Genomic DNA, 109811 nt, shown 5'->3' with positions numbered 1-109811 from the left:
CGGGGACCGCGTCGCCCCCTGTAACCTCCGGGGCTCCGCCCCACCCTCCGGGGCTCCGCCCCACCCTCCGGCTCAGCCGCCGGAGGCACACGTGGGCCCGCCCCCCATCCAGGGGGCGGGCCCTTTGCGTCCTCGCGGTGGCACCGCCATGCAGCACCGCGAGGGGTCTGTGGTGGCAGGGGTGGGTCAGCCGAAGCGGCCCGAGATGTAGTCCTCTGTCGCCTGGACCGACGGGTTGGAGAAGATGCGTTCCGTGTCGTCGATCTCGATCAGCTTGCCGGGCTGGCCGACGGCGGACAGGTTGAAGAAGGCCGTGCGGTCGGAGACGCGCGCCGCCTGCTGCATGTTGTGCGTCACGATGACGATCGTGAAGCGTTCCTTGAGTTCGCCGATCAGGTCCTCGATCGCCAGGGTGGAGATGGGGTCCAGGGCCGAGCAGGGCTCGTCCATCAGGAGGACCTTCGGTTCCACGGCGATGGCGCGGGCGATGCACAGCCGCTGCTGCTGGCCGCCGGACAGGCCCGAGCCGGGCTTGTTGAGACGGTCCTTGACCTCGTTCCAGAGGTTGGCGCCCTTGAGGGACTTCTCGACGACGTCCGCCAGTTCGGACTTCTTGTAGCTGCCGTTCAGGCGCAGGCCCGCGGCGACGTTGTCGAAGATCGACATGGTGGGGAACGGGTTCGGGCGCTGGAAGACCATGCCGACCTCGCGGCGGACCGAGACGGGGTCCACGCCCGAGGCGTACAGGTCCTCGTCGTCCAGGAGCACCTTGCCCTCGACCCGGCCGCCCGACGTCACCTCGTGCATCCGGTTCAGCGTGCGCAGGAACGTCGACTTGCCGCAGCCGGAGGGGCCGATGAAGGCCGTCACCGAGCGCGGTTCGACCGTCATCGAGATGTCCTCGATCGCCTTGTGGGATCCGTAGTAGGCGGTCAGACCGCTTACGTCGATTCGCTTCGCCATTTCTTCTACTTCACTTCCAGTCGGTCGCTGAGGGGGCCCGTGCGCGGCGGTAGCCGCGGATCGCTGTTCAGCGACCGGTCTTCGGGGCCTTCCAGCGGGCGATGCCGCGGGCCACCATGTTGAGGATCATCACGAAGGCGATCAGGGTGAGCGATGCCGCCCAGGCGCGGTCGTAGGCCGCTGTCGAACCCGCGCTCTGTGCGTACTGCTGGTAGATGTACAGCGGGAGTGACGCCTGCGCACCCTCGAAGGGGTTGGCGTTGATGAACGGGTTTCCGAAGACGAGGAGGAGGACCGGCGCCGTTTCGCCCGCGATACGGGCGATCGCCAGCATCACGCCCGTGATGATGCCGCCGATCGAGGTCGGGACTACCACCTTCAGGATCGTGCGCCACTTCGGGACGCCCAGGGCGAGGGACGCCTCACGCAGCTCGTTGGGGACCAGCTTCAGCATTTCCTCTGTCGAGCGTACGACGACCGGCATCATCAGGATCGCCAGGGCGAGGGAGCCCGCGAAGCCGAAGGGCTGCATGTCGAGCATCAGCATCAGGCTGAGGATGAACAGGCCCGCGACGATCGACGGGATGCCGGTCATCACGTCCACGAAGAACGTGACCGACTTCGCGAGGCCGCCCCGGCCGTACTCCACCAGGTAGATCGCCGTCAGGATGCCGATCGGGGCGCCGATGGCGGTCGCCAGGCCCACCTGCTCCAGGCTGCCGAGGATCGCGTGGTAGATACCGCCGCCGGCCTCGCTGTCCGCCACCACGCCCATCGAGTGGGTGAGGAAGTAGACGTCCAGGACCTTCACGCCGCGCTGGACCGTCGTCCAGAGGAGCGAGACCAGCGGGACCACGGCCAGGAGGAACGCCACCCAGACCAGGCTCGTCGCCACCCGGTCCTTCGCCTGGCGGCGGCCCTCCACCTTCGCGGCGATGCCGAAGGTGCCGAGGATGAAGAGGATGCCGGCGATGAGGCCCCACTGGACCTTGCTGTCCAGGCCGCCGGCGAGGCCGATGACGATCGCGAGGGCGAGCGAGCCGGCCGCGATGGCCCAGGGGGACCAGCGCGGGAGGCTGGCGCCCTGAAGCGTGCTCGGGGACTTGTCGGCTACTGCTGCTGCGTGGCTCATGCGTTGGCCCCCGAGTACTCACTGCGGCGGGCGATGATCATGCGTGCCGCGCCGTTGACCAGCAGGGTGATGACGAACAGGACCAGACCGGAGGCGATGAGCGCGTCCCGGCCGAACTCGGTCGCCTCGTTGAACTTGCTGGCGATGTTCTGGGCGAAGGTGCCGCCGCCGGGGTTGAGGAGGCTGGCGTGGATGTCGAAGTCGGGGGAGAGGACGGTGGCCACCGCCATCGTCTCGCCCAGCGCGCGGCCGAGGCCGAGCATCGAGGCCGAGATGACTCCGGAGCGGCCGAAGGGGATCACCGACATGCGGATGACCTCCCAGCGGGTGGCGCCCAGCGCCAGGGCCGCCTCCTCGTGCATCTGCGGGACCTGGCGGAAGACCTCGCGGCTGACGTTGGTGATGACCGGGAGGATCATCACGGCCAGCAGGATGCCCACCGTGAGCATCGAGCGCGGGGCGCCGTCGTCCCAGGAGAAGACGCCGGTCCAGCCCAGGTAGTCGTTGAGCCAGCCGAACAGGCCGTCCATGTGCGGTACGAGGACCAGGGCGCCCCAGAGGCCGTACACGATGGACGGGACGGCGGCGAGCAGGTCGATCACGTACGCGACGGGGCCGCTCATGCGGCGCGGGGCGTAGTGCGTGATGAACAGGGCGATCGCGACGGCGATCGGGACCGCGATGACCATCGCGATGATCGACGAGACCACCGTGCCGAAGGCCAGGACCGCGATGCCGAACTTCGGCGGGAGGAGGCTGGTGTTCCACTCGAAGGTGGTCAGGAAGTTGGCGTCGTCCTTGCTGATGGCGAGGTACGCCCGGTAGGCGAGGAAGACCGCGATCGCGGCCATGATCACCAACAGGAAGATGCCCGAGCCGCGGGACAGGGCCAGGAAGATCCGGTCACCGGGTCGGGTGGCGCCGCGCGCCGCGCGCTTCTGCTCGGCGGTCACGGCCGGCGGGGCGGCAGGGGGCGGGGTGTCGTCCGTGTCTGTGTTCTGTGTCGATATGTCCATGGAGGTCTCCGGTCTGCGGAGCCGCCTGTGGGTGTGGGGGCGGCTCGGGTGGGGCCGGGTTACGGGCGGCCCCTGGCGGCGGTGCACCGGACGGGTGCGGTCCGGACCGGGTTTCCCCCGGCGCCGGACCGCACCGCTGGGATCAGCTCAGGCCCTCGATGGTGGTGCGGACCTTGGCGATGATGGCGTCGGGGATCGGCGCGTAGTCGATGCCGGCGAGGACGCCCTGGCCGTCCTCGCTGGCGATGTAGCGCAGGAACGCCTTGGTGGCCGGCAGGGTGGCGGCCTTGTTGCCCTTGTCGCAGGCGATCTCGTAGGTGACCAGGGTGAGCGGGTAGGCGCCCTCGGCCTTGGTGTTGTAGTCCAGCTTCAGCGACAGGTCGCTGCCGGTGCCGACGACCTGCGCGGCGGCGACGGCCTTGGTGGCGCCGTCGGAGGAGGCCTTGACCGGGGCCGAGGCGCCCGTGTCGACGGCGACGGTGCCCAGACCGTCCTTGGCGTACGACAGCTCCATGTAGCCGATCGCGCCGTTGGTCTGCTTGACGCCCTGGGCGACACCGGAGGAGCCGGCCGCGGCCTGGCCGCCCTTCGCCTGCCAGGCCTTGCCGCCCTCGTACTTCCAGTTGTCCGGGGTGGCGGCGATCAGGTACTTGGTGAAGTTGTCCGTGGTGCCGGACTCGTCCGAGCGGTGGTACGGCTGGATCTTCAGGTCGGGCAGCTTCGCGTCGGGGTTGAGCTTGGCGATCGCGGCGTCGTTCCAGTTGGTGATCTTGCCGTCGAAGATCTTGGCGATCGTCGCGGCGTCGAGGACGAGGTTGTCCACGCCCGAGACGTTGTAGGCGACGGCGATCGGACCGGCCACCATCGGCAGGTCGATGCCCTGGCCGCCGGAGCAGACCGCCTTGGAGGCGGTGACGTCCTCCGGCTTGAGCGCGGAGTCCGAGCCGGCGAAGGCGACCTGGCCCTGCGTGAACGCGGTGACGCCGGCGCCCGAGCCGGAGCCCTTGTAGTTCACCTGGACGCCCGAGCAGGCCTGGGTGAAGTTCTTGACCCAGGCGTCGATCGCGTTCTTCTGCGCGGAGGAGCCGTCGGCGAGCAGCTGGCCCTTGGCGTCGTCACACTTGATGGACCCGGCGGCCGCGGTGGCGGAGGAGCTGCTGCCGCTGCTGGAGCCGGTGTCGTCGGAGCCGCACGCCGTGAGGGCCAGGGCGCCGGAGACGGCGAGAGCACCGAGGGAGAGAGCCCGCCGGTTCATGCGCTGAAGCTTCACTTGAGGAAGATCCTTCCAGGAGCCGCCGTCCTGAATTCCGGCGGCGTGCGGAGTGTGCGGAAGTCTGCTCGGCACGGACGCGACCACCCGGGTCGCGCACCGCACCGCGTAAGGCCGAAATTAGGCAGAACAGGTGAAGGCGCCTACGGGCGCGAGTGAACGGGGGGTGAACCCCTGGGGACGGTGCGGTTAGGTCACGGAACGCTCACGTCGAGGACACGAGGCGATTGAGGCGGCCGGCCGGTTCCGCCCACCCGTTATGCCAGATGCAGGACGTCCAGCAGGGCGTCCACGAGGGTGCGGTCCCTCGGCTGGGTGAGCCGGTCCCGGGCGGCCGGCGGCGGGAGCCACAGGAGGCGGTCCACCTCGTCGTTCGGGGCGAACGCGCCCGACACGGCCTCGGCCGCCCAGTAGCGGACCTGCTTGGGGCGGCCGTTCGCCTCGTAGTCCACGGTCGGCAGCCGGGTCCCGGGCACCGCCCGGTAGCCCGTCTCCTCGTGGACCTCCCGCACGGCCGCCGCGAGCGGGTCCTCGTCACGTTTCAGCTTGCCCTTGGGGTGCGACCAGTCGTCGTACTTGGGGCGGTGGACCAGACAGAGCTCCAGCCCGCCGTCCGCCGGGGAGCGGCGCCACAGCACACAGCCCGCCGCCTGGACGGGGAAGTCGTCGAGGTTGTCCGCGGTGCTCACCTGGTCCTCACCACCTGTCCGGTCAGGGTGCTCCGATGGTCTGCTTCTGCCACGACCGCTGGAACGCGTACCGCGCGGCCTCCACCTCATGCCGCTGGTCCGCGTGCAGCACGCCGAGCGCGTACGCCGTCGCCGGCGCGATCCGGGGGGTGCGGGCCGCCTGGGCCGCGGCCGAGGACGCCTCCGAGGCGTCGCGGTGCCGGTCGAGCGCCTCGCCCGCCGAGAGCAGACGGACGTCCGGCCGGGTGTTCCGGCCGTGCACGACCTCGCAGGCGTAGCGGTGCAGCCGCAGCAGCAGGCGGACCTGGTGCCAGGGCGCGTCCTGCGGGTGCGGGGCCGGGTCCGGGGAGAGGCCGTGGATCAGGGCCTCCGCGTTGTACGGGCTGCCCGCGGTGACCAGCGGCAGCGCGGTGACCGCGTCGGCGAGGCGTTCCTCGGCCGCGCCGGCCAGGGGGCGCAGGTCGGTGCGGGAAGCGGTGGGGGTGAGCGGGACCTCGCTGGCGAGGACGGCGACCTTGTCCGCGACGGCGTGGAAGCGGGAGGAGCCGAGGGCCTGGAGGGCGGTGGAGTGGGCCCGGGTGCGGGCGAGGGTGAGCTGACGGTCCAGGAGGGCGCCCGCCTTCGCCGCGCCCACGGTGAGGTTGCCGCGGTCCGGGGTCGCCGGGTGGACGGCGGCCCGGTCGGCCGGGTCCGGGCCCGCCGCGCCGCCCGGTTGGCTGGGGACCGGCGCCGCGCCCGACAGCCGGTTCAGCGCCAGCAGCAGCCGCTCCAGGCGGGCCCCGTACGCGTGCTCCAGGGCCAGCGTGCCCGACAGCCAGGCCAGTTCGGGGCGGATCCCCTCCGACCACTCGGGCTCGAGGAGTGGACGGAAGGTGTGCAGGCTGCCGCTGATCCGACGGGCCGAGCGGCGCAGGGCGCGCACCGCGTCGACGCGCACCTGCGCGCTCGCCGGACCGCCCGCCGGACCGCCCGACGAGCCGTTCGGCACCGCGCCGCCCGTCTCCCGGTGCAGGCGCAGCGCGCGGAGGAACTCCGTGGCCTGGCCCCGGAGATAGCCCGCGAGGGCGTCCCCGGTGGACACGGGCCCGGCCGCGGGGTCCGTCAGGTCATGGTGTCGCTGTGCCACGCCGGCGCCTCCGGGCGTCTATGAGCATCTCCTGGACGTTGCGCAGGGGCGCGCCGTCCGCGTCGTGCGAGTGCCGGATCCACTCGCCGTCGGGGCCGAGGTGCCAGGAGGCGGTGGAGTCGGACATGCCCGTTTCCAGGAACCGGTTCAGGGACGCCCGGTGGGCCGGGTCGGTCACCCTGACCAGGGCCTCGATCCGGCGGTCGAGGTTGCGGTGCATCATGTCGGCGCTGCCGATCCACACCTCGGGCTCCCCGCCGTTGCCGAAGCCGAAGACCCGCGAGTGCTCCAGGAACCGGCCGAGGATGGAGCGGACCCGGATGTTGTCCGACAGGCCCGGCACGCCCGGTCGCACCGCGCAGATGCCGCGCACCCACACGTCGACCTGCACGCCCGCCTGGGACGCCCGGTAGAGGGAGTCGATGAGGGCCTCGTCGACGATCGAGTTGACCTTGATGCGGATGTGCGCGGGCCGCCCCGCGCGGTGGTGCTGGATCTCCTTGTCGATGCGGGCGATCAGACCGTCCCGCAGGGACTTGGGCGCGACGAGGAGACGGCGGTAGGTCTCGCGGCGGGAGTAGCCGGAGAGCCGGTTGAAGAGGTCGGAGAGGTCCGCGCCGACCTGCGGGTCGGCGGTGAGCAGGCCGAGGTCCTCGTAGAGCCGGGCCGTCTTCGGGTGGTAGTTGCCGGTGCCGACGTGGCAGTAGCGCCGCAGCGTGTCGCCCTCCTGGCGGACCACCAGCGACAGCTTGCAGTGCGTCTTCAGGCCGACGAGGCCGTAGACGACGTGGCAGCCGGCCTCCTCCAGCTTGCGCGCCCACTTGATGTTGGCGTGCTCGTCGAAGCGGGCCTTGATCTCCACCAGCACGAGGACCTGCTTGCCGGACTCGGCGGCCTCGATGAGCGCGTCGACTATCGGGGAGTCGCCCGAGGTCCGGTACAGGGTCTGCTTGATGGCGAGGACGTCCGGGTCCAGTGCCGCCTGCTCCAGGAACGCCTGCACGGACGTCGAGAAGGAGTCGTACGGGTGGTGCAGCAGGACGTCCCGGCTGCGCAGGGCCGCGAAGATGTCCGGCGGGGACGCCGACTCGACCTCGGCGAGGTCGCGGTGGGTGCCGGCGATGAACTTCTTGTACTTCAGCTCGGGCCGGTCGAGGCCACTGATGCGGAAGAGGCCGGTGAGGTCGAGCGGGCCCGGCAGCGGGTAGACCTCGGCCTCGCTGATCTTCAGCTCGCGCACCAGCAGGTCGAGCACCTCGCGGTCGATGGACTCCTCGACCTCCAGGCGCACCGGCGGCCCGAAGCGGCGCCGCATGAGCTCCTTCTCCAGGGCCTGGAGGAGGTTCTCGGCGTCGTCCTCCTCGACCTCGAGGTCCTCGTTGCGGGTGAGCCGGAAGGCGTGGTGCTCCAGGACCTCCATGCCCGGGAACAGCTCCTCCAGGTGGGCGCCGATGACGTCCTCGATGGGGACGTACCGGCCGGGGGAGCTCTCCAGGAAGCGGGACAGCAGCGGCGGCACCTTGACGCGCGCGAAGTGCTTGTGGCCGCTGACCGGGTTGCGCACGACGACCGCGAGGTTGAGCGAGAGACCCGAGATGTACGGGAACGGGTGCGCGGGGTCGACGGCGAGCGGGGTCAGCACCGGGAAGATCTGGTGCCGGAAGAGCGTGAACAGGCGCGCCTGCTCCTTCTCCGTCAGCTCGCCCCAGCGGACCAGGTGGATGCCCTCCTCCGCGAGGGCGGGGGCGATGTCCTCGTGATAGGTCGCCGCGTGCCGGGCCATGAGCTCGCGCGAGCGGGCCCAGATCATCTCCAGCACCTCGCGCGGCTGGAGACCGGAGGCCGAACGGGTGGCGACCCCGGTGGCGATACGGCGCTTCAGGCCGGCCACCCGGACCATGAAGAACTCGTCGAGGTTGCTGGCGAAGATGGCGAGGAAGTTGGCCCGTTCGAGAAGGGGCGTGTTCGGGTCCTCGGCGAGCTCCAGAACGCGTTCGTTGAACGCGAGCCAGCTGCGCTCCCGGTCGAGGAAGCGGCCCTGGGGCAGCTGTGGGCCGTCGTACGGCGCCTCCTCGTACGTGTCGAGGTCGGCGTCGATGTCGGGCTCGAGATCGGAGACCACGGCGGAGACGGTGTGCGGGCGGTGCGCGGCTATGGAGCCCACGGAGGGCTGCGCGTGCTGGACCTCGGCCTGGGCGTCTGACTGGCTCATGGACCCATTCTTCCGCGCCAGGAGCGTGACAGGCGCGTCGGAACGTGCGGGCGGGATCGCGTGGGGTCCTCCGTGGGGCTGATTTCCCCCGGGAGGCGGCGAAGGCTCGGGCACGGCGGGCTTCATTCGCCGAGCGTCGCAAGGTCGTCTGAACCGATGGTTACGGCGACATGGCGTGCGGGATATCGGGGGGCGGCTCGCGGGGGTCGATGTCGTGGAGCGGCGGGCGGTGGGGCGGACGACTCGGCGGCGGCTCGCGGCGGTCGGCGGCGGGCCGGGCTGCCGGCCGTGTGCGGGCGCGTGCCGCGATATGTGCCGCGGGGTGGCCGCGGGGTGTACCGCGCGGGTGGGTGGGTCCCTCCCCCCGTGGAGGGACCCACCCACCCCTGGCCCCGGGGTCCCCGGGGCCAGGGGTCGGTTCAGGCCGCGCAGGTGGTGGCCGTGCGGCGGCGCAGGAGGAGGAACGCGGCGGCGGTGGCGAGGGCGGCGACGGCCAGCACGACACCGGTCTCCACGAGCTGGATCGGCCAGAAGTGGGACTCCGGGTGGTAGGTCGTGTAGTAGCCGGTGACGCCCAGGTCGTCGAGGCAGCGCCGCGCTTCGGCGGCCGTGCCGTCGCAGGTCCAGTAGTCGACGTTCGGTGTGCGCCGACCGTGGATCAACGCGCCGTTCTCCAGCTCCCAGGCGTAATCCGGAGGGTCGACCCCGGACGCCGTGGAGGTGCGGGTCACGGCGGGCCAGAAGGAGTCGCGGTACCGCGCCACGACGAAGGCGAGCAGCCCGCTCGCGGCGACGGAGACGGCCAGTGCGGGCAGCGCGCGGCGCAGCAGGAGCGCGGTGAGCACGCCGAGGGCGAGCGCGCAGAGGACGTACGCGAGGCCGGCCGGACCGCGTGAGAGATAGGCGTCGTCGCTCATCCACCCGGTGTACGTCAGGACCCGGTGGGCGCCCCAGGCCCAGCGGTACACCAGGACCAGCACCGTGACGCCGGCGGTCAGGGCGAGCGCGGGGACGGCGAGCTTGGCGGTGAGCCAGCGGGCGGGGGTGATGCCCTGGGACCAGGCGAGGCGTGCGGTGCCGTTCTCCAGCTCGCGGCCGATCAGCGCGCCGCCCGCGAAGGCGGCCACGCCGAGGAAGCAGTAGGAGATCAGCAGGCCGACCCAGCCGAGCGACTCGCTGTAACCGACCCAGCCGATCGTCATGTCGCACAGGTCCTGGCCCGCACGCTCACAGGCCTCCCAGGCCGCGAGTTCCTCCACGACGGCGATCTCGTTGAGCCACACCAGCCAGCCGCTCAGGGCCAGGACGACGGCCGCCCAGACGACGAGGGCGGTGCGGTGCAGGCGCAGCACGGTGCGGAGGGTGCCCCAGGCGGTGCGGCCGGCCACGCCGCCGCGGCGGGCCGGTCCGGGGGACGCGGGCGCCTCCTCGGGGGCGACGGCGGTCATACGGAGGCCTCCGTGCCGCCGCGCGTGGGGGTGGCGGTGGCGTGCTTGAGCAGGACGAACGCGGCCACGGCGAGAGCGGCGGCCACGGCCGTCACGACGGCGGTCGTGGTCAGCTGGAGCGGCCAGTAGTGGGACTCGGGGTGGTAGGTCGTGTAGAAGCCGGTGGCGTCGAGGTCGGCGTAGACCGCCTTGCAGGCGGAGGAGACGGAGGTCGGCCCGCAGCCGGGGTCGGCGATGTGCGCGCCGGTGGCGGTGACCAGGCCCGAGTCGACGCCGAGGCCCGAGCCCCGGTAGCCGTCGGCGAGGCTGGAGACCCGGGTGACGGCCGGCCACAGGTGCGGCATGAGCTGGTCGGCCAGGAACCGCGTGGCGGCGACGACGGTGAGGGTGAACGTCAGCGCGGGCAGCGTACGGCGCAGCAGCACGCCCCCGAGGGCGCCGCCGGCCAGGCCGGTCAGGGCGAAGGCGACGGTGGTGGGGCCGTTGGCGTGCAGGGTGGGGTTGTCGTACCAGCTCTTGGCGGTGTCGATACGGCCGTCGCCCGCCGACCACATCAGGCGGTGCAGCGCGACCAGCAGGCCGGTGCCCGCGCCGACCACGACCGTGGGCACGATCAGCTTGGTGGCCAGCCAGCGGGCCGGGGACAGGCCCTGCGTCCAGGCGAGCTGCGCGGTGCCGTGCTCCAGCTCGCGCCCGAACAGGGCGGCGCCCGCCCAGGCGCCGACGACGAAGGGGAGCGCGGTCAGCGCCGCGGTCGTGTAGGCGTACACGTCTTTGTAGCGGACGATCGAATCCTGGTCGTAGCGGCAGTCACCACCTTCGCTGCACGCCTTGTTGTACTGCCGCCAGGCAGCGGCGGCCGAGTCGGTCAGCGGACCCCCCAGCCACAGGAGGACGGCGGCGAGGACGGCGACGACGCCGATCCAGATGTACAGGGCGGGCCGGTGCAGACGGAACAGCCAGCCGGCTCCGGGGGCGTGCCCGTCGGTCTTCGCGGTGCCGGGCGACAGGGCGAGTGCGGTCATACGGCGGCCTCCTCGGGCTCGGCCGGGGTGAGCGGGGCGGCCTGCGGGTTGCGCAGATAGGCGAGCACGAGCTCCTCCAGGGAGGGCGTCGAGGTGCGCCAGTCGTCGGCGAGCGGGCCGGCGGGGCGCACCAGGGCGGTGAGCTGGCGGCCGGTGACCCGGGACTCGACGACCGTGTGCGGTGCCAGTTCCGGCAGGCCGTCCGGGGCGCCGGCCGCGGGGGCGGGCCCGGTGGAGCCGGTGGTGGTGCTCACGCGCGTGTGGGCGGCGAGCAGGTCGTCGATCTCACCGGCGAGGCGTACCCGCCCGCCGCCGACCAGCAGCAGGTGGTCGCAGGAGTCCTCCAGCTCGGCGACCACGTGCGACGACATCACGATCGTCGTGCCGTACTGCGCCGCCCGCGCCATCAGGGTGCCCATCAGCTCGTGCCGGGCCAGCGGGTCGAGGTCGGCCATCGGCTCGTCGAGGAGGAGCAGTTCGGGCCGCTTGCCGAGGGCCAGGGCGAGCGCGACCCGGGTGCGCTGGCCGCCGGAGAGGGAGCGGATCTTCTTCCCGGGGTCGAGATCGCCCGCGGAGACGATCCGCTCGGCGGTCTCGGCGTCCCAGCGCCCCGGGTTGAGATCGGCGCCCACGCGCAGGGTCTCGGCGACGGAGAGCTGGGGGTACAGCGGCTTGTCCTGGGCGACGTAACCGACACGCGCGCGTGCGGACGCGGGATCCGTGCCGAGGACGGTGACCCTGCCCTCGGTGGGGGCCAGCAGGCCCGCGGCGAGGGCGAGAAGCGTGGACTTGCCCGCGCCGTTGGGGCCGACGACGGCGCAGACGCGCGCGGCGGGGAGGCGGAAGGTGCATTCGCGCAGCGCCCAGCCTCCGCGCCGGCCGAAGCGCTTGCCGAGCGCGGTTGCCGCCATGGCGGTGTCGGTCATGAAGGGTCTCCAGGATTCAGGTCGTGCCGGTCGTGCCGGTCGTGCGTGTCGGTTCGGCTGTGCCGGTCGGTTCGGCCGTTCGGGTCCGGCACGGCGAAGTGCTCGTCGAGTACGGCGGTGAAGAGCGCGGCCACGTCGTCGCGGTCCAGTGCGGCCTCCCGGGCCCGGACGGCCCAGGCGTCCAGTTCCGCGCGCAGGGGCGAGTCGGCCGGGGTGGTGTTCAGGCCGCGCCGCACGAAGGTGCCGACGCCGCGCCGGGCCTCCACCAGTCCGTCGCGCTCCAGCTCGCGGTACGCCTTCAGCACGGTGTTCGGGTTGATGGCTGTCGCCTCGACGACCTCGCGGGCCGTGGGCAGCTTGTCGCCGGCCTGCAGCACGCCCAGGCGCAGGGCCTGCTTCGTCTGCTGGACGATCTGGACGTAGGTGGCCACGCCGCTGTGCCGGTCGATGCGGTATTCGACCACTGGACAACCACCCTTTCACTAATTGAGTAGTGAAAGGGTGATGGAAGGTGGTGCTCGAAGTCAAGAAAAAATCGTGCGGCGAACCGTGAACCGATCGGCGGGGCCCGTCCGATGAGGGGATGTGAGCGAAACGAGAAGCGACGGGGAGCTGCTGCGGGCCATCGCGGCAGACCGGGACCGTCACGCCTTCGAGGAGCTGTACCGGCGGTACGCGCCCTGGCTGACCGCGCGCCTGCGCGGCCGCTGCGCGGACGCCGGGACGGTCGACGACGTCGTGCAGGAGACCTTCCTCGCGGTGTGGCGCGGCACCGCCCGCCACCGCCAGGAGGGCTTCTCCGACGACGCCGCCGGCTGGCTGTGGCGCATCGGCTCGCGGCGGCTCGTCGACGCCGTGCGCGGGGACGGGGCGCGCGGCCGACTCCGCCAGGCGCTGTACCGGCTGCGCCACCGCGACGAGGCCTCGGCGGAGGAACGCGTGCTCGCGGGGGTGGAGCACGGGGACCTCGCCGGGGCCCTCACCCGCCTCTCGCCGGAGCTGCGGTCCGTCCTCCAGGCGACCGTCATCGACGGGCTCACCACCCGGGAGGCGGCCGTTCTGCTCGGCATCCCGCCCGGCACCGTCAAGACGCGGGCCCAGCGTGCCCGTAAGCAACTGCGGGAGGCGCTGGCATGAGGCGGTACATGTGCGGAACGGACCCGCGCGGACGCGCGGGCGACGGACGGTCGAGGGAGGTCGTGGCATGACGTGGCATGTGGCTGAAGAGGACCTGCGGGCGTACGCGCACGGCGAGTTGGCGCCGCCGCTGCTGTGGTCCGCCGACACCCACCTCACCGGGTGCGCGCAGTGCCGGGCCCGGCTCGCGGAAACCACCGACCCCGTCGCACTGGACGCCGGCTGGGAGCGGCTGGACGCCGAGCTGGACGCACCGCGGCAGGGCCTGCTCGAGCGGCTGCTGGTGCGCCTCGGTGTGGCCGACCACACCGCTCGGCTGCTCACGGCGACCCCGGTACTGCGCCGCTCCTGGCTTCTGTCGGTGCTGTTCCTGCTGGTCATGACAGTGCTGGCGGTGCGTATGGCGGACCGGCCCGCGCTCTTCCTCGCGCTCGCCCCGCTGCTCCCGCTCGCCGGGGTCGCCCTGTCGTACGGCCCGTCCCTGGACCCGACGTACGAGATGGCCGTCGTCGCCCCGCTCCACGGCTTCCGGCTCCTGATGATCCGCACGGTCGCGGTGCTCACGGCGGGCCTGGCGTTCAACGGCCTGGCGACGCTTGCCCTGCCGGAGTACGGGCTGACGGCCCTGGCCTGGCTGCTGCCCGCGCTCGCCCTCACCGCGACGGGACTCGCGCTGACCGCCCGGCTGGGTCCGGTCGTCGCGCCCGCCCTGGTCGGCGGCGCATGGGTGACGCTGCTCGTCGTGGCGAAGAGCCAGGCGCACGCCCAAGACACGCTCGCCCCGTTCACGGTGGCAGGCCAGTCTGCAGCGGCGGCCGTGGCGGCCCTCGCCGCTCTCCTGCTCTACCGGGCCCGTGACCGCTTCGACACGCGCCCACTGGGCGGCTTCCCGGACGGCGGCACCGGGTGACGCGGCCGCCCGCCCCCACGGCCCCCGCCCCGGCCCCGCCCGCCCACCGGACTTCCAGGAGCTTCGCATGACCACCGCTTCCACCGGCCCCGCCACCCTGACGGCCACCGACCTCTCCCTGCGCTTCGGAGGTACCCGTGCCCTCGACGGGGTCTCGCTGCGGCTGACGCGCGGTGTCACCGGGCTGCTCGGCCCCAACGGCGCGGGCAAGACAACCCTGTTGCGGGTGCTGGCCACGGCCGTGCCACCCGACGGGGGCGCGTTCACGGCCCTCGGGCACGACCCCGGCACCGCGTCCGGCCGGCTCGCCCTGCGCCGCACGCTCGGCTATCTGCCCCAGACCCCCGGCTTCCACCCGGACTTCACGGCCTTCGAGTTCGTCGACTACGTGGCCATCCTGAAGGAGCTGACCGACCGCGGCGCCCGGCTGCGCGAGGTGCGGCGCGTGCTGGAGGCCGTCGACCTCTCGGAGGTGCGCGGCACCCGCATCAAGCGGCTGTCCGGTGGCATGCGCCAGCGCGTCGCCCTGGCCGCCGCACTCGTCGGCGAGCCCGGCTTCCTCGTGCTGGACGAGCCGACGGTCGGCCTCGACCCCGAACAGCGCATGCGCTTCCGCGAGTTGATCGCCCAGGCCGGCGAGGGCCGCACGGTACTGCTGTCCACCCACCAGACGGAGGACGTGGCGATGCTCTGCCACCGTGTCGTGGTGCTGGCCCGGGGCCGCGTCCACTTCGAGGGCACCCCGGCCGACCTGACCGCCCGCGCGGCCGGCCGGGTCTGGAGCAGCACGGAGCGCGACCCGAACGCCCTGGCGGGCTGGCGCACCGGCACCGGAAGCTTCCGCAACATCGGCGATCCGCCGACCGGCGCCGAACTCCTCGAACCCACCCTGGAGGACGGCTATCTGCTCACCCTCGACGGCGAGAGCGCGGAGGTGACGGCGTGAGCACCACGACCCCGACGATCACGGATCCCGCCGCCACGCCCACCCAGCCACCGCGCGAGGGCCACCGCGCCGGGGCCGTCCTCGCCCTCGCCCGCTTCGAGACCCGTGAACTGCTCCAGCAGATCCCGGTGCTGTTCTTCTTCGCCCTGTACGTCGTCCTCATCGCCCTGCGGCTGATGAGCAAGGACGGCATGGACGACTTCCCCGTCCTCAACACGGTCGACCGCCGCACCCAGGCCATGCCGCTGCTGTTCGCCCTCGCCCTGCTGATCTGCGCCAACGCGGCCGCGCTGCGCTCGCGCAAGCACGGCACGGTGCAGCAGTTCGCGGTTCTGGCCATGGAGCCCTGGCGGCGCACCCTCGCCCATGTGCTCTCCGTGATCCCCTACGCGGGGCTCACCGCGCTCGCCGTCGCGGCCGAGTACACCCGGGAGGCGCTCAAGCCCGGCGCGATCGGCCACGGCTCCTTCGGGGAACTGGCCGTCGGACCCCTGAGCGTTCTGCTGGCAGGCATCACGGGCGTGCTGCTGGCCCGGCTGCTGCCCTTCCCCTTCGTGCCCATACTGTTCGTCATCGCCGTGTACGTGCTCGGCATCCTGGTCTCCGGACTCGTCGACGTCCGCCAGGAGTGGGTGGGCCTGCTCGACCCGATCCAGTTCTTCTCGCCCAGCGGCGGCGACCCGGTCCCCTCCGACCTGCTGGGCCGTCCGGCCGGCTGGCACGCCGTGTACGTGACGGGCCTGTGCGCCGTGCTGGCCTGCGGGGCCCTGCTGGTCGCAGGCGGCCGCACCCCGGCCGTCAAGGCGGCGACCGCGCTCGCCCTCGCGGCCACCACGGCCGGTGTGATCGGCCAGCTCCCGGGTGACACGGCGGCCCTGGACGCGGCGCGCAGGACGGCGTCCCACTCCCCGGAGAAGGTCCAGTCGTGCACGACGGACGACGGCTCGACCTACTGCTCGTTCCCCGAGTGGAGCGTGGTGCGGGACGACTGGGCCGAGGTCGTCGACCGGGTCAGGTCCGGGGCCGGAGGCACGGCGGCGGAGGCCCGGCTGACGGTCCGCCAGCGCATCTACACGGACGGCGGAGTGGAGGCGGACGGCACCCTGGACCCCTCCACCACTCCCGGCGAGGTGACGGTCGGTACCCGCTGGGGCGGCAACCGCGTCCCCGAGTTCGCGGTCGGAGTCGCCACGGTCCTGGTGGGGGGCTCGGAGGACGTGACGACCGAGCCGATGTGCGACGCCCGAGCGGTGACCATCATGTGGCTGGTCCTGGGCCAGGACCCCACCCCGACGGCCACTTTCCGCAACGTGCGGCTGGACGACAGCACCACCGGCTCGGGCGTGGTCCTGGCCCCGACGAACGGACTGAGCCTGTCGGGCCCGCAGACGACGGTGATCCGGGAACTGCTGGACCGGCCGCGTGCCGAGATGACGGCCCGGGTGAAGGCCCACTGGACGGAACTGACGTCCGCGCGGACGACGACCGCCCAGGCCGCGAAGCTGCTGGGCGTCGAGGTGCCGAAGGAGGCGGACCAGTGCGAGGAGTAGCGCAGACAACGACGAGGGGGCTCCCGGCGGACCTGTTGCGGCCCCTGGTGCCGCCGGTGTGGCGCGGCCTTCCCCGGCGGGCGCTGACCACGGCCGGCGGGATGGGTCTGCTGCTCGCCGGCACCACCCGGCTGCCGGACCATGCTCCGGACGCCGAACTGGGGCGGCTGGTGCTGCGCCTCACCGCCCTCACCGGCGCACTGGGCCTGGCCTTCCTGCTGGACGACCCGGCCCGCAACACCACGGCGACGACACCGGTGGGCCGCCCGCGGCGAACCGTGCTGCGGCTGGCCGTCGTAGCCCCCCTGGCGGCCCTGTGGTGGGCGGCGGTTCTGCTCCTGACCCCTGCCCCGACCCGCCCCGCGCTCGGCCCGGCCACGCTCGAGGCCGCGGGGACGGCCTGCGCCGCCCTCGCCCTCGCGACGATCGCCGTCCGCTTCACACAGGCGGCGGAAGTGGGCAGGAGCACGGCGGTCTGGCTGGGGACGGCGGCCGCGGTCGCGGTACTGGTCCCGAACCGGTGGGGCCTGCTGGGCACGCCCCAGGACCCCTACTGGGCGGCGACGCAGGTGAGATGGGCGGTGGTGCTGGGGGCGACGGTCACGCTGAGCGTGCTGTGGACACCGGAGCCGCTGCGGGGACGACCCCAGGGACACGGGCCAGGCCGCTCGGGCCCGTCCTGGAACCGTCTCTCCGGGTGAGATCCCGGCCCTCGGACCCGTCTGGTCGGGTGAGGTCCCGTCTCTTCGGGTGGGGTCCCGGGTCCCGGCTCTCGGGTGGGTCCAATCCCTTCGGTGAGATCCCGGCCTTCGGGGGAGGTCCCGGCCAACGGTGAGGCCCTGGACGCCGGGTGAGGCCCCGGCCAACGGGGGAGGTCCCGGCCAACGGGGGAGGCCCTGGCCGTCGGGGGAGGCCCCGGCCATCGAGGGGAGGCCCCGGCCTTCGGGTGAGGTCCAGGATCGCCTCGGTCGGCTCAGGTCTCCGTCCGGTACATCAGGTCCGTCTCATGGGTGACGAACCCCAGCCGCTCGTACACCGACACCGCGGCCTTGTTGTCGGCGTCGACGTACAGCATCGCCGTCGGCAGGCCCTGCGCCGCGAGATGCCGCAGGCCGATCGTGGTGAGGGACTTGCCGAGGCCGCCGCCCTGCGCGCCGGGGGCGACCCCGAGGACGTACACCTCTCCGAGCTGCTCCTCGGCGTGCACCTTCGTCCAGTGGAAGCCGACCAGCCGCTCGCCGTCGAAGGCGAGGAAGAAGCCGGCGGGGTCGAACCAGGGCTCGGACCTGCGGGCGTCGAGGTCGCGCTGGGTGAGGGAGCCCTGCTCGGGATGGTGGGCGAAGGAGGCGGCGTTGACGGCGAGCCAGGCGGAGTCGTCCTTCCCGGGGACGAAGGCACGGACGGTCACGCCCGCGGGCAGCACCGGATCGGGCAGCTCGAGGTCGGTCAACGGCCGCCGCATCTGGCGCAGTTCGCGGAACAGGGCGAGACCCAGGACCTGGGCGAGGTGCCGGGCCGCGGAGTGACCGCCGTGGGCCCACACCCGAAGCCGCTTGCCGGAGGCGGCGAGCAGGGCGGAGCCGAGCGCGCGGCCGTGTCCGTGGCCGCGGTACGAGGGGTGGACGACCAGTTCGGCGGCCGGCGCCTCGACCGGATCGGTGTCCTCCAGCTGGGCGTAGCCCACGAGTTCGTCGCCGAGGGTGAGGACCAGATGGGAGACACCCTCGCGGGCGCCTCCGCGCAGCTGGAGGCGGCCCTGTTCGGACACCGCCTGCTGGCCGTCCGTCCGGGCGGCCTCCGCGAGCAGTTCGAGGACGGCCTCGGTCTGCTCGGCGGAGAGCTCGGAGTGGGTCTCGATGGATCGGGAGCCGGGGATCCGTGCGATGTCGTCGCTGGTCATGCGTACGAGGGTAAGGGTCGGGACGCACAAAGTGGCGGCAAGGGGAGAGGCGGAAGGCTGCGGTCCGGAAAGGTAAAGCAGAGGGTAGGCGAAGGACAAAGGGAAACCAGGATGTAACCAAGAACCCCCTGTCGCGCTACGCGCGTTGACCCTAGGCTGCGCCGGACGGGGCCACTTCCTCATACGTCTCTCAGGGCCGGTCGGGCCCGGGGGACGCAGACACCACAGGCAGACACCTCAGGGGGGCGCATGCCAGCCACTTCCCAGCCGCATCCGAACGGCAGACGTCGTACGTACCGTCTTCTCGCGGCCGCCGCGGGTCTCGCCACCGCCGGTGCCATGGCCGCCGCGCTTCCGGCGGACGCCCATGACACCAAGCACTCCAAGCCGCTGCCGAGCCGTTACCAGGACGTGCAGCTGCTGTCCTTCAACGACCTGCACGGCAACCTCGAGCCCCCGTCCGGCTCTTCCGGCCGGGTCACGGAACTCCAGGCGGACGGCACGACGAAGACGATCGACGCGGGCGGTGTGGAGTACCTCGCCACGCACCTGCGCGAGGCCCGCAAGGGCAACACGTACTCGGTCACCGCGGCCGGCGGCGACATGGTCGGCGCCTCCCCGCTGATCTCGGGTCTGTTCCACGACGAGCCCACCATCGAGGCGCTGAACAAGCTCGACCTGGATGTCACGTCGGTCGGCAACCACGAGTTCGACGAGGGCGCCCAGGAACTGGCCCGGCTCCAGAACGGCGGCTGTCACCCGACGGCCGGCTGCTACACGGACAAGAGGTTCGAGGGGGCCGACTTCCCGTACCTGGCGGCCAACGTCCTGTCCGAGAAGAGCGGCAAGCCGATCCTCAAGCCGTACTTCGTCTGGAAGAAGAAGGACGTCAAGATCGGCTTCATCGGCGTGACGCTGGAGGGCACCCCCGGTGTGGTGTCCGCCGAGGGCGTCAAGGGCCTGAAGTTCAAGGACGAGGTCGAGACGATCAACAAGTACGCCAAGGTGCTGCAGAAGCAGGGCGTGAAGTCGATCGTGGCGCTGATCCACGAGGGCGGGCTGCCGGCCTCGGGCTCCTACAACTACAACTGTGACTCCCCGGGTGCGGGCGCCGGCATCTCCGGCCCGATCGTCGACATCGCGAAGAACGTCACGCCGGCGGTGGACGCGCTGGTGACGGGCCACACGCACGCCGCATACGCGTGCACGATCCCGGACCCGTCGGGCAAGCCGCGCACGGTCACCTCGGCCGCGTCCTTCGGCCGGCTGTACACGGACACCACGCTGACGTACGACCGCTTCACCGGTGACATCGCGCGTACGGCGGTCAAGTCGGCGAACCACGTGGTCACCCGGACCGTCGCCAAGGCGCCCGACATGACCGAGCTGATCACCAAGTGGAACACCCTGGCGGCCCCCGTCGGCAACCGGGCGATCGGCTACATCTCCGCGGACGTCCCCAGCACGGGCACCGAGTCCCCGATGGGCGACCTGATCGCGGACGCCCAGTTCTGGTACGGCAAGCAGCTCGACCCGGAGACGGACCTCGCGCTGATGAACCCGGGCGGCGTCCGGGCGGGCCTCACCTACGCGGCCAAGGGCAGTGAGGGCGACGGCGTGGTGACCTACGCCGAGGGCTTCACCGTCCAGCCGTTCTCCAACACCGTGAACCTCCAGGACTTCACCGGCGCCCAGCTGATCCAGGTGCTCAAGGAGCAGGTGAGCGGGACGAACGCGAGCGCGCCGAAGATCCTTCAGCCGTCCGCCAACCTGACGTACACGCTGGACCTGACGAAGAGCGGCGCCGACCGTGTCGTCACGGACTCCATCAAGCTGAACGGCGCGGCGATCGACCCGGCCGCCACCTACCGCGTCTCCACGAACAGCTTCCTCGCGGGCGGCGGCGACGGCTTCACCACGCTGGGCCAGGGCGCCAACGACCTCGTCGGCGCCGACGACCTGACCGCCCTGGAGCAGTACCTGCTCGCCAACTCCTCGGCCACGGGCCCGATCGCCCCGCCGACGGCGAACCGGATCGCGATCGTGCAGTAGCGCAGTAGCGCAGTAGCGCAGTAGCGCAGTAACCACGAGCGACCCGCGATCACAGCGGTTCACGAGGCGGCCCCGTCACCGACGGGGCCGCCTCTTCGTATTAAAACCTGTGTGAGTTCCCGGTTGGTTCCCGATGCCGCCTGAAAACCGGTCTCAGCCGCAATTCATCGAGGTCTCAGCGGAATTGGCTTTTTCTTCCTTCGGTGTCCCGTAGTGTTTTCCATGTCGAAAGCGAACGACGCGAAAGCGAAGTAAGCGAACAGAGCGAAGGAGAACACCATGAGCTTCCACAAGATCGCCCCCGTCAAGAAGGCCCGCAAGACCGCTGCCGCCCCGGCTCCGAAGCCCGTGGCCAAGAAGAAGGCCGCGAAGAAGGTCGCCCCGAAGCGCCGCCCGGTGTCTCACAAGGGCTGATACCGCAGTCGCCTCGGTCGACACTGTTGCAAATCCGCGACAAGTAAGCCACGCCTAAAGCCAACATATTCGGCACCTGATAAACGGAGAGGTAATTCCCATGAGCTTCCACAAGATCGCCCCCGTCAAGAAGGCCCGCAAGACCGCTGCCGCCCCGGCTCCGAAGCCCGTGGCCAAGAAGAAGGCCGCGAAGAAGGTCGCCCCGAAGCGCCGCCCGGTCGCGCACAAGGGCTGACGGCACGCCACGAGGCGGGGTCACCGGTGCGATCCGGTGACCCCGCCTCGGCCGTGCCTTTCGTACACGCAGGGAGTCGAGGGAGTTGCTGACATGAGGGAAGCCCGAGAGGCCTTCCGCCGCTTCTGGCCGCTGACCCGCGGTGACCGCGGGTGGATGCTGGTGATCGTGGGATGCGTGGTGGTGTCCGCGCTCGCCGAGACGGCCTCCATCCTGCTGTTCGCCGAACTCACCGACAACGCCCTCGAGGCCGGCTCGCTCTCCGCCTTCTGGGGTCCGGCCGGAGCCTGGCTGGGCGTCGCCGCGGTGGGCGCGCTCGTCGGCTACCTGGGCAACTCGCTCGCGACCTGGACGGCGGAACGGTTCGTCCTCCGGCTGCGCGCGAACGTCTTCGGCCACGTCCAGGACCTCCCACCCCACTTCTTCCAGCGGCACCGCCGCGGTGACCTGGTGGAACGCCTGACGGGAGACGTGGAGGCCATCGAACAACTGGTCGTGTCCGGTGTGGTCGGCACGATCTCCGCGGCCTTCTCGGCGGTCTTCTACGCGGCGGCGGCCCTGTGGCTCCGCTGGGACCTGGCCCTCGCCACCTTCGTCCTCGCCCCGCTCTTCCTGCTCGCCGCCCGCCGCTTCTCCGGCCGGATCAAGCAGGCCTCACAGGACGAACGTGTCGCCGACGGCGCGATCACCTCGGTGGTGGAGGAGTCGCTGGGCAACATCGTGCTGACCCAGGCGTACAACCGCCGCCGCGACGAGGAGCGCCGCCTCGACAAGGAGGCCCGCGCCTGGATGCGGGCCAGTGTGCGCGGGGCGCGGCTGAGCGAGATGTACGAGCAGTTCGTCGAGGTGGTCGAGACCCTCTGCGTCCTGTCGGTGATCGGCCTCGGCGTCTGGGAGATCTCGGCCGGCCGGATGACCCTCGGCGCCCTGCTCGCCTTCGCCGCGTTCATCGGCTACCTCTACCCGCCGGTCCGCAACCTCGGCCAACTCGGCCTGACGGTCACCGCGGCCACGGCGGGCGCGGAGCGCATCGCGGAACTCCTGGACGCACAGCCGTCGGTGAGGGACCCGGACGTCCCCGTCCCCGCCTGGCCGGTCCGGGGCCGGGTCAGCCTGCACGGCGTCTCCTTCCGCTACCCCGACGCGGCCCGCGCGTCACTGCGGGACGTCACCTTCACCGCGGGCCCCGGCGAACTGGTCCTGGTCACGGGCGCGAGCGGGGCCGGCAAGTCCACCCTCTCCAAACTCCTCACCCGCTTCTACGACCCCGACGAGGGCGTCGTCCGCCTGGACGGGGTCCCGCTCACGGACGTCCCGCTGGAGTTCGTCCGCGAGAACACGGCCCTGCTCCCCCAGCAGACCCTCGTCCTCAACGGCACGATCCGGGAGAACATCGCGTGCGGCCGCCCGGGCGCCACGGACCGGGAGATCGAGCAAGCGGCCAGGTCGGCCGCCGCCCACGAGTTCATCGCCGCCCTCCCCGGCGGCTACGACACCCACATCGCCCCCGGCACCGCGGCCCTCTCCGGCGGCCAGCTCCAGCGCGTCGCCATCGCCCGCGCGATGCTCCGCGCGGCCCCGGTCCTCGTCCTCGACGAACCCACCGCCGGCCTCGACTCGGTGGCCGCCCGGCAGATCGTCCAGCCCCTGCGCCGCCTCATGTCGGGCCGTACCACGATCATGATCACCCACGATCTGAGCCTCGCCCGCGACGCCGACCGCATCCTGGTCGTGGACGAGGGGCGGCTGCTGGACGCGGGAACGCACGACGAGCTGATGACCCGCTGCGCCGCCTACACCAGGCTGGTCGAACCCTGGTCGGAGCCGGCCCGGGAGACCACGGCACGCAAGCGGCTCACCGACGACACCCTGGTGCTGCGCCTCTGACACGGCGATGCGGCACCGCATCGCGGGGCGCACCGCATCAGCGGGCATCGCCGCGTCGCCGTATCGCCGCGTCACCGCGTCACCGCGTCACCGCGTCACCGCGTCACCGCGTCGCCGTGTCTCCGGGGCCGTCACCCCACCCGCAGCATGTACCCCAGCCCCCGTGCCGTCTGGATCAGCCGGGGTTCGCCGTGCTGCTCCAGCTTGCGCCGCAGGTACATGACGTACACGTCGAGCGTGTTGGACGTCGGTTCGAAGTCGAAGCCCCAGACGTCCTTGTGGATCCGGGCGCGGCTGAGGACCTTCGTCGGATGGCGGAGGAAGTACTCCAGGAGCGAGTACTCGGTGGGGGTGAGGCCGAGCGGGCGGGCGGCGCGGGTGACCGTGTGGGAGGACAGGTCCATGACGATGTCGTGGAAGGCCAGCCGGGTGGAGGCGGCCCCGGCGGGCGGGGACGCCCGTCGGGCGCCCCGGCGCAGCAGGGCCCGCACCCGGGCCAGCAGTTCCTCCGCGGCGAACGGCTTCATCAGGTAGTCGTCCGCGCCGTTGTCGAGGGCGACGATACGGTCGCCCACCGCGTCCCGGCCGGTGATCATCAGGATCGGGACGGTGGAGCCGGAGGCCCGGATCCGCCGGGTCGCGGCCAGGCCGTCCAGGCCGGGCATGGTGACGTCCATCAGGACCAGGTCGGGGGCGTTGCCGGGGGCTCCGACGAGGTCGAGGGCGAGATCGAGGGCGAGCCGCCCGTCTCCGGCGAGGACGGTCTCGTAGCCCTCGAAGCGGAGCAGCCGGCCGAGTCCCTCGCGGATGTCCGCGTCGTCGTCGGCCAGCAGTATCCTCCCCGCCGTACCCGCTCGCTCTGCCGTTCCCCCGCCCGCTGCCGCCCCCGCCGTCCCCTTCACCGTTCGTATCACCATCCCCTCACGGTGGAGCGAGGGGCTGTGGCGGAGCTGGCAGCGGGATGTCAGGAGGCCGTGGGGGTCCAGTCGCCCAGCCAGTCCGCGACCTCCTGGGCGGCGGCCTGGGCGTCGGTCAGGAGGGGACGGTCGGAGCTCGCGGCGCCCGCGCCCGCGCCGGTGTTCTTGTACTCCGCGAACCTGTCGGCCTTCCAGGAGAAGCCGCCCATGTCGGACCAGGGGGTGGTCTTGATCGCGGCGCTGAGGGAGGTGTTGCGGACGGTGGTCTGCGGGTCGAGGGTCGCGTCGCCGCCCGCGTGCCAGTTGCGGCCGAGGTAGAAGCTCCGGTCGGAGACGTCACCGTTCACCGTGGAGTTGGCGATCAGGATGCCCTTGCGGTCGGCGGCCGTGCTGGGGGCCGTGACGTAGCCGGCCGAGGTGCCGTTCCAGCGCTTCTTCAGGGTGATGACGGACTTGTCGATCACCGCGGTGGCCCGGCCGAAGATGAAGTCGGTGTTGCCGACGACGTAGGAGTTGGTCATGTAGACGCGGCCCAGCTTCTCCTTGGCCGCGGTGTCCACCAGCAGGGTGTCCTGGTCGCCGCTGACGATGACGCTGTCGAGGAACACCTTGTCGGCGGAGGTGCGCAGGGCGACCGCCTGGCCCGCGATGTCCTGGTGGGCGGCCTCGTCGAAGTCGTTGGAGACGGTCAGGTTACGGGCCTGGAAGTCGTCGCCGTCGACGGCGACGGTCGCGCTGCCGCCGGTGCCGTACGTGCCGGAACCGTCGGGCTTCGGCGTACCGGACGCGTTGTCGTAGACGATCGTGGTGTCCTTGCGGCTGCCGCCGGTGCCCTGGATGGTGACGTGCGGCTTGTTGGACGGGACCTTGACCAGCTCGCGGTACGTGCCCGGCTTGACGGCGATCACGACGCGCGCGGGGTTGTTCGCCGGCACGGCGTTCACGGCGGCCTGCACGGTCGTGTACTGCCCGCTGCCGTCCTTGGCGACGGTGAGCGTGGTCGCGGCCGCCGCCTTCGTGGTGGCCGTCGTCGTGCTCGCGGAGGTGCCGATGGAACTGCGCGGGCCCGCGCCCGACTTGAGCAGCGCCGGCACGTCGGCCGCCTTGTCGAGGGTGTACGCGTAGTACGTCTTCGGGTCCCAGGCCGCGCCCGTGCCGCCGCTCTCGTTCTTGCCGGTCGTGCCGGAGAAGACGTTGCCGCGCTGGACGAGGGTGGCGGTCGAGTCCCGGACGACGGGGTTGGTCAGGCCCTGGAAGTAGGAGTTCTCCAGGACCATGTTCGTGCCGCCGCGCGAGTAGTTGCCGTACGAGGACTTGATGTCCGTCCCCGCCACGTCCTCCAGGAAGTTGTTGTACAGGTGCGCGTGGGCGACGTTGTCCGTGGACGGGTTGCGCTGCTCGGTCTCGCGGATCCAGTTGTGGTGGATCGTGATGTCGGCGGTGACGTTGTCGGTCCAGCCGATGCCGAACGCCTTGTTCTCCTGGCTCAGCTTGTTCCAGGAGACCGTCAGGTAGGTCGTGTCCTTGCGGCTGTCGATGAGCCCGTCGGCCATGTGCCGGATGTCGTTGTGGTCGATCCAGACGTGGTGCGCGCCGTCCATCTGGATGCCGTCGTAGTCGTGCTCCTTGTCGTTCCAGACGCCCTGGTAGGCGTCCCGGATCGTCAGGTTCCGGATGATCACGTTGTGGACGCCCTGGCCGAGGAAGAAGCCGCCGCCGACGATGTGCCCGGCGGTCCCGGATCCCACGATCGTCTTGTCCGACTGGACCTTGATCTCCTTCCCGACCGGGTCCATGGTGATCGTCGCGGCCACGACGATGACGTACGGCTCGGCGGCGGTCGCGTACTTCTCGAGGTCGGCGAGCGTCTTCACGGTGACGGTCTTGCCGTCCCGGCCGCCGTACGTACCGTTCTGCCCCAGGGCGTTGACGGAGGCGAAGCCGTCGGCGGTGGCGGTCGCCCAGGCGGGCGCGGCCGCGGTCACGGCCGATGCCCTCGCCTGCGCGTCCGCGCCGAAGAGCCCGAGGTCCGTGCCGTAGGCGAGGGTGCCGGCGGCGGTGAGGGCGAGAGGTATGCCGATCGCTGCCGCGGCGCTGCGCCTGCGGTGTCGGGGCCTGCTGGTGCCTCTGTTTCGGTGCGCGCTCATACGGCCATCCGTTCCGTGCGGGGCGGGGGGAGTTGATGCGCTGCTGGGTCGCCGCCCGGATCGGAAAGGTTGCCGAACTCACGGGAATTCGTGAGGAGAGTGTCGTCCGCCTGCTACGAGGCGATGACGTGATCCTCCGGCGGAGGCGTCGGCGCCCCCGGCAGCCGGACCGTGGCCACCGTGCCGCCGCCGTCCGCGCGGGCCAGAGAGACCTGGCCGCCGGCCTGTTCCACGGTGCGGGCGACAATCGAGAGACCGAGGCCCGAGCCCGGGAGGGCCCGCGCGCTGGGGGAGCGCCAGAAGCGGTCGAAGACGTAGGGGAGTTCCTCGGTCGGGATACCGGGGCCGTGGTCGCGGACCGTCAGCGTCCCGTGGCTCAGCCGGACGTCGATCGTGCCGCCCTCGGGGCTGAACTTCACCGCGTTGTCCAGGATGTTGACCACCGCCCGCTCCAGCGCGGCCGGCTCCGCCCGGGTGTACCAGGGCTCCAGCGAGGCCGTGATGGTCAGCTCCGGGCCGCGCAGCCGGGCCCGGCGCAGCGCCGACTCCACCGCGTCCTCCAGCGAGACCACCTGCACGCGTTCGCCGCGCTGCCCCTCGGAACGGGACAGTTCCTGGAGGTCGCCGATGAGTGACGCCAGCTCGGTCATCTGCGCCGTCACGGAGGTGAGGAGTGCCTTGCGGTCCGCCGGGGGGATCGGGCGGCCCGTCTCCTCGCTGCGGGAGAGGAGCTCGATGTTGGTGCGCAGGGAGGTGAGCGGGGTGCGCAGCTCGTGCCCTGCGTCCGCGATCAGCTGCTGCTGGAGCTCACGGGAGTTGGCGAGGGAGGCGGTCATCGAGTTGAAGGAACGGGAGAGGCGGGCGATCTCGTCGTCGGTGTCGTCCTCGACGGGGATCCGGATGCTCAGGTCCTCCGTCCGGGCCACGTGCTCGACGGCCTCGGTCAGCTTGTCGACGGGCCGCAGCCCGGCCCGCGCGACCGCCAGACCGGCGGCGCCGGCACCCACGACTCCGATACCGGAGACGAGGAGCAGGACCAGGGCGAGGTCGTTGAGGGTGGACTCGGTGCCCCTCAGGGGTACGGCGACCATGACGGCTCCGTAGGACTGCTCCCCGGTGGCGGTGTTCTCGAGGGAGGCCGGCGTGGTCATCACGCGTACCGAATCACCGTTGCCGTCGGTGCCGTTGCGGATGAGGTACTTGCCGCTGCTCGCGTTCTTGATCACGTCCTTGTCGGCCTGGGTGACCTTGATCGAGCCTTCGGAGTCCTCGATGACGCAGGGGGTTCCGTCGGCCGTGACCACCTGGGTGTAGAGGTCGTTCCGGAACGGGTTGTTGCTCGTCTGCGGAGTCTGGGTGCAGTTGGCGAGCGCGTTCTGCATCTGGGCGAACTGTCCCGGTCCCTTCATCCGCGACTGCTTCAGATCCTCGTCCACCTGGTCGTACAACTTCCCCTGCACGATGAACCAGCAGGTCACCGAGACCGCCGCCACCGCGAAGGCCACGGCGGCGGCGACGAGCATCGACAGCCGGGCCCGGATGGGCAGGGTCCGCAACCGTCGTACGACCTTGTTCACTCCGCCCCGCCCTGTCGCAACACGTACCCGACACCCCGCACGGTGTGCACGAGGCGCGGCTCTCCGCCCGCTTCCGTCTTGCGGCGCAGGTACATCACGTACACGTCCAGCGAGTTGGACGACGGCTCGAAGTCGAAGCCCCAGACCGCCTTCAGGATCTGCTCACGGGTGAGGACCTGGCGCGGGTGGGCCATGAACATCTCCAGGAGGGTGAACTCCGTCCGGGTCAGTTCCACCGGGCGTCCGCCGCGGGTGACCTCGCGGGTCGCGAGGTCCATGCGCAGGTCGGCGAAGGTGAGGGCCTCGTCCTCCTCCACGGCGCCCGCTCCGGCCGCCGCCGCGTAGGAGCTGCGCCGCAGCAGGGCCCGTACGCGCGCGAACAGTTCGTCCAGTTCGAAGGGCTTCACCAGGTAGTCGTCCGCCCCGGCGTCCAGTCCCGTGACCCGGTCACCGACCGTGTCGCGGGCCGTCAGCATCAGGATGGGCGTGGTGTCGCCGGCCCCGCGGATGCGGCGCGCGGCGGTGAGGCCGTCCATGCGCGGCATCTGGATGTCCAGCACCACCAGGTCGGGCTGGTAGGCGGTGGCCTTCTCCAGCGCGTCCGCGCCGTCCACGGCGACCTGCGTGTCGTAGCCCTCGAAGGCGAGGCTGCGCTGGAGTGCTTCACGCACCGCCGGCTCGTCGTCGACGATCAGGATGCGCTGGGTGTCACGGTCGCCTTCGGCGGGGCTCATGGGCGTGGTTTCCTCGGGTGCGGTGGGACGACGGGAGGCCGGACCTGCTGAACGTGCTGAGTGTCCTCAGCCTCGCACGGTTCCCGGTGTGCGCGTGAAGAGCGGGTTGCGGTGAGATCAGCCGCGCATCGCCGCGAGCCGGTTCAGCGGCACCTTGCGCTGGTGCGGGCGGGCCGCGGTGGTGCGCAGACCCATCAGCTGCGGGGCCGCCACCTCCGGCGCGCGGGTGGGCGCGACCGGCGGGTGCAGCTCGTACGCCACGTCGAGGGCCAGGCCGAGGTCGGCCGCACCGAAACCGGTCACCGTGTGCGAAACCTGCTTGATCATGACGTACTCCCTGACTCGGTGGTGGGTTGTCAGCTGTCGGAGCCGCCGGCCCGCAGCGTGGCGAGGTCGGCCTTGACGGTGTTGATCGGGATGGCGAAGCCGAGGCCGACGCTGCCGGCGTCGGCGGAGGAGGACGAGTCCGTCGCGGCGGAGTACATCGCGGAGTTGATGCCGATGATGTTGCCGCTGGCGTCGATGAGCGCGCCGCCGGAGTTGCCGGGGTTCAGGGAGGCGTCCGTCTGGAGCGCCTTGTATGTCGTCGTGGACGTACCCGTGTCGCCGTTGAACTGCTGGCCGCCGAACTGGAAGGGCCAGCTGCCGTCGCCGCCCTGACTTCCCTGGCCCTGGCTCTGACTCTGGCTCTCGTCGGTCGAGACGGTCACGTCCCGGCTCAGCGCGGAGACGATGCCGCTGGTGACGGTGCCGGTCAGGCCCTCGGGGGAGCCGATCGCCACGACCGTGTCGCCGACCTTGACGCCGTCGGAGTTGCCGAGGGTCGCCGCCTTCAGGCCGGACGCGTTCTCCAGCCTGATGAGCGCGAGGTCCTTCTTGCTGTCCGTGCCGACGACCTTGGCGGTGTACGACTTCCCGTCGCTCGTCGACACCTTGATCGAGGTGGCGCCGGAGATGACGTGGTTGTTGGTGACGATCTCGCCGCCGCTGGTGATGATCACACCGGAGCCGGTGGACGTCCCGTTGCTGAGCGTGGCGCTGACCTCGACGACGCTCGGGCTGACCGCCGCCGCGATGGTGGCCACGTCACCCGTCTTGCTGGAGGGCACCACGCTGGTGGTGGTGGACGAGGAGACCACCTCGTCCTTGCCGGTCAGCTCCTGGATGCCGTAGGCCGTGCCGCCGCCTATCGCGGCCGCGACGATCGCCACGGCGGCGAGCAGCGCGAACGGGCCGCGGGCGCGCTTCTTCCGGTCGGGCGCGGGCTCGGAGGCCACGGGGGTGAGGAGAGCGGTTCCGCCGCCGTTGCCGCCGTAGCCGCCGTTGTCGGCGCCACCGGCCGCCGCCTGGGTCTGCCACACCGCGGTGGGCTCGACGGCCGCGGGCTGCGGCTGGTGCGCGGACTGCTGCACCGACTGCACGGGCTGCTGCCGCACGGGCTGCGCGACCGGCTCGTAGGCCGGCGGGGGCGGCCACTCCGGGTTCACCGGGGAGGAGCCCATGGGGGCGGAGGCGTGCTGCTGGGCGCCCTCGTACGGGGCCTGGTACGGGTTCTCGAAGTTCTCGTACTCGCCGCTGCGGCGGATGCTCTCGGTCATGTGACGAAGCTTCTCGCCCGACCATGAGAGCTCCCTGAGTGCTCCCTGAGAAGCCCGCCAGAACCTCGTATGCCCGATATAAAGAGCGATCCCGAAGTCGGGCTGAGCCTCTCAGACGCGTCTCATACACGGCTCGTACAAGGCCGTGCACGGCTCGCTCAGGCCTGTGAACGGCTCCTTCGGGCCTGCCTGCGGCTACTCGCAGCCGCAGGACCGCCGCACCACCAGCTGCGACGGGAACACCTTCAGCCGCTCGCGCCGCGAGCCCGCGACCCGCAGACCGTCGTCCAGGACCAGGTCGACCGCCGCGCGGGCCATCGCCGAGCGGTCCGATGCGATCGTTGTCATGGGCGGGTCGACGAGGGCCGCTTCCTTGATGTCGTCGAAGCCGATGACCGCCAGCTCGCCGGGCACGTCGATGCGCAGCTCGCGCGCCGCGCGCAGCAGACCGATCGCCTGGTCGTCGGTGGAGCAGAACACGGCCGGCGGCCGGTCCGGGCCCGCCAGCAGTTCCAGGGAGACACGGTAGGCGTCGTAGCGGTTGTACGGCGCCTCGAAGAGCCGGCCCTCGGTGCTGACGCCGGCCTCGTCCATCGCGCGCCGCCAGCCCTCGACGTGGTCGGAGACCGGGTCGCCGACGGAGGGGGTGTCCGCGGTGCCGCCGACACAGGCCACGTACTCGTAGCCGTGCTCCAGGAGGTGGCGTACGGCGAGCTGGGCGCCGCCCAGGTCGTCGGTGACGACGGCGACGTCGTCGATGGCCTCGGGGCGCTCGTGCAGCAGCACCACCCGGGCGTCCCAGGCGTCGATCTCCGCGGCTGCCAGGTCGTTCAGCGCGTGGCTGACGAGGATGAGGCCCGAGACGCGCATCCCGAGGAACGCCCGCAGGTAGTGGACCTCGCGCTCGGCGACGTAGTCGGTGTTGCCGACCAGCACCATCTTTCCGCGCTCGGAGGCGGCCTGCTCGACCGCGTGCGCCATCTCGCCGAAGAACGGCTGACGGGCGTCCGGGATGATCAGGCCTATGAGGTCGGTGCGCCGGGACGCCATCGCCTGGGCGACCCGGTCGGGCCGGTACCCCAGCTCCTTGATGGCGGCGAGGACACGCTCGCGCGTGGCCGGGGCGACCGGCCGGGGTCCGTTGTTGATGACATAGCTGACGACAGCGGTCGAAGTACCCGCCAGTCGCGCCACATCATCCCGAGTCACCTTGGCCACTCGCGGAGTCTACGCGGATGGACCCGCTCTGGGCAGGGCGTACAGGAGCTTCCCTGTGCGCGGGCGACGCCCTTCCCGAGCGGGTGCCGGGCCTACCGGCGGGTACTACGCCTCCGCCGCGACCTCTGCGGCGTCCAGGGCGGCCACGTTGTCCGTATCATCCGCGTTTGACTGCTCCGGCCGGTCCGTCTTGGCCTTGGCCTCGTCACTCGCGCGCTCCCCCTTCTCAGGGGTAACGAATCGATAACCGACGTTCCGGACGGTTCCGATCAGCGACTCGTGCTCGGGGCCGAGCTTGGCGCGCAGGCGTCGTACGTGGACGTCGACGGTACGGGTGCCGCCGAAGTAGTCGTAGCCCCAGACCTCCTGGAGCAGCTGGGCGCGGGTGAACACCCGGCCCGGGTGCTGGGCCAGGTACTTCAGGAGCTCGAACTCCTTGAAGGTGAGGTCAAGGACCCGCCCCTTCAGCTTCGCGCTGTAGGTCGCCTCGTCGACCGACAGGTCGCCGTTGCGGATCTCCATCGGCGAGTCGTCGTTGACGATCTGCTGGCGGCCCATGGCCAGCCGCAGCCGGGCCTCGACCTCGGCCGGTCCGGCGGTGTCCAGCAGTACGTCGTCGATGCCCCAGTCGGCGGTGACGGCGGCGAGGCCGCCCTCGGTCACGACCAGGATGAGCGGACAGCCCGGTCCGGTGGAGCGCAGCAGCTGGCAGAGGCTGCGGACCTGGGGCAGGTCGCGGCGGCCGTCGATCAGGATGACGTCGGCACCGGGGGTGTCGACGAGGGCGGGGCCTTCGGCCGGGGCCACCCGCACGTTGTGCAGCAGCAGTCCGAGGGCCGGAAGCACCTCCGTCGACGGCTGGAGAGCGTTGGTCAGGAGCAGCAGAGAACTCATACGTCTGGTTCCTCCTCGGTCCCTGCGAGGACATTGCGGCACTGCGGCTTTTGCGGCACTGCTCTGCGATCCCGGGGGGCCGTACACCTGCGGTCACCTGGCGTTTCCCGCCCGGTTCCCATTTCGTATACAACGCTTCCGAAAGCACAAAAGGACCCGGGGGCTACGCTGCCCGAGTCCTCTGTCCAGCAGAATAGCCCACATGAGCAGCGGTCCGGCAGGTCATGTGGCACGTTCCACCGTTCGTCCGTATCCCGAGACGGGCACGCGGGCACCATTGCGGACGTTTCTGCCCACCGCCGACGGGATTTCCGTCGATTCCGTATACGAACCGGGTGCGGCCGTATACGACGCCTCCGCGCCATCCGCCCGTCACCCGGTGTTCGTCGTCGCCCACGGGTTCACCGGGGACGTGGACCGCCCGCACGTGCGGCGCGTGGCGTCCGCCCTCGCCCGGCACGGCGCCGTCGTCACCTTCTCCTTCCGGGGCCACGGCCGCTCCGGCGGACACTCGACGGTCGGTGACCGCGAGGTCCTCGACCTGGCCGCCGTCGTGGAGTGGGCCCGCTCGCTCGGGCACGCGCGCGTGGTGACCGTCGGGTTCTCGATGGGCGGCTCGGTGGTCCTGCGGCACGCGGCGCTGTACGAGGGGACGGTGGACGCCGTCGTCTCCGTGAGCGCTCCCGCCCGCTGGTACTACCGCGGCACGGCCCCGATGCGCCGGCTGCACTGGATGGTCACCCGTCCCGAGGGCCGCCTGGTCGGCCGCTACGGCTTCCGCACCCGCATCCACCGCCGGGAGTGGGATCCCGTCCCGCTGTCCCCGGTCGAGGCGGTCCCGAAGATCGCGCCGACCCCCTTGCTGATCGTGCACGGCGACCAGGACGGCTACTTCCCCCTCGACCACCCCCGGATGCTGGCGGAGGCGGCCGCCGGGCACGGCGAACTCTGGCTGGAGCACGGCATGGGCCACGCCGAGCACGCGGCCGACGACGGCCTGCTGGCCCGTATCGGGGACTGGGCGGTCGCGCGGGCGGGCTAGCCTGACCGTGTACACAGCCGATCGATTGAGGAACCTGATGCCCAAGGTCACGGTGCGCTACTGGGCGGCCGCCAAGGCCGCGGCCGGGGTCGCCGAGGAGCCGCACGACGCGGCCACGCTCGCCGAGGCACTCGACGCCGCACGTGCGCGACACCCCGGTGAACTCGTGCGTGTCCTGCAGCGATGCTCGTTCCTCGTCGACGGTGACCCCGTGGGCACCCGCGAACATGAGACGGTACGGCTGGCCGACGGCGGCACGGTCGAGGTGCTCCCGCCGTTCGCAGGAGGGTGAGATGACCGACCAGCCGTACGACCAGCAGGGCCATGAGGGCTACGAGGGCTACGAGGGTTACGACCCGTACGCCCGGCAGCAGCCCCAGCAGGCTCATCAGCCCCAGCAGGCTCATCAGCCCCGGCACGCTCATCAGCCTCGGCACCCTCAGCAGCAGGCTTGGCCGGGGCAGCAGCAGGGGTACGAGGACCCGCAGGCCCACCTCCAGGACACGCAGCAGTGGCAGGGCCAGACCTGGGAGACGAGCGTTCAGCCGCCGGTCACCGCGGCCGACCCGGCCCCGACCGCCTACCTGCCCCCGCAGACCGGCGAGGCGCCGATCTACGGCAGCCCGCAGCCCGCCTACGGCAACGCTCCCGCGTACGACGAGGCCTCCGGGTACGCAAACGCTTCCGGGTACGGAGGAGACGCCTCCGCGTACGGCGGCGGCCCGGCGTACGGCGGCGGCCCGGGCGGCCCCGCGGCGGGCGCGCCCCTGCCGCCGGAGCACCGGAGCCACGCACAACCGCAGAACCACGCACAACCGCAGAGCCACTCCCACGCGCAGAACCAGGCTCAGCCGCACGACCACTCCCAGGCGCAGAACCACGCCCAGGCGGGAAGCTGGCAGACCTCGGCACCGCAGCAGGTCTCCCGTCTGCCTTCGGCGCCCGCCGCCGCCCCCCTTGCTTCCGACCCCGTGCCGGAACCCGCGACCGGAGACACCGGCATGACCTACGGCCCCGCCACCCTGGCCGGCAACGCCCGTGTCACCGACGCCCAGCGGGCCCGCCTGGAGGGACGTTCGCCGATCATCGAGCCGGGGATGCAGCCCGCCGCGCTCACCGCGGTCCTCGGTCTGCTCCTCTCCGGCGCGGCGGCCATCGGCTCGTACGCCCTCCTCGTCCCGCTCGTCGCGCTCCAGGCCGTCACCGCGGCGGGCTGGTTCCGGCTGAACGGCATGTGGCCGGCCCGCCAGGGCATCGCACTCGCCTTCCTGGGCGCACTGGTGTCGGACGCGGCGCTCCTCGCGGCGGGCCGGGAGAACGCGCCCGCCGCGATCTTCGGCACCCTCGGCGTCTGGGTCCTGCTCTGTCTGGTGCTCCAGCTGCGCTCGCACGCCGACCCTGACGAACGTATGTACGGACTGATGGCGACCGTCGCCTCCTCCGCGCTGGCCGTCCTGGCCACCGGGCATCTCGGCGCCGAGCCGGACGCGGTGACGGTCGGCACGGCCGCGGTGGCGGTGGCCGTGCTGGCCCAGGCGCTGCCGCTGCCCACCCCGGCCTCCGTCGTGGTGGCCCTGCTCGCCGCCGCGGGCGCGGGCATCGCGGTCGGCGGGATGACCGGCCTCGGCGCCAAGGGCGCGCTGCTCGGCGCGGGCGCGGCGGCCTGCGCGCTCATCGGCCACCGGGTCGCGAGCTACGACTACCCCTCCCGCTTCGTCCACTTCACGGCGGGCGTGGCCCTGCCGCTGGCCGCGGCCGCTCCCGCGGTCTACGTGCTCGGCCGGGCGCTGGCGTAGGAGGTCAGGAGCAAAGGAGGTAAGGGGTAAAAAGCGGTGATGGTCTGTCACAGGTGATCGACAAATCGCCGGTGGCCCTTCCGTGCGGGGTTACCTTGAACCGTTGTCAATGAACCGTTCAGGCCATCCGGGTGGGGGAACTACCGCATGCGTGCGCTTCGAATACTGCTGGTCGTCGTCGTGGTCCTGGGCGGCCTGTTCGTGCTCGCGGACCGGCTCGCCGTGAACTTCGCGGAGGGTGAGGTGGCCGACAAGCTGAAGGCCAACGAGGGCCTCGCCACCACCCCGGACGTCTCCATCAAGGGCTTCCCGTTCCTGACCCAGGTCGTCGGCGGCTCGCTGGACGACGTCGAGGTCGGCATGAAGGACTACGAGGCGGCGACCGGCACGAGCGGTCAGTCGATCCGTATCGACGACCTCCAGGCGGACATGAAGGGCGTCGAGTTCTCCGGCGACTACAGCTCCGCCACCGCCTCCAGCGCCACCGGCACCGCGTCCATCACCTACGCCGAGCTGCTGAAGACGGCGAAGTCCGAGCCGACGCAGGTGATGCAGGGCGTCACCGCCAACGTGGTCGGTCTCTCCGACGGCGGCAACGGCAAGATCAAGGTCGCCGTCGAGGCCACCGTGCTCGGCACCAAGCTGCCGCAGCCCGTGTACGTCCTCAGCACGGTCACCGTCGAGGGCGACACCGTCCGCGTGCACGCCGACTCGCTGCCCAGCTTCGGCGGGGTCCGGGCCGCCGAGAGCGAGGTGCGCTCGATCACCGACTTCCAGCAGAAGATCGACGACCTGCCCGGCGGGATCAAGCTCGACAAGGTCCAGGCGGGGACGAACGGTGTGGACATCTCGGTGAAGGGTTCGAACGTCAGGCTGGCCGGGTAGGGCTGACCCCCGGACCGGCCATGGGCGGACCATGGACGGCGAGTCGTGGACAGCGAGCCATGGACCGTAAGCCATGGACCGCGAGCCATGGACCGCGAGCCATGGACGACGACGAACCGGGGACCGACCCCTGATGGACGGCGAGTGTCCGACAGGCGAGACGCCGCCGTCCGTACCGTAGAGGTGACGACGGACACAAGCGCCCGGAAGCCGTGCCGCAACGGACCGGGCGCTTTTGCTGTCCCAATATCCGGACGATCGCATCTCACTATTCGGCATGCTGGTGACATGCCCACCTGTCCGTCCCTACGATCGTCGACATGATGCAGCGACAGGCGGATCTCACGAAGCGGCGGGCAGTAGACCTGTGCCGCGTCGCCGCCATGCTCTGTCGCACTTTCTGAGCGGAAGCGCCGCCGGCCTTCCGCGCCTCCCGGCGCCCTCACTCGAGGGCATCCGTGCGCCGGCCGCCGGCGAGACCCGGCCGCGCACCCCTCTTTCTTGCACACCCCCGCCGCAACTGCCCCGGAGGAGAACGAGCATGAGCCGCAGTGACGTCCTGGTCGACGCCGACTGGGTCGAGGCCAACCTCGACAACGCCGACATCGCCATCGTCGAGGTCGACGAGGACACGTCCGCGTACGAGAAGAACCACATCCGCAACGCCATCCGGATCGACTGGACCAAGGACCTCCAGGACCCGGTCCGCCGTGACTTCGTCGACCAGGAGGGCTTCGAGAAGCTCCTGTCGGCCAAGGGCATCGCCAACGACACGCTGGTGATCCTCTACGGCGGCAACAACAACTGGTTCGCGTCCTACGCCTACTGGTACTTCAAGCTCTACGGCCACGACAACGTCAAGCTCCTCGACGGTGGCCGCAAGAAGTGGGAGCTGGACGCCCGCGAGCTGGTCGAAGAGGTGCCCGAGCGCACCGAGACCTCCTACCAGGCCAAGCCGCAGAACAAGTCCATCCGCGCCTTCCGCGACGACGTCGTGGCGGCCATCGGCTCGCAGAACCTGGTCGACGTCCGGTCGCCCGACGAGTTCAGCGGCAAGCTGCTCGCTCCCGCGCACCTGCCGCAGGAGCAGTCGCAGCGTCCGGGCCACGTCCCGTCCGCCCGCAACATCCCGTGGTCGAAGAACGCCAACGACGACGGCACCTTCAAGTCGGACGACGCGCTCAAGGAGCTCTACGCCGACGAGCAGGTCGACCTGGCCAAGGACACCATCGCGTACTGCCGCATCGGCGAGCGCTCGGCCCTGACCTGGTTCGTGCTGCACGAGCTGCTGGGCGTGGAGAACGTCAAGAACTACGACGGCTCCTGGACCGAGTACGGCTCCCTCGTCGGCGTCCCGATCGAGCTCGGCGCCAACAAGTAACCATCCGAAGACCGACCTGAACGACCTCAGGAGAAGCACATGTGTGGAGCGAAGGCCGGCGGCCCGGACGCCTCGACGATCAAGCCCGGTGAGACCACGATCCAGGGTCAGGTGACCCGGGACGGCGAGCCGGTGACGGGCTACGTCCGTCTGCTGGACTCGACCGGCGAGTTCACCGCGGAGGTCCCGACCTCCGCCACCGGACAGTTCCGCTTCTACGCGGCCGAGGGCACCTGGACCGTTCGCGCCCTCGTTCCCGGCGCCACCGCCGACCGCACGGTCGTCGCCCAGCAGGGCGGCCTCGCGGAGGTCGCGATCGCGGTCTGAACGACACCGTGAACCACTGAAGGGCCGCATCCCGCGGGTTGGACACCGGGGGAGCGGCCCTTCGGCGTGCGCGGACCTACGCTGGAGTCATGTACGCACGGCGACGGCACGTCTACTTCGCCATGATGGGGACCTGCATCGGTCTCTTCGTCCTGGCGTGGGCGGTCGTGCGCCTCTGGTCGGTCCCGGTGGCCGTGGGCATGTGCGTGGTGGCCATGCTCATCCCGCCGCTCGCCGCGATGGTCGCCAACCGGCGCGGTCCCGAGGACCGCTGGTGGGACGACCCCTCCGGTGACCCGAAGTCCGACGAGTGGTGGGACGAGCTGGACGGCAAGAAACGCCGCCCGTAGGTACCTGTCCGGCGGCCCGTCCGGGGGTCTGTTCTGCGGCCCTTTCTAGTAGACGAGCGCCTGGACGCCGTCGGTCAGCGCCTCCTGCACGAACACCTGAGCTCCCGCGATCCGTACGCCCTCGATCACGTCCTTCTCCGTGATGTCCCGGCGGGCCGCGCACTGGGTGCACAGGGTGAGGCGGCCACCGGCCAGGATCGAGTCGAGCAGGCCGGGCAGCGGGGCCGCGTGCGGCAGCTCGAACTCGGCGGCCCGGCCCGGCAGCGCGAACCAGGCGGACTCCCCGGTCAGCCACAGTGAGACCTCGACCCCACTGGCCACGGCGACGGCCGCGACCGTGAACGCCTGGGAGCACCGCTCGGGCGCATCCGCGCCCGCCGTCACCTTGATCACGAGCTTCTTCGCCATGCCTGAATCGTAATCAACTCGACTACAACTGCTTGTGTTGACCATGGGTCTCCTGTGCAGCGCGAGACGGAATACGCGCTTCACGCTTCTGAGGGGGATGTTGTGGAAGGTCCAGAAAGGACCGAAGAGGTAGTAGGTGCGGTTGGGCCTGTCGAGGCAGACGGGGCCGCTCAGGCAGCGGCACAGCCAGAGGCGGACGTACAGCCGGACGCGCAGGCAGATGTGCAGGCAGAGACAGACGCGCAGGCTGAGGCAGACGTACAGGCAGACACAGACGTACAGGCAGCGGCAGAAGGCGCGCCGAAGGTAGGGACGGACGGAGACGCGGACGGAGACGCGGACGCGGGCGCATCCGTCGCGGCGGCCGAGCCGCCCTTGGCGCGCCTGCGCCGGCGCCGCGGCCGTACGACCTTGATGATCGCCGGAGCCGCCGTGCTCGGTGTCGTCGCCGGCGCCTGCGCCGGTTTCCTCGTCCAGGCGGACCGCGAGCCGACCGCGCTGCCGCCGCTCTCGCAGCCCGTGCTCACCCAGGGCAAGGGCGACGTCGAGCCGCTGTCCGCGGCGCAGGACCGCCGGGTCAAGACGGACGGCGATCTGCGCAAGCTGCTGATCAGCCGCCCCAAGGGAGCCAAGGACGCCGACTTCGCGGTGGACAGCGACGGCTGGGCGGACCTGCCCACGTTCGCGCGGGAGTACAAGCGACCGGGCGCCGCGTTCAACAACCTCGTCGACGACGAGTTCCGCCGCGCGGCCATGGTCTCGTGGCGTGTGGGCGAGACCTACAACGTCGAGATCGCACTCGTGCAGTTCCACCAGGAGAGCAAGGCCGCCGCGTCCGAGTGGGCCGAGAGCGGCGACTACTGGGCCGATGACGAGGATGACACCCGCAGCTGGCCCATCCCCGGCACGGGGGACGGCAACGGGACGGCGTACGTGCACGACACACCCGACGAGAAGGCGGGCTACCTCCCGATGTATTCGGCCGAGGCCTACGCCTGGCGCGGTGACATCTGCGTGACGATCCAGGTCTACGACAGCAAGCCGATCCCCAAGGCGAAGATCATGGACCTGGCCCAGCGGCAGGTGGGAAAGCTGTGAGCGAGAACCCCGAGATCAACCCCGAGAACAACCCCGAGAACCCCGAGATCAACCCCTCGAAATCCGAGGTCATCGAGGGCGGCGGCGCAGAGCCCGTCGCCGTGAAGCCCGCCCGCAGGGTCCTCCGCCCCGGCCGTATCGCCGCCGTGGCGGGATCCGCGCTGCTGGCGTGCGCACTCGTCGGCGGTGTCGGCTACACCGTCGTGACCGTCCAGGACGCCGACCGCGCCCCCGGCAAGCCGACGTGGAAGTTCCCGCCGCCGGCCCAGGGCGACGAGAAGACCGAGCAGGACGGCGCGGCCGGTGCGGGGAAGGGACTGAGCGTCCTGCTCGTGCCCTACGGCACCGACGGCTTCGAGCGCGGCCCCGACCTCGGTGAGTTCGGCGCGGACGCCGAGTTCAGCGGAGCGCAGGCCACCGCCATGCGCAAGGAGTCCGTCAAGGACCTGCCCGGCAAGTCGCGCCGGCAGCTGGAGAAGCTGATCGACAAGGAGCGCATCAAGGGCGTGGCGATGCGCAGCTACGTCGTCGGTCGGTCGGACTACAACACCACGGACGCGATCACGTTCGACGTCAACCTGTCACGGATGGAGAACCGGACCGCCGTGCGTGAGGCGGCGACGTCCGTCAACGGCTTCCTCGGCGCCACGGACGTCTTCCGCAAGGGCCCGGAGATCGCGGGCAACAAGGACGCCCAGTGCTTCCTGACGCCCAAGGGCAAGGACGAGGAGCTGGGCTTCGCGCTCTGCACCGCCTACGTGGGAGACGTGCTGGTCAGCGTCTCCGCGAACGCCCCCGGTGTGCTCGACGCGAAGTTCGTCGCCAAGTTCTTCACCGCACAACTCGACCGCATCGACGACCCGGGACAGGCCGTATGACCGAGCAACAGCAGACGCCGGCCACCGCCGCACCGACCGACGGGACGGCCACCGAACCCTCCGCCGGGACGCAGGTCACCGAGCCGATCGCCGCCGAGCCGATCGCCGACGAGCCGGATACCGCGGAAGGGATCCCGGCCGCAGAAGCACCCGACACCCCGCAGGATCCGGCCGCCCCCGAGGTCCCGGCGGCTCCGGAGAGCCAAGCCGCCCCGCGGGATCCGGCCGCTCCGCAGGGCGGCGCGGTCGCTCCGAAGGACCGGCGAGTCCTGCGGGCCGTCCTGCGCTGGACCGCCGTCGTCACCGTGTTCGCCGCGCTCGGGGCCGGGACGGCGTACGGGATCACGGGCATGGAGCGCACGGACGTACCCGGTCTCGCCACCGAGTCGGACGGCCGCTGGGCGTACCCGGAGATCACCAGGCCGCCGCTGCCCTCGGGCAGCCCCCGCCCGTTCGACACCAAGAACTGGGCGCAGGCCCACTACGCGGACCTGCGCGCGCTGCTGCTGCCCGCGCCCCAGGGGGCGACGGACGACAAGACGCTGCGGGGCGCCGACGGCTGGCTGCCGACGAAGGACTTCCTGAACGTGTTCGAGTCGAAGGAGGACCGGGACGACGTCGGCCAGCTGCTCACCGACTACGGACTGCGGCACATCGCGGCCCGTGGCTGGACCACCCCGGACGGCACCGGCACCCGCGTCTACCTGCTCCAGTTCGACACGGGGACGGTGGCCGACGACATCTACGGCGAGCTCACCACCTACGGCGCCCCCCTGCACGCCGTGCGCGGCGCCGCCGAGGCGGAGTTCGACGACAAGTACCCCACCGCCGCCGACTTCGACAGCATGAGCGTCATGCGGTACTCCTACGACGAGGTGAAGCCGTACGGCGCGGAGCAGCTGCGGCAGGCCTACCTCCGCGCGGGTGACGTCGTCGCCGTGGTCCTCCAGTCCCGCAAGGGCACCGCCGCGGCCGTCCCGTTCCAGCAGACCGTCACCCTGCAGAGTCAGCTGCTGGGCTGACCCCCGTGAGGGAGTACCTCACACGGAGGGCCGGTCCCCGGCCGCGTAAGCTGGGGGCCGGCCCTGTAGTACGTACCCCGAAGCACGCTCATCCGAGGAGCACCCCGTGGAGATCTTCTTCGAAGCCCTGCTGGTCCTGGTCTGCGTCGGCACCCTCGCCTTCGCCGGTCTGACCGTGAAGAAGCTGTACCAGGGCCAGCGCTGACCGACCACGTCCAGTCCAGGAACTGTCACTCATGATCGAGATTCCGTCCGACCTCCACAAGGACCTCGTCCCCCTCGCTTTCCTGCTGGGCAGCTGGGCGGGCGCGGGCGTGCATGACTTCCCCGGCTCGGAGAAGTGCAACTTCGGACAGGAGGTCACCTTCGGCCACGACGGCCGGGACTTCCTGGAGTACCACTCCCACACCTGGGTCCTGGACGGCGAGGGCAACAAGGTCCGGCCGCTGGAGTCGGAGTCCGGCTTCTGGCGCGTCGACGCCGACCGCAAGGTCGAGGTGACCATGGTCCGCGACGACGGCGTCGTCGAGATCTGGTACGGCGAGCTCGCCGACAAGAAGCCGCAGATCGACCTCGTCACCGACGCGGTGGCCCGCACGGCCGCCTCCGGCCCCTACACCGGCGGCAAGCGTCTGTACGGGTACGTCAAGAGTGACCTCATGTGGGTCGGCGAGAAGCAGACCCCCGAGACCGAGCTGCGCCCCTACATGTCGGCGCACCTGAAGAAGGTCGTCACCCCGGAGGACGTCGAACGCTGGGCGAAGGCCCTCCCCGACGACATGCCGGACGACGGGATCGCCTTCTTCAAGTAGGGCTGCGAAGTACGGCGAGCAGGGCCCCGCGGGTAAACCCGGGGCCCTGTTTCACACCCTCGGTGGGGGTTAACAGAATCAAGTGCACTGCAATGCGCTTGACCGCGGGGCTGCTGCTGGCTAGGGTTGAGGCCAACGCACGAAGCCCCGATCGCATATGCGTTGCGATCGGGGCTCCGACAGGCTATGTCCTGGGTGGCATGCAAGCAGAGGCGGCCCAGAACGTTCGCCGCCAAATCTAGCATGCGGTGAGTGTTTTCTACAGCGCATTCCTGAAGGGAACAGTCCCGGGCATCCGTGTGCCCGGGAGAAGGGGGGAACACGGTGGTCGACAGGGTGCTCGAATGGATGCTGCGGTCCTTCTCCGGGCCGCGGCTCAAGCCCTACCTGAGTGCGGCTGAGGGCGACCCTGAGGTCGCGATGCGGCTGTACTGGTGGAACGTCGAGGCGTCGGCCGCTCTGTACGTCCCGATGCACTGCGTCGAACTCGCCGTGCGCAACGCTCTGCACGACAGCCTGGCGGTCAAGTACGGCCGGCCTGACTGGTGGACGGTGGCGCCGCTCAATCAGGGAGGGAAGGACCTCGTCGACAAGGCACGCGCCAAGTGCCAGCGGGACGAACAGCGCCGGGCGGCGGAGCAGAACCGCCGGATGCGCCCGGTCATGGTCGACGACATCGTCACGGAGCTCAGCTTCGGTTTCTGGGAGAAGCTGCTGGCGTCGCGCTACGACCGGGTCTTCTGGGTTCCTACCCTGCACAAGGCGTTCCCGTACTACACCGGCCGCCGTGACGTCCTGCATCAGGACCTGCGCGTCCTGGTTCGCCTGCGTAACCGCGTCGGGCACCATGAGCCCATCCACCTGGAGAAGGATCTCTACGGCGACCATGCCAGGATCTACCGGGTGCTGGAGGCCCTGAGCGCGGAGCTGGCCAAGGGGGTGCGGGAGAGGGACCGATTCCTCGCGCTGCTCGACGGCAAGGATGATGCTCTTCGAGGGGGAGGGAGGCAGGAGGCGCTGTGAACAACATCGGCGATGTGTTCGTCTCGCGCTCCGACATCGCCCGGATGGCAGGCGTGCGGCGCCCTGCGGTGACGAACTGGGAGCGACGGCACCCGGACTTCCCGGTGCCCCTCGCCCCAGATCCCGGGGACCCCACACCCGAGGTGTTCCGGGCCGAAGAGGTCCTCCGGTGGCTCTCCGGGCGTCCGATCCCGTCCAACGCCCTTCAGTCGGGTGAGCCCGCAGGGGCCACGTACGGCGACCGCTTCCGCTCAGCCTTGTCCGGTTCCCGCTCCGGCAGCCTGCTCGCGGCAGTTGACCAATTGGCCTGGCGGGACGCGGACCGGCTTCGTGGCCAGTGGCGCATGTACGGTTACCTCTTCCTCCTGCTGTTCCTTGTCTTCGTGCAAAGCCGCGAGCCGCGGCGATGGGCCGGATACGTCGATGATCCGGAGCAGGCGCTGAGAGACCTGGACCGAGGTGAGGCGGACGGACTGCCGCAGTTGTCCGAGGTGATCCAATTCCTCAACCGGAATTCCCCGGAGTCGTCGGACGAGAGCCGAAAGGCTTTTGATCGCCTTCTCGTCCGCCTTCGGGACCTCGAGCCCAGTGAGGCCGGCGAGTACTTCACCCCCCCGTCCGTCAGTCGCGTCATGGCGCGGGCTCTCGCCGGGAACGGCTCGACGACCCTGCGGCTGTACGACCCCTTCTGCCGGACAGGGGAACTGTTGTGCGCTTACCTGGACGCGGTTGCCGAGCAAGGGGGCAAGCCGCCCGGAACGGTCAGTGGCCGCGCTCTGGGTGAGGGCCCGCAGATGCTTGCGCGGATGCATCTCGAACTGCATGACGCGCAACGACCCACTGTTCTTCTGGGTCCCAGGGTGCCTGCCCAGCCTGGGGATTTCGGCGATCTATCTGGATCGTTCGACGCGGTGATCACCAACCCGCCTTTCGGAGGCTGGAGTTCCTGGTCGCAGCTTCCACCGCAGTACTGGCGGTACGGCGAGGCGCGGACCAAAGAGTTCGACTGGCTTCAATACGTCGTGTCGTGCCTCGCCCCGGACGGCCGTGCCGCCATTCTCATGCCCGCTGGTGCCGCGTCCCGCGGAAGTGCCGAACGGGAGACGAGAGCCAGTATGGTCGAGGACGGCGTGATCGAGTGCGTCATGGCCCTTCCACCACAGCTCTTCGAGCGGACCGCGATTCAGACGCACATCTGGTTCCTGCGCTCGCCTCTGGGACGCCCAGGGGATGTCCTCTTCGTGGATGGGACGCGTTTGGGAAGCATGGCTTCTCGAACCCGTCGCGCGCTGTCGGGCGCAGAGGTCGACAGACTCGTCCGGTCGTATGTGTCGTGGCGTGAGAGCCAGGACCACCTGTGGAGCAGCACCGAGAGTCCAGGTCTCAGCCGGGTGGCGAGCCATGTGGAGATCGTCGCCAATGATCATCGGCTGGAACCTGCGCTGTACGTGAGGGAGAGCCTGCCTGCGGTGGGAACCTTCGACGATCAGGCCGCCACGAAGGACCGGTTGGCAGCGCTGTCTGCGCAGTTGCAGAGGCTGCACGCAGAGGCGAGAAACGTCGACGGCCTGGCGGAGGAACGGCTGAGGAGATACGGGCTATGACCAATGAGAGCGGGAGCAGGACAGCGCTGCCCGCCGGATGGCAGCGCCACGTGCTGAAGGATCTGTGCTCTTTCCAGGTGGGACCGGCCATCAAGGGGGAGGAGCGCACGGACGTCGGCCAGGGGGTGCGGCTCGTACTCCCCAGAGATGTCGTCCATCAGCGGGTCACACCCTCTCAGGACATCAAGGTGACCTCGGCCAAGGCGCGCACTCTGGACAAGTACCGGCTCGCGGAGGGAGACGTACTTGTCGTCCGGACCGGTACCGTCGGACGGTGCGCTCTGGTGGCCGGGGAACAGGACGGCTGGCTCTATCACGCGAACCTGATCCGACTGCGGCTCGCTGAATCGGATCAGCACCTGGCCGCGTATTTGGTGGGATATCTGAGTGCAGGTGTCGCGCAAAGCTGGATCCACAGGCGGTCATCCGGCGCAGTGATTCCCTCGCTGAGTGCCCGTGAGCTGGGTGACCTCCCCGTGCTCGTCCCTCCAGCGGACGAGCAGCGGGCCATCGGTGAAACCCTTGCCGCGCTCGACGAGCAGGTACGCGTGCACACGGAGATCGCCCGGGCGGCAGGTGAATACCGCGGGCTGCTCGCGGATCTGCTGATGGCGGGAGCCCTGCCGGCCGGACCGTGACGCCATTCCGTCAGGGCGTCCTAGACTCTTCGGTGTGGTGAGCACTGAAAGCACTGACTGGAAGAGCGACCTGCGGCAGCGCGGTTACCGGCTGACGCCGCAGCGCCAGCTTGTCCTCGAAGCCGTGGACACCCTGGAGCACGCGACCCCCGACGACATCCTCGTGGAAGTGAGGAAGACGGCGTCGGGGGTCAACATTTCCACCGTGTACCGGACCCTGGAGCTCCTGGAGGAGCTCGAGCTGGTCAGCCACGCGCATCTGGGGCACGGGGCGCCGACGTACCACCTCGCGGACCGGCACCATCACATCCACCTCGTCTGCCGGGACTGCGGCAACGTCATCGAGGCGGATGTACAGGTGGCCGCGGAGTTCCGGGACAAGCTGCGCGAGACCTTCGGCTTCGACACGGACATGAAGCACTTCGCGATCTTCGGGCGCTGCAAGGACTGCACGCTCAAGGGTTCAATTACCAAGTCGTAGGCTGGGGGGCATGAAGAGCCCTCTGCTGTCCCTGCCCGGCGCCGTCCCCGCCGAGGGTGTGGACGAAGGCGTCGCCGGTCACTACGGCGATCTGTTCCGCGAGCAGCGCGCCCTCGCCGACGGCGCCGGTTTCGTCGATCTCTCGCACCGCGGAGTCGTCACCGTCTCCGGCGAGGACCGGCTGAGCTGGCTGCACCTTCTCCTCACCCAGCACGTCACCGACCTCCGCGTCGGCGAGGCCACCGAAGCGCTGATCCTCTCCGCGAACGGCCACATCGAACACGCGCTCTACCTGGTGGACGACGGCCTGACGGTCTGGATGCACGTCGAACCCGGCACCCAGGAGGCGTTGATCGGGTACCTGGAGTCGATGAAGTTCTTCTACCGGGTCGAGGTCGCCGACCGCACCGCCGACCTGGCGGTCGTGCATCTCCCCGCGGGTTCCATCGCGCCCGTCCCGCCGGGTGTCGCCGTCCGGGAGACCGCGTACGGCCGCGATCTCTTCCTCCCCCGCGCCGACCTGGAGGCGTACGCCGGGCAGGCCGGTCCGCCGGCCGGGATCCTCGCCCACGAGGCCCTGCGCGTCGAGCACCACCGCCCGCGTCTCGGCTTCGAGACCGACCACCGCACCATCCCGCACGAGCTCGGCTGGATCGGCACCGCCGTGCACCTGCAGAAGGGCTGCTACCGCGGCCAGGAGACGGTGGCTCGGGTGCAGAACCTCGGCAAGCCGCCCCGCCGCCTCGTCTTCCTGCACCTCGACGGCAGCGAGGTCCACCTGCCGGCCGCCGGTACCGAACTCCGTGTCGCCGACGACGGCCCCGACGGGCGCAAGATCGGCTTCATCACCACCTCCGTACGTCACCACGAGCTCGGCCCGGTGGCCCTGGCCCTGGTGAAGCGGAACGTGCCGGTGGACGCGCCGCTGCTCGCCGGGACGACCGCGGCCGCTCAGGAAACGGTCGTGGAACCCTAGGGAACCAACTCTGAGGACCCCTGAGACACCTGAGACACCTGAGACCCCTGAGACACCCGGAACTCCGGGGGCCCGAAACCCTTGGGGGACCCGGAACTCCGGGGCCCGGAACCCCTGGGGGAGCGGCGGAACCCCTGGGGGATCTCTCAGATCTCGATCAGCACGGTGAACGGGCCGTCGTTCGTCAGCGACACCCGCATCTGCGCGCCGAACCGGCCCGTCGCCACCGTCGCGCCCAGCTCCCGCAACCGGGCGACGACCTCGTCGACGAGCGGCTCGGCGACATCGCCGGGGGCGGCCGCGTTCCAGGTGGGGCGGCGTCCCTTGCGCGCGTCCCCGTACAGCGTGAACTGGCTGATGACCAGCAGCGGGGCGTCGATGTCGCTGCACGACCTCTCGTCGTGCAGCATGCGCACCGACCAGAGTTTGCGGGCGAGCTGGGCCGCCTTCTCCTTCGTGTCCTCGTGGGTGACCCCGACCAGGACGCACAGTCCCTCGCCGCTGATCTCCCCGACCGTCTCGCCGTCCACGACGACGCTCGCGCCGTCCACCCTCTGCACCACCGCTCGCATGCGGACCATGATGCCGGGTTCCCCGCACGGACCCGCGGGGGGCCCATTTTTGATCCTTAAGCCCCTATCTGGGGCCGTTCGGGGGGACTCGGTAACCCAGCGGTCGATCGGGGTGGCACGATGCTTCCCACACGCCGGTCGAGGGGACGGTAGAAGGACATGAGCACACCGAGTACCGGGCGGCCTGCGACACATCGGCCGCCGACACAGCGCAGCGAAAGCCCCGTGCTGCCCGCGGAACAACCCGAGCACGACCTGACCGGGCTGAGCCTGCCCGAACTGCGCTCCCTGCGCCGGGACGCCCAGCGCGACGAGGCCGACCTCAGCTATGTACGACGGCTGCTCCAGGGCCGTATCGACATCCTGCGCGCGGAGCTGGCCCGCCGCTCTCCGTCGGGTGCGGCCTCCGTGGTGGAGCGGCTGTCGGAGATCCTCACCGACGCCCCGGCCCGGCACCGCTCCTCGGCCCGCCACGTCACCCTGGGCACCCCGCAGAGCGAGGAGTACCGGCGGCTGGCCGCCGACATGCTCGCCGACGTCGAACTCTCCGACCTCGACGCGCGCACCGATCCCGAGCTCCACGACGCGATGGGCTGCCTGGTCCGCTACGAGCAGCAGGTCTCGAGCCGCCGGCAGCGCCTCCAGCGGACGGCCGACGAGTCGGGCGCGGAGATCACGAGGCGTTACCGGGAGGGAGAGGCACAGGTGGAGGACCTACTGGTGTGACTCCGGCGAGGTGCCACCGGGGCAAGGGGGCCGGGCCGGGGCCGGGTCACCGTTCCAGCCCGGGCCGGGGCGGTGAGTGGCGGTGAGGGCGGGAAAAATCTTCGCGTCACCCGCCCGCCCCTGCCTACGGTGATCCCATGACCCGCCGAGCCATCCAGCAGCCGATCGACGTCCGCGCAGTCACCGACGCGGAGCTTCCCGACTGGACCCGTGCCGTGAACACGGGCTTCCTGCGCCCGCCCACCGTCCCCGACCAGATGCTCGCCGACCGTCGTATCGCGTTCGCGGACTCCCGGGTCTCCGGCGCCTTCGACGCGGGCCGGTGCGTGGCGACCTTCCGTTCGTTCGACCAGGAGCTCACCGCTGTCGGCGGCGCCCCCGTCGCCGCCGACGCCATCTCCAACGTCACCGTCGCGCCCACGCACCGCCGCCGCGGAATCCTCAACCGGCTGATGGCCGACGACCTGACGGCGGCGAAGGACCGCGGGGACGTCGTGGCCACCCTGATAGCCGCCGAGTACCGGATCTACGGCCGGTACGGCTTCGGTCCGGCGACCACCATGACCGAGTGGTCGATCGACGTGCCGCGCGCCGGCCTCGACCCGAGCTGGTCGGGCCCGCGGGACGGCGGCCGGATCGACTTCGCCGACCCCGGGGAGATCCGCCGGATCGGTCCCGAACTGCACGAGCGGCTGCGGAGCGCCCAGCCCGGCGCGATCGACCGGAACGAGCACTGGTGGGCGGCGCGTACCGGGCAGCTGTGGCTGTACGGCGATGCGTGGGTCGAGCCGTTCTTCGTGGTCTACCGCTCGGCGGACGGTGTGGTGGAGGGCATGGCCTCCTACCGGGCCGACGACGAGTGGAGCGACGCCAAGCAGCCGCTGAACACGGCGACGGTGAACTGGCTGAGCGCGGTGACCCCGGCCGCGGAGCGCGCCCTGTGGCACTACCTCTGTTCCATCGACTGGATCACCCGGGTGAAGACGGGCTGGCGTTCACCGGACGACCTGCTCCCGCTCCATCTGCCGGACCCGCGCGCGGCGCGCATCACCACGCAGGCGGACTGGCTGTGGGTGCGGATCCTGGATGTCGTGCGGGCCCTTGAGGCGCGGACGTACGACGCGTCGGACGCGTTGGTCCTCGATGTCGTCGACCGGTCGGGCCTGGCCGGAGGCCGCTTCCTGCTGGACGCGACCCCCGACGGTGCCTCCTGTACGCCGACCACCCGCAGCGCCGACCTCACCCTGGACGTGGCCGACCTGGCGACGCTGTGGCTGGGCGACGAGTCCGCGGGGCGCCTGGCGGCGCTGGGCCGGCTCCGGGAAGAACGAGCGGGCGCCGCCCGAGGGGCCGACGCCCTGCTGCGTACGCCCGGGCGGCCTTGGTGCCCGGACATGTTCTGACGACTCCTTTCCGCGTGTCTGTGCGTCTGCCTGGCTGTGCTGTGTGCTGTGTGCTGTGTGCTGTTTGTCCGTGGTTCTTTGAACGCGGGTATCCGTAGCTGTTCAGTTGTGGCTGTGCGATCGATCTGAAGTTGTGGCTGTGCGGGCGATGTTCAGTTGTGGCTGTACGTCGGTGTCGACTGCTCGGGCTCCCGGCTCCCCTCCGGAAGGGAGCCCGACCGCCAACCGTCTGAAAGTTTGACCATGTCGTTGAAGTTGGCTGCCAACTTCACTGTAACTATGTCCGATTGGAAGCGTCCTATAACCATCTCTCTTTGAACTGCCCAAAGATGGCGGGAAGTTGTAGTGTGCGGACGTGGAGCCTGAACATGCCTCCGTCAATGGGCGGAGGGGGGCGGTGCGGCCGCAACGGTCACATCGCGAGGTGGCCGACGAGCTGCGCACCCGGATCAGGACCGGAGTGCTGCGGCCCGGTCAGCGCATGCCGACGCAGGCCAAACTGGCGGACGAGTTCGGCGTCGAGCGGGGTGCCGTACGGCAGGCGCTGCGCATTCTTCAGTCGGAGCAGCTCCTCACCGACGTCTCCAAGGGAAGCCCGGCGACGGTCGTCGCGCGGCCGGGGGCGGCCGGCCTCCCCACGGGTCCCGCGGCGACGCCGCAGCCGTCGATGGTGGCGCTTCCGCCGCGGATCACCGAGGCCTTCGCGGCCGACCACGTCGAGGTCGACGCCCTGTGCCTGACGGCGGTCTCGCTGACGGCCGCGATCGGCGAACCCCTGCGGCAGATCCACGCGGGGGAACTGAAACCGGCCAAGATCGACGTCCGTGTCCTGTTGCCGTCCCGCAACATCGAACTCGCCTTTCCGGCGCCGGTGGACATCACGGAGACCGGGCGGCTCCAGCGCCGCTGGCTGGCCCACCGCAACGCCCAGGGCCAGGTGCTGCGGCACAACCTGCTCACCCTGCGCTCCACACACGGCATCGACGTGCACGTCACCTTCCGCGCACTGCCCTTCACCCCGCCCGTCAAGCTGTACCTCCTCAACGGGACGGAGGCGCTGTTCGCGTACTACACGGTCAAGCGGCGCGAGCAGACGATCGACCAAGAGCACCTGGAGATGTACGACGCCGAAGGCACGCGGTCGGTGCTGTTCGCCTTCGAGCAGGGCGCCGGACCGCGTGACACGACGTTCGTGGAGCAGTCCCGCCTGTGGTTCGACGCGCTGTGGGAGACGATCAGCTCGGAGCTCGTGCTCACGAGCTGACGGCGGGCCCGGTGGCGAGGAGGGCGAGGATCACGGCGCCGGCGGAGCTGATGACCGGGCTCTTTGCCTTGATGCCGACGCTGAGCAGGAGCAGGCCGAGGGCGCCGGTGGTGCCGTACTTCCACTGGATGGTCTGCTCGACACCGACGACGAAGGCGGCGCAGAGGAGGACGAGGACGGGCATGGTGGTTCCCCCCTTCCGAGACTGGAGTGGGAGGCACACCTTCCGCCAACTCACTCAAGTTGGTTGCCAACTATGACTATGTTGTCCCCACTTGGTGACAGCTGTTAAACAACTTTCAAACAACTCCCGCCAGATGGATCTAAGTTGTAGCGTTTGGTCGTGACCCAGGAGAACGTGGCAGTGAACGGCAGCAGGCTCTCACCGCGTGAGATCGCCGATGTCCTGCGCGAACGCATCCGCGTCGGGGATCTCAGGGCCGGTGACCGGCTGCCCACCCAGGCCGAACTGGCCGACGAGTTCGGCGTGGAGCGCGGGACCGTCCGCCAGGCCCTGCGGGCGCTCCAGGACGACGGGCTGCTCACCAACGTGAGCAAGGGCAGTCCGCCGCGGATCGCGGAACCGCCCGCGCCGGGCCGCGGCGAGCCGCAGCCCACGATGGTGGGCCTGGCCCCGCGGCTCACCGCGGCCTTCGGAGTCCCGCACGTGCGGATCGACGCGGCCTGTCTCACCGCGGAGAGCCTGATCCCGGCCCTGGGTGAGCCCCTGCGGCTGATCCACGCCGGCAGCATCCGGCCCCAGAAGATCGACGTCCGCATCCTGCTGCCGTCCCGCGACATCAGTCTCGCCTTCCCGGTCTCGGTCGAGGACCGCGGGGACGACGAGGACCCGGTCCACCAGCGCTGGCTGTCGATGCGCAACGCGCAGGGTCAGGTGCTGAGTTACAACCTCCGCGCGCTGCGCTCGCACGGCGTGGACGTCAACATCACCTTCCGCGCGCTGCCGTTCACCCCGCCGGTGAAGCTGTACCTCCTCAACGGGCAGGAGGCGCTGATCGCGTACTACATGGTCGCGCGCACGGAGGAGACCACCGACAGCGGAACCCTCGACATGTACGACGTGCGGGGCACCGAGTCCCTCCTCTTCTCCTTCGAGAAGGCCGCCGGTCAGCGCGACGCCGCGTTCGTGGAGGAATCCCAGAAGTGGTTCGACGCCCTCTGGGAAACCATCACGACGGACCTGACACTCTTCTAGTGACCTCTGACACGACGCAGACCGAGCAGGTGGCAGCCGACATCGGGAATGACGACACGGGGAACGGGATCGAGGCGCTGCGGGAGTTGTTCGCCCGCGCGAGGGTCGTCCTGTGGGACTTCGACGGCCCGATCTGCCGGCTCTTCGCCGGGCACCCGGCGGAAGGGGTGGCCGACGGTCTCGTGGAGTGGCTCGAAGGGCGTGGCCTGCACGGCCTGCTGAGGGGCTCCGAGCGGGGTACGTCGGACCCGCACGTCGTGCTGCGCGCGGTGGACCGCCGGCACCCGGGCAGTGACCTGCTCGCCGAGCTGGAGAAGCGCCTCACCGAGGAGGAGCTGAAGGCCACCGCCACCGCGATGCCCACGGCATGGGCGGATCCCCTGATCCGCACGCTGGTCGCGCTGAAGATGCGGCTCGCCATCACCACGAACAACTCCCCGCAGGCGGCGAAGACTTATCTGGAGGGCCGCGGGCTGGAGTCCTGCTTCGCACCGCACATCTACGGCCGCACCCAGGAACTGCGTCTCCTCAAGCCCGACCCGCAACTCCTGAACCGGGCCCTGAGCGCCATGGGATCGGCGCCCGGCACCGCCCTGATGATCGGCGACACCCCCTCCGACTTCCTGGCCGCCGGCGCGGCCGGCGTGCCCTTCCTCGGCTACGCGCGCAACGAGCGCAAGGAGAAGCTGCTCAGGGGGGCGGGCGCCACGACGGTGGTGAACTCGCTCGAAACGGTGCTGACGGCGGTCAGGTCGACCTGAGCAGCAGCGCCACGAGCACGACGGCCGCCCCTACGGCGAGGACGTCGTGCCGGGCCCGTACGCCCACGGCCACGGTGAGCAGCAGCATCACACCCACAGCGCCCAGCTTGGCCTGCACCGTCGACCCCGCGCAGAACGCGAGCAGTTCCCAGACTGCCGATAACAGGAGCATGGCCTTCCACCTCCCTGCCATTCTCAGTGAACCTGCAAGTCCCGGTCCAATTGGACTGGTTGACGTGAAGTGGATTTCCCCTGGCCGGTTGATCCTTAATCGGCCTGTATTGCAGGGGACTTGACTGAGATTGGTTTGTCATTGGACGGATGGCGGTACGGTCGCCCTGTGGACGCGCAGCACAGTGGTGATGCGGGCGGCCGGGAGTTCCACCGGGTCGCCGACGAACTGCGCGCCCGGATCACGGGCGGGACGTATCCGCTGCGCTCCTTCCTGCCGTCCCAGCGGGACCTCGCCGAGGAACTCGGGGTCTCCAGGGACACGGTTCAGCGAGTGCTGCGGGAACTGGTCAGCGAGGGCTGGATCCAGTCCCGCAGGGGCAGCGGGTCCCGGGTGGTCAAGACGCAGCAGATCCGGTCCTCGACGCCGAAGGCCACCCGGCAGCCGCGGGGAGTCACGCTGGGACCGGTGCTCAGCGAGGCCTTCGAGCAACCGGAAGTCCTGCTGGACGTCTACACGTTGACGTCCGAGTCGCTGGACGCGCACATCCGGCTGCAGGCCGAGCGCATCCTCCAGGGTTCCATCGCCCCCCGGCGCATCGGCCTGCGGATGATCCTGCCCTCGGAGGAGCTGGTGCTGCCCTACCCGAGGGCCAAGGACGACAAGGACGACCACCGGCTGCGCGACCGGCTGCATGTCATCACGAACCGGCGCACGGACTCACTGCGCGGGGTGCTGCGGGACGTGCAGGCCGAGGTGCCGTCCGTCGACGTCGACATCCAGATCCGGCACGCTTCCCTGACTCCGGCGTTCAAGCTCTACCTCCTCAACGGCGCCGAGGCGCTGCTCGGTCCGTACGAGGTGATGGAACGGCCCATCTGGCTGGAGTCCGGCGAAGAGGTCGTGGCCCTCGACGTGCTGGGCCTGGGGGCCACGCTGACCCATCATGTGAAGGATGAGGAGGCGAACTCCCCCGGCTCCGTCTTCGTCGCCACCTGGCAGGCGTGGTTCGACTCCGTCTGGAACCTTCTCGCCGAATAGCCGGTACGGCTGCGCTAGCATGCCTCAATCGCGCGAGCAACAACTCCCGTCCGGTGTGTATGAGACGGCGAACAGCGAGTCTCGGACGACCCGACGTGAGTGAGTGGCAGAACCACCATTCGGCTCAGCTGATCATCACTGCGGTCGTGCGGCGCGTTTACCGTATGCCCTACCCTGCCAGCGCGAGTACCGGAGCGGCCAGTGGTCGACCATCTTGTTCCCCCTCGTCACCTGGGGGAACGGGCCGCCGAGGACGTGCCCGGAGCGCTGCGGACTTTCGTCGAGGCCGCCGAAGCCGGCCAGGCGTCCAGCGGCCACCACAATCGCAACCATGTGCTGCCGTTGACGGAGCAGGTCGCCCCTCTGCTGGGCCGTGCCCCGGGGACCTCGGTGATAGTGCGCATCAGGCGATCCGACGCGCTGCCCGTGGTGATCAGGACCTGGCAGGACGAGGCGGCGATCCTCGACGCCGTCCACGGCGCTCTGCCGCACGCACCCGAATGCCTGGTCAAGACGCCGGGTTACGCCGTCCACAGCTATGTGGACGGCGTACCGCTCTCCACCATCTGCGGAAACGGCAAGCCTGTCGACACCCTGCTGGTGAAGGCGCTGGCCGAGCTGCTGGCCCGGACGGCCCAGGTACGGCGCCAGGCGCTGCCGCCGCTGCCCGGCTCCTGGCCCGCCAACCACGGCGACAGCCGGGCGTTCCTGAAGACCCTGGCCCGCTGCGCCGACGAACAGATCCGCAAGCCCAACTGGGGCGAGTTCGGCGGCCTGTTCAAGGCGCTGGGGATCTCCGACGACGCTCTGCTGCGACTGGCCGCGGGCGTGCCCGCGATGACCCGTCGGCCGTACAGCCTCCTGCACGCGGACCTGCACCGGGACAACCTGATCGTGTCCTACGGGGGCGACCCGCCGCTCGTCTGCGTCGACTGGGAGCTGGCCACCTTCGGCGACCCGCTGCACGACCTCGCCACCCACCTGGTGCGCATGCGGTACCCGTACCACCAGTGGGACGAGGTGATCGAGGCGTGGGCCGGCGCCATGGGGAAGCGCAGGCCGGCCGCGGTCAAGGGCCTGTACAAGGACCTTCCTCACTACGTCGACTTCGAGCGGGCGCAGTCCGTCTACCCGGACGTGATGCGAGCGGCGAGGTCGCTCCAGGAATCGTTCACGCAGAAGGGCTGCGACGAGGCGACGGCGGAGGTGCACCGAGCGCTGACAGCGGCGGCGGGACCGTTGCGACTCCGGAGCACGCCGACGCACGACGAGATCGAGCGGGCACTCGTCAGGTGGCTGGCCTCGCGGAGCGACCGGGGCGGCAGCGGGCGGAACTGGCTCATCGACGTCTCCGCCTGGCGGCCGGACCGGCGCCTGCCCGAGAATCCCCGTTTTCCGGCGTCCGCCGTGCGGGAAGCGCTGCTCGCGGAGGGCGCCGCTCCCGCGCACCGGGTGTTCAAGGGAACCGCGCATCTCAACTCCGTGGTCTGGGTCGGCGACATGCCCTACCCCGTGGTCGTGCGCCGCCAGCTGCCCGACGTCTCGCGCCTCGAGCCGAGTTACCTGAGCGAGCACGCCGTCCTGAAGGCGATCCAGGAGTCGGGTGCCCAGGTCGCGGCGCCGCAGGTGCTGGCCCTGGGCGAGAGCTACCGGGGCGACGCCTTCAGCATCCACACCTACGTCGGCACCCGCGTCGACCAGCCGCCGAGCCACCCGGTGAACGGTCTGCTCCCGCACGAGGCTGACGCGCTCGTCGATCAGCTGTGCGAGCTGACCCGGGTGGACCACAGGGCGATCGATCCTCAGGCCGGGGACGTCGACTTCTACGCATGGCTGAAGGAGCAGCTGGTCGGTCTGGTGCGGAACCTGCCCAAGGAGTCGCTGCAACTGGCCCGCACGCTCGGGCTTCCCGACGAGCGGCGGCTGCGGGAGATCCTCTCCCGGCACCGGCTGAGTCACCGGGCGCCCGCCCTGCTGCACGGTGACCTCAACCCGTGGAACCTGGTGCGCCGCAACGACCACCGGGCCCTGACCATCATCGACTGGGAGATGGCCCTGGTCGGCGATCCGCTGTACGACCTGGTCCGGCACATGCACCTGACGCCGATCCGGCCGGAGATCAGGGACCGCATGTTCCGTCGCTGGGAGCGGAACATGCCTGCGGAGTACAGCAGGGACTGGCGGGTGGACTGGCGGGTCTACCGCTGGAGCGAGATCATTCGCTCGGCCTACGTCGATCTCGACCGGCTGGCGACCAGGACGGGCCTGGACGCCCCCAATGTCCGCAGGGCCGTCGACTCCTACGCCGAGACGCTGGCCGCGGCCACCGCCTCCCTCGGCCTTCCGGCCTCCCGAACGGCCAACCCCTACCTCAAGCTGGCCCTGACCCGCGGAAGGTCCTGATCCCGGGCAGTGCGGGGCGCGGACGCCTGCACGGGCGCGGGTTCACCCCCGTCGGGCCTCACGCGTCGGGCCTCACGCGTCGAGCACCACCTTCCCGACCAGTTCCCGCCCCTCGATCGCCGCGTGCGCCGCGGCGGCCTCCGTCAGCGGGAACCGGGCGCCGATCACCGGCCGCAGCCGTCCCGCGGCCGCCTCCGCCAGGACGTGCGCGGTGAGGCGGCGCACCTCGGCCTCGCCGAACTGCACGTCCCCGATCCCGAACAGGGTGACGCCCCGCCGTTCCGCCTCCGCCGCGTCCACCGCCGCGAACCCGCCCGAGGGTGCCCCGTGAGCGGAGAAACGCCCGCCGTCGGCGGTCAACGGGAATGCCGCGAGCCCGAGTTCACCGCCGACACCGTCCAGTACGACATCGGCGGCAGCGGCAGCGGCAGCGGCTTCGGTATCGGCTTCGGCGGTGGTCCCGGCAGTGGCCTCGGTGTCTGCCTCGGTGACGCGGGTGGGCTCCGGCCGTCCCAGGGCCTGCCGCGCCCGCTCCACCCAGTCCGGCTCCGACACGTCCACCACCGCGTCCGCCCCCAGCTCCCGCACCAGCGCCGACTTCCGCGCTCCCCGTGCCGTGGCCACCACCCGGGCGCCCCGGGCGCGGGCCAGCTGGATCAGCAGGGTGCCCATGCCGCCCGAGGCGCCGAGGATCAGGACGCGGTCACCGGGGCCCACGGCGGTGTGTTCCAGCAGACCGGCGGCCGTCACCCCGTCGTGGACGAGTGCCGCGGCCGTGCGCAGGTCCAGGCCGTCCGGGACGGGGGTCGGTGCGGTGACCGGGGCCGTCACGCGCTCGGCGTAGCTGCCGGTCACGAAGGACGTCACCCGGCGGCCCACCCACCCGGCGTCCACGCCCGCGCCGACCGCGGTGACCGTGCCGGCCACGCCGCCACCGGGGACGTAGGGCGGCTCGACGGGGAAGTGGGCGCGGAACAGGCCCGTGCGGACCTGGGTCTCCACGAAGATCGTGTCGGCGTGGGCGACCTCGATCAGGACCTCGCCGGGGCCCGGGACCGGGTCCGGCAGCTCCACCGTCGCCAGGACCTCCGGTCCGCCGAACGCCTTCACCTGTGCTGCTCGCATGACATACCTCCACTGCGGTGCCGTTGAATGCGTGTGCATGGAGTCTTCGACCTCAACCCCGGTTGAGGTCAAGTGGGGTCGAGGGTGAGGCGAGGGCGAGGGCGAGTGCGAGGGCGAGGGCGAGGGCGAGGGCACCGGCACGGGCGAGGGCGAGCGGGGTCGGGTGGCGATGGGGCCCGTAGGCTCGGTCCATGAGCGAGACCGGGCTGCGCGAGCGCAAGCGGCAGCGGATGTACCAGGTCGTGTCGGACATCGCCGTCCGGCTCTTCGTCGAGCGCGGTTTCGACGCGGTGTCCGTCGCCGAGATCGCCGCGGCGGCCGAGATCTCCAAGCCGACCCTGTTCCGGTACTTCCCTGCCAAGGAGGACCTGGTCCTGCACCGGATCGCCGACCACGAGCAGGAGGCGGCCCGGGTGGTCACGGCGGCGCGGGCCGAGGGGGTCGCGCCGCTGCCCGCCCTGCACCGGCACTTCCTCGCCGGGCTGGCGGCCGCCGACCCCGTCACCGGCCTCAACGATCACCCGGACGTGCGAGCCTTCCACGCCATGCTCTACGGCACGCCCTCCCTGGTCGCCCGCCTGTACGGCTACCTGGAGCGCTCGGAGGCGGCCCTCGCCGACGCCCTGGCGGACGAGCTGCCGAACGCCCTCGACGCCCGCCTGGCCGCCGGGCAGATCGTCGCCGTCCGGCGGATCCTCGCCGAGGAGAACTGGCGGCGGATCGCGGAGGGGGAGCGGGTCGAGGACGTGCGGGGGGACGCGGAGGCGGCGGTGGAGCGGGCGTTCGCGGTACTGGGGGCGGGTCTGCCGCGGCTCGGCCGGCCGATGCCCACCGACTGATACTGAGTAAAAAATGTGACTCGGTTACGTTATTCGTTACCCTTCCCGTATGACGACAACCGAGCCGGTCCCCGAGGACGACCCGAAGAGCCCGCCGGATCTCGGCACCGCGTTGCACCACGAACGCGCCCACCACGACAGCTGCCGCGCCGCCCTCGCCGCGATGGTCGAGGGCGCCGACCTCCACGTCGTCACCGGCGAGGACGTCTCCGCCTCCGGCGCCGACGCCGAGGTCCTCGGGTTCCGGCTGCGCAGCCACGCCAAGGCCCTGCACGAACTGCCCGAAGGCCCCCTGTTCTTCGGCCGGCTGGACTTCGCGCACGGCACAGGCGGCGAGCACGAGGGCCTCGCCCACCACATCGGCCGACTCCGCATCAGCGAGCACCCGGCCGCCCCGCCTCTCGTCGTCGACTGGCGCGCCCCCGTCTCCCGCGCCTTCTACCAGGCGAGCGCCCGCGATCCCCAGGGTGTGGCCGTCCGGCGTCGGTTCGGCTGGGCCCCCGGCAGCCGGGGTGACTCCGCCGACCTCACGGGCCTGGAGGACGAGCGCCTCGACGCGGACGGGCCCGTCGACGGCGGGGAGCGGGCCGGGCGTCGCGGGCCGGGCGGGGCGGGGCGGCCGGGCGGGATCGTCGCCCGTGAGATCGAACGGCCCCGCGTCGGTCCCATGCGGGACATCGCCGCGACCATCCAGCCCGAGCAGGACGAACTGGTCCGCGGGGAGCTCGCCGAGTCCGTGTGCGTGCAGGGCGCTCCCGGCACCGGCAAGACCGCCGTGGGCCTGCACCGGGCCGCCTACCTCCTCTACACCCACCCGCGGCGCATCCAGCGCGGCGGACTGCTGATCCTCGGCCCCAACCGCACCTTCCTCTCCTACGTCGCCGAGGTGCTCCCCGCCCTCGGCGAGACCGGCGTACGGCAGTCGACCCTGCACGACGAGATCGCCTGCCGGCCGGCGACCGGGACGGACCCCGACCGGACGGCCGCCGTCAAGCACGACGCCCGGATGGCCGAGGTGCTGCGCCGGGCGGTGTACGGACGGGTGAGGGCCGACCGCGCCGACGACCTCTCCGTCCCCGACGACTCCTACCGCTGGCGGATCGCGGGCGACCGGCTGACGGACATCGTCGCCGGGGTGCTCGCCGAGGAGCCGCCGTACGAGATCGGGCGCGAGCGGGTGCGCAGCCGGATCGTGCGCCGGATCCAGGAGCAGGTGGAACGCCGGAGCGGGCCGCGCCCGGCCTCCTGGACCCGCCGCATCGAACGGGCCCGGCCGGTGAGCGCCTGCGTGGAGGCGCTCTGGCCGAAGCTGCGCCCGGAGGAGGTGCTGGCCCGACTCCTCACGGACGAAAGGGAGTTGGCGCGGGCCGCGGACGGTCTCCTGGACCCCGGCGAGCAGCGGGCCCTGCACTGGCCGCGGCCGCCCCGCTCGCCGAGGTCGGCCCGTTGGTCGCCCGCCGACCTCGTCCTCCTCGACGAGATCGCCGGCCTCCTCGACCATCTCCGGGGCTACGGCCATGTCGTCGTCGACGAGGCCCAGGACCTCTCCCCGATGGAGTGCCGGGCGGTCGCCCGCCGGGTCCGCTTCGGCTCGCTCACCGTCCTCGGCGACCTGGCGCAGGGGACCACCCCCTGGGCGGCGGACTCGTGGCGGGTGCAGATGGCCCACCTGGGCAAGCCGGACGCGACGATCGTCCCGCTGACCACGGGCTTCCGTGTCCCGGCCGCCGTCCTCACCCTCGCGGGCCGCCTGCTCGACCTCCTCGACGCCGATGTGCCGCGGGCCGACTCCCTGCGCCGCGACGGCGAACTGCGCGTCCGGCGAGCCGGGGGCGACCTGCGCTCCGCGGTCGTGGCCGCCGTACGCGACGCACTCCCCCGGGAGGGCTCGATCGGCGTCATCGCCGCGGACCCCCAGGTCGACGGGGTCCGCGAGGCCCTGACCGGGGCCGGCGTCCCCACCTCCGGCCCGGACGATCCGGCCGCCCGGGTGACGGTCGTCGCGGCGACCCTCGTCAAGGGCCTCGAGTACGACCACGTCGTCGCCGTCGAACCGGCGGCCATCGCGCAGTCGGAGCAACGCGGCCTGAACCGGCTCTACGTGGTGCTGACCCGCGCGGTCTCACGACTGGAGGTGGTGCACGAACGGGAGTTGCCGTGGGAGGCGTGAGGAGGGTGGGGCTGTCCTGCCCCGGATACGTGCGGGCGGAGCGAGGCCCTGACCTGCGGTGCCTGGAGTCATCGGGGACGGGCTCCCCGTGCCCGTCCCGGTGGGGTGCGGCATGTGTACTTCGGGCGTATGCCGCACCCTCGGCGGCGAGACCAGCGACGCGAGGGGCTTTCGGCTTTCGGCAAGGCTCGTGGTGGCGGCGCAAGCCCGCACGGCCCGTGGACAACGACCCAGGCCTCGCTCACGTTCGGCGGGAGCCGAGCGTCACGTCGGCGGCGGGGTGAGTTTGGCGGCCACGGCGTCGAGGACCCAGTCCAGGCCGGTCGCGAAGGATTCCTCGGCGTCCAGGTGCGTGCCGTCGTGCACGGCCCTGGCCAGCGCCGGGAAGCGGCCGGTGGCCAACATTCTCGTCAGACGCGGGCCGGAGGCGCGCTGCCAGTCGAGCTTGGACAGGCCCGTGGCGCGCTCGGCCCGCAGGTTCGCGATCTCCCGCCTGATCGCGCCGATGAAGTAGGAGCTGACCGTCTCCACGGCGCGCATGACGGTGTCGACATCGGCGAGGCCGTCGAGGGCGGCCAGCGTGGACTCGGCCACGGCGAGGCCGTTCGGGCCCAGGGCCGGGCGACCGCCGAGCAGGTCGGCCAGCCATTCGTGACGGAGGGCGGCCTGCCTGGTGCGGTGGGCGAGGACGCGCAGCGCCTCCCGCCCGTCACCGGGCTGCTCCTCGGGGCGGATCTCGGCGTGGACCTCGTCCACCATGAGGTCGAACAGCTCCTCCTTGGTGGAGATGTATCTGTACAGCCGCATCGGGCCGGCGTCCAGGCGGGCGGCGACCTTGCGCACGGACACCGCCTCCAGCCCGCCCTCGTCGGCCAGCGCGATGGCGGCGGCGACGATCCGCTCCCGGTCGAGCGGCACGGGTCGAGTCGGCGGCTCCGGCCGGTCCCACACGGTCATGGTCACAGCGTACCGTTGCGATACAGCGTAATGAAGCAATACGGTGTATCGATGAGACATCGCATCGCAGTGGTCGGGAGCGGTCCTGCCGGCCTTGCCTTCGCCCGCGTCCTGCACCGCCATGATCACCCCGTCACCGTCCTCGAACGCGATCCCGCCCCCGACGCCCGCCCCCCGGGTGGCACGCTGGACCTGCACGAAGGGATGGGCCAGCGCGCACTCGACAAGGCGGGGCTGCTGGCGGAGTTCCGGGCGCTGTCTCGTCCCGAGGGGCAGGCCATGCGCATCCTGGACGCGGACGGGACCGTCCTTCGTGACTGGCAGCCCCGTCCGGGCGACCGGGCCAATCCCGAGATCGACCGCGGGCAACTCCGTGACCTGCTGCTCGGCCCTCTGGACGTTCAGTGGGGGCGGGTCGTGACGGAGGTGGTGCCGCAGGGCCGGGACGGCGTGCTGGTCCACTTCGCGGACGGCCGACAGGAGACGTACGACCTCGTGATCGGCGCGGACGGTGCCTGGTCCCGGGTCCGCCCGGCGGTCTCGTCCGTGACGCCGCGGTACACCGGCGTCACCCTGGTAGAGACCTCCCTGGACGACATCGACACCCGCCACCCCGGCCTCGCCCGGCTGGTCGGCGACGGTTCCGTGGCGGTGTACGGCGTGAACCGAGCTCTCGTCGCCCAGCGCAGCAGCGGCGGCCACGTCAAGGTGTACGCCCAGTTCCGCGCGCCACTGGACTGGCACAGGAACCTGGACCTGGCCGACGTCGAGGCCGTGCGATCGAGCCTCCTGGCCCTGTTCGACGGCTGGGCCGCTCCCGTCCTCGACCTCCTCCGCCACGGCACCGCTTTCGTCCACCGCCCCCTCCACGTCCTGCCCGAGTCCCACACCTGGACCCACGTCCTCGGGGTGACGCTGCTGGGCGACGCCGCCCATCTGATGCCCCCGTTGGGGGCGGGCGCGAACCTCGCGATGCTGGAAGGCGCCGAACTCGCCGAGTCCATCGCCGCCGCCCCCGGTCCTGGAGGTCTGGACGAGGCCGTCCGCGCCTTCGAGGAACAGATGTGGGCGCGGGCCGGCAGGTGGGCGAAGATCACGACGGCCGGTCTGGAACGCCTCGTGAGCCCGGACCCCGCCGAAGCCCTCGCCCTCTTCGACCAAGTCCAGTCGTCCTGACCGCCAAGCACGAGAGCACCGGTACGGACAGCACGGACGGCGCGGACGGTTCGCCACGGGCTTGACAGGGGCACCCGGTCCGGAGTGGCGCGGCACACTATTGCAAGCAGGTGCTTGCAATAGTTAGCAAGACTGGTGCACAGTGGAGGCATGGCATCGCTCAACGTCGGCAATCTCGGTGAGTACCTGCGCGAGCAGCGGCGCAACGCGCAGCTGTCGCTCCGGCAACTCGCCGAAGCCGCCGGCGTGTCCAATCCGTACCTGAGCCAGATCGAGCGCGGGCTGCGCAAGCCGAGCGCGGAGGTGCTCCAGCAGGTCGCCAAGGCGCTGCGGATCTCCGCCGAGACGCTGTACGTGCGCGCCGGCATCCTCGACGCGGAACGGGACGGGCAGGAGTACCGGGACGGTGCGACCCGCGCGGTCGTCCTCGCCGACCCCACGCTGACCGAGCAGCAGAAGCAGGTGCTGCTCCAGATCTACGAGTCCTTCCGCAAGGAGAACGGATTCGCGGACGGCGACGGTGCGGCGGGCCCACGGAACCACGAGAGCGACGCCGACCCGCAGCAGACGGCCAGTTGACCGGACCAGGGGACCGGCCGCCCCGCTGCGGACCTGCACGACCCTCAGCCGAAAACGACGTATGTGAATCCGGGAGGACCTTCACCATGGCCATCACCGACGACCTGCGCAAGACCTTCAGCGACCCGACTCCGTTCTACTTCGCCGCGGGCACCGCCGATCTGGCCCTCCAGCAGGCGAAGAAGGTGCCGGGTCTGGTGGAGCAGCTGCGCACCGAGGCCCCGGCGCGTTTCGAGGCCGTCCGCAACACCGACCCCAAGGCCGTGCAGGAGAAGGCCGGCGCCCGCGCCAAGGAGGCGACCGCCAAGGCCAAGGAGGCGCAGGAGACCCTCCAGGCCAAGGTCACCGGCTTCATCAGCAACCTCGACGGGGACATCAAGAAGATCGGCAGCACCCTCGACGCCGACCTGAAGAAGTTCGGCGAGTCCGCCCAGGACTTCGCGCTGCGCGGGGTCGGCGTCGCCGCCGAGTACGCCGTCAGGGCCCGCGAGACGTACGAGAAGGTCGCCGAGCACGGCGAGCAGGCCGTGAAGACCTGGCGCGGCGAGGCCGCCGAGGAGATCGAGGAGCTCGCCATCGCGGTCGAGCCCAAGTCGGAGCCCAAGCCCGCGCCCGTCGTCCAGCCGGTCGTGGTCAAGGACGAGCCGAAGCCCGCCGCGGCCGCGGCGCAGTCCGAGACCGCCGCTGCGAAGAAGCCCGCCGCCGCCGCTGCGAAGAAGGCTCCGCTGCGCAAGCCCGTCGCGAAGAAGACCACGCCGCCGGCCAAGTGAGACCGACGGCCGGGACGGACACGGCGGACAAGGACATACGGTCACGGGCCGGGCACTCATGTGGTGCCCGGCCCGTTGTACGGGTAGCCGGAGCGTGGTTGCGGGTACGGTGACCGCGTAAGGACGAGCGAGTCGAAACGCGTCGAGTCGGGTGGTGGACGTTGTGCTGATCGAAGGCTTCGCCGGGCTGGTGTGGCTGCTCTACCTCGCCATGCTGGTCCTCGCCGTGGTGGCGCTGGTGATGGCCGCTCTGTTCCGTGACGACGCCTACCGGGCCGCCGACAAGCAGAACAAGGGCTTCTGGCTGATCATCCTCGGTGTCACGGTGGCGGTGAACCTCCTGGTGCCGATGCTCTTCCTCCAGCTCGCGGGCCTCGTCGCCACGATCGTCTTCTTCGTGGACGTACGGCCCGCCCTCCGGCAGGTCGGCGGTGGCGGAGGCTGGGGCCGCAGGCGTGGCGGCAGCAGCAGCGACGGCCCGTACGGCCCGTACAACGGCGGCCGCTGACCCCACAGGAACCTTCCACGCCCCGCAGCCCCCACCAGGGGCGCGGGGCGTCGCCCTGTCCGGCTCCGCGGCCGCGCCCGACGACCCGTGGACGACTCGACCCCGGACACCGGAGCTCCGCCTCGCGTCGGGCAGCCGGGCCCGGCGGGCGCTACGGCTACGGGAGCGGTGCGGGGACCCGGTCCAGCAGGACCAGTGCCACGTCGTCCGTCAGCTCGCCGCCGTTGAGCTCGCGGACCTCGTTCACCGCGGCCCGCAGCAGTGCCTCGCCGCTCAGTCCCTCGGAGCGCTGGCGGCGGATCATCTCCACCATGCCGTCCTGGCCCAGCCGTTCCCGGCCCTCGCCGATCCGCCCCTCGATCAGGCCGTCGGTGTACAGCATCAGGCTCCACTCGGCGCCCAGCTCGACCTGCGTCCGCGGCCAGCGGGCGCCCGGCAGCAGGCCGAGGGCGGGGCCGTTGTTGTCGTACGGCAGCAGCCGCGCGGGCCGGTCCGGGCGGGCGATCAGCGGCGCGGGGTGGCCGGCCAGGCACAGGCCCGCCCGGCGGCCGTCGGGCGCGATGTCCACCGTGCACAGCGTCGCGAAGATCTCGTCGTCGTCGCGCTCGTGCTCCAGCACCTGCTGAAGCGTGTTCAGCAGCTCGTCCCCGCACAGGCCCGCCAGCGTCAGCGCCCGCCAGGCGATGCGCAGCTCCACGCCGAGCGCCGCCTCGTCCGGGCCGTGCCCGCAGACGTCGCCGATCATCGCGTGCACGGTGCCGTCGGGCGTGCGGACGGTGTCGTAGAAGTCGCCGCCGAGCAGTGCGCGTGAGCGGCCGGGACGGTAGCGGGCGGCGAAGCGCAGCGGAGAGCCCTCCAGGAGGGGTGTGGGCAGCAGGCCGCGCTCCAGGCGGGCGTTCTCCTGCGCGCGCAGCTTGCCCTCGGCGAGCCGTCGCTCGGCGGTGTCGGAACGTTTCCTCTCCACGGCGTAGCGGATCGCACGGCTCAGCAGCCGGCCGTCCAGCTCGTCCTTGTAGAGGTAGTCCTGGGCGCCCACGCGTACCGCTTCGGCGCCGCGCTCGGCGTCGCCGGACGCGGTGAGCGCGAGCACGGCGTGCCGGGGCGCGAGCTCGAGCACGTGCCGCAGGACGGCGAGCTCGTCGTCGGACCCGCCCGCCCTGCCGGGCGCCGGCAGCGCCAGGTCCAGCAGGATGCAGTGGACGTCATGGGTCAGCAGCCGCTCGGCCTCGGTGAGGTTGCGGGCGGTGCGTACGCGGATCGGCCTGCCGTCCGCGTCGAGCAGGTCGTGGACGATCGGCGCGGCCGTCGGGTCGTCCTCGATGAGCAGCAGGGTGAGCGTGGTGTGGGCGGTGCTCACACCGGTGGCACTGACGCCGGTGGCGCTCACGCTGGTCGTGCTCACGCCGGCGGCACTGACGCTGGTCGTGCTCACGCCGGTGGCGCTCACGCCGGTCGTGCTCACGCCTTGGTGGACGCCGTCGGCGGGCGTCGCGGCGAGCGCGGTGCGCTGAGCGCCGTGGTCGTGCGCGGTGTTGTTCCGGTTCTCGGCCGTGGTCGCCTCGTTGCGAACGGTTTCTTCCTTGGAGGGGCCGCCGACTATGGGCGCGGCCTGCGCCTGACCACTCTCCACGGCCGGGATCGCTCTCTGCCGCGGTACGGGTACGGGCATCGTCTTGAGTTCCTTCCCTCCCCCCGAGGGCATGGTGGGGACGAGGGACCTCGACCCACCGACGGGGACCATAGCGGCAGAAGGCGCCGCAACGGAATGGTGTGAGGCGGGCCGCTTGATCTCTGGCCACCGTCATATGCCGCGTTCTGTCCCGCATTTGGGCAGGGCGGGTCTGGTGCGGGGATGACGAACGTCACGTCCGCGCGGAGTTTGGCGGCGGGGTGGAGGTGGCCTGGGTCACGTGGAGGGCGGCGTCCGAAGGGGCCGCCCGGCCAACGGGTCTCACGCGTCCGGCCGGACCACCCCGAGTATCGGCATCGAGCCCGCCCCCGCGAGCGTGACCGTGCGGCCCGGCCGCGGGGCGTGGATGATCGCGCCGTCGCCCACGTACAACGCGACATGGCTGGCGTCGTCGAAGTAGATGATCAGGTCGCCGGGGCGCATGTCCTCGACGGCGATGTGCGGCAGCTGCTTCCACTGCTCCTGCGAGGTGCGCGGTATCGCCTGCCCGGCGCTCCTCCAGGCCTCGGAGGTCAGTCCGGAGCAGTCGAAGCTGTCCGGGCCCTCCGCGCCCCACACATACGGCTTGCCGATCTGGGCGGTGGCGAACTGCACGGCCCTCTTGCCCTGGACGGACGCCGCGCTGTCGATGTCGTCCAGGATGCCGGTGTCCAGCCAGGCCGTCTGCGCCTCCAGCGCGACCTGCGCCTCCAGTTGTTCGAGGCGCTCCTTCTCCTTCTTCTCGAGCCGGGACTCGAGTTTCTCGGCCGCCGCGATCTGCTTCTCGATCTTCTTCTGGGCCGCGGCCTTCGTCTTGCGGCCCGCCTCCAGCTTCTGCCACTGGGTGGAGGCGTCCTTGGAGTACTGCTCCAAGTCCTCCTGGGTGCGCGCGAGTTCGCTGATCAGGCCCTTGGTCGCGCGCTGCCCCTGGAGTGCCCTGCCCGCGCCGTCGAGGAACTCCGACGGGTCGTCGGTCAGCATCAACTGCGCCTCGTCCGGCAGGCCGCCGGTGCGGTACTGGGCGCGGGCCGCGGCGCCGGCGCGGTCCTTGAGGTCGTCCAGCTTCTCCTGGCCCGCGACGATCTTCTTGGCCAGCTCGACGATCTGCGCGGACTGCTTCTTCGCCGCTTCCTCGGCCGCGTTGTAGGCGTCGGTGGCGACCGCGGCGTCGTGGTAGAGCGCTTCGAGCTTGGTGCGGACGGCCTCCAGGTCCTTGTTGGACGCGGTGGAGGGGAGCGGCGGGGTCGTGGAACTCGTCGACGGCGAGGGTGTGGGGCTCGGGCTGGCGAACGCGGTGCCGGGTGCGCCCAGCACGGTGATCGCACAGACCACCGCCACAGCCGCCGCGAGCAGACCGCGCTTCCCCGTTCCCATACCCCGTCCCCCAACCCCTGATTAACCGTCAGTAACTTACGGTGCCCGGGGGATCGTGCCACGTCACGGCCGAAAACGACAGAGGTGGCGACGGAACGACGGAGCGGCACGGCGACCGAAGCAGTCCTTCCCCTCTTCGCCGCCCCGCCATGACGATCTCCCCGTCAGTGTGACGAACGACTCACGGAGATCGTTCCCGGTGGCCAGGGAGAAGGGAGGGAAAGGCGGTTCAGTCGCCGGCTCGGCTCCGGGGCGCCAACGCCCCCCACCGCACCGTCACTTCCCCCTGCCGCCACCGCGACGGCCCGTCCGTCACCGGCCAGTCGACGGTCAGGTCCCGCACCGTGCGGATCCACCGCTGGCGGGCGCCGTACGACGCGTAGGGCGCGGCGGCGGCCCAGGCGCGGTCGAAGTCGCGCAGGAAGGCGTGCACCGGCTCACCCGGGACATTGCGGTGGATCAGCGCCTTGGGCAGTCGCTCCGCCAGGTCCGAGGGGCGTTCCAGGGAGCCCAGCCGGGTCGCGAAGGTGACCGTGCGCGGCCCCTCCGGTCCGAGCGCGACCCATACGTGCCGACGCCCGATCTCGTCGCAGGTCCCCTCGACGAGCAGACCGCCGCGGGACCCGGTCACCGGATCGGCCGGCGCGAGCCGCGCGCACAGACGCTGCCAGACCGCGGCGACCTCGTCCTCGTCGTACTGCCGCAGCACGTTGGCGGCCCGGACGAGGTGCGGCCGACGGGGCACCGGGATCTCGAACCCGCCGTGCCGGAAGTCCAGTCCCTCGCGCTCGTACGGTTTGGCGGCCGCCACCCGGGCCGGCTCGATCTCGACGCCCACGACACGCGCGCGTGGGGCGACGGAACGCAGCCGCCGCAGCAACTCGACGGCCGTCCAGGGCGCCGCCCCGTACCCGAGGTCGACGGCGAGCGGCTCGGCGGCCCGGCGCAGCTCGGCGCCGTGCGTCGCGGCGATCCAGCGGTCCATGCGGCGCAGCCGGTTGGGATTGGTCGTCCCGCGCGTGACCGTGCCCACGGGGCGGGCGGGGGCGCGGGATGTCATGCCTACGAGGGTAATGCGGCACCTCCTTCAGCCGGCCCGGGATCTCACCTCGTCCGGAGTCTCGGCGTCTCGGCCCGTCCGGCGTTCGAGGACGAGGACGAGGCCGTTTCGGGACCGGAGCGGGGGTCCGGGGGAGGCCGTCCCCAGGGTCGGTACGGGAAGGGGCGGCGGGGGCGGGAGCAGCTCCGGCCGGGCGGCGACGACGCACACCAGTCTCGAACGGTTGAGCGATACGTGGTAATGGCTGAGCAAAAACCGCCCCGTTCCGGAACCTGCCCGGAATGGGAACGCCTTCCTCCGGCGTTGCAGCCCCTTGGAGGGCCCCACACCCTCTTTCCGGCATGCCCGCAGCAAGGAGGAACGCCCCGTGAGCCAGTACACCAACAGGCTCGGGCGTCGCTCTTCGGCGGCACCCTCGCGGCTCAGGCTCCATCGCCGCCCCCGCCGCGTCGCGATGCTCTCCGTGCACACCTCTCCGCTCCACCAGCCCGGCACCGGCGACGCGGGCGGCATGAACGTCTACATCGTCGAGCTCGCGCAGCGCCTCGCCGCGATCAACATCGAGGTCGAGATCTTCACGCGCGCGACCACCGGCGGCCTCCCGCCGACCGTCGAGCTGGCCCCCGGAGTCCTCGTCCGGCATGTCGACGCGGGCCCCTACGAGGGCCTGGCCAAGGAGGACCTCCCGGCGCAGCTGTGCGCCTTCACGCACGGTGTGATGCAGGCCTGGGCCGGTCACCGTCCCGGCTACTACGACCTCGTGCACTCGCACTACTGGCTCTCCGGCCACGTCGGCTGGCTGGCCGCCCAGCGCTGGGGCGCCCCCCTGGTGCACGCCATGCACACCATGGCCAAGGTCAAGAACGCCAACCTGGCCGACGGCGACACCCCCGAGCCCGCCGCCCGCGTCATCGGCGAGACCCAGATCGTCGCCGCCGCCGACCGCCTCATCGCCAACACGGCGGAGGAGGCCGACGAACTCGTCCGGCACTACCACGCAGGCCCCGACAAGGTCGCCGTGGTGCACCCGGGCGTCAACCTCGACCGCTTCACCCCGGCGGACGGCCGAGCCGCCGCCCGCGCCCGTCTGGACCTGCCCCAGGACGCGCTGGTCCCCCTCTTCGCGGGCCGCATCCAGCCCCTGAAGGCTCCGGACGTGCTCCTGCGCGCGGTGGCCGTCCTGCTCGACGAGCGTCCCGAGCTGCGCTCCCGCATCGTCGTGCCGATCGTCGGCGGCCCCAGCGGCAGTGGCCTCGCCAAGCCGGAGGGACTGCAGAAGCTGGCCGCGCGGCTCGGCATCGCGGACGTCGTACGGTTCCGTCCGCCGGTCGGCCAGGACCAGCTCGCGGACTGGTTCCGGGCGGCGTCACTGCTGGTCGTGCCCTCCTACAGCGAGTCCTTCGGGCTCGTCGCCATAGAGGCGCAGGCGGCCGGCACCCCGGTGCTCGCCGCCTCCGTCGGCGGGCTCCCGGTGGCCGTGCGGGACGGCGAGACGGGCTTCCTGGTGCAGGGCCACGATCCGGCCGCCTACGCGCGCGTGCTCGCGCGTTTCGCCGACGGCCCCGACCTCGCCGCCCGGATGGGCGCGGCCGCCACGGCGCACGCCCAGTCCTTCGGCTGGGACACCGCGGCCGCCGCCACCGCCGACGTCTACACGGCCGCGGCCCAGTCGCACCGCCGTCGCGTACGCTCCGAGCATGGGTGACGTGGAGAAGACGGCCGCACAGGTCATCGAGGGTTTCCTGAAGGACGCGGAGCTGGAGTGGGAGAGCCCGGCCCCCGGAAACTACGTCGTCCAGCTCCCCGGCACCCGGAAGCTCAAGACGACCGTCTCCCTCGTCGTCGGCCGCCACTCCCTCTCCCTGAACGCCTTCGTCGTCCGTCATCCCGACGAGAACGAGTCCGGCGTCCACCGCTGGCTTCTGGAACGCAACCTCAAGCTGTACGGCGTGAGTTACGCCGTCGACCGGCTCGGTGACGTCTATGTCACCGCCCGCCTCTCCCTCACCTCGGTCACCGCCGACGAGATCGACCGCCTCATGGGCCAGGTCCTGGAGGCCGCCGACGGTGCCTTCAACACCCTCCTGGAGCTGGGCTTCGCGAGCGCCATCCGCCGGGAGTACGAGTGGCGGGTCTCCCGGGGCGAACCGACGCGCAACCTGGACGCGTTCGCCCATCTGACGCAACGCCCGGCCGACTGACGCCGGCTTGCTGACGCAGGCCGACTGACACCGACCGACCCGGAAGTAGTCAGAAAATCGGCCAGGAAACGATCGGAAAGTGATCAGGAAGCGTCAGGGTCGTTCGGGTCCGGAGTGAGGGCGGTCGGGGTGGCCGGAGCGTCGAGCTGGTCGGCGAAAGCGCGCAGGGCGTAGGCCGGTTCCTGCCCGGTGGCCAACCGGTCCATGCGGCGACGCTGTGCGCCGGTCATCGACGGACGGAGGACCTGCGTCGATCTCCGTACCGCCCGGGTGTGACCCCCACCAGCTTCCGGAAATGCCGGGTGAGATGTGCCTGGTCGTAGAAGCCGGACGCCGCCGCGACCTCACCCGGCGGCCGCCCGTCGAGCAGGAGCCGGCGGGCCAGGTCGACCCGGCGGGCGGTGAGGTACTGGTGCGGCGCGATGCCGTACGCCGCGCTGAACGCCCGTACCAGATGGGCCGGATGGGCCGACACGAGCCCGGCGGCCTCGTCCAGCGTCAGGCCCGGGACGAACCGTTCGTCGAGCAGCTCACGCAGGCGGCGCGCGAGGTCCGGGTCGCGGCGCGCGGCGGCGCTGTGCGGCCCCGCGCGCAGATGGGTCCGCAACCGCTCGCCGATCAGCGTCAGCCGGCTGTCGGCCTCCAGTTCGTCGCCAGGCCGGGCGAGCGCGGAGTGCAGTTGTCCGACCCGCCGGCGCAGCACCGGATCGCGCAGGTCGGGGGCGTCGACGGCGGCTCCGATGAGGTCCTCGCCGAGCACCTCGGAGTCGAGGTACAGGACCCGCTTGCGGAAGCCGCCCGAGGTGGCCGGTGAGCCGTTGTGCGGCACGTGCGGCGGCAGCAGGGACACCGTGTCGTGCGGGGTGCCGTGCTCGTGCCGGTCGAGGTCGTACCGTACGGCGCCGTCGTCGACGATCAGCAGCGTCCACGCCTCGTGGACGTGCATCGGGTACGCGTACTCGGTGAAGTGGGCGTGGAAGACCTCCACCACGCCCGGGACGGCCGGGCGCCAGGCGGAGACGTCGGCTGTCCGCTGCGGGGCCATGCAAAGAACGTACAAGACGGCGTCGTGGGCCGGTCGGCAGTCTCGAACCATGAACGACGAGACACCCACCGGACCCACCGGACCCGCAGCACCCACGGCACCCACGGCACCCACGGCATCCACGGCACCCACCATGCCGGTCCCACCCACCGCCCCCCTTCGCTTCGACACGAAGATCGCCGTCCTGCTGCGCGAGGACCTGGAGACCTGGCAGCGCCTGAACGTCACCGCGTTCCTGGTCAGCGGCCTCGGCACGGCCCTCCCCGAGGTGATCGGGGAGCCGTACGAGGACGCGGACGGTGTGGCGTATCTGTCGATGTTCCGCCAGCCGGTGCTGGTCTTCGAGGGCACGAAGGAGACGCTGACCGCCGCTCACGCGCGCGTGCTCTCCCGGTCCCTCCCGCGCGCGGTGTTCACGAGCGACCTCTTCGCCACCGGCAACGACCACGACAACCGCGCGGCGGTGCGTGCCGTACCGACCGCCGGGCTGGACGTCGTGGGACTGGCGGTCTACGGCCCGAGGAACGCGGTGGACAAGGTGCTGAAGGGCGCACGGATGCACCCCTGACCCCCGCCCGCCGCTCAGACGGCGCCGGCGGCCGCAGGCTCGGCGGCAGCGCCGGCCCGCTCGCCGGGGACGGTCGCCGCCGCCTCGATCCCGCCCTTGCCCTCGTCCTCCCCGGGAAGGCGCCGCATCAGCACGGCGTAGCCGACGCCCGCCGCCGTCCCCACGACCGCGCACATCCCCCACAGCCACTCCGCCCCGAACCGGTCGATGACGAAGCCGGACATCACCGGGGCGACCAGGGAGGCCACGGCCCAGGAGAGCGTGTACATGCCCTGGTAGCGCCCGCGCCCGTGGGTGGGGGAGAGGCTGACGACGAGCCCGGTCTGGGTCGGCGCGTTGACGATCTCCGCCAGGGTCCACACGCACACGGTGAGCGCGAAGACGCCGACCGACCCGGCGAAGGCGGTGAGCCCGAACCCGTACCCCGCGAGCACCGAGGAGACGACCAGCAGCCGCCGCGGGTCCCGGTGCTCGATGAACCGGGTGACCGGGATCTGCAACGCGACGATGAGCACGCCGTTGACGGCGATCGCCATGCCGTAGTCGGCCGGTGTGAACCCGGCCGCGCCCATCGCCACGGGCAGCCCCACGGCCCCCTGCTGGAAGACGAGCGCGACGAGGAAGGACAGCCCGACGACGCTCATGAACCGCCCGTCCCGCAGCACGGTCCCCAGCCCGACGCTGTCCTCCCGTGCGGCCTTCTCCTCCCGCTCGGGCCGCGACTCGGGCAGCTTGAGGAAGACGACGACCGCGCAGGCGAGGGTCATCCCGGCCTCGAGCAGGAACCCGGCGCGGTAACTGACCTCGGCGATGAACCCGGCGGCCATGGAGGAGACGGCGAATCCGAGGTTGATGGCCCAGTAGTTGAGCGAGAAGGCGCGGACCCGGTCCTCGGGCCGCACGATGTCGGCCATCATCGCCTGCACGGCCGGCCGGGAGGCGTTGGAGGCCATGCCGACCAGGAAGGCGACACCGGCGATGGCGACGGGATGCTCCACGAACCCGAGCAGCGCCACGGAGGCGGCCGTCGAGGTCTGCGCGACGAGCAGGGTGGGCCGCCGCCCGAGCCGGTCCGCCATGACCCCGCCGGCGAGCGACGAGACGACCCCGCCCAGCCCCAGCAGCGAGGCGACGAGCCCGGCGTAGGAGGCGGAGTACCCGCGCTCGAGTGTCAGGTACAGCGCCATGAAAGTGGCGACGAAGGCGCCGAGCCGGTTGACGAGGGTGCTGGTCCACAGCCACCAGAACTCGCGCGGCAGCCCGGAGAGGGTCTCGCGGGCGGCACGTCTCAGGACGGCGACGGACATGGCGGATCCCCCGGGAGGTAGCGGCTCGTACAACGGCGCACGCAAGCGGCTCGTGTAAGTGGCTCAGGCGGCGCTCAGAACTTACGAGAGGCGAAGCGCGGGAGGCCACTCAATTAACAGATCCCGTCAACCGTCAGGCGGCTTGTCCGCTGTACGAGCGGGCGCACAACGGATCGGAGCGGTGGATTACGCTCATACGCATGGCCGACGCACCGTACAAGCTGATCCTCCTCCGTCACGGCGAGAGCGAGTGGAACGCGAAGAACCTGTTCACCGGCTGGGTGGACGTCAACCTCAACGAGAAGGGCGAGAAGGAGGCGGTCCGCGGTGGCGAACTCCTGAAGGATGCCGATCTCCTCCCCGACGTGGTCCACACGTCGCTCCAGAAGCGCGCGATCCGCACGGCCCAGCTGGCCCTGGAGTCCGCCGACCGCCACTGGATCCCGGTCCACCGCTCCTGGCGCCTGAACGAACGCCACTACGGCGCCCTCCAGGGCAAGGACAAGGCGCAGACCCTCGCGGAGTTCGGCGAGGAGCAGTTCATGCTCTGGCGCCGTTCCTACGACACCCCGCCCCCGCCGCTGTCGGACGACTCCGAGTTCTCCCAGGCCGCCGACCCGCGCTACGCCTCCATCCCGCCGGAGCTCCGCCCCCGCACGGAGTGCCTGAAGGACGTCGTCGTCCGCATGCTCCCGTACTGGTACGACGGCATCGTCCCGGACCTCCTGTCCGGCCGCACGGTCCTGGTCGCCGCCCACGGCAACTCGCTCCGAGCCCTCGTCAAGCACCTCGACGGCATCTCCGACGCCGACATCGCGGGCCTGAACATCCCCACGGGCATCCCCCTGGCCTACGAACTCGACGCAGCCTTCAAGCCGCTCACCCCCGGCGGCACCTACCTCGACCCGGACGCGGCCGCGGCGGCAATCGAGGCAGTCAAGAACCAGGGCAAGAAGAAGTAACGCGACGCCATTAGGCCCCCGACCTGCGAGTTTCTCGCGGGGTGGGGGCTTTTTGGTGGGGCTGGGTCGTCCCTGGGTCCCCAGCCGGTTGATCGAGCCGTGCTCAGTGCTTCAGGAGGTCCGGCTCCGGCCGTTCTCTCGTCTCCGTCCGGGCCCCCGCATCGCGGAGGGCGTCGTCTGGAGCTTCCTCCAGCCGACGGACGAGAGAGTCAAGCACCTGCTCGGCAGTCGGCCACCGTCCGACTGCTTGGCGCGCGCCTCTGGTCATTTCCCCTTCGGCCGGTCCCGCCCGAAGGGGAAATGACCATGCTGCCGGTTTCGCGACCGTTGGCACTGCGAATCACCCGTCCGTGTCGTCGTCACCGCTCCGCCCGGCCTCCGGTTCCCTGGTGAGCCGGGTCGCAAGGTGGTAGGCGACGGTGACGTCCTCGTATTCCTGACCGGGGATGACCGGGTCCGGCAGACGGGTCCGGTCGCTGTGGCTCGTCGACTCCCGCTTCCCGGTGCCGGGGAAGCGAACGACTGTCTGGGGTTCCTGCGTGAAGCGGAGCCGTTCGGCGTGGACCGTCGACCGGAACAAGATGTCCTCCACCGGGCTCCCGGCTCCCGCCCCTCGCGTTCAGGGCGGCTCCTCCGGCTCCTCCGGCTTCCTGGCGGTACGTAGGCGACTGGATCTTGGCGGCAGCTTCCCGTCCTCTCCGCGCACCCGGCGCGTGCGGGTGCCGCCGTGACCCCGGCCGGCCTGGCCCCGCTCTCCCTCCGCGCCCTTGCGCGCCGCACGCGGCTCGTCCGGCTCGGTCCGATGTGCAGTGGCGCCGCCGGCCGGTACCGCCTCACCTGCCGCTTCCGTCACACCCGCAACCGGTTCGGCCACGCTCGCGGTGGTGCTGCCCACCGCCTCGCCGGCACTGCCGACGGTCCGGCTCGCCTCACGGCCGACAGCCTCCACCGCGTGTCCGGCACCACCGCCCACGTCCTGAACGGCTCTCCCGGCTCCCTGACCGACATCCCGCGCCACGGAGCCGACACCCTGCCCCACATCCTGCACGGCGGCCCCGGCGCCCTGCCCCACATCCCGTACGGCGGCCCCGGCGCCCTGCCCCACATCCCGTACGGCGGCCCCGGCGCCCTGCCCCACATCCCGTACGGCAGCCCCGGCGCCCCGGCCCACGTCCTGGACGGCGGTCCCCGCACCCTGGCCGACCTCCTGGACGGCCCTTCCGGCGCCCGTACCCAGCTCCCCCACGGCGTGACGTGCTCCGACGCCGACATCCTGCACCGCGGACCCGACTCCACGCGCCAGCTCGTGAAGGATCTCCGGGTTGCGGTCGAGCGTGGTGAGCACTCGGTCGATGATCTGCGCGACGTGGTGGAGACGCACCTTGAGCTGGGCCTGTGCCTCGACGCCCGAGATGCCCAGGTGCACGCGGCCGAGCGAGACATCGGCGCCCACATTCAGTTTGAGCAGATCCAGCACCTCGGCCTGCAGCGAGACGTGCGCCCGCAGATCCTCGACGTCCAGGTCGATCTCGTCGACCTTCAGGATCGGAACGTCGAGGAAGACGTCAGGGCTCGCACCGGCTGCGTCCTCCTCGTCGTAGGACGCCGGCTCCTCTTCGAACGATGCCGACTCCTCGTCGTAGGCCTCGGGATCGGCGTACTCGTCATCGTGCTCGGCGTCGAGTTCGTCACCGTGTTCGTCGTCGTAGTCCTCGACGGGGCCCTCGTCGTTCTCGGCGTTGCCGCGCATAGCCACGCCTCCGCGGTTTCGGCATACATTCCGACCATTTTCATCCAATACGGTCATTGATGCGCGGTAGGTCTCGTCCGCCCAAGCGAGGGCGATGGCCGCCAGGCGTGTTTGGACGGGTTCGTCGGACTCGGCAGAGTTGGGTGCGCGGTCAGCCCCGCGATCCGCCCCGCCCCGCCCCGCCCCGCCCCGGCGCGGCGCGGCCGACCGTGATCGTGGCGGGGCGTACGCGATGGTCTGCGCCGTCCCGAGCGTCCCGAGCGTCCCGAGCGTTGATCGGGATGCGAGGTGGCTTGGGTCGTTGGATGGTGGAGTCATGAACCAGCACCCGTCCCATCGGACGATCGACATCGACACCCGGCTCGTCAGGACCGGTGTCGTGCTCACCGCGACCGGTGCCGCGGTGGCGTGTGCCGGCCTGGCCATCGGGGCCTTCGCGGTGTTCACGGCAGGTCGGCGCATGATCCGCGACATGGATGTGCCCCCGACCCAACAGGCGGCCGCGAAGTGGCAGCAGGCCAAGGAGGCGTCCCGAGCGGCTTCGGAGGCCTGGCAGTCCGCGTCCCACGCCCATAACGGGTCGCACGCTCGCTAGTTCGGCGTTCGGCTAAGCAGACTGGATCACGCTCTGGGCCGTCTCCTTCGGATCATCGGATCATCGGATCCGCCTTACGCGGTGATGGTTCAGGTCCGTGCGTCGGCGTCGGCGTCGGCGTTCTGCGCGGAGGCTGTGAACGCCTCCGGGCCCTGCTCCGCGGCCGCCGGGTCCATCCACATGACCTGCCAGCCGTGGCCGTCGAGGTCGAAGAAGCTGCGTGAGTACATGAAGCCGTAGTCCTCGGGGCCGTCCGCCTCCGAGCCGCCCGCCGCGAGTGCGGCGGCACTGACCCCATCGACCTCGTCGCGGGACGCCACGCCGAAGCAGTACAGGGCCGAGGTGTGCGTGGTGGGTTCGGCAATCGGCAGTTTCGCGAACTGCGCGAACTTCTCACGGCTGAGCAGCATGACGAAGGCGTGCTCGCCGACCAGCATGCAGGCGGCGGTCTCGTCGGTGAAGTTCGGGTTGAAACCGAACCCGAGTGCAGCGAAGAACGCCTTGCTGCGGTCGAGGTCCGCCACGGGGATGTTCACGAACAGCATGCGGCCGGCGTGTGCGGGGTTCGTCATGGTGGGTCTCCAGTCGGTGTCTCGATGGCGTACGTCCTGGTAGACCGGGTCGGCCGACGGAACTCATCGGTGGATCCTCGCCGACGATCCGAACAGCAGCCGCCTTCGCCCGGATATCTGCGACCACCGCGTGGCGTTGGCCTCCAGGACAAGGCGATCAGCCTGCTCCGATCGACGACAGAGCTGCCTCGCGGTCGGGTTCTCGGCGGCCCGACCAGGAATCGAGGCCTCGGGCCGGCGCTACGACGATCCGCCGCAGCGACTCACTCCGGCCGGCTCTTCCGTGTCGAGGTCGGCAGACGGAGATCGCCGACGTGCTGGTGGGCCTGATCGTCCAACTCGTACTGTGAGTCCGCCCGGTAGGGGAAGCGGTCTCGAAGCAGGCGGGGGAACTCATGGGACGTGCAGGCAAGTTGTTCATTCCGGCTGCCGCCGTAGCGGCGCTGTTCACGGTCTCGGGGTGTTCGCAGGACGAGCCGGCCGCCGAGGCTTCCCCGTCCGAGCTCGCTCACTACACGGCCGCGCCCGGCACGGCCACTCCGACGCAGAGCCCGACGACGGCCGCGCCCGCGGAGTGCGTGAAGACCAGCGGCATGAGCGTCGAGCAGCTGACCGACTATCTGAAGGAACTGCGCAGCGGCAGCGGCGAATACCGGTCCAGGGGCTTGACCCTGGACTCCTCCGGGCTGAACTTCACCCCGGAGGCGACCCGAAGACCGTGCGAGGCAGTCACGGTGAAGCTCGCCCGCTACTGGGTCGATGTCGAGAAGACGAGGGAGGCGACTGCCGTCAGCCCGGCCCGCTACGAGTACGACTACACGCTGATCGACGTCACGTCCCACAAGGCCGGCCCGAAGGACGGCAGAGTCCCCGACACCGCGCCGCCGGGGGGCGCCGACTGCCAGGGCACGGTTTCGGTGGTCTACCTCGGCGAGGACATCCCGGTGCGATCCCTGCCCTACGACTTGGAGCTGACCGATACGACAGCGCCGGTCCCGGTCGAGGTGGACGGAGACGGGGTGCTGTCCGCGATCTACGTCTCGCCCGTCGGCGTGGAGTCCTGCTGACCGCCGTGGCCCCGTCGGCCGCAGGCGGGCGGTCTCAGGTCCCGTCGGGTGCGGGTGCGGGTGCGGGTGCGGGTGCGGGTGCCGCTGCCGGTGCCGGTGCCGGTGGCGGTGGCGGTGGCGGTGTGGACGGTGCCGTCAGGTAGGGAGGCAGGGCTGTCGTGGTGGCGGGGAGCGGGAAGCTGGGAGCGGGAAGCGGGTGGCGAGGGATCCGTCGGGGCGGATGACGTAGGCGGTCGGGCCGTCGGGGCGGTAGGGGCGGGCGAACTCGCCGGTGGCGTCGCGGTAGCGCGGTGAACGCGTAGGGCACCTCGGGCGGCAGTGTGAGCTCGATGCGCGCCCGCTCCAGGCCGTTGACGTAGGTCAGCTGACCGCGCGGTACCGCGGCTGCTTCCAGGACCGTGCGGACCAGGCCCATCCGGTCCCAGATCTCCAGGGTGCGGGGCTGGACGCCGACGGCCTTCGCGTACGGGAGACGGGCGGGCAGCCGGTCCACGAGCCGGCGGCGCACCCCCTGCCGGCGCAACTCCGCCGCGGCGCTCAGGCCGACCGGGCCGGCGCCCGCGATCAGTACGTCGGTCGTTCCGGTGTGTGGCACGGGTGCCTCCCCGTGCGGTGCTTGGCCCCCGGACCGGTCCCGTCACCCATGGTCACCCGGCTGCGGCCGGGCGGCGAGCGGGGCAGGCCGCCGCCACGATCGACCGGTTGTTCCGATTTACGGGGTTCGGTCGATGGGGCCGGATATCGTCACCGATGCGTCACAGGTCGGTCCCCGGGAGAACCCGTTTGGCCGCCCGCGCTGTCTGGGTTGACGGACTACACGCAGGCGAGTGGGTGGCTTGGTGGGTGCCGAGGGCCGTCGCCCTCGGCGATTCGGATCCGGGGGGCAGCATGCGGTACGCGAAGACGAACGAGAACGCCAACACGAACGCGGACGCCAACACGAACGCGAACAAGAACGGGAACGGGAACGGGTACATGCGCTGGAACAGGTTCGGAATTCGGGGTTCCGTGATGGCGGCCTTCGTGGCCTCGGCCGCTCTGGTGGTGACGGGGTGCGGTTCGGGGGAGTCCCCCAGCGCCTCCACGAGTCCCGCCTCCGGCAGCCCCGACTCCGCGACCCCCACCCACGCGACCTCGCCTTCCCCGGCCTCCCCTTCCGCGGCCTCCGCCTCCGCGAGTGCCCCCTCCGGGAGTGCCGCTGCCGTGACCCCCGCCGTGGACAGTTCCCGGGGTGCCGCCGCTGCCGCGCCGGCGTGTTCCGCGGGGAGCCTGAAGGTCGCAGCGCGGCAGGCGGCCGACCGGCCGTCGGGTACGGGGACCGGGGCGGCGATCGTCGAGTTCACCAACAGCTCGGCCAAGGCCTGCGTCCTCAAGGGGCATCCGACCGTCGCGGGAGCCGGTAACGGCTCTCCGGAGAAGAACTCCCCGCTCTCCGTCACGCCCACCGGATCGGCCTCGCCGGTGACGCTGGCCCCCAAGGGCAAGGCATGGGTGAAGCTGACCTTCGTACAGGTACAGGGGGAGGCGGACGGGTTCTGCGAATCCGGTGCGGAGCCCGTCGTGTACCCCACGCTCGTCATCGGCCTGCCGGGCGCGGGGAAGCATCAGGTCGCCCTGGACGACGGCCGGTTCGCGCAGTGTGACAACAAGGTGACCGTCACCGCCGTATCGGCGGTCAAGCCCACCTGACCCGGGTCGGCGTTCCTCGGCGGACGCTCCGAGCGATCTCACACCGTCAGCGGCACCGGGTGGATCTCGTCCGCCATGTGGCCGGTGCGCTCGTGGACGCGGAGGACGGCCTCCGCCGAGGGCCCTTCGGAGAGGCAGTAGACGGTTCCGGACTCCGGGTCCGCCCAGGCCCGTTCGAAGTGCACGCCCTCCTCGCCCTCGATGGCGAGGTCCGCCCGGTGGGCCTCGAGGAGCTGGTCGGCGGTGATGCCGTGCATGTCGTGGTGGACGTCCATGAAGCGGGTCATGACTGCCCGCCCCCTTCCAGTCGCCGTGCCTGTGCCTGTGCGTGTGTGTGTCCCGGTGCCTGTGGGTGGGCCCGTGCCCGCGCTTGCGCGCCTGCACTTCCATGCTGCGCTCGTGCTCCCCGCGCGGCGACCGGACGAGGAGCGGCCCGGGTAGGACGAGGGGCCCGGTGCCGATACCGGCACCGGGCCCCTCGTCCTGCCCGCGTTCGTCTTACGGCGTCAGCCGCACTGGCAGGGGTTGCCCGACTGGCACCCGCAGCCGCACCCGGAACCGCAGCCGCACGCGCCGATGAGCATCAGGTTCCTGATCTCGGCGGGCTGCTCGGTCGGGCGTTCCTGTGCGGGGTCGGGCGTGGGAGTGATGGGGGACTCGGCCATGGGTTCCTCCCGGAGGCGTAGGACCTGTGCCCATTGCATGCCCGTTCCGCTGGGCGCATCAACGGCTCAACGGCGCACAGAGGCTTGCGCACGACCTGAGGGGATCCGGTACGCCCCCGCCGGACGGTTTCCGCGGTCACCCAGTCACCATCGCGGCCTGCGGCCACCCAGGTCACACCTGCTCACCGTCCCGGTCACCCGCTCACCGTCCGGCTCAGACCCCCTCGGCCGCCGTGCCCGTCCCGGTGCCCGCTCCGGTCGCCGGCTGGATGTCCGGCTGGATCTCGGGCTGGAGCTCGTCCGCGTGCTCGCCGGTCACCAGGAACACCACGCGCTTGGCGACGGCCACCGCGTGATCGGCGAAGCGCTCGTAGTAGCGGCCCAGCAGCGTGACGTCGACGGCGGTCTCGATGCCGTGCTTCCAGCGGTCGTCCAGCAGGTGCTGGAAGAGGGTGCGGTGCAGGAGGTCCATCGCGTCGTCGTCCGACTCCAGCTGGAGGGCGAGGTCGACGTCCTTGGTGACGACGACCTCCGCCGCCTTCGCCATCAGCCGCTGCGCGAGCTGGCCCATCTCCAGGATGGTGGCGTGCAGGTCCTGGGGGACGGCGCGGTTGGGGAAGCGCAGCCGCGCCAGCTTCGCCACGTGCTGGGCGAGGTCGCCGGAGCGCTCCAGGTCGGCCGACATCCGCAGCGACGTGACCACGATCCGCAGGTCCGTCGCCACCGGCTGCTGCCGGGCCAGCAGTGCTATCGCCCGTGCCTCCAGGTCGTGCTGGAGCTCGTCGACCTTCTTGTCGGCCTCGATGACGCTCTCGGCGAGCTTCAGGTCGGCGTCGAGAATGGCGGTCGTGGCGCGTCCGATCGCCGACCCGACCAGCCGGGCCATCTCCACCAGGCTGTCGCCGATCGAGTCCAGTTCCTCGTGGTACGCGTCCCGCATCAGGGTTCCCTCTCGTACGTCGTGCTTGGGGTTCGGGTTCGGTTCCGGGGGCCAGAACCGGCCGCGAACCGGGTCGTCACCGGCTGCTGCACCGGCGCCGACCGGCCGTGGAACCGGTGCTGCGAACCCCACGGTGCCACGCTCCGCCCCGTACGCGTCGATTTCCGGCACCCCAAATGAACCACCACTGGCTCCAAGGTGAACTCTGGGCGACGAGTGTTCGAGGTCGCACCTCGATAGCTGTGGCCAGGACCGATCGCGTGCCTAACCTGGTGGCATGGACGTGAACGCGGCGGTCGCCGCAGCGGCAGCGATCGCCGGGGTACTCACCGGTGTCATCGCCATGCTGGCGTTCCGCTGGAGCGAGCGGGAACAGAAGCGCCCCACGCGCACCTCGCTGCACACGGACCCGGTGCTTCCGCCGGGTGTGGACACCGTCCTCTCCGTGCTTCGCTCCTCCGCCGTCGTGCTCGACGAGGCGGACGCCGTCGTGAAGGCCAGCTCCGCCGCCTACGCCCTCGGGCTGGTGCGCGGCGGCCGGCTCAGCGTCGAGCCGATGCTCAAGATGGCCCGGGACACCAGACGCGACGGGGAGATACGCCAGGTCGAGCTGGACCTTCCCCGGCGCGGCACCGGGCGCGGCGAGGCTCTCGCCGTGTCCGCCAGAGTTGCCCCGCTGGGCTCCCGGCTGGTCCTCCTGCTCGTGGAGGACCTCACCGAGGCCCGTCGTATCGAGGCGGTCCGGCGGGACTTCGTGGCGAACGTCAGCCATGAGCTGAAGACCCCGGTCGGCGCGCTCTCCCTTCTCTCCGAGGCCGTCATGGACGCCTCGGAGGATCCGGAGGCGGTGGAGCGGTTCGCAGGCCGTATGCAGATCGAGGCGACCCGGCTGACCAGCCTGGTCCAGGAACTCATCGACCTCTCGAGGGTCCAGAACGACGATCCCCTCGAGGACGCCGAGCCGGTCGGCATCGACGAGCTGGTCGCCGAGGCCGTCGACCGCTGCCGGCACCAGGCCGGGACCAAGCAGATCACCATGGCCGCCGGCGGCACCGCCGACCTGCGCGTCTTCGGGAACCGGGGCCAGCTGGCCGCCGCCCTCGGCAACCTGGTCGAGAACGCCGTCAACTACTCGCCCGCCCGGACCCGCGTCGGCATAGCCGCCCGCCGGGTGGGCGCGCCGGGCGGGGACCTGATCGAGATCGCCGTGACCGACCAGGGCATCGGCATCTCCGACAAGGACAAGGAGCGCATCTTCGAGCGCTTCTACCGTGTCGACCCGGCCCGCTCCCGCCAGACGGGCGGTACGGGGCTCGGACTGGCGATCGTCAAGCACGTGGCCGCCTCGCACGGCGGGGAGGTCACGGTGTGGAGCGCCGAGAACCAGGGCTCCACGTTCACCCTGCGGCTGCCGGAGGCGGGCGTTGCCCGCGACCGCGCGCAGCAGCATCCCGACCCGGACGAGGTCGACGACCTCGGTGACGTCGACGACGTCGACGGCCTCGACGAGGTCGGTCACTCCTCTCCTCACCGCTCCACCCAGACACCACCCCGCGCCTCATCCCCTGATTCGTCCGCGTACCGGACGCTTTCCGCCCCGGAGGTCCTTCCGTGACCCGAGTGCTCGTCGTCGAGGACGAGGAGTCCTTTTCCGACGCCCTGTCCTACATGCTCCGCAAGGAAGGCTTCGAGGTCGCCATCGCGGCCACCGGGCCCGACGGACTCGACGAGTTCGAGCGCAACGGCGCCGACCTCGTACTTCTCGACCTGATGCTGCCCGGACTGCCCGGTACGGAGGTGTGCCGTCAGTTGCGCGGCCGCTCCAACGTCCCCGTGATCATGGTGACCGCGAAGGACAGCGAGATCGACAAGGTCGTCGGCCTGGAGATAGGAGCCGACGACTACGTCACCAAGCCCTTCTCGTCGCGCGAGCTGGTCGCCCGTATCCGGGCCGTTCTGCGCCGCCGGGGCGAGCCGGAGGAGGTGACCCCGGCGGCCCTGGAGGCCGGCCCGGTCCGTATGGACGTCGACCGCCACGTCGTGACGGTCTCCGGCTCCAAGGTCGACCTGCCCCTCAAGGAGTTCGACCTCCTGGAGATGCTGCTGCGCAACGCCGGCCGCGTCCTGACCCGTATGCAGCTCATCGACCGGGTCTGGGGCGCCGACTACGTGGGGGACACCAAGACCCTCGACGTCCACGTCAAGCGCCTGCGCGCCAAGATCGAGCCCGACCCGGGTGCCCCGCGGTACCTGGTGACGGTCCGAGGCCTGGGCTACAAGTTCGAGCCGTAGACCGGACCGGACCGGCTGCGTCGCGCCCGCCGACGGACGGAGTCCGGCGCAGCCCGGCGTAGCCGGCGCAGCGGTGCGAGAGGCGCGTCGGGGATGTACGGGCAGGCAAGGAGGGCGGCGCCCCGTGTGGGGTGCCGCCCTCCTTGTGTGTGCGTTGGTGCGTGTGCGCGTACGCGGTCGGTTTCAGTTACCGGCGGCCGCCGACTCCGAGGCCGACGCGGAGGCCGAGTCCGACGGGGAGGCCGAGCCGGACTCCGCGGAACCGCCCTCGGCGGCCGCGCCGGAAGCCGACCCGGACGGGGACACCGCCGCGCTCTTGGAGGGGGACGCCGCGGCGCTCGGGATGTCGCTCGGGCCCCACTTGGAGAAGTAGCTCTCGGCGGGGACGACGAAGGCGCGCAGGCTGATCTCGCCGGTCTCGCTGAAGGTGAAGGTCACCTTCTGCGCGTCGCCGTCCTTGACGGCCTCACTGCTGCTCGACAGGACGGCGGAGGCGTTGTTCGCACCGCCGATGACGACCGAGCCGCCGGCCGGGACGGTCAGCTTGCCCTTGCCCTTGGCGGGCGAGAGCTCGGCGGACTTGCCGCCGTCGAGGGTGATGGACTCCAGCGTCTGCGCCTTGCTGCCGCTGTTGAAGACGGTCGCCGAGATCACGGCGGGACCGGTCGACTCCAGGTCGGGCTGGGTGATGACGATGACGTTCTGCAGCTTGATGTCGCCGACGCTGGTGGCGGCGTTGTCCGGCTTGATCTCCAGGGTCTGGGAGTCGTTGCCGGCCCCACAGGCGGCGAGCGAGGCGATCGAGAACGCGATGGCGGAAGCGGCGAGGGCGCCGCGTCGAAGGCTGCTGCTCACGGCGGCGGCAACTCCTTGTACACACGGACGGCCTTCCTTTGGATAAAGCCGTCCTAAGGGTCTGTCAGCGGCCTTAGGTTACCGAGCCGTTCTCGCGCCACCGCACCCGACCCGCCTCTAGAGCGATCCCGTGCCTCGACGGACGCGCTGAACGGCCTCCGGCACCACCTGTCCCGACCGCCACAAGTGACCCATGAGTCACTTTGGCTTCACCTGTCGTCTCCCCCTCGTCTTCCCGCTCGTCTTCTCACTTCTCTTCCCGTCGCGTTCCTCTCGCCTTCCTGCCGTCTTCCTGCCTCTCCTCTTCCTGTCTCTCCTCGTCCTCTTCCGGTTCGCCGGCCCATTCGCATAACCGCGCCGGACGTCCGATCGCGGATTTTCGGTGAAGGAATGCGAGGTCATCCCCGGAATTGATCACGGGCCGGGGCGAGGGGCCGAAGATCAATTCCGGAAACGGCTCGTATCCGGCCACGCGAACCGAACGGAGTAGCGGAAGTCGCACTCCTGGAAGCGGACATATGTGGACGTTCGGCCGTTCGGGCGGGGCTCCGGATGTGTGTAACGTGCGCGTTTCTCCCCCCGCGGAGAGCGCCTCCGACCTGCGAATACCTGCTTCCGTTGCCCCTCCGCAGCACGTTCCTGTCGCTGTTGTCAAGCCCCGAGATATGCCCTGACCTGCGAAAACGCCATTCAGAACCCGCAGTTTCCGTGTTACCCTGGATAGCCACGGAAGGGGTACCTGTCACATGACGTTCAAGGTTGGCGACACCGTGGTCTATCCCCATCACGGGGCCGCGCTGATCGAGGCCATCGAAACTCGCCAGATCAAAGGCGTGGACAAGACCTACTTGGTGCTGAAGGTCGCCCAGGGTGACCTGACGGTACGTGTGCCAGCGGACAATGCGGAGTTCGTCGGCGTACGTGATGTGGTCGGTCAGGACGGGCTGGACCGGGTCTTCGAGGTGCTGCGCGCGCCGTACGCCGAGGAGCCCACGAACTGGTCGCGTCGTTACAAGGCAAATCTGGAGAAGCTCGCCTCCGGCGATGTCATCAAGGTCGCGGAAGTCGTGCGTGACCTGTGGCGTCGTGAGCGCGAGCGCGGACTCTCCGCCGGTGAGAAGCGCATGCTCGCCAAGGCCCGCCAGATCCTGGTGAGCGAGCTCGCTCTCGCGGAGAACACCAACGAGGACAAGGCCGAAGCCCTGCTCGACGAGGTGCTCGCGTCCTGAGCTCGACGCGTTTTTCGAGTGCTGAAGCCGGCCCGAGACCGGCCTTGGCACGCTGAAGAACACGCGTACTGAAGAACACTGAAATGCCGCGGTGCCCGATGACGAATTTCCCGTCGCCGGGCGCTGCGGCATGTTCGCGCCAGGACAACCGCTGTACGCCCTACCCCCACAAGGGTGGTCGGTCGATACCGCCCCCGAACCGCCCCCGATAATGCGACCGATGCTTCGATACTTGGTGTGCCGGGCCCGGGCTGCTGCCTCGACCGGCACGTCACGGAAGGGTCCGGTCAAGGCGTCGCGCCCGGCACTTCCAGGGCCATACCCACGCCAGGCCGGAACACAAACCTGACAGGAACCGATGTCTGACGATTCGCGTCCCTCCCCCGCGCCCACCCGCACGGCCGCGGTGATTCCGGCCGCCGGGCGGGGTGTCCGCCTCGGTCCGGGCGCCCCCAAGGCGCTTCGCACGCTGGGCGGCACGCCCATGCTGATCCACGCGGTGCGTGCCCTCGCCGCCTCCCGCGCCGTCTCCCTGGTCGTCGTCGTGGCCCCGCCGGACGGCACCGCCGAGGTGAAGTCGCTGCTCGACGCGCACGCGCTGCCCGACCGCACCGACTTCCTGGTGGTGCCCGGCGGTGACACCCGCCAGGAGTCCGTGAAGCTCGGCCTGGACGCGCTGCCGCCCGGCCACGACATCGTCCTGGTGCACGACGCCGCCCGGCCCCTCGTCCCCGTCGACACGGTGGACGCCGTCATCGAGGCCGTACGTGAGGGCGCCCCCGCCGTCGTGCCGGCGCTGCCGCTCGCGGACACCGTCAAGGAGGTCGAACCGGCCGTGACCGCCGGCGACCCCGAGCCGGTGGTCGCGACGCCCGAGCGCGCCCGGCTCCGTGCCGTGCAGACCCCGCAGGGCTTCGACCGGGCCACCCTGGTCCGCGCCCACGAGTCGGTCACGGAGAACGTCACCGACGACGCGAGCATGGTCGAGCAGCTGGGGCTGACGGTCGTGGTCGTCCCCGGCCACGAGGAGGCCTTCAAGGTCACCCGGCCCCTCGACCTGGTCCTCGCGGAGGCGGTCCTGGCCCGCAGGAGGCTCAACGATGGCTTCTGAGGCGCGGCCCGTGCTTCCCCAGGTCGGCATCGGCACCGACATCCACGCCTTCGAGGAGGGCCGCGAGCTGTGGTGCGCGGGCCTGAAGTGGGAGGGGGAGGGCCCCGGACTGGCCGGGCACTCCGACGCGGACGTCGTCGCGCACGCCGCCTGCAACGCGCTCTTCTCCGCGGCCGGCCTCGGTGACCTGGGGCAGCACTTCGGCACCGGGCGCCCCGAGTGGTCCGGCGCCTCGGGCGTCACCCTGCTCACGGAGGCGGCCCGGATCGTCCGCGCGGCCGGCTTCGTCATCGGCAACATCGCCGTACAGGTCGTCGGACCCCGCCCGAAGATCGGCAAGCGGCGCGACGAGGCGCAGAAGATCCTGTCCGAGGCGGCGGGCGCGCCGGTGTCGGTGTCGGGTGCGACGACGGACGGGCTCGGGTTCCCGGGGCGCGACGAGGGCCTGATGGCGATCGCGACGGCGCTGGTGGCGCGTACCGGCTGACCGGGGGCGCCGGCACCGGCCGACATATGCCATGGCATGTCACGAATGTGTGGCCCTTGGGTGGAAGGGGCTCGGGGCATCGCTCCGCGCCCACTACCCTGGAGTGGTGACCATTCGGCTGTACGACACCAGTGCCCGGCAGATCCGTGACTTCGCCCCGCTCCAGCCGGGTTGTGTCTCGATCTACCTCTGTGGTGCCACCGTGCAGGCGGCCCCGCACATCGGGCACATCCGTTCGGGCCTGAACTTCGACATCATGCGGCGGTGGTTCGCCCACCGCGGCTACGACGTCACGTTCATCCGCAACGTCACCGACATCGACGACAAGATCATCGTCAAGTCGCACGACCAGGGCCGCCCCTGGTGGTCGATCGGGTACGAGAACGAGCGGGCGTTCAACGACGGCTACCAGGCGCTGGGTTGCCTGCCGCCGACGTACGAACCCCGCGCCACCGGGCACGTCCCGGAGATGATCGAGATGATGCGCGGGCTGATCGAGCGCGGTCACGCCTACGAGTCCGAGGGCAACGTCTACTTCGACGTGCGCTCGTTCCCGGGCTACCTGGAGCTGTCCAACCAGGACCTGGACGACCTGCGTCAGCCCTCGGGCGAGGGCGAGACCGGCAAGCGCGACCAGCGCGACTTCGCGCTGTGGAAGTCCGTCAAGCCGGGCGAGCCGAGCTGGGAGACCCCCTGGGGCCGCGGGCGTCCCGGCTGGCACCTCGAGTGCTCGGCGATGGCGCACAAGTACCTGGGCCCCGTCTTCGACATCCACGGCGGCGGCCTCGACCTGATCTTCCCGCACCACGAGAACGAGATCGCCCAGGCCAAGGCCTACGGCGACGAGTTCGCGCGGTACTGGGTGCACAACGCCTGGGTCACCATGAGCGGCGAGAAGATGTCGAAGTCGCTGGGCAACAGCGTCCTCGTCTCCGAGATGGTGAAGCAGTGGCGCCCGATCGTGCTGCGCTACTACCTCGGTACGCCCCACTACCGCTCGATGATCGAGTACAGCGAGGAGTCGCTGCGCGAGGCCGAGTCGGCGTTCGCGCGGATCGAGGGCTTCGTGCAGCGCGTCGTCGAGAAGGCCGGGGGAGTCGTCGAGCCGGCGGCCGAGGTGCCGCCCGCCTTCGCCGAGGCGATGGACGACGACCTGGGTGTCCCGCAGGCGCTGGCCATCGTGCACACGACGGTCCGGCAGGGTAACTCGGCCCTCGCGGCCGACGACAAGGAAGCCGCCGTGGCCCGCCTCGCCGAGGTCCGTGCCATGCTCGGCGTCCTCGGCCTGGACCCGCTCGACGCCCACTGGGCCGGCGAGGAGAGCCGGGGTGAGGACCTGCACGGCGTGGTCGACAGCCTCGTACGACTCGTCCTCGACCAGCGCGAGTCGGCCCGCGCGCGCAAGGACTGGACGACCGCGGACGCCATTCGCGACCAGCTCGCCCAGTCCGGCCTGGCCATCGAGGACGGCCCGCAGGGGCCGCGCTGGAGCCTCGGCCCGCGGTAGGGCAGGCCCCGGGGCCTGTCCTTGATCGAGTGTGCCGCCCGGCCTTCCGGGCGGCACACTGCATAAGACGTACGTACGAAAAGCTCACGGAGACGAGAGACTCATGGCAGCCAACAACCGCCGCATGTCCGGCAAGAAGGGCGCGCAGGTCGGCAGTGGCGGCCAGCGGCGCCGGGGCCTGGAGGGCAAGGGTCCCACCCCGCCCGCCGAGATGCGCAAGAAGCACAAGGCGAACCGCATCGCGACCGCCAAGGCGAAGCAGGCCGTGCGCCGGCCCGCACAGCGCGGCCGTGGCGGCAAGGGCACGTCCGAGATGGTCGTCGGCCGCAACTCCGTCGTCGAGGCGCTGCGCGAGGGCGTGCCCGCGACGATGCTGTACGTGCAGCAGTTCATCGACAACGACGAGCGGGTGCGCGAGGCGCTCCAGCTCGCCGCCGAGCGCGGTGGCATCCACCTCATGGAGGCCCCGCGTCCCGAGCTGGACCGCATGACCAACGGCCTCAACCACCAGGGCCTGGTGCTGCAGGTCCCGCCGTACGAGTACGCGCACCCCGAGGACCTGGTGTCGACGGCCTACGACCACGGCGAGGACCCGCTGATCGTCGCCCTCGACGGCGTGACCGACCCGCGCAACCTGGGTGCCGTCGTCCGTTCCGTCTCCGCCTTCGGCGGTCACGGCGTCGTCGTCCCCGAGCGCCGCGCCGCCGGTATGACGGCCGGCGCCTGGAAGACGTCCGCGGGTGCGGCCGCCCGTACCCCGGTCGCCCGCGCCACCAACCTCACCCGCGCCCTGGAGGCCTACAAGAAGGCCGGTATCGCGGTCGTCGGCCTGGCCGCCGACGGCGAGCACGAGGTCGGCACGCTGAAGGCCCTGGACGGCCCGGTCGTCATCGTCGTCGGCAGCGAGGGCAAGGGACTCTCGCGCCTGGTCGGCGAGACCTGTGATTTCCGGGTGCGGATCCCGATGCCGGGTGGCGCGGAATCCCTCAACGCGGGTGTGGCGGCCGGGATCGTGCTGTACGAGGCGGCTCGGCGCCGGGGCTGACGCCCTCCCGGCAGGTGTGCGGGGAATTCACTCGGACGGGTTAATCCCGGCGAGTAGTGCGACCTTGACGGAGTCCGGACAGATCCGGCGGGTCAAAGCAGTGTCCTAAACACACGTCACTCGGTTAGATGAGTGTGGACACCAGAACACCCCGCACACCCACGGGGGACCGCTCGTCGGGATTCGACGACGCTCCCGCGCTGAGCATGGTGAAGGTGCCGAGCGATCCGGCGCAGATCATCGTCAGCCACGTGAGCTTCCGCGTGCAGCTGGGCGCGTCGGCGCGGCGTAACCAATCCCCGCGGATCGCCCGGCATGTGAGCGCCATCGATGACACCGCGCGCATGGCCGCCGTCGGGGCGGCCGGCAGAGCGGGCGCCGCTTCCGGTGGCCGTCGGCGGGCCGTCGTCTGGAGCGGCAAGTCCGCCCCGGACGACACCGGCGCCCACCGACTGCTGCAGGCCGTGCGGGCAGGCAGCGTCGGCCACGGCGAACCGCCCGGTGCCGACGCCGGAGCCACCCAGGTCATCCCCCGCGTCGGCATGGGCGACCGCGGGCGCGGGTACGCCGGCGACCTCGCCGGGCAGACCCTCGAGACCCCGATCGTCGGCGCCCAGCGGACGCCCGTCGACGGCGAGCAGCGGATCCTGCCCCACATGCGCGGCGTCGGCAGCGCCTACGACGAACCCGCCTACGACGACGGCCAGTTCGAGGACTTCGGGGAAGCCGACGTCGACCCGGACCCGGCGCCGCGGAGCCGGCGGCAGAGCGACGACCCCGCCCGGCACGCCTACTACCCGGGCCGCCGGATGAACCTCGGCGTGGTCCTGCTCCCGCTGCGCGTCTTCCTTGGCTTCATCTCCATCTACGCCGGCATGGGCAAGCTCTGCGACCCCGTCTACTTCGACGGCGGCAAGCGCGGCTCCATGGTGAAGTGGCTCAACACCCTGCACCCGTGGGAAGTGGCCGAGCCGCTGCGTCAGTTCGCCCTGCACCACCCCGTCGGCTCGGGCCTCGTCATCGCCTTCCTCCAGGTCGTGGTGGGCGTCCTGACGGTCCTGGGCTGCTGGCAGCGGGTCGCCGCGGTCGTCGGCGCCGGGCTCTCGGCGGCGCTCATCGTCACCGTCAGCTGGAAGAGCGTCCCGGTCTACGACACCCCCGACATCATCTACCTCGCCGCCTGGTCGCCGCTGATCATCGCCGGCGCCCCCGTCTACTCGGTGGACGGCCGGCTCGCCGCCGGTGCGTGGCGCCGGCTCGGTCCGCGCTCCGACCTGTGGGAGCTGCGCCGTTACGTGCTGCGTCGTGGCGCCCTGGTGACCGCGATCGCCGTCGGGCTCACCCTGCTCGTCGGCTCGCTGCTCGGCGGCGCCGTCCGCGACGCCGACCGGGTGGTCGTCCCCGGCCCGGGCGAGCCCCCGCGCAACGAGCTGCCCGGCTCGCCGCTGCCGGAGAAGTCCGGCAGGCACAAGGCGTCCCGGCAGCCCGCCGCGTCCAGCTCGCCCACCCAGGGCGCCACCTCGGCGGCCCCGACGGCGGGTACGGACAGCGAGCCCTCCGAGGCGCGGGACTCCGGCGCCACCGGCGGCGACGCCGGCGCGCCGAGCCAGACGCAGGGCACCGCGGGCGAGGCCCCTCCGGAGAGGTCCGCTCCCGTGGAGCGGGCGCCCGCCACCAGCTCCGGCCCGTCCTCCGGTGGCTCAGCCACCTCGGGCGGTTCGACGAGCGGCGGCGGTGACGGCTCGGACGGCGGCTCGTCCTCCTCGGGCCAGCCGGGCCTGGTGGGCGGCCTGCTCGGGTAGGGCGGAACCGCAGAAAGGCCAGGGTGCCGTGCGCCGACAAGCGCACGGCACCCTGGCCTTTCTGCCCTTTCAGGGGGCGCGGGGAACTGCGTCACCAGACCCCACCGGGCCGGTAGCCGACGATGAACCGCTTGGACCGCGCCCCCACCGGAGCGACTCAGCGACTGAGCGCCGCCAGTTCCTTCGCCGCCTCCGTGAGGTCCTTCGCGGTGTCGATGGCCCGCCAGTACGCCCCCTGCGGGAGCGGGAACCCGGCCAGCCGCAGTTCGCGGGCGAGGTGCGGGAACGTCGTCCGCTCGTGGTCCCCGCGCTCGGGGAGCAGGCCGGCGAAGGCGGGGGAGAAGACGTAGACGCCCGCGTTGATCTCGTACGTGGTCGGCGGCGCCTCGATGAAGTCCGTGATGTGGCCGAACCCGTCCGTCTGCACCGCACCCCACGGAATGCGCGGACGCGCCAGCGCGAGGGTCGCTATGGCGTCGCGCTCGGTGTGGAAGTCGGCCATCTCGCGCAGCGAGAAGCGGGTCCAGATGTCGCCGTTGGTGGCGTACCAGGGCCGGTCGGGGTGAGGCAGGTGGGCGGCCGCGTACTTCAGCCCGCCGCCGCGGCCCAGGGGCTCGGTCTCGACGACGGTGGTGACCTTGACGGGCAGGTCGGCCGACTTCAGCCAGTCCTGGAGGACCTCGGCGAGGTGGCCGCAGGAGACGACGACGTCGGTGACGCCCTCCTCGGCGAGCCAGACGAGCTGATGGCCGATGATCGGCGTCCCCGTGCCGGGGATCTCGACCATCGGCTTGGGCCGGTCGTCGGTGTACGGACGCAGCCGGGATCCCTGGCCACCGGCCAGGATGACGGCTTGCGTGGGGCGGGACGCGGCATGCGGATCGGTCATGCCCGCACTGTACGTGCCGCTTGTTGCGGGGCGTGCGGCTCCCCCGACGGGAGGGAACCGCACGCCCCGGTCGCTACGGGCCGACCCGGCGGCCCGGTGGCTCAGCCCCGGGCCGCCAGGACGCCGGAGGCGAAGGCCGTGTCGCACACCGGGCGGGCGTACGACTGGGCGCGCGAGGGGCCGTACACGCGGACGGCCGCCCGGCCCAGGGCGCGGGCGATGGAGGAGCAGTGCTTCGCCAGCGACGGCTTGCCGTTCACGGCGGCCTGGAGGTGGGTCAGGGCGACGCCCGGATCCTTCTCCTGGAGCTCGGTCAGCAACTGGTCGCGCAGCACGTCCTGCGGGGCCTTGGCGGCCTGGTGCGAGGACTGCTGCGCGGCGGAGACCTCGGAGGCGGTGAGCACCGAATCCGATGGGTTCCCCGACCAGTTGACCCGGGTGACCGCGAGGGTCCCGGAGAGCACCATGACGACGGGCAGGACGAGGGCGAGCGAGCGGCCGATCCGGCGGGCTGGGCCGCCCTGGCCGCGGCGCGTGCGCTGGGTGGTGGAGTGGTTCGCGGAGTGCTTCACGCGTGAGAGGGTAGCGTGCAGTGATGATTTGGCGACGTTGAGTCACCCGGACGGGGGATGAAGCCGTGCCCCCTTTTGGGTAAGGGGTTGACGGACCTCGGTCGAAATGTCCGCTGTGCCGGGGATTTTCGCGGGCAGGGAAAAGGGCCCCGCAGCAGGCTGCGGGGCCCTTTTCATCAACCCGGGTGAATCGCCCGGGTTCAAACCGGCTCAGTCGGAGAGACGGGCACCCGTCGACGTCGAGAAGACGTGGGTCTCGCCCGCGCGCGGGACGACGTGCAGCGTGCTGCCCTTCTCCGGGACGGCACGGCCGCCGACGCGGACCACGAGGTCCTTCGTCTCGTCCCCGACCTTCGCGGTGCCGTAGACGAAGGCGTCGGAGCCGAGCTCCTCGACCACGTTCACGACGACCGCGAGACCCTGGTCGCCGTCGGGGCCGGCCACGTCGAAGTGCTCGGGGCGGACACCGACGGTGACCGTCTTGTCGGTGGCGGCGGAGAGCGCGTCACGCTGGACCGGGACCACCGAGTTGCCGAACTTCACGCCGCCGTCGGCGATCGGCACCTCGACGAGGTTCATCGCCGGGGAGCCGATGAAGCCGGCCACGAAGAGGTTCGCGGGCCGGTCGTACATGTTGCGCGGGGTGTCGACCTGCTGGAGCAGACCGTCCTTGAGGACCGCCACGCGGTCGCCCATGGTGAGGGCCTCGACCTGGTCGTGGGTGACGTAGACGGTGGTGATGCCGAGGCGGCGCTGCAGCGAGGCGATCTGCGTACGCGTCGAGACGCGGAGCTTGGCGTCCAGGTTGGACAGCGGCTCGTCCATGAGGAAGACCTGCGGCTCACGCACGATGGCGCGGCCCATCGCGACACGCTGGCGCTGACCACCCGAGAGGGCCTTCGGCTTGCGGTCCAGGTACTCGGTGAGGTCGAGGATCTTCGCGGCCTCTTCGACCTTCTGCCGGATCTCCGCCTTGTTGACGCCGGCGATCTTGAGCGCGAAGCCCATGTTGTCGGCGACCGACATGTGCGGGTAGAGGGCGTAGTTCTGGAACACCATGGCGATGTCCCGGTCCTTGGGCGGCAGGTGCGTGACGTCGCGGTCGCCGATGCGGATCGCACCGCCGTTGACGTCCTCGAGCCCCGCGAGCATGCGGAGCGAGGTGGACTTGCCGCAGCCGGACGGGCCGACCAGGACGAGGAACTCGCCGTCCGCGATGTCGATCTCGAGAGCGTCGACGGCGGGCTTGGTGGAACCCGGGTAGATCCGGGTCGCCTTGTCGAACGTGACAGTGGCCATGGTGAAGGGCCCCCTTCTACCGGCAGGAACGTGCCGGACGATCCGTTGTAGGAAGGTGGTTGGTGTAGTCCACATGAGCGAACTGGGTCAGGACGGTACCTGGCGTTTCCCGGTCTGTCAGTACCCGGAGGCATGTGAACTTCGCGGAAACTTCCGAGGGGGGCGGAGTCGCCCGCTGGTCAGAGCCGCGCGGACCGCACAAGTCCGTGGCCCGGGGAAAGCGGGGCTGTGTACAGTGGTCCCGCCCTCGCGTGCGTGTGGTGGTGCGCGATGCCTCCTTAGCTCAGCTGGCCAGAGCAGCTCACTTGTAATGAGCAGGTCGTCGGTTCGAATCCGACAGGGGGCTCTCCGAAAAGCCCAGGTCAGCTCTTGTGCGACCTGGGCTTTCCCCTGCCCGCGACCGGTGATTCGCCGATACTGGGCCGGGTGAGACGGCTCTGCGGGCTTTCCGGCGTCCGGCGGGCGGTGTGGGCGTACGTCCGCAGCGCGCCCGGCACCTGGGTGTGGCTGGCGGTCCTGTTCGTCACCACGGTGGCTCTGCACCACATGTCGCCGGAGTTCGAGCAGGAGTTCCTGCGGCAGCGGTCCACCAACATCCATGAGCTGTCCCGGCACCCGGTGCGGGTGCTGGTGGCGAGCGCGATGTGGATCGACGGCGGGTACTGGCTGCCGTACGCGGTGCTGTACTCCGTCTTCCACGCCCGGGCCGAGCGGTGGCTGGGCACCGCTCGGTGGCTGGCGGTGTGCGCGGCCGCCCATGTGCTGGCGACGCTGATCAGCGAGGGGGCGCTGGCGAAGGCGATCAGGGACGGGCTCGCCCCGCAGTCGGCGGCCGACACCCTCGACGTCGGGGTGAGTTACGCGCTGTCGGGCGTGGTGGCGGTGCTCGTCTACCGCATCGGTCCGCCCTGGCGGTACGGGTATCTCGCGGCCGTGCTCGTCTTCTACGGTTTCCCGCTGACCGCCGAACCGACGTTCACGGACCTCGGCCACTTCGTCTCCGTCCTCATCGGGCTGGCGTGTTATCCGCTGGTCAGAGGGCGCGAAAGACAACGGAATCCGAAGGAGACAGTGCCCGTGCCGCCGGGTTAACGTCCGGCCATGAGCAGCTCGGCAAGCGGTGTCGTGGACGGCGTCGTCAATGGCGGCATCTCCTTCTGGTACGCGGACGACGGCCTTCCGGCGGTGCGGGAGCCGCTCGCCGGTGACGCCGGCGCCGACGTCGTGATCGTCGGCGGCGGGTACACGGGACTGTGGACGGCGTACTACCTGAAGAAGGCGGCGCCCTTCCTGCGGATCACCGTCCTGGAGCAGAGGTTCTGCGGATACGGCGCCTCGGGGCGCAACGGCGGCTGGCTGTACAACGGCGTCGCGGGCCGGGACCGGTACGCGAAGCTGCACGGCCACGAGGCCGCCGTACGGCTCCAGCGGGCGATGAACGACACCGTCGACGAGGTCGTCCGGGCGGTGACGGAGGAGGGCTTCGACGCCGGTGTCCACCAGGGCGGGGTGCTGGAGGTGGCCCGGACCCCCGCGCAGCTGGCGCGGCTGAGGGACTTCCACGCGCACGAGCTGTCGTACGGGGAGCGGGACCGCGAGCTGTACGGCGCCCGGGAGACGGCCGAGCGGGTGCGGGTGGCGGGCGCCGTGGGGTCGAGCTGGACCCCGCACGGCGCGCGGGTGCACCCGGTGAAGCTGGTCAAGGGGCTCGCGGCGGCCGTGGAGGCGCTGGGGGTGGAGATCCGTGAGTCGACCCCGGTGACGGAGATCCTCCCGGGCCGGGCGGTGACGCCGTACGGGACCGTGCGGGCGCCGTACGTGCTGCGCTGCACGGAGGGGTTCACGGCCGCGTTGAAGGGCGAGCGGCGGACCTGGCTGCCCATGAACTCCTCGATGATCGCCACCGAGCCGCTCACCGACGAGCAGTGGGCGGCGGTCGGCTGGTCGGGGCGGGAGGCGCTCGGCGACATGGCGCACGCCTACATGTACGCCCAGCGCACCGAGGACGGCCGGATCGCGCTCGGCGGGCGCGGGGTGCCCTACCGCTTCGGCTCGCGGACGGACGACGACGGACGCACGCAGCTCGAGACCGCAAGGGCGCTGCGCGACATCCTGGTCGGGTTCTTCCCGGCGCTGGCCGGGGTGCGGGTCGAGCACGCCTGGTCCGGGGTGCTGGGCGTGCCGCGCGACTGGTGCGCGACGGTCACGCTGGACCGGGCCACGGGCCTCGGCTGGGCGGGCGGATACGTCGGCTCCGGCGTCGCCACCGCGAACCTGGCCGCGCGGACCCTGCGGGACCTGGTGCGGCTCGACTCGGGCCAGGAGGGCCGCACCGACCTCACCGACCTTCCCTGGGTCGGCCACAAGGTGCGCAGGTGGGAGCCGGAGCCGCTGCGCTGGCTGGGGGTGCGGGGCATGTACGCGACCTACCGGGCGGCGGACCGGCGGGAGACGGAGCGCCACGCGGCGGGGTCCTCACGACTGGCGCGGGTCGCGGACCGGGTGGCGGGGCGCCACTGACGCGGGCATCGACGCGGGCATCGACGCGGGCATCGACGCGGGCACTGACGCAGGCCCTGAACCGAACCGCGGCCCCCGACCCCTTACCGCTCCCGGCCCGTCGGGGGCGGGGTGGGGCGGTCAGGCCACCGATTCCGGTACGGCCGCCGCCGGGGCGTGTCTCGGGGGGCCGGTGGTGACCATCAGGCCCGCCACCAGGCCGGCCAGCAGCATGATTCCGGCGGCCCACCAGATGGCCACCGTGTAGCCGTGCACGGTGGCCTCCGCGGCGACCTGGGCCCGGCGCGCGGGGCCGGTCAGATGGGCCGAGACGTAGGCGGTGCTGCTGGTGGTGGCGATCGTGTTGAGCAGCGCGGTGCCGATGGAGCCGCCCACCTGCTGTGAGGTGTTGACGGTGGCGGACGTGACGCCGGCGTCCTGCGGGGCGACCCCGGCGGTGGCCGTGGAGAAGACCGGCATGAAGGTCAGGCCCATGCCGAGGCCCATCAGGAGCAGGGCGGGCAGGATCTCGCTGGTGTAGGAGGAGTCCACCGTCATCTGGGTCAGGATCACCATGCCGCCCGAGGCGAGGAGCATGCCGGGGACCATCAGCATGCGCGGCGGCACCCGGTTCATCAGCCGGGCCGAGATCTGGGTGGAGCCGATGATGATCGCCAGGGTGAGCGGGAGGAAGGCGAGGCCCGTCTTCAGGGGGGAGTAGCCGAGGATGACCTGGAGGTAGTAGGTCATGAACAGGAACAGTCCGAACATCCCGATGATGGCCAGGCCCATGGTCAGGAAGCAGCCCGCGCGGTTGCGTTCCCTGATGATGTGCAGGGGCAGCAGCGGCACCCGCGCCTTCGTCTGCCACCACACGAACGCCGTGAGCAGGACGATCCCGCCCGCGAAGAGCCCCAGCACCAGGGGGTCGGTCCAGCCGCGCGGCTCCGCCTCGCTGAAGCCGTAGACGATCGCGACCAGGCCGCCGCAGCCCAGCACCGCGCCGGGCACGTCGAGACGGACGTCCGCGTGGCCGGGGCGGTCGTGCAGCAGCGCGAGGGCGCCGAACACGGCGACGACGGCGATGGGCACGTTGACGTACAGGCACCAGCGCCAGTCGAGGTACTCGGTGAGCAGGCCGCCGACGATGAAGCCGATCGCGGCGCCGCTGCCGGCGAGGGCGCCGTAGATGCCGAAGGCCTTGCCGCGTTCCTTGGGGTCGGTGAACGTCGTCGTCAGGAGACTGAGCGCGGAAGGGGCCAATACGGCCGCGAAGGCGCCCTGGAGGGCGCGGGCGCCGAACAGCATGCCCGAGCCGGTGGCCGCCCCGCCGAGCGCGGAGGCGACGGCGAAGCCGATGAGCCCGATGACGAACGTGCGTTTGCGGCCCACCAGGTCGGCGATGCGGCCGCCGAGCAGCAGCAGGCCGCCGAAGGCCAGGGTGTAGGCGGTGATCACCCACTGGCGGTCGCCGTCGGAGATGCCCAGGTCCTCCTGCGCGGAGGGCAGCGCGATGTTCACGATCGTCGCGTCCAGGACGACCATGAGCTGGGCGAGGGCGATGATCACCAGGCCCCACCAGCGGCGGGGATCGGGTTCGGTGTCGGCGGAGGATTCACCTGTCCGGGTGACACTCATTCCGACAGAACACCATGAATCAGTGCTTATCGCATCCCTGGACCGGCTGCCCCTGGTGGGTCTGGGCCCGCTGTCCCTGGTGGGTCATGGGACCAGGACGACCTTTCCCGCCGTTGCGCGGGTCTCCAGCGCGCGGTGCGCGGCGGCGGCCTCGGCGAGCGGGAAGGTCCGCACCGCCGGGGTCAGCCGGCCGGCGGCCGCCTCGGCGAGGGCGCGGACTTCCAGGGCCCGCAGGCCGCCCGCCTTCTCCGAGGGGAGGGCCGAGGGGAGGGGCAGGGGGATTGTCGGTGGTGGGGTGCAGCATGGGGGCATGGTGAGGACTGGGACCGGGAGAACCGGCAGGGCCGGCGGCGGCACCGGCGGCAGGGCCGGTGCGGCGGTGAAGGGCGCGCGGCGTCCGGAGATGCGGCTGCCGCCGCTCGAGCCGTACGGGGGCGGGGAGCTGGAGCCCGACGGCGACTACGACGGCGTGGAGTTCCGCGAGCAGGACCTCGCCGGGCAGGACGGCGGGGGCGCCCGCTTCATGGACTGCGCCCTGACGGGCTGCGCGCTGGACGAGACGAGGCTGCGTCACACCCGCTTCCTCGACTCGGTCCTCACCGGCATCCGGGGCGTCGGCACCGACCTGGCGGAGGCGACCCTGCGCGATGTGGAGCTGCTCGACGCCCGCCTGGGCGGCACCCAGTTGCACGGCGCGGTCCTGGAACGGGTCGTGATCCGCGGCGGCAAGATCGACTACCTGAACCTGCGGCAGGCGAGGCTGCGGGACGTGGTCTTCGAGTCGTGCGTCCTGGTGGAGCCGGACTTCGGCGGCGCCCGTCTGGAACGGGTCGAGTTCGTGGACTGCGCCCTGAAGTCCGCCGACTTCACCGCGGCCACCCTGGCGGACGTGGACCTGCGCGGAGCGGTGGAACTGGGCCTCGCGGGCGGCGTGGACCGTCTGTCCGGCGCGGTGATCAGCGCGGCCCAACTGCTGGATCTGGCACCCGTGCTGGCTGCCGAACTGGGGCTCAGGGTGGAGGGCTAGGGGCGTTTCTTCTGGATCGGGGCGGATCAGGCCGCGGTGTCCGGTGCGGTGCATCGCGAGGCGGGGCATGATCCGCGTAATGGGTGTACGCGGGTCGTGCGACAACGCCGCGAGGTGCCGTGCCCGGCGCCGCGGACCCGGGCTGATCCAAAAGAAGCGTCGTAGGACGACGCCCTAACCCACCCGCGGGAAGCGGGCCTGCAACGTCCAGATCGCCGGGTTCTCGGCCAGGTCCTCGTGCAGGTCGGTCAGGTCGGCGAGGAGGTCGTGCAGGAAGTCGCGGGCCTCGCGGCGGAGTTCGGCGTGGGAGAAGGTGAGCGGGGGCTCCTCCGTCGGCATCCAGTCGGCCGTGATGTCCACCCAGCCGAAGCGGCGCTCGAACAGCATGCAGTCGGTGGACTCGGTGAAGTCCAGTTCCGCGTACTGCGGACGGGAGGCGCGGGAGCCCGCCGGGTCCTGGTCGATCAGCTCCACGATGTCGCACAGCGCCCACGCGAAGTCCAGTACCGGCACCCATCCCCAGGCTGTGGACACCTCACGGTCCGCCTTGGTGTCGGCGAGGTAAACGTCGCCGCAGAACAGGTCGTGGCGGAGGCTGTGGACGTCCGCGCGCCGGTAGTCCTTCTGCGGCGGGTCCGGGAAGCGGTTGGAGAGGGCGTAGCCGATGTCGAGCACGTAGGCGATGGTGTCACGCCCCCGCGCCGGGGCCGGCCGTCCCCATAAGATCACTGACATGTCCCGATCCGTACGCCTTGTTCCGGCGGTGGCCGCCGCGGCGCTCGTGCTCGCCCTGACCGCATGCGACGACGAGGGGGCGCCGGACACCTCGGGCGCCCAGGCCCGGGACGCCTCGGGTGCCCCGGGCGTCGGCGATCCGTACTTCCCGAAGGCGGGCAACGGCGGCTACGACGTCTCCCACTACGGGCTCACCCTCGCCTACACCCCCGACGGCAACCGGCTCACCGGCACGGCCGTCGTCACCGCCCGTGCGACTGAGGACCTCGCCGCCTTCGACCTGGACCTCGCGGGCCTGAAGGTCGAGGAGGTGACCGTCGAGGGCGACGCGGCCGAGTTCCGCCGCGACGGCCAGGAGCTGGTCGTCCGGCCGCCCGACGCCCTGTCCGACGGGGAGACCTTCGAGGTCCGGGTCCGCTACTCCGGCAGCCCGCGGACGATCACCGACCCGGACGGCTCGGAGGAGGGCTGGCTGCGCACCGCTGACGGAGCCCTCGCCCTCGGTGAGCCGACCGGTTCCATGGCCTGGTTCCCCGGCAACCACCACCCCTCCGACAAGGCGTCGTACGACATCGCCGTCACCGTCCCGAAGGGCCTGACGGCCGTCTCCAACGGCGAGTTGCGCAGTGAGAGGACGGCGGACGACGGCAGCACGACCTTCGCCTGGCACACGGCCGAGCCGATGGCGAGCTATGTGGCGACCGTCGCGATCGGCCGCTACACCGTCACCCGCTCCGCGGCGAAGGGCGGGCTGCCGGTGTACGTCGCCGTGGACCCGTCCCAGGTGGCCGCGAGCCGCAAGGTGCTCGCCCGGCTCCCCGAGGTCATGGAATGGGCGCAGAACAACTTCGGCCCCTACCCGTTCTCCTCCACCGGCGCGATCGTCGACCGCCCCGAGGACGTCGACTACGCCCTGGAGACCCAGAACCGTCCCGTCCACCCCGGCGCCCCGGACACCCCGACCCTCGTCCACGAGATCGCCCACCAGTGGTTCGGCGACTCCGTCACGCCGAAGAGCTGGCAGGACATGTGGCTCAACGAGAGCCTGGCGACGTACGCCGAGTGGCTGTGGACGGAGGACGAGGGCGGCGCCACGGCGGAGGAGACGTTCACGCAGCTGTACGACCACGGCGAGGACGAGTACGAGGACCTGTGGGCGTTCCCGCCCGCGAAGCCGACGAGCGCGGCACACGTCTCCGACCCCCCCGTCTACCAGCGCGGCGCGATGGTGATCCACCGCATCCGCCAGACCGTCGGCGCCGACACCTTCTACGACATCGTCCAGGGCTGGGCCGCCGCCCACCGCCACGGCAGCGCCGACACCGACGACTTCACGGCGTTCGTGGAGGAGCAGGCGCCGGACGAGGACTTCGACGAGATCTGGGCGGACTGGCTGTACGGGGAGGGCAAGCCCGCCCGCCCGTGATACCGGGAGGGCAAGCCCGCCCGTGATACCGGGAGGGCAAGCCCGCCCGTGATACCGGGAGGGCAAGCCCGCCCGTGATACCGGGAGGGCAAGCCCGCCCGTGATACCGGGAGGGCAAGCCTGCCCGTCCGTGAGCCGTCACGCCGGTCCGGGACGACGGTGGCCGCTCTCCGCCTCCCATGCGTCGAGCAGCCGGGCGAGACCGGGCGGCCACACCGGCTCCGCCTCCTGCGCGAGCTCCTCGCGCGTCCACCAGCGCCAGGTGAGGATGCCGTCCCTGGCATGCTCGGCCGCGAGGCCGGGCCCGGCGGGTTCGCGACGCGGGCCGGGGGAGACGTAGATGTGCTCGTGCTGGGTCACGAGGATGCCCGTGGGGGTCCCCCCGCTCGAGCGAAGCCGAGAGCCGGGGAGGGTGAAGTCGTGTTCCCAGGTGCACAGCAGGGGTCCCGGCTCCAGGTCCGCCCACCCGGTCTTCTCGCGCAGTTCCCGCCGCGCCCCCTCGCGCGGCGACTCGCCCTCCTCCAGGCCGCCGCCGGGCAGCGCCCAGTACATGCCGACGTCGGCGTTGGGGTACCGGAAGAGGAGGACGGCGCCCCGCGGATCGACGACGGCGACCCGGGCGGCACGGCGGGACCCGTGCAGCGGCTTGCGCAACACGGCGCACGGACGGCCGAGTTGCAGGTCGGGCCGGTGCCCGATGACCTGATATCCGAGGGCGGTCCAGAAGGCGAGCCCCTTGGGGTTGGCGTCGAGCACGGCGAGCCGCAGCGCATCGCGGCCGGCCTCCCGGAAGCGGTCCTCGACCTGCCGGACGATCCGCCTGCCGTGGCCCTGCCCCTGCACGGCCGCGTCCACCATCAGCAACCCGACCCACGGATCGGGATCGGCCGGGTCGGGATGCCGGTCGAGGGTGACCACGACCCCGATCAGCCGTCCCTGACTGCGGGCGAGCAGCACCTCCACACCCTCGTGCGCCAACTCGTGCGCGAGCGCCGCCGCCACCTGCTCGGGCCGGATGTCGTCCGGGTCGGGGAAGTCACCGCTGAGGGCGTGGAACGCGTGCTGGGAGGCGTAGAGCGCGGTGAGTTCGGTGAGCAGGGGCGCGGGGATGTCCCGGTCGGGGGTGAGGGGGAGGGGGTCGAGAAGCATGGGAAACACGCTAGTCGGCGCACCCGGTCCGACGGGTCCCGCGCCGGCCTGTCACATCCGCGGGCCCGGCGGTGTCTTCATGCCGGACACGTTGTGCAGGCCGAGCGGGCCGCACCGGTCCCCGAGACAGGGAGAACACCATGACACCGCGTATGCCGAAGGCGGAGCTTCCCACCGAGTTGAAGGAGAACCTGATCAAGCGGTTCGGTGCACTGCCCGAGCCCGTTGAGGTGGGGTTCCACAACCCCGCGGTCACCATGGCCACTCTGGAGTTCGGGGCGAGGGCGGCCGAGTGGAACACGGCCGACGAGAGCCTCAAGACCTTCGCGCACATGGCCGTCGCGGCGCAGATCGGCTGTAGCTGGTGCCTCGACGTCAACTACTTCGCGGCGCAGAACCAGAACCTGGACCTGGGCAAGGCGAGCCAGGTGCCGCGCTGGCGGGAGGCGGACGTGTTCACGCCGCTGGAGCGGGACGTGCTGGAGTACGCGGAGGCGATGACGAACACGCCGCCGACCGTCACCGACGAGCTGTCCGCGCGTCTGCTGGAGCGGCTCGGCCGGGCGGCGCTGGTCGAACTCACCGTGCTCATCGGCTTCGCCAACCTGTCGGCCAGGACCAACGCGGCGCAGGGGATCACCTCGCAGGGCTACTCGGACGCGTGCGACATTCCGCTGGCCGCCCGTCCCGGGCAGTCCCCGGTGGCGTCCACGGCATGACCGGGGCCCCCTTCGCCGCCCACCGCAGCCTGCTGTTCACGGTCGCCTACGAAATGCTCGGGTCGGCGGCCGACGCCGAGGACGTGCTTCAGGAGTCCTGGCTGCGGTGGGCCGAGGTGGACCACACCCAGGTGCGCGACCCGCGGGCGTACCTCGTACGCATCGTCACGCGGCAGGCTCTCAACCGGCTGCGCGCGTTGTCGCGCAGCCGCGAGGACTACGTGGGCGAGTGGCTGCCGGAGCCGCTGCTGACCAGCCCCGACGTCGCCGAGGACGTCGAACTCGCGGAGAGCGTCTCGATCGCGATGCTGACCGTGCTGGAGACGCTCGGACCGACGGAGCGGGCGGTGTTCGTGCTTCGTGAGGTCTTCGACCTGCCGTACGGCGAGATCGCCGCGGCGACGGGGAAGTCCGTGGCCGCGGTGCGCCAGATCGCGCGGCGGGCCCGCGAGCACGTGGCGGCCCGGCGGCCGCGGATGCGGGTGAGCCGGGCGGAGCAGCGGGCCGTGCTGGAGCGGTTCCTGGACTCGCTGCGCACCGGGCGGTTGCAGGAGCTGATGGAGGTCCTGGCCCCGGACGTGGTGATGATCGCCGACGGCGGCGGGATCGCGGCTGCTGCGCTGGCTCCGGTGTGTGGAGCCGAGCAGGTGGCGGCGGTGCTCGCGCGCGCGAACCGGCTGGTCGCGGGAGCCTGCGACACGACGACGGTGTGGCTCAACGGCGCGCCCGCGGGCCGGATCGACATCGACGGCGAACCGACCGCGGTGAGCGTCGTGGTGGAGAACGGGCTGGTCACCCGGGTCTATCTGATGAGGAACCCGCGGAAGCTGACCCGGCTGGACGAACCGGCCGCACTCGCCAGGTAGGCCGCGGAGCCCCCGGCCGGGTGGCCGAGGGCTCCGATGTGGCGTGCGCGTGGGCGCAGGACGTCAGACGCTCACGCCGAAGTCCTGGGCGATGCCCACGAGGCCCGAGGCGTAGCCCTGGCCGACCGCGCGGAACTTCCACTCCGCGCCGTTGCGGTAGAGCTCGCCGAAGACCATCGCCGTCTCGGTGGCCGCGTCCTCCGAGAGGTCGTAGCGGGCGATCTCGGCGCCGCCGGCCTGGTTGACGATACGGATGTAGGCGTTGCGGACCTGGCCGAAGTTCTGCGAGCGGTTCTCCGCGTCGTAGATCGAGACCGGGAAGACGATCTTGTCGATGTCGGCCGGGAGACCGGCCAGGTTGACGTTGATCGCCTCGTCGTCGCCCGCGCCCTCGCCGGTGCGGTTGTCGCCGGTGTGGACGATGGTCTGGTCCGGCGTCTGCTTGTTGTTGAAGAAGACGAAGTGACCGTCGGAGTAGACCTTGCCCTGGGGGTTGACCGCGATCGCCGAGGCGTCGAGGTCGAAGTCCGTGCCGGTGGTGGTGCGGACGTCCCAGCCGAGGCCCACGGTGACGGCGGTCAGGCCCGGAGCCTCCTTGGTGAGCGAGACGTTGCCACCCTTGGACAGGCTTACAGCCATGGTTGGGAGTCCTTCCCTCGTTGCGTACGGCTTCGTACGGGGCTTCGTACGGGCACGAAGCTACAGCTATCCCTATGAACGCAGCGAAGGGTGCTCAAGGTTCCCCGCCACTCCGCGTTTCTTTGCTTTCTTTACCAAGATGACCGTGTGGCGGGTTCCGGGGATATTCGCGTGACGTGGGGGCCGCGCGAGCGGGAACATGGTGGGCATGTCTGGTCCCTATGTCGTCCGCGGCTCCGTCTCGCTTCCCGAGGCCGAGCTCATGTGGCGTTTCTCGCGGTCTTCGGGGCCGGGCGGGCAGCACGTCAACACCAGTGACTCGCAGGTGGAGCTCCGCTTCGACCTCGCGGGCACCGAGGCGTTGCCCGAGGTGTGGAAGGCGCGGGCGCTCGAGCGGCTGGCCGGCCGGCTCGTCGACGGCGTCGTCACCGTCCGCTCCTCCGAGCACCGGTCCCAGTGGCGCAACCGCGAGACCGCCGCCGTACGCCTCGCCGCCCTCCTCGCCGAGGCCACCGCCCCGCCGCCCAAGCCGCGCCGGCCGACCCGGATCCCGCGCGGGATCAACGAGCGTCGGCTGCGGGAGAAGAAGCAGCGCTCGCAGACGAAGCGGGGCCGGGACGGACGGGACTGGGGCTGACCGCGGAAGGGGGCCGGGGGCGGGGGCGGTCAGGACGCGTCTGACCCTTCCCGGCGGGCGCGCGACACCTGGTACGGCGCCTCGCCGCGTTGTCGGACCACCCGAGTACTTCCGGTACACGGGCGGTCCTCCGCCTCGCACCGCACCGGACGCCGCACGCACCGCACCGCACGCACCGCACCGCACGCACCGCACCGGACGCCGCGCACCGCGCGCACCGCACCGGACGCCGCCCGCGCCGATCCGACGCGCGTGGCCGGACACGCGCTAGTCCAGGGCGAGGACGCCGACCGTTTCTCCCTCGCTGGTCTCGCCGTTCTTCCGGAAGCCCAGCCCGAGATAGAAGTCCGCGGGACCGTTCTCGCCCTCGTGCCAGGTCACGTACATCTCCGTGGTGCCCCGGCGGCGCAGTTCCGCGGCCACGGACTCCACGGCGAACCGGCCGTAACCGCGGCCCTGTTCACCGGCGGCGATGTTCAGCCGCCACAGTCCGGAGCGGATCGGGCCGCCGTCGCCGCGCCCGTTCCAGTCGATGTCGAGAAAGGCCATCAGAAAGCCGACGGCCCGGTCGCCGTCCATGATCAGGCGCGGCCAGGCGACCCCCGCGCGATGGACGTAGGCCTCCGCGAGCGACTGCATCACCGGAGAGACCGCGAACTCCTGGTCGGGCCGGACCCGAATGCCGGTCGCGGCCTCGAAATTCGCGGGAGTGATGATGTCGAGTCGGGGCCCTGAAGTCGTCATGCGGGCACCCTAGGCGGGCCGCTCGTCCGGCGGCCACGGCATTTCCGGTGTCACCCCAACTGCCGGTAGCGGCCCCGGAAATGCACCAGCGGGCCGCCGTCCGCGCTCGGTACCGACGCGGTGAGCACGCGGCCGATCACCAGCGTGTGGTCGCCGGCCGTGACCTGCTGCTCGGTGCGGCACTCCAGGGTCGCCAGGGCGCCGCCGACCAGGGGTGCGCCGGCGACCTCGCCGCGGGTGTGCGGGATGTCCTCGAAGAGCAGCCGGTCGCTGATGCGGCCCTTCATGGCGAAGCGGCCGGCGATGTGCCGCTGGCTCTCGGAGAGCACCGACACCGCCCACAGGGGCTGCTCGTCGAGCAGGTCGTCCATCCGGGAGCCGGTGCGCAGGCTGACCAGAACCAACGGCGGGTCCAGGGAGACCGACACGAACGCCGTCGCGGTCATGCCGACGTCCTCGCCTTCCGGTGCCCCGGGGTCGTCCGGGTCGAGGGACGGCTCCCGGGCGGTCACCAGGACCACGCCGTCGGCGAGCCGGGACATGGCGGCGCGGAACTCGTCGTTGCTCACTCCCTCAGCATGCCTGGAGCGGGTCTCGGACACGGTCTTGAGCACAGCCGGCTCGAGTACGTCTGGGGGCATGTCCGAAACGCTAGTGTCCGTCCGGCGCGCGGCGCATCGGACCTCCGCCCGAGCAGGGTCGTAGGACCGTGGACCGATTACCCCGGCGCCGACTACCCCGGCGCCCCGTTCCGGTGTCCGTCCGGGCATGTTCGTGCCTGTCCGTGTTCAGGAAACACACAGGAAAACGCGGAAACTCCACTCAAATGTTCATCTTCATCTGTGACTTGAGTCACAAGAAGCATTAATTGTTGACCCTGTGTACCGAGTGGGGAGCGCGCTGTGATTCAGTGGCGGAGGCGTCACAAGGAGACACACACCGACAGCACAGCACCAGAAGCGACGTTACGCCGAGAACAACCCTTGATTCGCTGCGAAGTCTCGGGGGGAGGGCGAAACACATGGAGACCGAGTCGGAGCCTTACGTCCGCCTTGCGTCCCTGCGACAGCTGCACCAGGTCATGGCCGACATGAACACGGCCCGGAGCCTGGCCGACACCTTGCAGACCGTCGCCGACGGCGTGGTCACGGCACTCGGGTACGAGCTGGCGTGCGTCAACCTCGTGCGTCCCGACGGCGATCTCGTGGTCGCCGCCTTCGCCGGCAACCCGGCCGCCGAGGCCCTGATCACCGGCCGGGTCGGCTCGCGCGAATCCTGGGAGCGGCGTCTCGCCATGGGCGAGACCTGGGGCGACCTGATCTTCATACCCCACACCGAGGGCTGGGTCCTCGACGACAACGACGTGCCCCAGTGGTACACCGACGGCCCCGCGCCGCGCTTCGAGGACGAGTGGCACCCCTCGGACCGCCTCTTCGCCCCCATGTACATGCCCGCCGCCCCCGGCAGCGGAGGCGCCTGCGGCGAGCTGATAGGCGTCCTGTCCGTGGACCGGCCGCGCAACGGCCGCCGGCCCGGCGCGTGGGGGCGCGAAGCCCTCCAGATGTACGCCTTCCAGGCCGCCATCGCCATTAGCAACGCGCGTCTACGTGCGAATATGCAGCGGGCGCTGGTACGGCTCGAACGCGAGCAGCAGGCCCTGCGCGCCAGTGAGGAAAGCTTCCGGCAGGCCTTCGAGTACGCCCCCTCCGGCATGGCGATAGCCGAGATGGGCGGCGACCAGCACGGTCGGATACTCCGGACCAACGACGCCCTGTGCCGCCTGCTGGGCCGCCCCGCCTCCGCGATGCGCCGCTACTCCTTCTCCGACCTCGTCCACCCCGAGGACATAGGCACCCTGCTCCGCACCTCCGCCGAGGGCGGACGGGCCGAACTCCGCCTCGGCCGCCGGGACGGCACCTACGTCTGGGTCAGCCTGCGCAACTCCGTCGTCGCCGACGCCGCCGACGGGCCCCGCTTCCTCCTCACCCACGTCGAGGACATAGAGGACCGCAAGCGCCGCGAGCTCCAGCTCGCCCACCGGGCCTCGCACGACTCCCTCACCGGACTGCCGAACTCCGCCGAACTGCGCTCGCGGCTCTCCGCCCGGCTCTGCCAGCGCCCCCAGTCCACCCACCCCGCCGCCGTCGACGCCATGGACACCGCCTACGGCCATGCCGCCTTCGACGCCAACGGGCACGGCTTCGACTACCGGTCCGGCGGCACCGAGACCTTCGACGGCTACGACCACCATGTGCACACCGCCGCCCCCGAGGAGGGCCGCGACGACGGCACCAAGGGGCTCGCGGTCCTCTTCTGCGACCTCGACGGCTTCAAGTCGATCAACGACCGGTTCGGCCACAACGCCGGCGACGCGGTCCTCATCGAGGTCGCCCGCCGGCTCTCCCGCCAGGTCCGCGACGGCGACACGGTCGCCCGGCTCGGCGGCGACGAGTTCGTGATCCTCGCCGACGGCCTCGGCCGCGCCGACGCGGCCGACCTGGCCGTACGGCTGCGCAACGAGATCATCCAGCCGATCCGCGCCGAGGGCCGGGCCGTTCGGGTGGGCGCGAGCTTCGGCATCGGCTGGGCACATTGCGGGATGACCGCGGACGAAGTACTGAAGTCCGCCGACGAACGCATGTACGTCGAGAAACGATCTCGTCCCAAACAGCACAGGCGAGCCGGATGATCACCAGGTCAGCGAGCTGATGCGATCAGAGTCACCTGTTTGGGCCATCCGGAGCGGGTAGGCTCGCCAGTCTGACCGCACCATCGCATCCGACCCGCACTTGCTGAGGAGTACCAAGGGATGACGTCCGGCAACAACGGCGCGAGTACGCCCGAGGACGACGAC

The 109811-nt window shown here is 71.1% G+C and carries 113 protein-coding genes, 1 tRNA gene and 1 pseudogene (1 of these 115 only partly in view); 64 read left to right on the top strand and 51 right to left on the bottom strand.

The annotated features are described in order from the left end of the window. Window positions 1-186: 186 nt before the first annotated feature. The 11 genes from pstB to QQM72_RS29200 form a co-directional block, all read right to left on the bottom strand. Window positions 187-963 carry a phosphate ABC transporter ATP-binding protein PstB gene (pstB, locus tag QQM72_RS29250; RefSeq protein ID WP_020133102.1) on the bottom strand — a complete coding sequence of 259 codons (777 nt, stop codon included), beginning with the start codon at window positions 961-963 and terminating at the stop codon, window positions 187-189. A gap of 67 nt (window positions 964-1030) precedes the next feature. Further along, a complete protein-coding gene (gene pstA / locus QQM72_RS29245; protein ID WP_314223831.1) occupies window positions 1031-2095 on the bottom strand; it encodes a phosphate ABC transporter permease PstA in 1065 nt (354 codons plus the stop codon). Continuing rightward, window positions 2092-3111 (bottom strand): phosphate ABC transporter permease subunit PstC, encoded by a 1020-nt coding sequence (pstC, locus tag QQM72_RS29240; RefSeq protein ID WP_314223830.1) that lies wholly within the window; start codon window positions 3109-3111, stop codon window positions 2092-2094. Before pstC ends, pstA begins: the two co-directional genes overlap by 4 nt. A 142-nt stretch (window positions 3112-3253) precedes the next feature. Further along, a complete protein-coding gene (gene pstS, locus QQM72_RS29235) occupies window positions 3254-4381 on the bottom strand; it encodes a phosphate ABC transporter substrate-binding protein PstS (RefSeq protein WP_314223829.1) in 1128 nt (375 codons plus the stop codon). 257 nt (window positions 4382-4638) lie between these two features. Then, window positions 4639-5070: an NUDIX hydrolase gene (locus QQM72_RS29230; RefSeq protein ID WP_314223828.1), complete on the bottom strand. Its 432-nt coding sequence runs from the start codon at window positions 5068-5070 to the stop codon at window positions 4639-4641. Window positions 5071-5092: 22 nt separating this feature from the next. After that, window positions 5093-6196: a CHAD domain-containing protein gene (locus QQM72_RS29225; protein WP_314223827.1), complete on the bottom strand. Its 1104-nt coding sequence runs from the start codon at window positions 6194-6196 to the stop codon at window positions 5093-5095. Further along, window positions 6177-8534: an RNA degradosome polyphosphate kinase gene (locus tag QQM72_RS29220; protein WP_314223826.1), complete on the bottom strand. Its 2358-nt coding sequence runs from the start codon at window positions 8532-8534 to the stop codon at window positions 6177-6179. Before QQM72_RS29220 ends, QQM72_RS29225 begins: the two co-directional genes overlap by 20 nt. Before the next feature lie 293 nt (window positions 8535-8827). Then, window positions 8828-9856 (bottom strand): hypothetical protein, encoded by a 1029-nt coding sequence (locus QQM72_RS29215; protein ID WP_314223825.1) that lies wholly within the window; start codon window positions 9854-9856, stop codon window positions 8828-8830. After that, entirely contained in the window at window positions 9853-10881 is a 1029-nt protein-coding gene (locus QQM72_RS29210; RefSeq protein ID WP_314223824.1) for an ABC transporter permease, read from the bottom strand. The genes QQM72_RS29215 and QQM72_RS29210 overlap by 4 nt, the downstream gene beginning before the upstream one ends. Then, window positions 10878-11807, bottom strand: a complete 930-nt coding sequence (locus tag QQM72_RS29205) for an ABC transporter ATP-binding protein (RefSeq protein WP_314223823.1) — start codon at window positions 11805-11807, stop codon at window positions 10878-10880. The genes QQM72_RS29210 and QQM72_RS29205 overlap by 4 nt, the downstream gene beginning before the upstream one ends. Further along, on the bottom strand, window positions 11804-12271 hold the full coding sequence (locus QQM72_RS29200) for a GntR family transcriptional regulator (RefSeq protein WP_314223822.1): 468 nt from the start codon (window positions 12269-12271) through the stop codon (window positions 11804-11806). Before QQM72_RS29200 ends, QQM72_RS29205 begins: the two co-directional genes overlap by 4 nt. Window positions 12272-12392: 121 nt before the next feature. Here QQM72_RS29200 and QQM72_RS29195 point away from each other — a divergent pair, with 121 nt between their 5' ends. The 5 genes from QQM72_RS29195 (at window position 12393) to QQM72_RS29175 (ending at window position 17051) form a co-directional block, all read left to right on the top strand. Beyond that, a complete protein-coding gene (locus tag QQM72_RS29195; protein WP_314223821.1) occupies window positions 12393-12944 on the top strand; it encodes an RNA polymerase sigma factor in 552 nt (183 codons plus the stop codon). 67 nt (window positions 12945-13011) lie between these two features. Continuing rightward, a complete protein-coding gene (locus tag QQM72_RS29190; protein WP_314223820.1) occupies window positions 13012-13854 on the top strand; it encodes a cupin domain-containing protein in 843 nt (280 codons plus the stop codon). Between the two features lie 67 nt (window positions 13855-13921). After that, on the top strand, window positions 13922-14800 hold the full coding sequence (locus QQM72_RS29185) for an ABC transporter ATP-binding protein (protein ID WP_314223819.1): 879 nt from the start codon (window positions 13922-13924) through the stop codon (window positions 14798-14800). Then, window positions 14797-16350 carry an ABC transporter permease gene (locus QQM72_RS29180; RefSeq protein WP_314223818.1) on the top strand — a complete coding sequence of 518 codons (1554 nt, stop codon included), beginning with the start codon at window positions 14797-14799 and terminating at the stop codon, window positions 16348-16350. The genes QQM72_RS29185 and QQM72_RS29180 overlap by 4 nt, the downstream gene beginning before the upstream one ends. After that, window positions 16338-17051 carry an ABC transporter gene (locus QQM72_RS29175; RefSeq protein ID WP_314223817.1) on the top strand — a complete coding sequence of 238 codons (714 nt, stop codon included), beginning with the start codon at window positions 16338-16340 and terminating at the stop codon, window positions 17049-17051. Before QQM72_RS29180 ends, QQM72_RS29175 begins: the two co-directional genes overlap by 13 nt. Before the next feature lie 272 nt (window positions 17052-17323). On the opposite strand, the gene mshD is transcribed toward QQM72_RS29175, so the two are convergent. Beyond that, window positions 17324-18250, bottom strand: a complete 927-nt coding sequence (mshD, locus tag QQM72_RS29170) for a mycothiol synthase (RefSeq protein WP_314223816.1) — start codon at window positions 18248-18250, stop codon at window positions 17324-17326. Between the two features lie 249 nt (window positions 18251-18499). Between mshD and QQM72_RS29165 the strand changes: the two genes are divergently transcribed. The 4 genes from QQM72_RS29165 to QQM72_RS29150 all read left to right on the top strand — a co-directional run bounded on the left by QQM72_RS29165 (window position 18500) and on the right by QQM72_RS29150 (window position 22838). Further along, on the top strand, window positions 18500-20302 hold the full coding sequence (locus QQM72_RS29165; RefSeq protein WP_314223815.1) for a bifunctional metallophosphatase/5'-nucleotidase: 1803 nt from the start codon (window positions 18500-18502) through the stop codon (window positions 20300-20302). 279 nt (window positions 20303-20581) lie between these two features. Next, on the top strand, window positions 20582-20716 hold the full coding sequence (locus tag QQM72_RS29160) for a hypothetical protein (protein ID WP_301272141.1): 135 nt from the start codon (window positions 20582-20584) through the stop codon (window positions 20714-20716). Window positions 20717-20816: 100 nt separating this feature from the next. Further along, window positions 20817-20951: a hypothetical protein gene (locus tag QQM72_RS29155; RefSeq protein ID WP_314223814.1), complete on the top strand. Its 135-nt coding sequence runs from the start codon at window positions 20817-20819 to the stop codon at window positions 20949-20951. 93 nt (window positions 20952-21044) lie between these two features. Then, window positions 21045-22838, top strand: coding sequence for an ABC transporter ATP-binding protein (locus QQM72_RS29150; RefSeq protein ID WP_314223813.1), 1794 nt, complete (start codon window positions 21045-21047; stop codon window positions 22836-22838). 131 nt (window positions 22839-22969) lie between these two features. Here the strand turns inward: QQM72_RS29150 and QQM72_RS29145 are convergent, their stop codons facing one another. From QQM72_RS29145 to QQM72_RS29110, 8 genes are all read right to left on the bottom strand, one after another. After that, complete coding sequence (locus QQM72_RS29145) at window positions 22970-23755, bottom strand: response regulator transcription factor (RefSeq protein ID WP_314223812.1); 786 nt, start codon at window positions 23753-23755, stop codon at window positions 22970-22972. A gap of 47 nt (window positions 23756-23802) precedes the next feature. Next, the gene (locus tag QQM72_RS29140; RefSeq protein ID WP_314223811.1) at window positions 23803-25902 is read right to left on the bottom strand and encodes a pectinesterase family protein; all 2100 of its coding nucleotides are present in this window, start codon (window positions 25900-25902) and stop codon (window positions 23803-23805) included. A 113-nt stretch (window positions 25903-26015) separates the two neighbouring features. Further along, window positions 26016-27479, bottom strand: coding sequence for a HAMP domain-containing sensor histidine kinase (locus QQM72_RS29135; RefSeq protein WP_314223810.1), 1464 nt, complete (start codon window positions 27477-27479; stop codon window positions 26016-26018). After that, the gene (locus QQM72_RS29130; RefSeq protein ID WP_054243830.1) at window positions 27476-28213 is read right to left on the bottom strand and encodes a response regulator transcription factor; all 738 of its coding nucleotides are present in this window, start codon (window positions 28211-28213) and stop codon (window positions 27476-27478) included. The genes QQM72_RS29135 and QQM72_RS29130 overlap by 4 nt, the downstream gene beginning before the upstream one ends. A 117-nt stretch (window positions 28214-28330) precedes the next feature. Then, window positions 28331-28540 carry a hypothetical protein gene (locus QQM72_RS29125; RefSeq protein WP_054243831.1) on the bottom strand — a complete coding sequence of 70 codons (210 nt, stop codon included), beginning with the start codon at window positions 28538-28540 and terminating at the stop codon, window positions 28331-28333. Window positions 28541-28569: 29 nt separating this feature from the next. Further along, complete coding sequence (locus QQM72_RS29120; RefSeq protein WP_314223809.1) at window positions 28570-29811, bottom strand: S1C family serine protease; 1242 nt, start codon at window positions 29809-29811, stop codon at window positions 28570-28572. A 195-nt stretch (window positions 29812-30006) separates the two neighbouring features. Continuing rightward, the gene (locus QQM72_RS29115) at window positions 30007-31029 is read right to left on the bottom strand and encodes a LacI family DNA-binding transcriptional regulator (protein ID WP_314223808.1); all 1023 of its coding nucleotides are present in this window, start codon (window positions 31027-31029) and stop codon (window positions 30007-30009) included. Window positions 31030-31134: 105 nt separating this feature from the next. Further along, window positions 31135-31923 (bottom strand): response regulator transcription factor, encoded by a 789-nt coding sequence (locus QQM72_RS29110; protein ID WP_314223807.1) that lies wholly within the window; start codon window positions 31921-31923, stop codon window positions 31135-31137. Between the two features lie 202 nt (window positions 31924-32125). Between QQM72_RS29110 and QQM72_RS29105 the strand changes: the two genes are divergently transcribed. The 8 genes from QQM72_RS29105 to QQM72_RS29075 all read left to right on the top strand — a co-directional run bounded on the left by QQM72_RS29105 (window position 32126) and on the right by QQM72_RS29075 (window position 37704). Continuing rightward, on the top strand, window positions 32126-32965 hold the full coding sequence (locus tag QQM72_RS29105) for an alpha/beta hydrolase (RefSeq protein ID WP_314223806.1): 840 nt from the start codon (window positions 32126-32128) through the stop codon (window positions 32963-32965). A 37-nt stretch (window positions 32966-33002) separates the two neighbouring features. Beyond that, complete coding sequence (locus QQM72_RS29100) at window positions 33003-33257, top strand: MoaD/ThiS family protein (RefSeq protein WP_020130366.1); 255 nt, start codon at window positions 33003-33005, stop codon at window positions 33255-33257. Window position 33258: 1 nt separating this feature from the next. Further along, window positions 33259-34761: a hypothetical protein gene (locus QQM72_RS29095; protein WP_314223805.1), complete on the top strand. Its 1503-nt coding sequence runs from the start codon at window positions 33259-33261 to the stop codon at window positions 34759-34761. 147 nt (window positions 34762-34908) lie between these two features. Continuing rightward, window positions 34909-35646: an LmeA family phospholipid-binding protein gene (locus QQM72_RS29090; RefSeq protein ID WP_314223804.1), complete on the top strand. Its 738-nt coding sequence runs from the start codon at window positions 34909-34911 to the stop codon at window positions 35644-35646. A 320-nt stretch (window positions 35647-35966) separates the two neighbouring features. After that, window positions 35967-36050 (top strand): putative leader peptide, encoded by an 84-nt coding sequence (locus tag QQM72_RS40965; RefSeq protein WP_351766844.1) that lies wholly within the window; start codon window positions 35967-35969, stop codon window positions 36048-36050. A 137-nt stretch (window positions 36051-36187) separates the two neighbouring features. Further along, entirely contained in the window at window positions 36188-37027 is an 840-nt protein-coding gene (locus tag QQM72_RS29085) for a sulfurtransferase (RefSeq protein ID WP_314223803.1), read from the top strand. A 39-nt stretch (window positions 37028-37066) separates the two neighbouring features. After that, on the top strand, window positions 37067-37354 hold the full coding sequence (locus QQM72_RS29080; protein ID WP_010351646.1) for a DUF1416 domain-containing protein: 288 nt from the start codon (window positions 37067-37069) through the stop codon (window positions 37352-37354). An 89-nt stretch (window positions 37355-37443) separates the two neighbouring features. Continuing rightward, window positions 37444-37704, top strand: coding sequence for a DUF3099 domain-containing protein (locus QQM72_RS29075; RefSeq protein ID WP_314223802.1), 261 nt, complete (start codon window positions 37444-37446; stop codon window positions 37702-37704). A gap of 45 nt (window positions 37705-37749) precedes the next feature. Here QQM72_RS29075 and QQM72_RS29070 read toward each other — a convergent pair whose 3' ends face one another. Next, a complete protein-coding gene (locus tag QQM72_RS29070) occupies window positions 37750-38112 on the bottom strand; it encodes a DsrE family protein (RefSeq protein WP_020130361.1) in 363 nt (120 codons plus the stop codon). 414 nt (window positions 38113-38526) lie between these two features. Between QQM72_RS29070 and QQM72_RS29065 the strand changes: the two genes are divergently transcribed. The 9 genes from QQM72_RS29065 to ygfZ all read left to right on the top strand — a co-directional run bounded on the left by QQM72_RS29065 (window position 38527) and on the right by ygfZ (window position 46644). Continuing rightward, window positions 38527-39210: a hypothetical protein gene (locus QQM72_RS29065; RefSeq protein ID WP_314223801.1), complete on the top strand. Its 684-nt coding sequence runs from the start codon at window positions 38527-38529 to the stop codon at window positions 39208-39210. After that, window positions 39207-40088 (top strand): hypothetical protein, encoded by an 882-nt coding sequence (locus tag QQM72_RS29060; RefSeq protein WP_314223800.1) that lies wholly within the window; start codon window positions 39207-39209, stop codon window positions 40086-40088. Before QQM72_RS29065 ends, QQM72_RS29060 begins: the two co-directional genes overlap by 4 nt. After that, window positions 40085-41110 (top strand): hypothetical protein, encoded by a 1026-nt coding sequence (locus QQM72_RS29055; protein ID WP_314223799.1) that lies wholly within the window; start codon window positions 40085-40087, stop codon window positions 41108-41110. The genes QQM72_RS29060 and QQM72_RS29055 overlap by 4 nt, the downstream gene beginning before the upstream one ends. 236 nt (window positions 41111-41346) lie before the next feature. Then, the gene (locus QQM72_RS29050; protein WP_020130355.1) at window positions 41347-41922 is read left to right on the top strand and encodes an FABP family protein; all 576 of its coding nucleotides are present in this window, start codon (window positions 41347-41349) and stop codon (window positions 41920-41922) included. 324 nt (window positions 41923-42246) lie between these two features. Then, window positions 42247-42945 (top strand): hypothetical protein, encoded by a 699-nt coding sequence (locus tag QQM72_RS29045; protein WP_314223798.1) that lies wholly within the window; start codon window positions 42247-42249, stop codon window positions 42943-42945. Next, a complete protein-coding gene (locus tag QQM72_RS29040) occupies window positions 42942-44549 on the top strand; it encodes an N-6 DNA methylase (protein WP_314223797.1) in 1608 nt (535 codons plus the stop codon). Before QQM72_RS29045 ends, QQM72_RS29040 begins: the two co-directional genes overlap by 4 nt. Continuing rightward, window positions 44546-45187 carry a restriction endonuclease subunit S gene (locus QQM72_RS29035; RefSeq protein ID WP_314223796.1) on the top strand — a complete coding sequence of 214 codons (642 nt, stop codon included), beginning with the start codon at window positions 44546-44548 and terminating at the stop codon, window positions 45185-45187. Before QQM72_RS29040 ends, QQM72_RS29035 begins: the two co-directional genes overlap by 4 nt. Before the next feature lie 34 nt (window positions 45188-45221). Next, the gene (locus QQM72_RS29030; protein ID WP_020130354.1) at window positions 45222-45668 is read left to right on the top strand and encodes a Fur family transcriptional regulator; all 447 of its coding nucleotides are present in this window, start codon (window positions 45222-45224) and stop codon (window positions 45666-45668) included. A 10-nt stretch (window positions 45669-45678) separates the two neighbouring features. After that, window positions 45679-46644 carry a CAF17-like 4Fe-4S cluster assembly/insertion protein YgfZ gene (gene ygfZ, locus QQM72_RS29025; RefSeq protein ID WP_314223795.1) on the top strand — a complete coding sequence of 322 codons (966 nt, stop codon included), beginning with the start codon at window positions 45679-45681 and terminating at the stop codon, window positions 46642-46644. Window positions 46645-46790: 146 nt separating this feature from the next. Here the strand turns inward: ygfZ and dtd are convergent, their stop codons facing one another. Then, complete coding sequence (gene dtd / locus QQM72_RS29020) at window positions 46791-47216, bottom strand: D-aminoacyl-tRNA deacylase (RefSeq protein WP_314223858.1); 426 nt, start codon at window positions 47214-47216, stop codon at window positions 46791-46793. Window positions 47217-47375: 159 nt separating this feature from the next. On the opposite strand from dtd, the gene QQM72_RS29015 reads away from it, so the two are divergent. From QQM72_RS29015 to QQM72_RS29005, 3 genes are all read left to right on the top strand, one after another. Continuing rightward, the gene (locus tag QQM72_RS29015; protein ID WP_314223794.1) at window positions 47376-47942 is read left to right on the top strand and encodes an RsiG family protein; all 567 of its coding nucleotides are present in this window, start codon (window positions 47376-47378) and stop codon (window positions 47940-47942) included. 137 nt (window positions 47943-48079) lie between these two features. Beyond that, window positions 48080-49345 carry a GNAT family N-acetyltransferase gene (locus tag QQM72_RS29010; RefSeq protein WP_314223793.1) on the top strand — a complete coding sequence of 422 codons (1266 nt, stop codon included), beginning with the start codon at window positions 48080-48082 and terminating at the stop codon, window positions 49343-49345. A 355-nt stretch (window positions 49346-49700) separates the two neighbouring features. Continuing rightward, window positions 49701-50609 (top strand): FadR/GntR family transcriptional regulator, encoded by a 909-nt coding sequence (locus QQM72_RS29005; protein WP_314223792.1) that lies wholly within the window; start codon window positions 49701-49703, stop codon window positions 50607-50609. Here the strand turns inward: QQM72_RS29005 and QQM72_RS29000 are convergent. Further along, complete coding sequence (locus tag QQM72_RS29000; RefSeq protein ID WP_054243849.1) at window positions 50599-50793, bottom strand: hypothetical protein; 195 nt, start codon at window positions 50791-50793, stop codon at window positions 50599-50601. The two genes, QQM72_RS29005 and QQM72_RS29000, sit on opposite strands and share 11 nt — an antisense overlap. A 153-nt stretch (window positions 50794-50946) precedes the next feature. Here QQM72_RS29000 and QQM72_RS28995 point away from each other — a divergent pair, with 153 nt between their 5' ends. Then, a complete protein-coding gene (locus QQM72_RS28995; RefSeq protein ID WP_314223791.1) occupies window positions 50947-51825 on the top strand; it encodes a GntR family transcriptional regulator in 879 nt (292 codons plus the stop codon). Beyond that, complete coding sequence (locus tag QQM72_RS28990; RefSeq protein WP_314223790.1) at window positions 51825-52586, top strand: HAD family hydrolase; 762 nt, start codon at window positions 51825-51827, stop codon at window positions 52584-52586. The genes QQM72_RS28995 and QQM72_RS28990 overlap by 1 nt, the downstream gene beginning before the upstream one ends. On the opposite strand, the gene QQM72_RS28985 is transcribed toward QQM72_RS28990, so the two are convergent. Then, window positions 52573-52758 carry a hypothetical protein gene (locus QQM72_RS28985; RefSeq protein WP_314223789.1) on the bottom strand — a complete coding sequence of 62 codons (186 nt, stop codon included), beginning with the start codon at window positions 52756-52758 and terminating at the stop codon, window positions 52573-52575. The two genes, QQM72_RS28990 and QQM72_RS28985, sit on opposite strands and share 14 nt — an antisense overlap. A 168-nt stretch (window positions 52759-52926) precedes the next feature. On the opposite strand from QQM72_RS28985, the gene QQM72_RS28980 reads away from it, so the two are divergent. Together QQM72_RS28980 and QQM72_RS28975 are read left to right on the top strand one after the other, a co-directional pair. Then, on the top strand, window positions 52927-53799 hold the full coding sequence (locus QQM72_RS28980) for a winged helix-turn-helix domain-containing protein (RefSeq protein WP_314223788.1): 873 nt from the start codon (window positions 52927-52929) through the stop codon (window positions 53797-53799). A gap of 255 nt (window positions 53800-54054) precedes the next feature. After that, window positions 54055-56202: an aminoglycoside phosphotransferase family protein gene (locus QQM72_RS28975; protein WP_314223857.1), complete on the top strand. Its 2148-nt coding sequence runs from the start codon at window positions 54055-54057 to the stop codon at window positions 56200-56202. 72 nt (window positions 56203-56274) lie between these two features. Here the strand turns inward: QQM72_RS28975 and QQM72_RS28970 are convergent, their stop codons facing one another. Next, complete coding sequence (locus tag QQM72_RS28970) at window positions 56275-57327, bottom strand: zinc-binding dehydrogenase (RefSeq protein WP_314223787.1); 1053 nt, start codon at window positions 57325-57327, stop codon at window positions 56275-56277. 52 nt (window positions 57328-57379) lie between these two features. Then, window positions 57380-57520: a hypothetical protein gene (locus tag QQM72_RS28965; protein ID WP_314223786.1), complete on the bottom strand. Its 141-nt coding sequence runs from the start codon at window positions 57518-57520 to the stop codon at window positions 57380-57382. Between QQM72_RS28965 and QQM72_RS28955 the strand changes: the two genes are divergently transcribed. Together QQM72_RS28955 and QQM72_RS28950 are read left to right on the top strand one after the other, a co-directional pair. Further along, on the top strand, window positions 57519-58166 hold the full coding sequence (locus QQM72_RS28955; RefSeq protein ID WP_399078995.1) for a TetR family transcriptional regulator: 648 nt from the start codon (window positions 57519-57521) through the stop codon (window positions 58164-58166). The two genes, QQM72_RS28965 and QQM72_RS28955, sit on opposite strands and share 2 nt — an antisense overlap. A 49-nt stretch (window positions 58167-58215) precedes the next feature. After that, on the top strand, window positions 58216-60336 hold the full coding sequence (locus tag QQM72_RS28950; RefSeq protein WP_314223785.1) for a HelD family protein: 2121 nt from the start codon (window positions 58216-58218) through the stop codon (window positions 60334-60336). 264 nt (window positions 60337-60600) lie between these two features. On the opposite strand, the gene QQM72_RS28945 is transcribed toward QQM72_RS28950, so the two are convergent. Further along, a complete protein-coding gene (locus tag QQM72_RS28945) occupies window positions 60601-61293 on the bottom strand; it encodes a TetR/AcrR family transcriptional regulator (protein ID WP_314223784.1) in 693 nt (230 codons plus the stop codon). A gap of 51 nt (window positions 61294-61344) precedes the next feature. On the opposite strand from QQM72_RS28945, the gene QQM72_RS28940 reads away from it, so the two are divergent. The 4 genes from QQM72_RS28940 (at window position 61345) to QQM72_RS28925 (ending at window position 64326) form a co-directional block, all read left to right on the top strand. After that, window positions 61345-62469 carry an FAD-dependent oxidoreductase gene (locus QQM72_RS28940; RefSeq protein WP_314223783.1) on the top strand — a complete coding sequence of 375 codons (1125 nt, stop codon included), beginning with the start codon at window positions 61345-61347 and terminating at the stop codon, window positions 62467-62469. A 150-nt stretch (window positions 62470-62619) separates the two neighbouring features. After that, a complete protein-coding gene (locus QQM72_RS28935) occupies window positions 62620-63048 on the top strand; it encodes a helix-turn-helix domain-containing protein (protein ID WP_314223782.1) in 429 nt (142 codons plus the stop codon). Window positions 63049-63134: 86 nt separating this feature from the next. Then, entirely contained in the window at window positions 63135-63818 is a 684-nt protein-coding gene (locus QQM72_RS28930) for a hypothetical protein (protein WP_314223781.1), read from the top strand. Window positions 63819-63981: 163 nt separating this feature from the next. Beyond that, complete coding sequence (locus QQM72_RS28925; RefSeq protein ID WP_028806934.1) at window positions 63982-64326, top strand: DUF2516 family protein; 345 nt, start codon at window positions 63982-63984, stop codon at window positions 64324-64326. 157 nt (window positions 64327-64483) lie between these two features. On the opposite strand, the gene QQM72_RS28920 is transcribed toward QQM72_RS28925, so the two are convergent. The 3 genes from QQM72_RS28920 to QQM72_RS28910 form a co-directional block, all read right to left on the bottom strand. Then, window positions 64484-65995 (bottom strand): PP2C family protein-serine/threonine phosphatase, encoded by a 1512-nt coding sequence (locus QQM72_RS28920; RefSeq protein WP_314223780.1) that lies wholly within the window; start codon window positions 65993-65995, stop codon window positions 64484-64486. Window positions 65996-66277: 282 nt separating this feature from the next. Further along, window positions 66278-67369 (bottom strand): C40 family peptidase, encoded by a 1092-nt coding sequence (locus tag QQM72_RS28915; protein WP_314223779.1) that lies wholly within the window; start codon window positions 67367-67369, stop codon window positions 66278-66280. Between the two features lie 229 nt (window positions 67370-67598). Continuing rightward, on the bottom strand, window positions 67599-68429 hold the full coding sequence (locus tag QQM72_RS28910; RefSeq protein WP_314223778.1) for a class I SAM-dependent methyltransferase: 831 nt from the start codon (window positions 68427-68429) through the stop codon (window positions 67599-67601). Between the two features lie 367 nt (window positions 68430-68796). On the opposite strand from QQM72_RS28910, the gene mshA reads away from it, so the two are divergent. Together mshA and QQM72_RS28900 are read left to right on the top strand one after the other, a co-directional pair. Then, entirely contained in the window at window positions 68797-70134 is a 1338-nt protein-coding gene (gene mshA, locus QQM72_RS28905; RefSeq protein WP_314223777.1) for a D-inositol-3-phosphate glycosyltransferase, read from the top strand. Continuing rightward, window positions 70127-70630 carry a type III secretion system chaperone family protein gene (locus QQM72_RS28900; protein ID WP_314223776.1) on the top strand — a complete coding sequence of 168 codons (504 nt, stop codon included), beginning with the start codon at window positions 70127-70129 and terminating at the stop codon, window positions 70628-70630. The genes mshA and QQM72_RS28900 overlap by 8 nt, the downstream gene beginning before the upstream one ends. Before the next feature lie 83 nt (window positions 70631-70713). Here the strand turns inward: QQM72_RS28900 and QQM72_RS28895 are convergent, their stop codons facing one another. Together QQM72_RS28895 and QQM72_RS28890 are read right to left on the bottom strand one after the other, a co-directional pair. Then, the gene (locus QQM72_RS28895; RefSeq protein WP_314223775.1) at window positions 70714-70836 is read right to left on the bottom strand and encodes a hypothetical protein; all 123 of its coding nucleotides are present in this window, start codon (window positions 70834-70836) and stop codon (window positions 70714-70716) included. A 20-nt stretch (window positions 70837-70856) separates the two neighbouring features. Then, window positions 70857-71675: a helix-turn-helix transcriptional regulator gene (locus QQM72_RS28890; protein ID WP_314223774.1), complete on the bottom strand. Its 819-nt coding sequence runs from the start codon at window positions 71673-71675 to the stop codon at window positions 70857-70859. Between the two features lie 133 nt (window positions 71676-71808). Between QQM72_RS28890 and QQM72_RS28885 the strand changes: the two genes are divergently transcribed. Next, entirely contained in the window at window positions 71809-72243 is a 435-nt protein-coding gene (locus tag QQM72_RS28885) for a DUF2000 domain-containing protein (RefSeq protein WP_314223773.1), read from the top strand. A 14-nt stretch (window positions 72244-72257) separates the two neighbouring features. Here the strand turns inward: QQM72_RS28885 and QQM72_RS28880 are convergent, their stop codons facing one another. After that, window positions 72258-73550 (bottom strand): MDR family MFS transporter, encoded by a 1293-nt coding sequence (locus QQM72_RS28880; RefSeq protein ID WP_314223772.1) that lies wholly within the window; start codon window positions 73548-73550, stop codon window positions 72258-72260. Window positions 73551-73750: 200 nt separating this feature from the next. On the opposite strand from QQM72_RS28880, the gene QQM72_RS28875 reads away from it, so the two are divergent. Beyond that, window positions 73751-74512, top strand: a complete 762-nt coding sequence (locus QQM72_RS28875; protein ID WP_314223771.1) for a phosphoglyceromutase — start codon at window positions 73751-73753, stop codon at window positions 74510-74512. A 340-nt stretch (window positions 74513-74852) separates the two neighbouring features. Here the strand turns inward: QQM72_RS28875 and QQM72_RS28870 are convergent, their stop codons facing one another. Next, window positions 74853-75104, bottom strand: coding sequence for a hypothetical protein (locus QQM72_RS28870; protein ID WP_314223770.1), 252 nt, complete (start codon window positions 75102-75104; stop codon window positions 74853-74855). Window positions 75105-75131: 27 nt separating this feature from the next. Further along, window positions 75132-76262, bottom strand: a complete 1131-nt coding sequence (locus QQM72_RS28865; protein ID WP_314223769.1) for a hypothetical protein — start codon at window positions 76260-76262, stop codon at window positions 75132-75134. Window positions 76263-76578: 316 nt separating this feature from the next. Between QQM72_RS28865 and QQM72_RS28860 the strand changes: the two genes are divergently transcribed. Beyond that, window positions 76579-76857: a hypothetical protein gene (locus tag QQM72_RS28860; protein ID WP_314223768.1), complete on the top strand. Its 279-nt coding sequence runs from the start codon at window positions 76579-76581 to the stop codon at window positions 76855-76857. 89 nt (window positions 76858-76946) lie between these two features. On the opposite strand, the gene QQM72_RS28855 is transcribed toward QQM72_RS28860, so the two are convergent. After that, a complete protein-coding gene (locus QQM72_RS28855) occupies window positions 76947-77429 on the bottom strand; it encodes a VOC family protein (protein WP_314223767.1) in 483 nt (160 codons plus the stop codon). 395 nt (window positions 77430-77824) lie between these two features. On the opposite strand from QQM72_RS28855, the gene QQM72_RS28850 reads away from it, so the two are divergent. Continuing rightward, a complete protein-coding gene (locus QQM72_RS28850) occupies window positions 77825-78496 on the top strand; it encodes a hypothetical protein (RefSeq protein ID WP_314223766.1) in 672 nt (223 codons plus the stop codon). 277 nt (window positions 78497-78773) lie between these two features. Here the strand turns inward: QQM72_RS28850 and QQM72_RS28845 are convergent. Further along, window positions 78774-79091 (bottom strand): annotated as a pseudogene (locus tag QQM72_RS28845) (FAD-dependent monooxygenase); the annotation flags it as partial. Window positions 79092-79384: 293 nt separating this feature from the next. Here QQM72_RS28845 and QQM72_RS28840 point away from each other — a divergent pair. Next, window positions 79385-80185: a DUF4232 domain-containing protein gene (locus tag QQM72_RS28840; RefSeq protein WP_314223765.1), complete on the top strand. Its 801-nt coding sequence runs from the start codon at window positions 79385-79387 to the stop codon at window positions 80183-80185. A 38-nt stretch (window positions 80186-80223) separates the two neighbouring features. Here the strand turns inward: QQM72_RS28840 and QQM72_RS28835 are convergent, their stop codons facing one another. From QQM72_RS28835 to phoU, 3 genes are all read right to left on the bottom strand, one after another. After that, on the bottom strand, window positions 80224-80472 hold the full coding sequence (locus tag QQM72_RS28835; RefSeq protein WP_142264944.1) for an SCO4226 family nickel-binding protein: 249 nt from the start codon (window positions 80470-80472) through the stop codon (window positions 80224-80226). 219 nt (window positions 80473-80691) lie between these two features. After that, a complete protein-coding gene (locus QQM72_RS28830) occupies window positions 80692-80850 on the bottom strand; it encodes a hypothetical protein (protein ID WP_171398028.1) in 159 nt (52 codons plus the stop codon). 214 nt (window positions 80851-81064) lie between these two features. Next, complete coding sequence (gene phoU, locus QQM72_RS28825; protein ID WP_057600844.1) at window positions 81065-81790, bottom strand: phosphate signaling complex protein PhoU; 726 nt, start codon at window positions 81788-81790, stop codon at window positions 81065-81067. Between the two features lie 277 nt (window positions 81791-82067). Between phoU and QQM72_RS28820 the strand changes: the two genes are divergently transcribed. Then, on the top strand, window positions 82068-83405 hold the full coding sequence (locus tag QQM72_RS28820; RefSeq protein ID WP_314223764.1) for a sensor histidine kinase: 1338 nt from the start codon (window positions 82068-82070) through the stop codon (window positions 83403-83405). Then, entirely contained in the window at window positions 83402-84082 is a 681-nt protein-coding gene (locus QQM72_RS28815) for a response regulator transcription factor (RefSeq protein WP_007382946.1), read from the top strand. The genes QQM72_RS28820 and QQM72_RS28815 overlap by 4 nt, the downstream gene beginning before the upstream one ends. 183 nt (window positions 84083-84265) lie before the next feature. Here the strand turns inward: QQM72_RS28815 and QQM72_RS28810 are convergent, their stop codons facing one another. Continuing rightward, on the bottom strand, window positions 84266-84937 hold the full coding sequence (locus tag QQM72_RS28810; RefSeq protein WP_314223763.1) for a copper chaperone PCu(A)C: 672 nt from the start codon (window positions 84935-84937) through the stop codon (window positions 84266-84268). A gap of 746 nt (window positions 84938-85683) precedes the next feature. Here QQM72_RS28810 and QQM72_RS28805 point away from each other — a divergent pair. The 6 genes from QQM72_RS28805 to QQM72_RS28780 all read left to right on the top strand — a co-directional run bounded on the left by QQM72_RS28805 (window position 85684) and on the right by QQM72_RS28780 (window position 92118). Continuing rightward, window positions 85684-86166: a CarD family transcriptional regulator gene (locus tag QQM72_RS28805; RefSeq protein ID WP_003953493.1), complete on the top strand. Its 483-nt coding sequence runs from the start codon at window positions 85684-85686 to the stop codon at window positions 86164-86166. A 358-nt stretch (window positions 86167-86524) separates the two neighbouring features. Beyond that, window positions 86525-87277, top strand: a complete 753-nt coding sequence (gene ispD / locus QQM72_RS28800) for a 2-C-methyl-D-erythritol 4-phosphate cytidylyltransferase (RefSeq protein WP_314223762.1) — start codon at window positions 86525-86527, stop codon at window positions 87275-87277. After that, a complete protein-coding gene (ispF, locus tag QQM72_RS28795; protein WP_314223761.1) occupies window positions 87267-87764 on the top strand; it encodes a 2-C-methyl-D-erythritol 2,4-cyclodiphosphate synthase in 498 nt (165 codons plus the stop codon). The genes ispD and ispF overlap by 11 nt, the downstream gene beginning before the upstream one ends. A gap of 106 nt (window positions 87765-87870) precedes the next feature. Next, the gene (gene cysS, locus QQM72_RS28790; RefSeq protein WP_314223760.1) at window positions 87871-89271 is read left to right on the top strand and encodes a cysteine--tRNA ligase; all 1401 of its coding nucleotides are present in this window, start codon (window positions 87871-87873) and stop codon (window positions 89269-89271) included. A 103-nt stretch (window positions 89272-89374) separates the two neighbouring features. Next, window positions 89375-90316, top strand: coding sequence for a 23S rRNA (guanosine(2251)-2'-O)-methyltransferase RlmB (gene rlmB / locus QQM72_RS28785; RefSeq protein WP_314223759.1), 942 nt, complete (start codon window positions 89375-89377; stop codon window positions 90314-90316). A 128-nt stretch (window positions 90317-90444) separates the two neighbouring features. Further along, window positions 90445-92118, top strand: coding sequence for a DoxX family membrane protein (locus QQM72_RS28780; RefSeq protein ID WP_314223758.1), 1674 nt, complete (start codon window positions 90445-90447; stop codon window positions 92116-92118). Window positions 92119-92275: 157 nt separating this feature from the next. Here QQM72_RS28780 and QQM72_RS28775 read toward each other — a convergent pair whose 3' ends face one another. The 3 genes from QQM72_RS28775 to QQM72_RS28765 all read right to left on the bottom strand — a co-directional run bounded on the left by QQM72_RS28775 (window position 92276) and on the right by QQM72_RS28765 (window position 94878). Next, the gene (locus QQM72_RS28775; protein ID WP_314223757.1) at window positions 92276-93007 is read right to left on the bottom strand and encodes a nucleotidyltransferase family protein; all 732 of its coding nucleotides are present in this window, start codon (window positions 93005-93007) and stop codon (window positions 92276-92278) included. A gap of 101 nt (window positions 93008-93108) precedes the next feature. Beyond that, window positions 93109-93579 carry a hypothetical protein gene (locus QQM72_RS28770; RefSeq protein WP_314223756.1) on the bottom strand — a complete coding sequence of 157 codons (471 nt, stop codon included), beginning with the start codon at window positions 93577-93579 and terminating at the stop codon, window positions 93109-93111. Window positions 93580-93789: 210 nt separating this feature from the next. Continuing rightward, the gene (locus tag QQM72_RS28765; protein WP_314223755.1) at window positions 93790-94878 is read right to left on the bottom strand and encodes an ABC transporter ATP-binding protein; all 1089 of its coding nucleotides are present in this window, start codon (window positions 94876-94878) and stop codon (window positions 93790-93792) included. A 272-nt stretch (window positions 94879-95150) separates the two neighbouring features. Here QQM72_RS28765 and QQM72_RS28760 point away from each other — a divergent pair. The 3 genes from QQM72_RS28760 to QQM72_RS28750 all read left to right on the top strand — a co-directional run bounded on the left by QQM72_RS28760 (window position 95151) and on the right by QQM72_RS28750 (window position 97398). Continuing rightward, a tRNA-Thr gene (locus QQM72_RS28760) sits at window positions 95151-95224 on the top strand. An 80-nt stretch (window positions 95225-95304) separates the two neighbouring features. After that, complete coding sequence (locus tag QQM72_RS28755; RefSeq protein WP_314223754.1) at window positions 95305-95970, top strand: rhomboid-like protein; 666 nt, start codon at window positions 95305-95307, stop codon at window positions 95968-95970. A gap of 9 nt (window positions 95971-95979) precedes the next feature. Further along, entirely contained in the window at window positions 95980-97398 is a 1419-nt protein-coding gene (locus QQM72_RS28750) for an NAD(P)/FAD-dependent oxidoreductase (protein WP_314223753.1), read from the top strand. Between the two features lie 120 nt (window positions 97399-97518). Here QQM72_RS28750 and QQM72_RS28745 read toward each other — a convergent pair whose 3' ends face one another. After that, complete coding sequence (locus tag QQM72_RS28745) at window positions 97519-99015, bottom strand: MFS transporter (RefSeq protein WP_314223752.1); 1497 nt, start codon at window positions 99013-99015, stop codon at window positions 97519-97521. An 84-nt stretch (window positions 99016-99099) separates the two neighbouring features. Continuing rightward, complete coding sequence (locus QQM72_RS28740) at window positions 99100-99327, bottom strand: zinc-binding dehydrogenase (protein ID WP_314223751.1); 228 nt, start codon at window positions 99325-99327, stop codon at window positions 99100-99102. Between QQM72_RS28740 and QQM72_RS28735 the strand changes: the two genes are divergently transcribed. After that, complete coding sequence (locus QQM72_RS28735) at window positions 99326-100042, top strand: pentapeptide repeat-containing protein (protein ID WP_314223750.1); 717 nt, start codon at window positions 99326-99328, stop codon at window positions 100040-100042. The genes QQM72_RS28740 and QQM72_RS28735 overlap by 2 nt on opposite strands. A gap of 174 nt (window positions 100043-100216) precedes the next feature. Here QQM72_RS28735 and QQM72_RS28730 read toward each other — a convergent pair whose 3' ends face one another. Next, window positions 100217-100717, bottom strand: coding sequence for a hypothetical protein (locus QQM72_RS28730; protein WP_314223855.1), 501 nt, complete (start codon window positions 100715-100717; stop codon window positions 100217-100219). Window positions 100718-100775: 58 nt separating this feature from the next. Here QQM72_RS28730 and QQM72_RS28725 point away from each other — a divergent pair, with 58 nt between their 5' ends. Beyond that, complete coding sequence (locus tag QQM72_RS28725; RefSeq protein WP_314223749.1) at window positions 100776-102203, top strand: M1 family metallopeptidase; 1428 nt, start codon at window positions 100776-100778, stop codon at window positions 102201-102203. A gap of 138 nt (window positions 102204-102341) precedes the next feature. Here QQM72_RS28725 and QQM72_RS28720 read toward each other — a convergent pair whose 3' ends face one another. Next, window positions 102342-103352: a bifunctional GNAT family N-acetyltransferase/NUDIX hydrolase gene (locus tag QQM72_RS28720; protein ID WP_314223748.1), complete on the bottom strand. Its 1011-nt coding sequence runs from the start codon at window positions 103350-103352 to the stop codon at window positions 102342-102344. A 140-nt stretch (window positions 103353-103492) separates the two neighbouring features. On the opposite strand from QQM72_RS28720, the gene QQM72_RS28715 reads away from it, so the two are divergent. Then, complete coding sequence (locus tag QQM72_RS28715; RefSeq protein WP_314223747.1) at window positions 103493-104071, top strand: carboxymuconolactone decarboxylase family protein; 579 nt, start codon at window positions 103493-103495, stop codon at window positions 104069-104071. Then, window positions 104068-104937, top strand: a complete 870-nt coding sequence (locus QQM72_RS28710; RefSeq protein WP_314223746.1) for an RNA polymerase sigma-70 factor — start codon at window positions 104068-104070, stop codon at window positions 104935-104937. Before QQM72_RS28715 ends, QQM72_RS28710 begins: the two co-directional genes overlap by 4 nt. A 63-nt stretch (window positions 104938-105000) precedes the next feature. On the opposite strand, the gene QQM72_RS28705 is transcribed toward QQM72_RS28710, so the two are convergent. Then, entirely contained in the window at window positions 105001-105576 is a 576-nt protein-coding gene (locus QQM72_RS28705; protein ID WP_020130301.1) for a TerD family protein, read from the bottom strand. Window positions 105577-105775: 199 nt separating this feature from the next. On the opposite strand from QQM72_RS28705, the gene arfB reads away from it, so the two are divergent. Then, window positions 105776-106213: an alternative ribosome rescue aminoacyl-tRNA hydrolase ArfB gene (gene arfB / locus QQM72_RS28700; protein WP_314223745.1), complete on the top strand. Its 438-nt coding sequence runs from the start codon at window positions 105776-105778 to the stop codon at window positions 106211-106213. Between the two features lie 267 nt (window positions 106214-106480). Here the strand turns inward: arfB and QQM72_RS28695 are convergent, their stop codons facing one another. Both QQM72_RS28695 and QQM72_RS28690 read right to left on the bottom strand, forming a co-directional pair. Then, window positions 106481-106957, bottom strand: coding sequence for a GNAT family N-acetyltransferase (locus tag QQM72_RS28695; RefSeq protein WP_314223744.1), 477 nt, complete (start codon window positions 106955-106957; stop codon window positions 106481-106483). Window positions 106958-107007: 50 nt separating this feature from the next. Then, complete coding sequence (locus QQM72_RS28690; RefSeq protein WP_314223743.1) at window positions 107008-107598, bottom strand: flavin reductase family protein; 591 nt, start codon at window positions 107596-107598, stop codon at window positions 107008-107010. Between the two features lie 380 nt (window positions 107599-107978). On the opposite strand from QQM72_RS28690, the gene cdgB reads away from it, so the two are divergent. Together cdgB and QQM72_RS28680 are read left to right on the top strand one after the other, a co-directional pair. Next, window positions 107979-109646: a diguanylate cyclase CdgB gene (gene cdgB, locus QQM72_RS28685; RefSeq protein WP_314223742.1), complete on the top strand. Its 1668-nt coding sequence runs from the start codon at window positions 107979-107981 to the stop codon at window positions 109644-109646. Window positions 109647-109766: 120 nt separating this feature from the next. Beyond that, window positions 109767-109811: the 5' end (the start) of a carbohydrate-binding protein gene (locus QQM72_RS28680; RefSeq protein ID WP_314223741.1), read on the top strand. It continues 906 nt past the right edge of the window; only the first 45 of its 951 coding nucleotides appear in the window; its start codon is at window positions 109767-109769; its stop codon lies off the right edge, out of view.

Source organism: Streptomyces zaehneri (assembly GCF_032248645.1).
GTDB lineage: Bacteria > Actinomycetota > Actinomycetes > Streptomycetales > Streptomycetaceae > Streptomyces > Streptomyces coriariae.
Note: the sequence above shows the minus strand (reverse complement) of the source record. Positions and strands in the feature narration are given on the sequence as shown.

What these genes read in the sequence shown, in the direction of transcription:
- QQM72_RS28765 (WP_314223755.1), bottom strand. Translation starts at nt 94,878, where the DNA reads ATGGCCACTGTCACGTTCGACAAGGCGACCCGGATCTACCCGGGTTCC.
- QQM72_RS28740 (WP_314223751.1), bottom strand. Translation starts at nt 99,327, where the DNA reads ATGCCCCCATGCTGCACCCCACCACCGACAATCCCCCTGCCCCTCCCC.
- pstC (WP_314223830.1), bottom strand. Translation starts at nt 3,111, where the DNA reads ATGGACATATCGACACAGAACACAGACACGGACGACACCCCGCCCCCT.
- QQM72_RS28855 (WP_314223767.1), bottom strand. Translation starts at nt 77,429, where the DNA reads ATGACGAACCCCGCACACGCCGGCCGCATGCTGTTCGTGAACATCCCC.
- QQM72_RS28915 (WP_314223779.1), bottom strand. Translation starts at nt 67,369, where the DNA reads ATGGGAACGGGGAAGCGCGGTCTGCTCGCGGCGGCTGTGGCGGTGGTC.
- ispD (WP_314223762.1), top strand. Translation starts at nt 86,525, where the DNA reads ATGTCTGACGATTCGCGTCCCTCCCCCGCGCCCACCCGCACGGCCGCG.
- QQM72_RS29150 (WP_314223813.1), top strand. Translation starts at nt 21,045, where the DNA reads ATGAGGGAAGCCCGAGAGGCCTTCCGCCGCTTCTGGCCGCTGACCCGC.
- QQM72_RS29190 (WP_314223820.1), top strand. Translation starts at nt 13,012, where the DNA reads ATGACGTGGCATGTGGCTGAAGAGGACCTGCGGGCGTACGCGCACGGC.
- QQM72_RS29185 (WP_314223819.1), top strand. Translation starts at nt 13,922, where the DNA reads ATGACCACCGCTTCCACCGGCCCCGCCACCCTGACGGCCACCGACCTC.
- QQM72_RS28965 (WP_314223786.1), bottom strand. Translation starts at nt 57,520, where the DNA reads ATGGACCGAGCCTACGGGCCCCATCGCCACCCGACCCCGCTCGCCCTC.
- QQM72_RS29125 (WP_054243831.1), bottom strand. Translation starts at nt 28,540, where the DNA reads ATGATCAAGCAGGTTTCGCACACGGTGACCGGTTTCGGTGCGGCCGAC.
- QQM72_RS28735 (WP_314223750.1), top strand. Translation starts at nt 99,326, where the DNA reads ATGGTGAGGACTGGGACCGGGAGAACCGGCAGGGCCGGCGGCGGCACC.
- QQM72_RS28890 (WP_314223774.1), bottom strand. Translation starts at nt 71,675, where the DNA reads ATGGCCCCGCAGCGGACAGCCGACGTCTCCGCCTGGCGCCCGGCCGTC.
- QQM72_RS28860 (WP_314223768.1), top strand. Translation starts at nt 76,579, where the DNA reads ATGAACCAGCACCCGTCCCATCGGACGATCGACATCGACACCCGGCTC.
- QQM72_RS29160 (WP_301272141.1), top strand. Translation starts at nt 20,582, where the DNA reads ATGAGCTTCCACAAGATCGCCCCCGTCAAGAAGGCCCGCAAGACCGCT.
- QQM72_RS28875 (WP_314223771.1), top strand. Translation starts at nt 73,751, where the DNA reads ATGGCCGACGCACCGTACAAGCTGATCCTCCTCCGTCACGGCGAGAGC.
- dtd (WP_314223858.1), bottom strand. Translation starts at nt 47,216, where the DNA reads ATGCGAGCGGTGGTGCAGAGGGTGGACGGCGCGAGCGTCGTCGTGGAC.
- QQM72_RS28940 (WP_314223783.1), top strand. Translation starts at nt 61,345, where the DNA reads ATGAGACATCGCATCGCAGTGGTCGGGAGCGGTCCTGCCGGCCTTGCC.
- QQM72_RS29010 (WP_314223793.1), top strand. Translation starts at nt 48,080, where the DNA reads ATGACCCGCCGAGCCATCCAGCAGCCGATCGACGTCCGCGCAGTCACC.
- QQM72_RS29130 (WP_054243830.1), bottom strand. Translation starts at nt 28,213, where the DNA reads ATGAGCCCCGCCGAAGGCGACCGTGACACCCAGCGCATCCTGATCGTC.
- ispF (WP_314223761.1), top strand. Translation starts at nt 87,267, where the DNA reads ATGGCTTCTGAGGCGCGGCCCGTGCTTCCCCAGGTCGGCATCGGCACC.
- QQM72_RS28865 (WP_314223769.1), bottom strand. Translation starts at nt 76,262, where the DNA reads ATGCGCGGCAACGCCGAGAACGACGAGGGCCCCGTCGAGGACTACGAC.
- QQM72_RS28775 (WP_314223757.1), bottom strand. Translation starts at nt 93,007, where the DNA reads ATGACCGATCCGCATGCCGCGTCCCGCCCCACGCAAGCCGTCATCCTG.
- QQM72_RS29210 (WP_314223824.1), bottom strand. Translation starts at nt 10,881, where the DNA reads ATGACCGCACTCGCCCTGTCGCCCGGCACCGCGAAGACCGACGGGCAC.
- QQM72_RS29110 (WP_314223807.1), bottom strand. Translation starts at nt 31,923, where the DNA reads ATGAGTTCTCTGCTGCTCCTGACCAACGCTCTCCAGCCGTCGACGGAG.
- QQM72_RS28935 (WP_314223782.1), top strand. Translation starts at nt 62,620, where the DNA reads ATGGCATCGCTCAACGTCGGCAATCTCGGTGAGTACCTGCGCGAGCAG.
- QQM72_RS29140 (WP_314223811.1), bottom strand. Translation starts at nt 25,902, where the DNA reads ATGAGCGCGCACCGAAACAGAGGCACCAGCAGGCCCCGACACCGCAGG.
- QQM72_RS29145 (WP_314223812.1), bottom strand. Translation starts at nt 23,755, where the DNA reads ATGGTGATACGAACGGTGAAGGGGACGGCGGGGGCGGCAGCGGGCGGG.
- mshD (WP_314223816.1), bottom strand. Translation starts at nt 18,250, where the DNA reads ATGACCAGCGACGACATCGCACGGATCCCCGGCTCCCGATCCATCGAG.
- QQM72_RS29090 (WP_314223804.1), top strand. Translation starts at nt 34,909, where the DNA reads ATGCGTGCGCTTCGAATACTGCTGGTCGTCGTCGTGGTCCTGGGCGGC.
- QQM72_RS29055 (WP_314223799.1), top strand. Translation starts at nt 40,085, where the DNA reads ATGACCGAGCAACAGCAGACGCCGGCCACCGCCGCACCGACCGACGGG.
- QQM72_RS29075 (WP_314223802.1), top strand. Translation starts at nt 37,444, where the DNA reads ATGTACGCACGGCGACGGCACGTCTACTTCGCCATGATGGGGACCTGC.
- pstB (WP_020133102.1), bottom strand. Translation starts at nt 963, where the DNA reads ATGGCGAAGCGAATCGACGTAAGCGGTCTGACCGCCTACTACGGATCC.
- QQM72_RS29085 (WP_314223803.1), top strand. Translation starts at nt 36,188, where the DNA reads ATGAGCCGCAGTGACGTCCTGGTCGACGCCGACTGGGTCGAGGCCAAC.
- arfB (WP_314223745.1), top strand. Translation starts at nt 105,776, where the DNA reads ATGGTGGGCATGTCTGGTCCCTATGTCGTCCGCGGCTCCGTCTCGCTT.
- QQM72_RS29065 (WP_314223801.1), top strand. Translation starts at nt 38,527, where the DNA reads ATGATCGCCGGAGCCGCCGTGCTCGGTGTCGTCGCCGGCGCCTGCGCC.
- QQM72_RS28880 (WP_314223772.1), bottom strand. Translation starts at nt 73,550, where the DNA reads ATGTCCGTCGCCGTCCTGAGACGTGCCGCCCGCGAGACCCTCTCCGGG.
- QQM72_RS28850 (WP_314223766.1), top strand. Translation starts at nt 77,825, where the DNA reads ATGGGACGTGCAGGCAAGTTGTTCATTCCGGCTGCCGCCGTAGCGGCG.
- QQM72_RS28830 (WP_171398028.1), bottom strand. Translation starts at nt 80,850, where the DNA reads ATGGCCGAGTCCCCCATCACTCCCACGCCCGACCCCGCACAGGAACGC.
- QQM72_RS29050 (WP_020130355.1), top strand. Translation starts at nt 41,347, where the DNA reads ATGATCGAGATTCCGTCCGACCTCCACAAGGACCTCGTCCCCCTCGCT.
- QQM72_RS29000 (WP_054243849.1), bottom strand. Translation starts at nt 50,793, where the DNA reads ATGCCCGTCCTCGTCCTCCTCTGCGCCGCCTTCGTCGTCGGTGTCGAG.
- rlmB (WP_314223759.1), top strand. Translation starts at nt 89,375, where the DNA reads ATGGCAGCCAACAACCGCCGCATGTCCGGCAAGAAGGGCGCGCAGGTC.
- QQM72_RS28900 (WP_314223776.1), top strand. Translation starts at nt 70,127, where the DNA reads ATGGGTGACGTGGAGAAGACGGCCGCACAGGTCATCGAGGGTTTCCTG.
- QQM72_RS29220 (WP_314223826.1), bottom strand. Translation starts at nt 8,534, where the DNA reads ATGAAGCCCGCCGTGCCCGAGCCTTCGCCGCCTCCCGGGGGAAATCAG.
- QQM72_RS28715 (WP_314223747.1), top strand. Translation starts at nt 103,493, where the DNA reads ATGACACCGCGTATGCCGAAGGCGGAGCTTCCCACCGAGTTGAAGGAG.
- QQM72_RS29205 (WP_314223823.1), bottom strand. Translation starts at nt 11,807, where the DNA reads ATGACCGACACCGCCATGGCGGCAACCGCGCTCGGCAAGCGCTTCGGC.
- QQM72_RS29105 (WP_314223806.1), top strand. Translation starts at nt 32,126, where the DNA reads ATGAGCAGCGGTCCGGCAGGTCATGTGGCACGTTCCACCGTTCGTCCG.
- QQM72_RS29165 (WP_314223815.1), top strand. Translation starts at nt 18,500, where the DNA reads ATGCCAGCCACTTCCCAGCCGCATCCGAACGGCAGACGTCGTACGTAC.
- QQM72_RS28695 (WP_314223744.1), bottom strand. Translation starts at nt 106,957, where the DNA reads ATGACGACTTCAGGGCCCCGACTCGACATCATCACTCCCGCGAATTTC.
- QQM72_RS28745 (WP_314223752.1), bottom strand. Translation starts at nt 99,015, where the DNA reads ATGAGTGTCACCCGGACAGGTGAATCCTCCGCCGACACCGAACCCGAT.
- QQM72_RS29035 (WP_314223796.1), top strand. Translation starts at nt 44,546, where the DNA reads ATGACCAATGAGAGCGGGAGCAGGACAGCGCTGCCCGCCGGATGGCAG.
- QQM72_RS28840 (WP_314223765.1), top strand. Translation starts at nt 79,385, where the DNA reads ATGCGGTACGCGAAGACGAACGAGAACGCCAACACGAACGCGGACGCC.
- QQM72_RS29095 (WP_314223805.1), top strand. Translation starts at nt 33,259, where the DNA reads ATGACCGACCAGCCGTACGACCAGCAGGGCCATGAGGGCTACGAGGGC.
- QQM72_RS28720 (WP_314223748.1), bottom strand. Translation starts at nt 103,352, where the DNA reads ATGCTTCTCGACCCCCTCCCCCTCACCCCCGACCGGGACATCCCCGCG.
- QQM72_RS28920 (WP_314223780.1), bottom strand. Translation starts at nt 65,995, where the DNA reads ATGCCCGTACCCGTACCGCGGCAGAGAGCGATCCCGGCCGTGGAGAGT.
- QQM72_RS28710 (WP_314223746.1), top strand. Translation starts at nt 104,068, where the DNA reads ATGACCGGGGCCCCCTTCGCCGCCCACCGCAGCCTGCTGTTCACGGTC.
- QQM72_RS28930 (WP_314223781.1), top strand. Translation starts at nt 63,135, where the DNA reads ATGGCCATCACCGACGACCTGCGCAAGACCTTCAGCGACCCGACTCCG.
- cdgB (WP_314223742.1), top strand. Translation starts at nt 107,979, where the DNA reads ATGGAGACCGAGTCGGAGCCTTACGTCCGCCTTGCGTCCCTGCGACAG.
- QQM72_RS29080 (WP_010351646.1), top strand. Translation starts at nt 37,067, where the DNA reads ATGTGTGGAGCGAAGGCCGGCGGCCCGGACGCCTCGACGATCAAGCCC.
- QQM72_RS28910 (WP_314223778.1), bottom strand. Translation starts at nt 68,429, where the DNA reads ATGACATCCCGCGCCCCCGCCCGCCCCGTGGGCACGGTCACGCGCGGG.
- QQM72_RS28805 (WP_003953493.1), top strand. Translation starts at nt 85,684, where the DNA reads ATGACGTTCAAGGTTGGCGACACCGTGGTCTATCCCCATCACGGGGCC.
- QQM72_RS29215 (WP_314223825.1), bottom strand. Translation starts at nt 9,856, where the DNA reads ATGACCGCCGTCGCCCCCGAGGAGGCGCCCGCGTCCCCCGGACCGGCC.
- QQM72_RS28955 (WP_399078995.1), top strand. Translation starts at nt 57,519, where the DNA reads ATGAGCGAGACCGGGCTGCGCGAGCGCAAGCGGCAGCGGATGTACCAG.
- QQM72_RS28950 (WP_314223785.1), top strand. Translation starts at nt 58,216, where the DNA reads ATGACGACAACCGAGCCGGTCCCCGAGGACGACCCGAAGAGCCCGCCG.
- QQM72_RS29015 (WP_314223794.1), top strand. Translation starts at nt 47,376, where the DNA reads ATGAGCACACCGAGTACCGGGCGGCCTGCGACACATCGGCCGCCGACA.
- phoU (WP_057600844.1), bottom strand. Translation starts at nt 81,790, where the DNA reads ATGCGGGACGCGTACCACGAGGAACTGGACTCGATCGGCGACAGCCTG.
- QQM72_RS28820 (WP_314223764.1), top strand. Translation starts at nt 82,068, where the DNA reads ATGGACGTGAACGCGGCGGTCGCCGCAGCGGCAGCGATCGCCGGGGTA.
- QQM72_RS29100 (WP_020130366.1), top strand. Translation starts at nt 33,003, where the DNA reads ATGCCCAAGGTCACGGTGCGCTACTGGGCGGCCGCCAAGGCCGCGGCC.
- QQM72_RS28885 (WP_314223773.1), top strand. Translation starts at nt 71,809, where the DNA reads ATGCCGGTCCCACCCACCGCCCCCCTTCGCTTCGACACGAAGATCGCC.
- QQM72_RS28945 (WP_314223784.1), bottom strand. Translation starts at nt 61,293, where the DNA reads ATGACCGTGTGGGACCGGCCGGAGCCGCCGACTCGACCCGTGCCGCTC.
- QQM72_RS28835 (WP_142264944.1), bottom strand. Translation starts at nt 80,472, where the DNA reads ATGACCCGCTTCATGGACGTCCACCACGACATGCACGGCATCACCGCC.
- QQM72_RS28780 (WP_314223758.1), top strand. Translation starts at nt 90,445, where the DNA reads ATGAGTGTGGACACCAGAACACCCCGCACACCCACGGGGGACCGCTCG.
- QQM72_RS28750 (WP_314223753.1), top strand. Translation starts at nt 95,980, where the DNA reads ATGAGCAGCTCGGCAAGCGGTGTCGTGGACGGCGTCGTCAATGGCGGC.
- QQM72_RS28895 (WP_314223775.1), bottom strand. Translation starts at nt 70,836, where the DNA reads ATGGACCGGTTGGCCACCGGGCAGGAACCGGCCTACGCCCTGCGCGCT.
- QQM72_RS29070 (WP_020130361.1), bottom strand. Translation starts at nt 38,112, where the DNA reads ATGGCGAAGAAGCTCGTGATCAAGGTGACGGCGGGCGCGGATGCGCCC.
- ygfZ (WP_314223795.1), top strand. Translation starts at nt 45,679, where the DNA reads ATGAAGAGCCCTCTGCTGTCCCTGCCCGGCGCCGTCCCCGCCGAGGGT.
- QQM72_RS28725 (WP_314223749.1), top strand. Translation starts at nt 100,776, where the DNA reads ATGTCCCGATCCGTACGCCTTGTTCCGGCGGTGGCCGCCGCGGCGCTC.
- pstA (WP_314223831.1), bottom strand. Translation starts at nt 2,095, where the DNA reads ATGAGCCACGCAGCAGCAGTAGCCGACAAGTCCCCGAGCACGCTTCAG.
- QQM72_RS28705 (WP_020130301.1), bottom strand. Translation starts at nt 105,576, where the DNA reads ATGGCTGTAAGCCTGTCCAAGGGTGGCAACGTCTCGCTCACCAAGGAG.
- QQM72_RS29155 (WP_314223814.1), top strand. Translation starts at nt 20,817, where the DNA reads ATGAGCTTCCACAAGATCGCCCCCGTCAAGAAGGCCCGCAAGACCGCT.
- QQM72_RS40965 (WP_351766844.1), top strand. Translation starts at nt 35,967, where the DNA reads ATGATGCAGCGACAGGCGGATCTCACGAAGCGGCGGGCAGTAGACCTG.
- QQM72_RS28690 (WP_314223743.1), bottom strand. Translation starts at nt 107,598, where the DNA reads ATGCCCCCAGACGTACTCGAGCCGGCTGTGCTCAAGACCGTGTCCGAG.
- QQM72_RS28970 (WP_314223787.1), bottom strand. Translation starts at nt 57,327, where the DNA reads ATGCGAGCAGCACAGGTGAAGGCGTTCGGCGGACCGGAGGTCCTGGCG.
- QQM72_RS29120 (WP_314223809.1), bottom strand. Translation starts at nt 29,811, where the DNA reads ATGACCGAGAGCATCCGCCGCAGCGGCGAGTACGAGAACTTCGAGAAC.
- QQM72_RS28985 (WP_314223789.1), bottom strand. Translation starts at nt 52,758, where the DNA reads ATGCTCCTGTTATCGGCAGTCTGGGAACTGCTCGCGTTCTGCGCGGGG.